This is a genomic window from Acidovorax sp. NB1, assembly GCF_005405905.1.
GTDB lineage: Bacteria > Pseudomonadota > Gammaproteobacteria > Burkholderiales > Burkholderiaceae_C > Acidovorax.
Map to the genome: position 1 here is coordinate 57,672 of NZ_BJHU01000005.1, position 112,321 is coordinate 169,992.

General features: G+C 65.4%; 103 protein-coding genes (2 of these 103 only partly in view). 48 read left to right on the forward strand and 55 right to left on the reverse strand.

Annotation, left to right across the window (positions count from 1 at the left end):
• The 8 genes from AvAM_RS01575 to AvAM_RS01610 all read left to right on the forward strand — a co-directional run.
• Window positions 1–510, forward strand: partial view of a hypothetical protein gene (locus tag AvAM_RS01575; protein WP_137745419.1) — the 3' portion only. Its footprint begins 186 nt before the window's first position; only the last 510 of its 696 coding nucleotides appear in the window; the start codon falls outside the window, past its left edge; the stop codon is at window positions 508–510.
• 104 nt (window positions 511–614) lie between these two features.
• On the forward strand, window positions 615–1,430 hold the full coding sequence (locus tag AvAM_RS01580; RefSeq protein WP_249367868.1) for a toprim domain-containing protein: 816 nt from the start codon (window positions 615–617) through the stop codon (window positions 1,428–1,430).
• Window positions 1,423–3,009 (forward strand): YfjI family protein, encoded by a 1,587-nt coding sequence (locus AvAM_RS01585; protein WP_137745421.1) that lies wholly within the window; start codon window positions 1,423–1,425, stop codon window positions 3,007–3,009. The genes AvAM_RS01580 and AvAM_RS01585 overlap by 8 nt, the downstream gene beginning before the upstream one ends.
• Window positions 3,010–3,431: 422 nt before the next feature.
• Window positions 3,432–3,914 carry a hypothetical protein gene (locus AvAM_RS01590; RefSeq protein WP_137745422.1) on the forward strand — a complete coding sequence of 161 codons (483 nt, stop codon included), beginning with the start codon at window positions 3,432–3,434 and terminating at the stop codon, window positions 3,912–3,914.
• A gap of 69 nt (window positions 3,915–3,983) precedes the next feature.
• Window positions 3,984–4,250: a hypothetical protein gene (locus AvAM_RS01595; RefSeq protein ID WP_137745423.1), complete on the forward strand. Its 267-nt coding sequence runs from the start codon at window positions 3,984–3,986 to the stop codon at window positions 4,248–4,250.
• A gap of 2 nt (window positions 4,251–4,252) precedes the next feature.
• Window positions 4,253–5,962 (forward strand): hypothetical protein, encoded by a 1,710-nt coding sequence (locus tag AvAM_RS01600; RefSeq protein WP_137745424.1) that lies wholly within the window; start codon window positions 4,253–4,255, stop codon window positions 5,960–5,962.
• A gap of 696 nt (window positions 5,963–6,658) precedes the next feature.
• Window positions 6,659–7,951, forward strand: a complete 1,293-nt coding sequence (locus AvAM_RS01605) for an HD-GYP domain-containing protein (protein ID WP_137745425.1) — start codon at window positions 6,659–6,661, stop codon at window positions 7,949–7,951.
• Between the two features lie 262 nt (window positions 7,952–8,213).
• On the forward strand, window positions 8,214–8,801 hold the full coding sequence (locus AvAM_RS01610) for a lysophospholipid acyltransferase family protein (RefSeq protein ID WP_137745426.1): 588 nt from the start codon (window positions 8,214–8,216) through the stop codon (window positions 8,799–8,801).
• Between the two features lie 70 nt (window positions 8,802–8,871).
• Here AvAM_RS01610 and AvAM_RS01615 read toward each other — a convergent pair whose 3' ends face one another.
• Window positions 8,872–9,351, reverse strand: coding sequence for an Lrp/AsnC family transcriptional regulator (locus tag AvAM_RS01615; protein WP_137745427.1), 480 nt, complete (start codon window positions 9,349–9,351; stop codon window positions 8,872–8,874).
• Between the two features lie 146 nt (window positions 9,352–9,497).
• On the opposite strand from AvAM_RS01615, the gene AvAM_RS01620 reads away from it, so the two are divergent.
• Complete coding sequence (locus tag AvAM_RS01620) at window positions 9,498–10,613, forward strand: saccharopine dehydrogenase family protein (RefSeq protein ID WP_137745428.1); 1,116 nt, start codon at window positions 9,498–9,500, stop codon at window positions 10,611–10,613.
• A 110-nt stretch (window positions 10,614–10,723) separates the two neighbouring features.
• Here AvAM_RS01620 and AvAM_RS01625 read toward each other — a convergent pair whose 3' ends face one another.
• Entirely contained in the window at window positions 10,724–12,586 is a 1,863-nt protein-coding gene (locus tag AvAM_RS01625; protein ID WP_137745429.1) for a long-chain fatty acid--CoA ligase, read from the reverse strand.
• 292 nt (window positions 12,587–12,878) lie between these two features.
• On the opposite strand from AvAM_RS01625, the gene AvAM_RS01630 reads away from it, so the two are divergent.
• Window positions 12,879–14,045: a GGDEF domain-containing protein gene (locus tag AvAM_RS01630; RefSeq protein WP_137745430.1), complete on the forward strand. Its 1,167-nt coding sequence runs from the start codon at window positions 12,879–12,881 to the stop codon at window positions 14,043–14,045.
• A 63-nt stretch (window positions 14,046–14,108) separates the two neighbouring features.
• On the opposite strand, the gene AvAM_RS01635 is transcribed toward AvAM_RS01630, so the two are convergent.
• Window positions 14,109–14,744, reverse strand: coding sequence for a GntR family transcriptional regulator (locus AvAM_RS01635; protein WP_137745431.1), 636 nt, complete (start codon window positions 14,742–14,744; stop codon window positions 14,109–14,111).
• A 137-nt stretch (window positions 14,745–14,881) separates the two neighbouring features.
• Here AvAM_RS01635 and scpA point away from each other — a divergent pair, with 137 nt between their 5' ends.
• The 7 genes from scpA to bioB all read left to right on the forward strand — a co-directional run bounded on the left by scpA (window position 14,882) and on the right by bioB (window position 24,275).
• Window positions 14,882–17,050 (forward strand): methylmalonyl-CoA mutase, encoded by a 2,169-nt coding sequence (gene scpA / locus AvAM_RS01640; protein WP_137745432.1) that lies wholly within the window; start codon window positions 14,882–14,884, stop codon window positions 17,048–17,050.
• A complete protein-coding gene (gene meaB, locus AvAM_RS01645) occupies window positions 17,047–18,075 on the forward strand; it encodes a methylmalonyl Co-A mutase-associated GTPase MeaB (protein WP_137745433.1) in 1,029 nt (342 codons plus the stop codon). Before scpA ends, meaB begins: the two co-directional genes overlap by 4 nt.
• Window positions 18,076–18,112: 37 nt before the next feature.
• Window positions 18,113–19,645 (forward strand): acyl-CoA carboxylase subunit beta, encoded by a 1,533-nt coding sequence (locus AvAM_RS01650; RefSeq protein WP_137745434.1) that lies wholly within the window; start codon window positions 18,113–18,115, stop codon window positions 19,643–19,645.
• An 18-nt stretch (window positions 19,646–19,663) separates the two neighbouring features.
• Window positions 19,664–20,116 carry a PH domain-containing protein gene (locus AvAM_RS01655; protein WP_137745435.1) on the forward strand — a complete coding sequence of 151 codons (453 nt, stop codon included), beginning with the start codon at window positions 19,664–19,666 and terminating at the stop codon, window positions 20,114–20,116.
• A gap of 22 nt (window positions 20,117–20,138) precedes the next feature.
• Window positions 20,139–22,187: an acetyl/propionyl/methylcrotonyl-CoA carboxylase subunit alpha gene (locus AvAM_RS01660; protein ID WP_137745436.1), complete on the forward strand. Its 2,049-nt coding sequence runs from the start codon at window positions 20,139–20,141 to the stop codon at window positions 22,185–22,187.
• Between the two features lie 119 nt (window positions 22,188–22,306).
• Window positions 22,307–22,777, forward strand: a complete 471-nt coding sequence (locus tag AvAM_RS01665) for a VOC family protein (protein ID WP_137745437.1) — start codon at window positions 22,307–22,309, stop codon at window positions 22,775–22,777.
• Window positions 22,778–23,210: 433 nt separating this feature from the next.
• Entirely contained in the window at window positions 23,211–24,275 is a 1,065-nt protein-coding gene (gene bioB, locus AvAM_RS01670) for a biotin synthase BioB (RefSeq protein WP_137745438.1), read from the forward strand.
• Window positions 24,276–24,355: 80 nt separating this feature from the next.
• On the opposite strand, the gene AvAM_RS01675 is transcribed toward bioB, so the two are convergent.
• From AvAM_RS01675 to AvAM_RS01705, 7 genes are all read right to left on the reverse strand, one after another.
• Window positions 24,356–25,273: a response regulator gene (locus AvAM_RS01675; RefSeq protein ID WP_137745439.1), complete on the reverse strand. Its 918-nt coding sequence runs from the start codon at window positions 25,271–25,273 to the stop codon at window positions 24,356–24,358.
• Between the two features lie 19 nt (window positions 25,274–25,292).
• Complete coding sequence (locus AvAM_RS01680; RefSeq protein ID WP_137745440.1) at window positions 25,293–26,462, reverse strand: two-component system response regulator; 1,170 nt, start codon at window positions 26,460–26,462, stop codon at window positions 25,293–25,295.
• Window positions 26,455–29,514, reverse strand: a complete 3,060-nt coding sequence (locus AvAM_RS01685) for a hybrid sensor histidine kinase/response regulator (protein WP_137745441.1) — start codon at window positions 29,512–29,514, stop codon at window positions 26,455–26,457. The genes AvAM_RS01680 and AvAM_RS01685 overlap by 8 nt, the downstream gene beginning before the upstream one ends.
• A gap of 38 nt (window positions 29,515–29,552) precedes the next feature.
• The gene (locus AvAM_RS01690) at window positions 29,553–30,083 is read right to left on the reverse strand and encodes a molybdopterin-dependent oxidoreductase (RefSeq protein WP_375708129.1); all 531 of its coding nucleotides are present in this window, start codon (window positions 30,081–30,083) and stop codon (window positions 29,553–29,555) included.
• A gap of 274 nt (window positions 30,084–30,357) precedes the next feature.
• Complete coding sequence (locus AvAM_RS01695; protein ID WP_137745442.1) at window positions 30,358–30,711, reverse strand: carboxymuconolactone decarboxylase family protein; 354 nt, start codon at window positions 30,709–30,711, stop codon at window positions 30,358–30,360.
• Between the two features lie 50 nt (window positions 30,712–30,761).
• A complete protein-coding gene (locus tag AvAM_RS01700) occupies window positions 30,762–30,953 on the reverse strand; it encodes a DUF2892 domain-containing protein (RefSeq protein WP_137745443.1) in 192 nt (63 codons plus the stop codon).
• Window positions 30,954–30,997: 44 nt separating this feature from the next.
• Complete coding sequence (locus AvAM_RS01705) at window positions 30,998–31,858, reverse strand: MBL fold metallo-hydrolase (protein ID WP_137745444.1); 861 nt, start codon at window positions 31,856–31,858, stop codon at window positions 30,998–31,000.
• A gap of 102 nt (window positions 31,859–31,960) precedes the next feature.
• On the opposite strand from AvAM_RS01705, the gene AvAM_RS01710 reads away from it, so the two are divergent.
• Genes AvAM_RS01710 through AvAM_RS01730 form a run of 5 tightly spaced genes read left to right on the forward strand, consistent with a single transcriptional unit; the run spans window position 31,961 to window position 35,364 of the window.
• On the forward strand, window positions 31,961–32,308 hold the full coding sequence (locus AvAM_RS01710) for a helix-turn-helix transcriptional regulator (protein ID WP_137745445.1): 348 nt from the start codon (window positions 31,961–31,963) through the stop codon (window positions 32,306–32,308).
• Window positions 32,302–32,733 carry a YeeE/YedE family protein gene (locus AvAM_RS01715; RefSeq protein ID WP_137745446.1) on the forward strand — a complete coding sequence of 144 codons (432 nt, stop codon included), beginning with the start codon at window positions 32,302–32,304 and terminating at the stop codon, window positions 32,731–32,733. The genes AvAM_RS01710 and AvAM_RS01715 overlap by 7 nt, the downstream gene beginning before the upstream one ends.
• Window positions 32,734–32,761: 28 nt before the next feature.
• The gene (locus AvAM_RS01720) at window positions 32,762–33,229 is read left to right on the forward strand and encodes a YeeE/YedE family protein (protein ID WP_137745447.1); all 468 of its coding nucleotides are present in this window, start codon (window positions 32,762–32,764) and stop codon (window positions 33,227–33,229) included.
• A 1-nt stretch (window position 33,230) separates the two neighbouring features.
• Window positions 33,231–33,575: a TIGR01244 family sulfur transferase gene (locus tag AvAM_RS01725; RefSeq protein ID WP_137745448.1), complete on the forward strand. Its 345-nt coding sequence runs from the start codon at window positions 33,231–33,233 to the stop codon at window positions 33,573–33,575.
• Between the two features lie 43 nt (window positions 33,576–33,618).
• Window positions 33,619–35,364 carry a SulP family inorganic anion transporter gene (locus tag AvAM_RS01730; RefSeq protein WP_137745449.1) on the forward strand — a complete coding sequence of 582 codons (1,746 nt, stop codon included), beginning with the start codon at window positions 33,619–33,621 and terminating at the stop codon, window positions 35,362–35,364.
• Between the two features lie 27 nt (window positions 35,365–35,391).
• Here the strand turns inward: AvAM_RS01730 and AvAM_RS01735 are convergent, their stop codons facing one another.
• Entirely contained in the window at window positions 35,392–35,793 is a 402-nt protein-coding gene (locus tag AvAM_RS01735) for a hypothetical protein (RefSeq protein ID WP_137745450.1), read from the reverse strand.
• A gap of 386 nt (window positions 35,794–36,179) precedes the next feature.
• Here AvAM_RS01735 and AvAM_RS01740 point away from each other — a divergent pair, with 386 nt between their 5' ends.
• Both AvAM_RS01740 and AvAM_RS01745 read left to right on the forward strand, forming a co-directional pair.
• Entirely contained in the window at window positions 36,180–38,564 is a 2,385-nt protein-coding gene (locus AvAM_RS01740; RefSeq protein WP_171012108.1) for an EAL domain-containing protein, read from the forward strand.
• Between the two features lie 113 nt (window positions 38,565–38,677).
• Window positions 38,678–39,478, forward strand: a complete 801-nt coding sequence (locus tag AvAM_RS01745; RefSeq protein WP_137745452.1) for an SDR family NAD(P)-dependent oxidoreductase — start codon at window positions 38,678–38,680, stop codon at window positions 39,476–39,478.
• Between the two features lie 70 nt (window positions 39,479–39,548).
• Here AvAM_RS01745 and AvAM_RS01750 read toward each other — a convergent pair whose 3' ends face one another.
• Genes AvAM_RS01750 through AvAM_RS01765 form a run of 4 tightly spaced genes read right to left on the reverse strand, consistent with a single transcriptional unit; the run spans window position 39,549 to window position 43,291 of the window.
• A complete protein-coding gene (locus AvAM_RS01750) occupies window positions 39,549–40,970 on the reverse strand; it encodes an MATE family efflux transporter (RefSeq protein ID WP_137745453.1) in 1,422 nt (473 codons plus the stop codon).
• Window positions 40,967–41,494, reverse strand: a complete 528-nt coding sequence (locus tag AvAM_RS01755) for a MaoC family dehydratase (RefSeq protein ID WP_137745454.1) — start codon at window positions 41,492–41,494, stop codon at window positions 40,967–40,969. The genes AvAM_RS01750 and AvAM_RS01755 overlap by 4 nt, the downstream gene beginning before the upstream one ends.
• A gap of 41 nt (window positions 41,495–41,535) precedes the next feature.
• Window positions 41,536–42,801, reverse strand: coding sequence for an MFS transporter (locus AvAM_RS01760; protein ID WP_137745455.1), 1,266 nt, complete (start codon window positions 42,799–42,801; stop codon window positions 41,536–41,538).
• Window positions 42,791–43,291, reverse strand: a complete 501-nt coding sequence (locus tag AvAM_RS01765) for a MarR family winged helix-turn-helix transcriptional regulator (RefSeq protein ID WP_137745456.1) — start codon at window positions 43,289–43,291, stop codon at window positions 42,791–42,793. Before AvAM_RS01765 ends, AvAM_RS01760 begins: the two co-directional genes overlap by 11 nt.
• Before the next feature lie 73 nt (window positions 43,292–43,364).
• Here AvAM_RS01765 and AvAM_RS01770 point away from each other — a divergent pair, with 73 nt between their 5' ends.
• Together AvAM_RS01770 and gloA are read left to right on the forward strand one after the other, a co-directional pair.
• Window positions 43,365–43,916, forward strand: coding sequence for a PaaI family thioesterase (locus AvAM_RS01770; protein WP_108618672.1), 552 nt, complete (start codon window positions 43,365–43,367; stop codon window positions 43,914–43,916).
• A complete protein-coding gene (gene gloA / locus AvAM_RS01775) occupies window positions 43,913–44,326 on the forward strand; it encodes a lactoylglutathione lyase (protein ID WP_137745457.1) in 414 nt (137 codons plus the stop codon). The genes AvAM_RS01770 and gloA overlap by 4 nt, the downstream gene beginning before the upstream one ends.
• Window positions 44,327–44,444: 118 nt before the next feature.
• On the opposite strand, the gene AvAM_RS01780 is transcribed toward gloA, so the two are convergent.
• On the reverse strand, window positions 44,445–44,972 hold the full coding sequence (locus AvAM_RS01780) for an OmpA family protein (RefSeq protein WP_137745458.1): 528 nt from the start codon (window positions 44,970–44,972) through the stop codon (window positions 44,445–44,447).
• Window positions 44,973–45,089: 117 nt separating this feature from the next.
• On the opposite strand from AvAM_RS01780, the gene AvAM_RS01785 reads away from it, so the two are divergent.
• The 3 genes from AvAM_RS01785 (at window position 45,090) to AvAM_RS01795 (ending at window position 47,095) form a co-directional block, all read left to right on the forward strand.
• Complete coding sequence (locus AvAM_RS01785) at window positions 45,090–45,683, forward strand: gamma-glutamylcyclotransferase (protein WP_137745459.1); 594 nt, start codon at window positions 45,090–45,092, stop codon at window positions 45,681–45,683.
• A gap of 100 nt (window positions 45,684–45,783) precedes the next feature.
• On the forward strand, window positions 45,784–46,311 hold the full coding sequence (locus AvAM_RS01790) for a superoxide dismutase family protein (protein ID WP_137745460.1): 528 nt from the start codon (window positions 45,784–45,786) through the stop codon (window positions 46,309–46,311).
• A 121-nt stretch (window positions 46,312–46,432) separates the two neighbouring features.
• Window positions 46,433–47,095, forward strand: a complete 663-nt coding sequence (locus AvAM_RS01795) for a DUF4124 domain-containing protein (RefSeq protein WP_249367870.1) — start codon at window positions 46,433–46,435, stop codon at window positions 47,093–47,095.
• Window positions 47,096–47,194: 99 nt separating this feature from the next.
• Here the strand turns inward: AvAM_RS01795 and AvAM_RS01800 are convergent, their stop codons facing one another.
• Window positions 47,195–47,782: an NTP transferase domain-containing protein gene (locus AvAM_RS01800; RefSeq protein WP_137745461.1), complete on the reverse strand. Its 588-nt coding sequence runs from the start codon at window positions 47,780–47,782 to the stop codon at window positions 47,195–47,197.
• A 15-nt stretch (window positions 47,783–47,797) separates the two neighbouring features.
• Here AvAM_RS01800 and AvAM_RS01805 point away from each other — a divergent pair, with 15 nt between their 5' ends.
• The 3 genes from AvAM_RS01805 to AvAM_RS01815 all read left to right on the forward strand — a co-directional run bounded on the left by AvAM_RS01805 (window position 47,798) and on the right by AvAM_RS01815 (window position 48,957).
• The gene (locus tag AvAM_RS01805) at window positions 47,798–47,977 is read left to right on the forward strand and encodes a hypothetical protein (RefSeq protein WP_137745462.1); all 180 of its coding nucleotides are present in this window, start codon (window positions 47,798–47,800) and stop codon (window positions 47,975–47,977) included.
• 324 nt (window positions 47,978–48,301) lie between these two features.
• Window positions 48,302–48,715: a hypothetical protein gene (locus AvAM_RS01810; protein ID WP_137745463.1), complete on the forward strand. Its 414-nt coding sequence runs from the start codon at window positions 48,302–48,304 to the stop codon at window positions 48,713–48,715.
• 32 nt (window positions 48,716–48,747) lie between these two features.
• Window positions 48,748–48,957, forward strand: a complete 210-nt coding sequence (locus AvAM_RS01815) for a hypothetical protein (protein WP_137745464.1) — start codon at window positions 48,748–48,750, stop codon at window positions 48,955–48,957.
• Window positions 48,958–49,199: 242 nt separating this feature from the next.
• Here AvAM_RS01815 and AvAM_RS01820 read toward each other — a convergent pair whose 3' ends face one another.
• Window positions 49,200–49,640, reverse strand: a complete 441-nt coding sequence (locus tag AvAM_RS01820; RefSeq protein ID WP_137745465.1) for a hypothetical protein — start codon at window positions 49,638–49,640, stop codon at window positions 49,200–49,202.
• Window positions 49,641–49,848: 208 nt separating this feature from the next.
• Here AvAM_RS01820 and AvAM_RS01825 point away from each other — a divergent pair, with 208 nt between their 5' ends.
• Entirely contained in the window at window positions 49,849–50,046 is a 198-nt protein-coding gene (locus AvAM_RS01825; RefSeq protein WP_137745466.1) for a hypothetical protein, read from the forward strand.
• On the opposite strand, the gene AvAM_RS01830 is transcribed toward AvAM_RS01825, so the two are convergent.
• The 3 genes from AvAM_RS01830 to AvAM_RS01840 form a co-directional block, all read right to left on the reverse strand.
• Window positions 50,033–52,312, reverse strand: coding sequence for a xanthine dehydrogenase family protein molybdopterin-binding subunit (locus AvAM_RS01830; RefSeq protein ID WP_137745467.1), 2,280 nt, complete (start codon window positions 52,310–52,312; stop codon window positions 50,033–50,035). The two genes, AvAM_RS01825 and AvAM_RS01830, sit on opposite strands and share 14 nt — an antisense overlap.
• Window positions 52,313–52,340: 28 nt before the next feature.
• Window positions 52,341–52,802, reverse strand: coding sequence for a (2Fe-2S)-binding protein (locus AvAM_RS01835; protein ID WP_137745468.1), 462 nt, complete (start codon window positions 52,800–52,802; stop codon window positions 52,341–52,343).
• A gap of 146 nt (window positions 52,803–52,948) precedes the next feature.
• Window positions 52,949–53,521 carry a TetR/AcrR family transcriptional regulator gene (locus AvAM_RS01840; protein WP_137745469.1) on the reverse strand — a complete coding sequence of 191 codons (573 nt, stop codon included), beginning with the start codon at window positions 53,519–53,521 and terminating at the stop codon, window positions 52,949–52,951.
• A 105-nt stretch (window positions 53,522–53,626) separates the two neighbouring features.
• Between AvAM_RS01840 and pdxH the strand changes: the two genes are divergently transcribed.
• Complete coding sequence (gene pdxH, locus AvAM_RS01845) at window positions 53,627–54,268, forward strand: pyridoxamine 5'-phosphate oxidase (RefSeq protein ID WP_137745470.1); 642 nt, start codon at window positions 53,627–53,629, stop codon at window positions 54,266–54,268.
• A gap of 27 nt (window positions 54,269–54,295) precedes the next feature.
• Here the strand turns inward: pdxH and AvAM_RS01850 are convergent, their stop codons facing one another.
• From AvAM_RS01850 to AvAM_RS01965, 24 genes are all read right to left on the reverse strand, one after another.
• The gene (locus AvAM_RS01850) at window positions 54,296–55,240 is read right to left on the reverse strand and encodes an AEC family transporter (RefSeq protein ID WP_137745471.1); all 945 of its coding nucleotides are present in this window, start codon (window positions 55,238–55,240) and stop codon (window positions 54,296–54,298) included.
• A 204-nt stretch (window positions 55,241–55,444) separates the two neighbouring features.
• Window positions 55,445–57,067, reverse strand: a complete 1,623-nt coding sequence (locus AvAM_RS01855) for a sensor domain-containing diguanylate cyclase (RefSeq protein ID WP_137745472.1) — start codon at window positions 57,065–57,067, stop codon at window positions 55,445–55,447.
• 302 nt (window positions 57,068–57,369) lie between these two features.
• A complete protein-coding gene (locus tag AvAM_RS01860) occupies window positions 57,370–59,412 on the reverse strand; it encodes a TonB-dependent receptor domain-containing protein (protein WP_171012114.1) in 2,043 nt (680 codons plus the stop codon).
• Window positions 59,413–59,744: 332 nt separating this feature from the next.
• A complete protein-coding gene (locus tag AvAM_RS01865; protein ID WP_249367873.1) occupies window positions 59,745–60,194 on the reverse strand; it encodes a hypothetical protein in 450 nt (149 codons plus the stop codon).
• Window positions 60,195–60,230: 36 nt separating this feature from the next.
• Complete coding sequence (locus tag AvAM_RS01870) at window positions 60,231–60,920, reverse strand: DUF3299 domain-containing protein (RefSeq protein ID WP_249367875.1); 690 nt, start codon at window positions 60,918–60,920, stop codon at window positions 60,231–60,233.
• A 52-nt stretch (window positions 60,921–60,972) separates the two neighbouring features.
• Window positions 60,973–61,224 (reverse strand): hypothetical protein, encoded by a 252-nt coding sequence (locus tag AvAM_RS01875; protein WP_137745473.1) that lies wholly within the window; start codon window positions 61,222–61,224, stop codon window positions 60,973–60,975.
• A 64-nt stretch (window positions 61,225–61,288) separates the two neighbouring features.
• Window positions 61,289–62,524, reverse strand: coding sequence for an FtsX-like permease family protein (locus AvAM_RS01880; protein ID WP_137745474.1), 1,236 nt, complete (start codon window positions 62,522–62,524; stop codon window positions 61,289–61,291).
• On the reverse strand, window positions 62,521–63,204 hold the full coding sequence (locus tag AvAM_RS01885; RefSeq protein ID WP_137745475.1) for an ABC transporter ATP-binding protein: 684 nt from the start codon (window positions 63,202–63,204) through the stop codon (window positions 62,521–62,523). The genes AvAM_RS01880 and AvAM_RS01885 overlap by 4 nt, the downstream gene beginning before the upstream one ends.
• Entirely contained in the window at window positions 63,201–63,626 is a 426-nt protein-coding gene (locus AvAM_RS01890; RefSeq protein WP_137745635.1) for a Fur family transcriptional regulator, read from the reverse strand. Before AvAM_RS01890 ends, AvAM_RS01885 begins: the two co-directional genes overlap by 4 nt.
• Window positions 63,627–63,825: 199 nt before the next feature.
• Entirely contained in the window at window positions 63,826–64,368 is a 543-nt protein-coding gene (msrA, locus tag AvAM_RS01895; RefSeq protein ID WP_137745476.1) for a peptide-methionine (S)-S-oxide reductase MsrA, read from the reverse strand.
• Window positions 64,369–64,686: 318 nt separating this feature from the next.
• Window positions 64,687–65,550 carry an oxaloacetate decarboxylase gene (locus tag AvAM_RS01900; RefSeq protein ID WP_137745477.1) on the reverse strand — a complete coding sequence of 288 codons (864 nt, stop codon included), beginning with the start codon at window positions 65,548–65,550 and terminating at the stop codon, window positions 64,687–64,689.
• Window positions 65,551–65,554: 4 nt separating this feature from the next.
• Window positions 65,555–66,970 carry an FAD-dependent oxidoreductase gene (locus AvAM_RS01905; protein ID WP_137745478.1) on the reverse strand — a complete coding sequence of 472 codons (1,416 nt, stop codon included), beginning with the start codon at window positions 66,968–66,970 and terminating at the stop codon, window positions 65,555–65,557.
• An 8-nt stretch (window positions 66,971–66,978) separates the two neighbouring features.
• Window positions 66,979–67,602, reverse strand: a complete 624-nt coding sequence (locus tag AvAM_RS01910) for a cysteine hydrolase family protein (protein ID WP_137745479.1) — start codon at window positions 67,600–67,602, stop codon at window positions 66,979–66,981.
• Window positions 67,599–69,683, reverse strand: coding sequence for a hydantoinase/oxoprolinase family protein (locus AvAM_RS01915; protein WP_137745480.1), 2,085 nt, complete (start codon window positions 69,681–69,683; stop codon window positions 67,599–67,601). Before AvAM_RS01915 ends, AvAM_RS01910 begins: the two co-directional genes overlap by 4 nt.
• Complete coding sequence (locus tag AvAM_RS01920; protein ID WP_249367878.1) at window positions 69,680–71,392, reverse strand: hydantoinase B/oxoprolinase family protein; 1,713 nt, start codon at window positions 71,390–71,392, stop codon at window positions 69,680–69,682. The genes AvAM_RS01915 and AvAM_RS01920 overlap by 4 nt, the downstream gene beginning before the upstream one ends.
• Complete coding sequence (locus AvAM_RS01925) at window positions 71,385–71,972, reverse strand: 3-isopropylmalate dehydratase (RefSeq protein WP_375708130.1); 588 nt, start codon at window positions 71,970–71,972, stop codon at window positions 71,385–71,387. Before AvAM_RS01925 ends, AvAM_RS01920 begins: the two co-directional genes overlap by 8 nt.
• Complete coding sequence (locus AvAM_RS01930; protein ID WP_137745481.1) at window positions 71,969–73,255, reverse strand: 3-isopropylmalate dehydratase large subunit; 1,287 nt, start codon at window positions 73,253–73,255, stop codon at window positions 71,969–71,971. Before AvAM_RS01930 ends, AvAM_RS01925 begins: the two co-directional genes overlap by 4 nt.
• A complete protein-coding gene (locus AvAM_RS01935) occupies window positions 73,252–74,217 on the reverse strand; it encodes a tripartite tricarboxylate transporter substrate binding protein (protein ID WP_137745482.1) in 966 nt (321 codons plus the stop codon). The genes AvAM_RS01930 and AvAM_RS01935 overlap by 4 nt, the downstream gene beginning before the upstream one ends.
• A 67-nt stretch (window positions 74,218–74,284) precedes the next feature.
• Window positions 74,285–75,001: an ABC transporter ATP-binding protein gene (locus tag AvAM_RS01940; RefSeq protein ID WP_137745483.1), complete on the reverse strand. Its 717-nt coding sequence runs from the start codon at window positions 74,999–75,001 to the stop codon at window positions 74,285–74,287.
• Window positions 74,998–75,759, reverse strand: coding sequence for an ABC transporter ATP-binding protein (locus AvAM_RS01945; RefSeq protein WP_137745484.1), 762 nt, complete (start codon window positions 75,757–75,759; stop codon window positions 74,998–75,000). Before AvAM_RS01945 ends, AvAM_RS01940 begins: the two co-directional genes overlap by 4 nt.
• The gene (locus tag AvAM_RS01950; RefSeq protein WP_137745485.1) at window positions 75,749–76,720 is read right to left on the reverse strand and encodes a branched-chain amino acid ABC transporter permease; all 972 of its coding nucleotides are present in this window, start codon (window positions 76,718–76,720) and stop codon (window positions 75,749–75,751) included. The genes AvAM_RS01945 and AvAM_RS01950 overlap by 11 nt, the downstream gene beginning before the upstream one ends.
• Window positions 76,717–77,589 (reverse strand): branched-chain amino acid ABC transporter permease, encoded by an 873-nt coding sequence (locus AvAM_RS01955; RefSeq protein ID WP_110959148.1) that lies wholly within the window; start codon window positions 77,587–77,589, stop codon window positions 76,717–76,719. The genes AvAM_RS01950 and AvAM_RS01955 overlap by 4 nt, the downstream gene beginning before the upstream one ends.
• Window positions 77,590–77,685: 96 nt before the next feature.
• Window positions 77,686–78,888, reverse strand: coding sequence for an ABC transporter substrate-binding protein (locus AvAM_RS01960; protein ID WP_137745486.1), 1,203 nt, complete (start codon window positions 78,886–78,888; stop codon window positions 77,686–77,688).
• Between the two features lie 47 nt (window positions 78,889–78,935).
• Window positions 78,936–79,748 carry a GntR family transcriptional regulator gene (locus AvAM_RS01965; RefSeq protein WP_171012109.1) on the reverse strand — a complete coding sequence of 271 codons (813 nt, stop codon included), beginning with the start codon at window positions 79,746–79,748 and terminating at the stop codon, window positions 78,936–78,938.
• A gap of 231 nt (window positions 79,749–79,979) precedes the next feature.
• Between AvAM_RS01965 and AvAM_RS01970 the strand changes: the two genes are divergently transcribed.
• The 6 genes from AvAM_RS01970 to AvAM_RS01995 all read left to right on the forward strand — a co-directional run bounded on the left by AvAM_RS01970 (window position 79,980) and on the right by AvAM_RS01995 (window position 87,609).
• The gene (locus AvAM_RS01970; protein ID WP_137745487.1) at window positions 79,980–80,684 is read left to right on the forward strand and encodes a TetR/AcrR family transcriptional regulator; all 705 of its coding nucleotides are present in this window, start codon (window positions 79,980–79,982) and stop codon (window positions 80,682–80,684) included.
• Between the two features lie 2 nt (window positions 80,685–80,686).
• On the forward strand, window positions 80,687–81,877 hold the full coding sequence (locus AvAM_RS01975) for an efflux RND transporter periplasmic adaptor subunit (protein ID WP_137745488.1): 1,191 nt from the start codon (window positions 80,687–80,689) through the stop codon (window positions 81,875–81,877).
• A gap of 10 nt (window positions 81,878–81,887) precedes the next feature.
• Window positions 81,888–85,070: an efflux RND transporter permease subunit gene (locus AvAM_RS01980; protein WP_137745489.1), complete on the forward strand. Its 3,183-nt coding sequence runs from the start codon at window positions 81,888–81,890 to the stop codon at window positions 85,068–85,070.
• 34 nt (window positions 85,071–85,104) lie between these two features.
• Window positions 85,105–85,818, forward strand: coding sequence for a protein-L-isoaspartate O-methyltransferase (locus AvAM_RS01985; protein WP_137745490.1), 714 nt, complete (start codon window positions 85,105–85,107; stop codon window positions 85,816–85,818).
• Between the two features lie 22 nt (window positions 85,819–85,840).
• Window positions 85,841–86,194, forward strand: a complete 354-nt coding sequence (locus AvAM_RS01990) for a rhodanese-like domain-containing protein (RefSeq protein ID WP_137745491.1) — start codon at window positions 85,841–85,843, stop codon at window positions 86,192–86,194.
• 74 nt (window positions 86,195–86,268) lie between these two features.
• Entirely contained in the window at window positions 86,269–87,609 is a 1,341-nt protein-coding gene (locus AvAM_RS01995; RefSeq protein WP_137745492.1) for a TolC family outer membrane protein, read from the forward strand.
• Window positions 87,610–87,616: 7 nt separating this feature from the next.
• On the opposite strand, the gene AvAM_RS02000 is transcribed toward AvAM_RS01995, so the two are convergent.
• From AvAM_RS02000 to AvAM_RS02015, 4 genes are all read right to left on the reverse strand, one after another.
• Window positions 87,617–89,917: a bifunctional diguanylate cyclase/phosphodiesterase gene (locus AvAM_RS02000; protein WP_137745493.1), complete on the reverse strand. Its 2,301-nt coding sequence runs from the start codon at window positions 89,915–89,917 to the stop codon at window positions 87,617–87,619.
• Between the two features lie 137 nt (window positions 89,918–90,054).
• On the reverse strand, window positions 90,055–91,440 hold the full coding sequence (locus tag AvAM_RS02005) for a 3-deoxy-D-manno-octulosonic acid transferase (protein WP_137745494.1): 1,386 nt from the start codon (window positions 91,438–91,440) through the stop codon (window positions 90,055–90,057).
• Window positions 91,437–92,234: a carbon-nitrogen hydrolase family protein gene (locus tag AvAM_RS02010; RefSeq protein ID WP_137745495.1), complete on the reverse strand. Its 798-nt coding sequence runs from the start codon at window positions 92,232–92,234 to the stop codon at window positions 91,437–91,439. The genes AvAM_RS02005 and AvAM_RS02010 overlap by 4 nt, the downstream gene beginning before the upstream one ends.
• 50 nt (window positions 92,235–92,284) lie before the next feature.
• Complete coding sequence (locus AvAM_RS02015; protein WP_137745496.1) at window positions 92,285–93,673, reverse strand: phosphomannomutase/phosphoglucomutase; 1,389 nt, start codon at window positions 93,671–93,673, stop codon at window positions 92,285–92,287.
• 160 nt (window positions 93,674–93,833) lie between these two features.
• Here AvAM_RS02015 and AvAM_RS02020 point away from each other — a divergent pair, with 160 nt between their 5' ends.
• The 4 genes from AvAM_RS02020 (at window position 93,834) to AvAM_RS02035 (ending at window position 100,973) form a co-directional block, all read left to right on the forward strand.
• Window positions 93,834–95,384, forward strand: a complete 1,551-nt coding sequence (locus AvAM_RS02020; protein ID WP_137745497.1) for a DNA-3-methyladenine glycosylase 2 family protein — start codon at window positions 93,834–93,836, stop codon at window positions 95,382–95,384.
• 81 nt (window positions 95,385–95,465) lie between these two features.
• The gene (locus AvAM_RS02025) at window positions 95,466–96,038 is read left to right on the forward strand and encodes a methylated-DNA--[protein]-cysteine S-methyltransferase (protein ID WP_137745498.1); all 573 of its coding nucleotides are present in this window, start codon (window positions 95,466–95,468) and stop codon (window positions 96,036–96,038) included.
• Window positions 96,035–96,961 carry a DMT family transporter gene (locus tag AvAM_RS02030; protein WP_137745499.1) on the forward strand — a complete coding sequence of 309 codons (927 nt, stop codon included), beginning with the start codon at window positions 96,035–96,037 and terminating at the stop codon, window positions 96,959–96,961. The genes AvAM_RS02025 and AvAM_RS02030 overlap by 4 nt, the downstream gene beginning before the upstream one ends.
• Window positions 96,962–97,136: 175 nt before the next feature.
• A complete protein-coding gene (locus tag AvAM_RS02035; protein ID WP_137745500.1) occupies window positions 97,137–100,973 on the forward strand; it encodes an EAL domain-containing protein in 3,837 nt (1,278 codons plus the stop codon).
• Window positions 100,974–101,227: 254 nt separating this feature from the next.
• Here the strand turns inward: AvAM_RS02035 and AvAM_RS02040 are convergent, their stop codons facing one another.
• Window positions 101,228–103,129 (reverse strand): propionate--CoA ligase, encoded by a 1,902-nt coding sequence (locus AvAM_RS02040; protein ID WP_137745501.1) that lies wholly within the window; start codon window positions 103,127–103,129, stop codon window positions 101,228–101,230.
• Between the two features lie 301 nt (window positions 103,130–103,430).
• Between AvAM_RS02040 and AvAM_RS02045 the strand changes: the two genes are divergently transcribed.
• The 3 genes from AvAM_RS02045 to AvAM_RS02055 are packed head-to-tail and all read left to right on the forward strand — an operon-like array spanning window position 103,431 to window position 106,744.
• Complete coding sequence (locus AvAM_RS02045; protein ID WP_137745502.1) at window positions 103,431–104,411, forward strand: chromate resistance protein ChrB domain-containing protein; 981 nt, start codon at window positions 103,431–103,433, stop codon at window positions 104,409–104,411.
• Window positions 104,408–105,784 carry a chromate efflux transporter gene (gene chrA, locus AvAM_RS02050; protein ID WP_137745503.1) on the forward strand — a complete coding sequence of 459 codons (1,377 nt, stop codon included), beginning with the start codon at window positions 104,408–104,410 and terminating at the stop codon, window positions 105,782–105,784. The genes AvAM_RS02045 and chrA overlap by 4 nt, the downstream gene beginning before the upstream one ends.
• Window positions 105,785–105,817: 33 nt before the next feature.
• The gene (locus AvAM_RS02055) at window positions 105,818–106,744 is read left to right on the forward strand and encodes a Fe-Mn family superoxide dismutase (protein WP_137745504.1); all 927 of its coding nucleotides are present in this window, start codon (window positions 105,818–105,820) and stop codon (window positions 106,742–106,744) included.
• Between the two features lie 141 nt (window positions 106,745–106,885).
• Here AvAM_RS02055 and AvAM_RS02060 read toward each other — a convergent pair whose 3' ends face one another.
• The 4 genes from AvAM_RS02060 to AvAM_RS02075 all read right to left on the reverse strand — a co-directional run bounded on the left by AvAM_RS02060 (window position 106,886) and on the right by AvAM_RS02075 (window position 111,317).
• Window positions 106,886–107,488 (reverse strand): isochorismatase family protein, encoded by a 603-nt coding sequence (locus AvAM_RS02060; protein WP_137745505.1) that lies wholly within the window; start codon window positions 107,486–107,488, stop codon window positions 106,886–106,888.
• An 89-nt stretch (window positions 107,489–107,577) separates the two neighbouring features.
• Complete coding sequence (locus AvAM_RS02065; protein WP_137745506.1) at window positions 107,578–108,489, reverse strand: ribose-phosphate diphosphokinase; 912 nt, start codon at window positions 108,487–108,489, stop codon at window positions 107,578–107,580.
• Between the two features lie 2 nt (window positions 108,490–108,491).
• Entirely contained in the window at window positions 108,492–110,099 is a 1,608-nt protein-coding gene (locus AvAM_RS02070; protein ID WP_375708131.1) for a thymidine phosphorylase family protein, read from the reverse strand.
• Between the two features lie 120 nt (window positions 110,100–110,219).
• Complete coding sequence (locus AvAM_RS02075; RefSeq protein WP_137745640.1) at window positions 110,220–111,317, reverse strand: PQQ-dependent sugar dehydrogenase; 1,098 nt, start codon at window positions 111,315–111,317, stop codon at window positions 110,220–110,222.
• A gap of 247 nt (window positions 111,318–111,564) precedes the next feature.
• Here AvAM_RS02075 and AvAM_RS02080 point away from each other — a divergent pair, with 247 nt between their 5' ends.
• Window positions 111,565–112,155, forward strand: a complete 591-nt coding sequence (locus AvAM_RS02080; RefSeq protein ID WP_137745507.1) for a C40 family peptidase — start codon at window positions 111,565–111,567, stop codon at window positions 112,153–112,155.
• A 40-nt stretch (window positions 112,156–112,195) separates the two neighbouring features.
• Here AvAM_RS02080 and AvAM_RS02085 read toward each other — a convergent pair whose 3' ends face one another.
• Window positions 112,196–112,321: the 3' portion of a hypothetical protein gene (locus AvAM_RS02085; RefSeq protein WP_137745508.1), read on the reverse strand. Its footprint extends 255 nt past the window's final position; only the last 126 of its 381 coding nucleotides appear in the window; its start codon lies beyond the right edge, outside the window — the gene reads right to left on this strand; the stop codon is at window positions 112,196–112,198.

Consider the following 112,321-nt stretch of genomic DNA (forward strand, 5'->3'; position numbering starts at 1 on the left):
GCCATGTTCATCCGCCCAGCGACAAAGGACCGGCTTGAGGCCGCCGTCGTGTTCAAAGATCGGCAAGCAAGTTACCTGAAGTACCAACTTGAGGGAGGCGTCCGCCAGCCCACCCGCAAGGCCTTGCGTTTGCCAAGCGCTATTGCCCTTGACCAATACGGCAATCTACCCAAGGGCATCATCAAACAGCTGGTGTCCATTGCGCGCAAAGAGAGCAAGCTGGGTAAGCGCAAAGCGCGCCGCATTAAGGTGAGCAACAAGCTCGAACTGTTCTATGGTGATCCGAAAGATGTGGGCGCGCGTAATTTCCCACCCGGCATTTACAAGATCGTGCCCAAGGGGGCTGGCAAGGGATCGCAGCTCATTCCTCTGATCGTGTTCCCTGAGCAGGCCGCAAAGTATGAGAAACGCGTGGATCTGGAGCCGATGGCGCGGGCGGTCGTTCTCAATACCTTTGGCCCAGCGTTCGAGCGCGAGCTGAAGCAGGCATTGGAGTCCGCAATCCAATGAACCAAAAAGAAAAAGCCGCTGGGGTGTTGCGAGCACCCAAGGCGGCTATCCAGAAAACAGACAGGGCGATTATCAAACGGCGGCCTGACCCGGTCAATCTGCCGATGCTGCATGCCATGCAGTTAGCGGGCCTGGCGCCAGCCAAAGCGCTGGAGCTGGTGCCCGATGGCAAGCTGCGCCGTTACCGCGTTGACGGTGACAAGGCAGGCAGCACCAACGGCTGGTATGTGCTGCACAGCCATCCTGTGCTGGCGGGCGCTTTCGGCAGTTGGAAAACGGGCGAGTCCCACAACTGGCATCAAGCGGATGTCACCCCGCCCACACCCGCAGAGCGGGCTGCGATGCAGCGGCACATGCAGGCCGCGCAGGCGGCGCGGGTGATAGAGCAGGACCGTGTGCATGGAGAGGCGCGAGCGAAGGCTGAACGCCTGTGGCGCATGGCCCGCCCGGCGACTAATGCCCACCCCTATCTGGAGCGCAAGCGCATCAACGCCATTGGCATTCGGCGGTTGCGCGACATGCTGCTGATCCCGGCCCGCGACGCGGCGGGCGTGCTGCACACGCTGCAGTTCATTGGTGCAGATGGTGCCAAGCGCTTTCTGACCGGCGGGCGCATTGCGGGCTGCTATTTCGCCATGGGCAGGCCAGCCGATAGCCTGCTGCTGTGCGAGGGCTACGCCACCGGGGCCACGCTGCACCAGGCCACGGGCTGCGCGGTGGCGGTTGCGTTCAACTGCGGCAACCTGTCCGCCGTGGCGCGGGCGCTGCGTGCGAAGTTTCCAGCGGTGCGCATCGTGGTGTGCGCGGACGATGACAGCCGCACCCCTGGCAATCCTGGCTTGACCCGTGCGCGTGAGGCTGCGCGAGCTGTGGGCGGCTTTCTGGCGGTACCTCGATTCGAGGGGGTGAGCCATGGTTGAAAAGACCTTTCCCCCGCTGCCCGAATCGCTGACCGACTTCAACGACCTGGCTGCCGTCGATGGCCTGGAGGCTGTGCGCGAGCTGGTTGAGCAGGCAGCGCCAGCGACCCCTGCACCACCGCCACCAGAGTGGCCAGACCCCATCTTGCCCGGCATGCGGCGCGTGCCTGACATTCCCGTGACCGTGTTGCCCGACTGGCTGGCGGCGATGGCACACGCCGTGGCTGAAAGCACGCAGACACCGCCCGCCCTGGCGGTCATGTCCTCTTTGGCTGTGCTGGCCACGGTGCTGCAGCGCCGGTTTGAGGTGGCGCCCTATGGCGACAGCTACACCGAGCCGTTGGCGTTGTGGACCCTGAGCGCCACGCCCAGCGGCACCCGCAAGAGCGCGGTGTTGAATGCGATGCTGGGGCCGCTGGTGCATTGGGAAAAGCTGCTGCGCGACCGCGTGCGCCGTGAGATCGTGCGCGTGAGTTCTGTCAGGGCCGTGGCGGAAAAGCGCATCGAGCGGCTGAAGCAAGACGCAGCCAAGGCCAAGGATTCGACCGAGCGGGAGTCGCTGACTGCAGAGATCGAGCGCGAGCAAAACGACATGCCCGACGAGCTGCGGGCGCCCCGGCTGTTCACTGGCGACACCACCGCCGAGCGGCTGCAGGCGCTACTGGTGGAGCATAGTGAGCGCATGGCGGTACACAGCGATGAGGCGGGAATCTTCCTGATCATGGCTGGCATCTACAACGGGGGGGCGTCGAACCTGGATGTGTTCCTGCAAGGGCACGCAGGCACCACCATGCGCGTGGACCGAGCGGGGCGCAGCGCTCATATCGACCAGCCCGCGTTGTCCTTTGGCCTGCTGCTGCAGCCTGGCGTGATGGCTGAGGTTGCCAGCTCGCGCCGGTTCCGCGACTCGGGCCTGCTGGCCCGGTTCCTGTACGCCATCCCCGTCAGCAACGTGGGCAGCCGCGACGTGCGCAAGCGGGCGCCGATACCCGATGGCGTGCGCGACGAATACGAGCACCGCCTGCACCAGCTGCTGGAGGGTGTACCCGCACCCATCGCTGCACCCAAGACCCTGACCCTGTGCGAGGCAGCGCGGGAAATCTGGCTGGATATGTCCGAGGCCATCGAGCGCCAGCAGGGCGAGGGCGGGCGGTACGAATCCATCAGCGACTGGACCAGCAAGCTACCCGGCGCGGTGGCGCGTATCGCCGCCCTGCTGCAGTTGGCCACCACCGGCCTGGACACCGAGGAGGTGGGGTTCGAGTGCATGGACAACGCCGTGACCCTGGCGCGTCTGCTGATCCCACATGCGCAGGCAGCGTTCGGGATGCTGGGCACCGATGCCACCGATGTGGATGCAGGGGCCATCGTGCGCTGGGTGCGGGTGCATGGGCTGATTGAGTTCACCAAGCGCGAGGCGCAGCGTGCGCAGGAGGGGCGATTTAGGAGCGTGGATAGGTTGCAGAAGGCCCTCGACAGACTGGAGCACCAGGACGTTGTGCGGTCATTCAAGCGCCATAACAAGGGAGCGCCCCCGAGCACTTGCTATCAGGTGAACCCCAAGGCTCTGTCGACATAGTTGAGTTTGTCGCCATAAGCAGTTTTAGAACCTCTTTTCTTTTCTATATCAATGACTTACGAAAAAAGAGACCTACCCCTGTCGACAGGTCGACAAAGTCGACAAACCCGATCCGCTCCGAGTGTGTTGAGCGCCCACGCTTTCCCAGTCTGTCGACTTTGTCGACCTGTCGACGGGGTAAGGCACCGAACTGTTGGGTCCCAGTTGCACAGCCTTAACACGGGTCATTCGCGCCCCATTGCTGCGCTAGTGCATCGCGTTTGGAAAAGGTGGACGGTGGACGGTGGACGGTGGACGGTGGACGGGATCGGGTGGACGAAACGATGGGTCCTTTGGGCTATCCCGGATGCGGGTCATTCGCGCCGCACTCTCGGACTGTTCCGCACACCACCTAAGGGGGTTAAGTGAAGAAGACCATGGACATGAGTGACAACAACCGAAAGCTCAGCATTGAGCAAGCATGGTTTCCGCGCAGGGTCAAGCCTTCGCCGATGGAGACGTTGCGCGAGGTGCTGTCTGCGCTGGATGAGGGCAGGCCCGTGCGACAGGACGCCGCCGCCCACCTTGCTGCAGCCCTGCGCCGGTTCCTGAGTGGTGACCATGACATCACGGCTAACTTGGGACTGAGATCGGGAAAGGGGAAGCGGGCGCAGCCGTCAATGGAGCGCAAGGCAGCGCGTGATGCACACATCCGGTCGATCTATCAGCAGATGCCAGGCACCCGCACTGAGCGCGCAAAAAAGACCGCTGCACTGCTCGGCTCGCCTGGTGTCGGCGGCGCGCGCACAGGCGAGATCACGGAAGGTGACGTGATGGCGCACTTGGCGGAACTTCACCGCGAGCATGGCAGCAACCTGCCGCGCAGTTGGCCTCATATTCTGCGAGTTGTAGACGCGGAGCGGTAACGCCAGCTCTGATTGTTTGTTGTGGCAGGGCTTGGCCGGATCATTTGATCCATCAACCGGAGCCCATGCATGCCACTTTCTTTTGTTCAGATTTCGGATGCGGGTGTAACGCTGGCCAATGCCCGGCCTACAGCGCACAAACGCCGCAACCATGACTACAGCCGCCGCCCGATTGGGGTGGCACTCCACCACGACCTCACGATTGAACTTCATGGTGAGGATTTCACAGCGTCGACCAGGCTCAGTGTGGATGACGCAATGGGCCTGATCTCGATGCTGTCGTATGCCGTGCGCGAGCAACTCGCGCGGGAGGCGGCAAGCGGTGGAAAGGGTTGACCATGTCCACGACGACTAACTTCACCAGACGACTTCGGTTTGAGCCGCCAGCTGGCGAAATCGCGCCCGATGCCGCGATCCCTTGCACGGTAGCCACGACCGGGCCTGTCAATCGTTACGGGGTGATCGAAGTCCTCGACTGCAGTGCTGCCGGCGTGGACTTGAGCCGTGCACCGCTTCCACTGCTTGTGGCGCATGACACCAGCACTCTGTCCATCGGCCTTGTCGACAACCTGCGCGCGCTGGGTGATCGAGTTGTGGGTGAGGTGCGATTTTCGGCCAGCCCTGAGGCCCAGCAAGTTCGCGCCGATGTAGTCGCAGGCATTCATCGAAGCCTGTCCGTTGGCTACGTGTTGCTTGACCAAGGTACTCCTGTCGAAGGCGGCTCCATCTACCGCTGGCAACCCCATGAGGTTTCCATTGTTCCGGTGCCTGCTGACCCCGCAGCTGGCTTCTTTCGTTCTGCCACTCACATCAACACCATGATCACCCCTACCACCACCATTGCACCCCATGAAGAGATCAACCGTCTTTGCGTACGCCATGGCGTTCCCGAACTGGCCACCCGCCTGATTGCGAGCGGCGCTGATATCGCACAAGCAAGCCGCGCCGTGCTGGACGAGCTGGCCGCGCGCGACGTTGCCGCTGGCGGCCACCTGAACGTGCGCCGCGAAGCGCGGGGCGATGCAGACGGCCGTGCTTTGATTGTCGAGACCCTTGTTGCACGCATGGGCGGCCGGCCCAGCGGTGACGTGATCCGCGCTGCTGATATGGCTGGGCTGGCGACACGCGCGCTTGAGATGGCTGGCCACCAAGTGGGGACGGGTGAGAGCCGTGACCGCATCATTCAACGCGCCATGATGGGCACAAGCGATTTCCCTGCTTTGCTGGGCACCGCAGTCGGGCGGGTTTTGCATGCGACCTATGACCAGTTGCCCGCACCCCTTAAGGCTGTGGCACGTCTGGCAAACCTGCCTGATTTCAGGGAAAAGAGCGTCGTTCGCTTGGGTGACGCGCCGTCGCTCGAAAAGGTGAACGAGCACGGGGAGTTCAAATACGGGGCGATTGCAGATACGGCAAACGCCTGGAGGTTGCTGACCTATGGGCGCATCATCGGATTGACTCGCCAGGCCATGGTGAATGATGACCTGGAGGGGTTTGCCACCATGGTGCAGAAGTTTGGCCAGGCTGCAGCCCGTCGAGAGGCTGAAGAGATGGTTGCAGTCCTGTTAAACCCTGCGCAGATCGACGGCAGTGACCTGTTTGATGCTGGGCGCAGTACTCTCATCACGAAGAAGCTGACGCTTGCCGGTCTGGGCGAGGCCGTGAAAGCCCTGCGCGCACAGAAAGACCTCGATGGGGGGCTGATCTTGCAGGAGCCCGGCGCTATCGTGGTACCTAGTGCGTTGGAAATGACCGCCCGCCAGCTCGTTGCGTCATTCGTGGCGGCCAAGGCGGGGGACGTGCAGCCATACACGCTAGGGGTAGTCGTTGAGCCTCGCCTGGACGCTGCAAGTGCCTCAGGCTGGTACTTGGTGGCGAGCAACCAGAACGCGCTCGAATACGGGTACCTGGACGGCGCCGAGGGCGTGCAAATCACCCAGCGTGAAGGGTTCGAAGTGGATGGCCTCGAAATCAAGGCGCGACTGGATTTCGGCAGTGGCTGGGTGGCGCCAGTTGGATGGGTGAAAAGCACTGGCGCAGCAGATTGATCGGATGAAAGCACTCCCCGGGCGAGAAGTTCGCCATAGCCTGGGGATGCGAGAGGCAAATGGCGATCACCCCGCGCCGTTTACGCGGCGAAGCCAGCCCGAGGGGGCGCGTTGAGTCCTTCTGACGCTGTGAAGCTGGTACCCGTTGCAAATCGCCCCGATTGGGCGTTTTTTTTTGGTTTGGGCTTGGCCACCTTGTCGATGTGTTGGCAGCGTAGAGTCGGAGTGCAAAGGCGCTAGATCAGAACGATCAAGTGCACACGCTGCGCACACGAAGCCACGAAAACCCGCACCAGCGTTGGAAAATCGCAACTATCCATCATGGGGGCAATGGACATGCGCCAGGGATTGAGGGGCAGGGAGGATGAAACTGTCTGCACGTTGTTGGTCGCTCGCACGAGAAGGTTCTTTGGGCACACCCGCAAAAGCATTCGTGCCGGAACGCGCGGCGAAGTTTGGCGGTTTGGGCTAGGGGAGGGGCCGCAATTGTCGCAGCGATTGGCACGCAAAGCCCTGTGCCTGAGTTTTGCTTCCGCCCTCTTGTGCATTGAGTTTCAGCAAGTTTCGTGTCAGCGAAGCAGTGAAAGTCTCGAAATATGCGGAAAGGACGTTATTTAGCAACGCTTGCTTGCTATCAATATCGCTATAGTCGCTTGAGAAGCTTACATACCGTTGCGTACGATAACGAACTCAATCATGTGGAGAAATCTAGGAACCCCCGTCGCCGTACACCCAAGCCAGTTGGTGCCTGGTCTCTACGTATGGCTTAACGTGCGCTGGGATGAGCATCCATTCATCTCCAATCGGTTTTTGATCAAGCACCTTAAAGATGTTGCGGTCATACAGTCACTTGGAATTGATGACAGGGTGTTCTACTTTCCCGAGAAAAGCTCGGTTACGCCTCCAGAGTACGTCCCCCCACCGCCCACCACGGCCGAACTGGAAGCGCAGCGGGTGGCTCAGCTGGCGGCGGAAAGAGCAGCGCTGCAAGCAGAAATCAAGCTGAAGGAAGAGCAAAAGAGACAAAAGCGTCAGCGCCAACGAGACGCCGCTACGCGTGCTGAACGTTCTTGGGAAGATGCAGCTCGGAAAACCCGTGAGGCTTTGCTGACCCTCCAGCGCTCTCCCAAAGCCGCAGGACAGATGATTGCAGACCTGTCCAATGACACAGCCTCGGCTATTGCGCGCAGCAAAGAAGTGTTGCTGCACCTGTTGGGTGACAAGAAAGAGCAGGGCCCGCAGTTTCATGCGCTCAATGTGTTGACACTGTGCATGCTGCTAGGCAAAAAAGCGGGACTGACTGAACGCGAACTATCTGACTTGGCGATGGCGGCTCTGGCACATGACGCGGGCAAGGTCAAAGTGCCAGCGCAACTGTTCAAGACAATCAAGCGCAAAAAGCACGAAGAAGCCTTTGTGCACCAGCATGTGATGTTTTCCTATCAGCTGGCAAACGAGTCGGGCGCGTTCAGCAAGGATGCACTCGCGGCAATAGCTGACCACCATGAAGCCCTGGATGGCACGGGCTTTCCCAGGGCGAGGAGGGAGATGAGCCGACAAGCCTCCATCTTGGCGCTGGTGAATCGGTATGACAATCTATGCACCCCCGAAGCGCTGGATCAAGAGCCTTTGATGCCTGCTGAGGCCCTTTCGCATATGTTTCGGTCCGAGGCAAGCCGCTATGATGCTTCGCTGCTCGGCGCCTTGGTCAAGATGTTGGGGGTGTATCCACCGGGCACTGTGGTTCAGTTGTCGGATGGCTCGCTGGCGTTGGTGGTGGCGCCTGGTCCAGAAAGCTTGCGCCCGCAAGTGCTGGTTTACTCCCCAGAATTGCCCAAGGATGAGGCCCCTGTGGTGGAGCTGCAGACCGAGCCGGAACTTAAAATTGCCGAAGCCCTGCGCCCATCCACTCTGCCGCTCGACGTGCTCAAGTGGCTCAATCCTCAGCAACGGCTGTCTTATTACTTTTCGGTCGAACCTGCCAACTGACTCGGCTTTCGATTCTGGCTGGCGATCGATTCCGTTTCATTGATCGGGCTTGGTGCTTCGCCCGCTCGGGACGCTCTCTAGGGATCCTTTGCACGAATCGAGCGGCAAGTGTGCGCCGCAGACCGCCCGAGACCGCAGATGCACACGGCGCGGTGATTCGTGCAGAGTGTCCCTGGGGGTTGATCCCCGGTCGGATACCTGCCTTGCAGCCAAGCGTCTCACGGGCCGAAGTGCTTCTGCGCGCTTCATGTTTTCTCTGTCTATGCAACATACTATTTTCGACACCCCGGGTGTTAACACCGCACTGCGGTTTTTGTCGCGCGGTTTTTTGCGCCTGACGGGCTGGAGTGTCGAGGGGCAATTGCCTGCAGGTGCGAGCAAGAGCGTGCTGATTGCCGCGCCTCACACCAGCAATTGGGATCTGCCCTACACGCTGATGCTGGCGTTTTCACTGCGGCTGCGCGTGTACTGGATGGGCAAGCACAGCCTGTTCAAGGCGCCGTTTGGCGGGGTGATGCGCTGGCTGGGCGGCATCCCGGTGGACCGCAGCCAGGCCAACAACCTGGTGGCCAGCTCGGCCCAGGCCATGCGGGAGGCGGACGGCCCCATGCAGCTCATCGTGCCGCCCGAAGGCACGCGCGGTAAGACTCGGCACTGGAAGACGGGCTTTTACTTCATCGCCCAGCAGGCGGGCGTGCCCATCGTGCTCGCGTTTGTGGACTATGGCCGCAAGGTGGGCGGCCTGGGCCCGGTGTTCGAGCCCACGGGCGATGTGGAGCGCGACATGGCGGCCATCAAGGCGTTTTATGCGCCCATCCGGGGCAAGAACCCGACACAGTTCGAGGCCTGAGTCAGTGAATTTGGATAAAAAACGGCCTTGCCGCGCGTCCAGTATGCGTTTTAAGCTATCAAAACCGTAGTTATGCGCCCACGCTGCGCCGGTCGATCTTGCGGCTGAGCACGATGCTGGTCTGCGTCTGGTGCACCCCGTCGAGCTGGCCCACGCGGTCGAGCAGGGCGTCGAGCTGCTCGTGGCTCGTGCAGCGTAAGAACACCAGATAGTCAAACGGCCCGCTCACGGCCGACACCTCTTCGACCTCGGCCATCGCCTCCAGCGCACGCAGCACGGCGGGCGCTGCCTTGGGCAGCACGCTGATGCTGCACCAGGCCCGCACGGTGGTGGCATCCAGCCGCGCGCCCAACCGCACGCCATAACCCGCCACCACGCCCGAACGCTCCAGCCGCGCAATGCGCGCCACCACCGTGGTGCGTGCCAGCCCCAGCTTGCGGGCGAGCTGGGCCGTGCCTTCGCGGGCATTGGCCTGCAGCAGGCTCAGCAATTGGCGGTCGGTGGCGTCCAGCGTGGGCGGGGAGGTGGGGTTTGAGGGCTCAACAGTCATAGCGGCCATGATATTCGCCGTTTTGACGATACAAGAACGTTTTTTCGACGCTCTAGTAGCTACACATTGACAGCGCACTTGCCTAGCATCAAGGCATCTTTAGCCACGCTGCGGCCCGGCCGCCAGCACACACCAGGAGCACTGCCATGACCGCCACTTCCACCCGCCACGCCATCACCATCCTGGGTACAGGCCACATCGGCTTTGCCATGGCGCTCTTGTTGCAGCAGGCCGGTGACTACGACATCCTGGTGGCCGACCGCGACCCGGCCCGCCTGGCTGAGGTGGCTGCTTTGGGCGTAGCAACCCGTCTGATCGGAGACGACACCAGCCTGCAAGCCGCCATCGACGGGCGTTTTGCCGTGCTCAACGCGCTGCCGTTTCACCGCGCCGTGCCTGTGGCCACCTTGTGTGCTGCGGCAGGCGTGCATTACTTCGACCTGACCGAAGACGTGGCCAGCACCCAGGCCATCCGCGCGCTGGCCGCCGCAGCCCACAGCGTGCTCATGCCCCAGTGCGGCCTGGCGCCGGGCTTTATCGGCATCGTGGGCAACGACCTGGCCCGGCGTTTTGACACCTTGCACACCCTGCGCATGCGCGTGGGGGCGCTGCCACGCTACCCGCAGGGCGCACTGCGCTACAACCTGACATGGAGCACCGAAGGCCTCATCAACGAATACTGCAACCCTTGCGAGGCTATTGTGGACGGCGTGCGCACCACGGTGCCCGCGCTGGAAGGGCTGGAGACCTTTGCGCTCGATGGCGTGGAGTACGAGGCTTTCAACACCTCCGGCGGCCTGGGCACGCTCACCGAGACGCTGGCAGGCAAGGCGCGGCAGGTGGACTACCAGTCCATCCGCTACCCAGGCCACAACGCGATCCTGAAACTGCTGCTAAACGACCTGCGCCTGCGCGACCGGCGCGATCTGCTCAAGGACATCCTCGAATCCGCCATCCCCACCACCGACCAGGACGTGATCGTGATTTTTGCCACCGCAGCGGGCTTGCGCGGCGGGCGGCTGGTGCAGGAGTCCTACTCGGCCCGCATCGTGGGCACCGAGCTGGCGGGGCACCGGCTCAGCGCCATCCAGCTCACCACGGCAGCGGGCATCTGCACGGCGCTGGACCTGGTGGCCCAGGGGCGGCTACCGCAGCAGGGTTTTGTGGGGCAAGAGGCAGTGCGGCTGGGGGATGTTCTGGCGAACCGGTTTGGGGTGGCGTATGCGGAGGAGGGGGCGCAGGCGCTGGAAAAAACCGCATGAAGCCGATTGGCCGTATGAATTCAAAAACTGCAATTCCTACGGCCATGGAGCTTTTCCGTCTCAAGACCGCTCAAGGGGGGTTGCTGGCATGACGCGGTGGTGCCAGACGCTCAGCGCCCGCCCGGCTTCTGGTACATCCCCTCAATCGCCTCCGCAAAGTGCGCCATCAGGTTGTTGCGCTTGAGCTTGAGCGTGGGCGTCATGAAGGTGTTCTCGATGGTCCACGGCTCCAGGGTGCAGTGCACGGCGCGGGGCACAGCATAGCGGGCGAAGCTGGCGGTGTTCTTCTCGATGCGCGCCAGTACGGCGCGGTGCACGCTGGGGTGGTTCAGGCTCGCCGCGTCTTGTGCGGGCAGGCCCAGGTCAGTGGCCAGGCGTTGCCATTCGTCGGCCTTGAGCACGGCCACGCAGGCGATGAAGGGGCGGTTCTCGCCCACCACAAAGGTCTGTTCCAGCAGCGGGTCGGCCAGCAGGGCCAGCTCCAGGTCGCCTGGTGGCACCTTTTCGCCGGTGGAGGTGACGATGATCTCCTTGATGCGGCCCTTGATGTAGATGCGGCCGTTCACGATCTCGGCCTGGTCGCCGGTGCCCAGCCAGCCGTCGGGGCTCAGGATCTTGGCTGTGTCTTCGGGGCGTTTCCAGTAGCCCTTCATCACGATGGGGCCGCGCACCTGCAGCTCGCGGTTGTCGCCAATGCGCACCTCCACGCCGGGCAGGGCCTTGCCCACGCAGGCGGGGTCGTTGTCGTCCAGGGAGTTCACCGACACTACAGGCGCGGTCTCCGTCATGCCGTAGCCCTGCACCAGCGGCAGGCCCAGGCCCAGAAAGCATTTGGCAATGGTGGGTGACAGCGGCGCGCCGCCGCTCACCGCCACGCGCACGCGGCCACCGAACTGGGCCAGCAGTGGCTTGGCGACCAGCGCCTGTAGCAGGGGCCAGGGCAGGGCGGCCATCCAGCCCGCCGCCTGGCTTTCGCTGGTTGCTGGGGCGGGCAGGCCTTGCGCGGCGCAAAAGCGGGCCCAGCCCTTGTTCTGCGCGGCTTCATACAGCTGCATCTTCCAGGGCGTGGGCGAGAGTTTTTCGAGCAGCTTTGCGTGGATGCGCTCATAGATGCGTGGCACCGACACCAGCACGGTGGGGCGCACGGTCTTCAGGTCCTCGGCCAGTTGCGCCACCGAGCGCGCATAAGCCACGCAGCTACCCGCAGCAATGGGCAGGTAATAACCCCCCGTGCGCTCGAAGGTGTGCGACAGCGGCAGGAACGACAGAAACACGTCGTCCACCGTGGGGGCGATGCGGTCGAGCACGGCCTTCACGTCGTTGACCACGTTGCGGTGGGTCAGCATCACGCCCTTGGGTTTGCCTGTGGTGCCCGAGGTGTAGACGATGGCGGCCAGATCGTCCGCGCCGGGGGGCGTGGTGGAAAGGGTCGGGGCTGCACCTGCTCCCGCCAGCCACTGCACCAGCGAACCCACTGCGGGGCTGTCGGCCGACGCGGCGGTGGCAGTGAAGGTTGATGTGTCGTCATCGGTGATCACCACAGCGCGCAGGGCCGGGAAGGGTGTGCCCACGGCGCGGATCTTTTCCCACTGCTCGGCCTGGCCCACGATGAGCATCGAGGCCTCGCAGTCGGCCAGGATGTAGGCAATGCTGCCGGGGTTGTCGATGGCATGCAGGGGCACCGGCACACAGCCCGTGGCCAGCGTGGCCTGGTCGGCGCACATGGCGTGCAGGCCATTGGGCAGCAGGATGGCCACGCGGGCGCCTGTGGGCAGCTGCAGCGCTGCCAGCGCCTGGGCCCAGGTGGCGATGCGCCCTGCGGCTTGTTCCCAATTCAGGCTTTGCCAGGACTGGCTGGCAGTGTCGTAGGCCCGGAAGGCCTCGCGCTGGGGCGTCTGGCCCACCCGGAAAGCCAGCAATTGAGGCAGTGTCTGAACGTCGGAAATTCGGGTGGGGGTCGTGGCGGAGGTCATCTGGCTCGCGAAAAGGGCCCGCAATGGGGCTTGCAGTCGGTCGCGCTCCAATGGAGCGCGTCGCTGGGAGGGTCTGGCACTGATCAGGGCAAACCCGATGATCATAGCCAGCGCCAGTGCCCGGAGCGTCTATCCGTGGGGCTGGTTTGTGAGGAATGGTGCATTCCTGAATATGGAATGCCGCTTGGCACGCTCGGCCGCTAGCTGCAGCCCGGCCATGTCAATGCCACAGGCGCCATGGGCACAATAGGTGCCATTCCACCAGCCAGGCTCACGCCCTACCTGCCAACCCATGGACCCCATCACCATCTTCTTCATTGCCACACTCATGATGCTGGCAAACGGTGGGGTTCTTGGGCTGATGCACAAGGACCTGCCTTTGCCCATGCGGCCTGCTGCGGCCAGCTGGCGCATTGCCACGCTGCTGTTTGCCGGGGGCTCCATCCTGTTTGCTGCGCAGGGCCTGAACCCGCCGACCTACACGCTGGCCCTGGCCAATGCGCTGGTGATGTTCGGGTTCACCGGTTATCTGCGCGCACTACGGCAGTTTTATGGTCTCAAGGACAAGCTGTGGGTGATGGTGCCCGCCATTCTGGGGACAGCGGCCGTGTTCTGGCTGACCCTGGGGACGGCTGACGTGGGTGGGCGCATCCTGACCGTGTCGGTGGTCTGGTCGGTGCTGATGGTGGCCTGCATTGTGGTGCTGGTCTCGCAGGAGCGCCGCGATGGCGCCCGCAGCCGGCGCGTGATGGCAGGCCTGTTCACGGCAGTGGCCGTGTTTGTGCTGTTCCGTGCGGGTTATTTCATCGCGATAGGGGTGAACCCCGCATTCAGTGTGCTGGGGGCCGGGGCCTGGATGAACATCGCCACGCCCATGGTGGCGGCCACCTTGCCGGTGATCGGAACCACCGCTTTTCTGCTGATGTGCTCCGAGCGGATCCGCCGCCAATGGGAGCGCGCCGCCTCCACCGACTACCTGACCGGCCTGCCCAACCGCCGCACGCTGGTGGAGATGGGGCTGCAGCGCTTTGAGCAAGTCCGTGCCAGTGCAGCATCTGGCGGGTTCGGGCTGGCGATTGTGGACATCGACCACTTCAAGCGCATCAATGACGAGCACGGCCACGAGATGGGCGACGTGGCCCTCAAGCACGTGGCGGGGCGCCTGCAATCGGCCTGCCGTGGGGCAGAGCTGCCTGCGCGCCAAGGCGGGGAAGAGTTTGTGGTGCTGTTTGACCATGTGCAGCCGCAGGACGCCCTGGCCGCTGGCGAGCGGTTGCGCAACGCGGTGGCCCAGGCGCCCTTCACGGCGGGCGACCTGGCGCTGCCCTTGACGGTGTCGATTGGCCTGGCGGTGCTCCGCCCTGAAGACACCCACTTTGACAGCCTGCTGCGCCGCGCTGACGAAGCGCTTTATGCAGCGAAGGCGGCCGGGCGCAACCGGGTGGAAATCGCTTCCTGAAAAGAGCGCGAAAGCCGGGCATTGAGGGTGCCCGGCCTGATCCGGATCCCGCGCAGGCGGCAATCAGGTCGCCGCTTCCAGCCCCTGCGCAAAGTGCGCCTGCATGGCTTTGGCCGTGGCCTTGGCGTCGCGCGCCAGCATGGCGGCCAGGATGGCGCGGTGTTCGCCCAGCGAATCCTCGATGCGTCCTTGCTTGAACAGCGAGTTGTGGCGGTTGAGCTTCATCACCTTGCGCAGGTCGGCCACCATCTGGCTGCGCCAGCGGTTGTCGGCCATCTCCAGCAGGTGCATGTGAAAGCGTTCGTTGATGGCAAAGAACTTCTCGCGGTCGGCCACGGCGGCTTCCAGCTCGGCGTGCAGGTCCTGCAGCGTTTTCAACTGGGCCTCGGTAGCGCGCTCGGCCACCACGCCTGCGGCGTCGCTCTCCAGCAGGCTGAGCAGGTGGTACACGTCGCGCAGGTCTTTTTCGCTCATCTCCGTCACATAGGCGCCACGGCGCACCTTCATCGTGACCAGGCCTTCGGCGGCCAGCACCTTGAGCGCCTCACGTAGTGGCGTGCGGCTGATGCCGAATTCTTCGGCAATCTTGAGTTCGTCAATCCAGCTGCCGGGCTCCAGCTCGCGGCGGAAGATGCGCTGGCGCAGTTGCTCGGCGACTTCTTCGTACAGGGCGCGGGGCGTTAGGGTAAGGGCAGACATGGGCGGATTGTAAGCTGCGAGGAATATTTTGAATCAATAATTATGAATGATGTAAACTCGCCGCCACATCGGGATCTGCCCGCGCGCCGTTTGCGCCTGTTCACGCACCCACCGCCATCTTCGGAGAAGCCTTCGCCATGAGTGACACTGCCCCCCACAACGCCCCTGAGTTTGCTGCTTCTTCACTGGAGGCCTGGGCCAAGGCCGCTGCCAAGTCCGCACCAGGCGGCGATGTGAATGCCCTCAACTGGGTGACACCCGACGGCATCACCGTCAAGCCGCTCTACACCGCCGAAGATACTGCCAGCCTGCCGTATGCCAACACGCTGCCGGGCTTCGAGCCCTATCTGCGCGGCCCGCAGGCCACGATGTATGCCGTGCGCCCCTGGACCATTCGCCAGTACGCAGGCTTTTCCACTGCTGAAGAATCCAACGCCTTCTATCGCAAGGCGCTGGCCGCAGGCGGGCAGGGCGTGTCGGTGGCATTCGATCTGGCCACCCACCGGGGTTACGACAGCGACCACCCCCGCGTGACCGGTGACGTGGGCAAGGCCGGTGTGGCGATCGACTCGGTCGAGGACATGAAGATCCTGTTCGACCAGATCCCGCTCGATAAGGTGTCCGTGTCGATGACCATGAACGGCGCCGTGCTGCCCGTGCTGGCGGGCTATGTGGTGGCGGCAGAAGAGCAGGGCGTGAGCCAGGACAAGCTCAGCGGAACCATTCAGAACGACATTCTGAAAGAGTTCATGGTGCGCAACACCTACATCTATCCGCCCAAGCCGAGCATGCGGATCATTGGCGACATCATTGGCTACACGGCCAAGAACATGCCCAAGTTCAACTCGATCTCGATCTCGGGCTACCACATGCAGGAAGCCGGGGCCAACCAGGCGCTGGAGCTGGCCTTCACCCTGGCTGACGGCAAGGAATACGTGAAGACCGCCATGGCCTCGGGCCTGGACGTGGACGACTTCGCCGGGCGCCTCTCCTTCTTCTGGGCCATCGGCATGAACTTCTACCTCGAAGTCGCCAAGATGCGCGCGGCCCGCCTGCTGTGGTGCCGCATCATGAAAGAGACCGGCGCCAAGAACCCCAAGAGCCTGATGCTGCGCACGCACTGCCAGACCTCGGGCTGGTCGCTCACCGAGCAGGACCCGTACAACAACGTGGTGCGCACCACCATTGAGGCCATGGCGGCCGTGTTTGGCGGCACGCAATCGCTGCATACCAACGCGCTCGACGAAGCCATCGCCCTGCCCACCGAATTCAGCGCCCGCATCGCACGCAACACGCAGCTCATCATCCAGGAAGAGACCCACATCACCAACGTGATCGACCCCTGGGCTGGCAGCTACATGATGGAAAAGCTGACCCAGGACATGATGGACGCCGCCTGGAAGATCATTGAAGAAGTCGAGGCCATGGGTGGCATGACCCAGGCCGTGGACAGCGGCTGGGCCAAGCTCAAGATCGAAGCCGCCGCCGCCGAGAAGCAGGCGCGCATCGACAGCGGCAAGGACGTGATCGTGGGCGTGAACAAATACAAGCTCGCCAAGGAAGACCCCGTCGATATCCTGCAGATCGACAACATGAAAGTGCGCGAGGGGCAGATCGAGCGGCTGAAAAATATCAGGGCAAAACGCGACTCTGCGCGCGTCCAGCAAGCCTTGGATGCTCTTACTTCTGCAGCAGAAAGCGGCGAGGGCAATCTGCTGGACCTCTCCATCCAGGCCGTGCGCCTGCGCGCCACCGTGGGCGAGGTGTCGGACGCGCTGGAGAAAGTTTTTGGGCGCCACCGCGCCGATACACAAAAGGTGACCGGTGTGTACGCAGCTGCCTACGACTCGGCCGAGGGCTGGGACAAACTCAAGACCGAAATCAACGCCTTTGCCGAAGAGCAGGGCCGCCGCCCGCGCGTGATGATTGCCAAGCTGGGCCAGGACGGCCATGACCGTGGCGCCAAGGTGGTAGCCACCGCGTTTGCAGACCTGGGCTTTGATGTGGATATGGGCCCGCTGTTCCAGACCCCTGAGGAATGCGCGCGCCAGGCGATTGAAAACGACGTGCACGCCGTGGGCGTGAGCACCCTGGCCGCCGGTCACAAGACGCTGGTGCCCGCCATCATCCAGTCGCTCAAGGACCAGGGCGCGGACGACATCATCGTGTTTGTGGGCGGGGTGATCCCGGCGCAGGACTATGACTTTTTGTACGAGTCGGGCGTGAAGGGCGTGTACGGCCCTGGGACGCCGATTCCGGCCAGCGCGAAGGATGTGCTGGAGCAGATTCGCAAGGCGGTGGCGTGACCCCTGCGGCGCTTTTGGAGGGGGTGGTGCACGGCACGGCGGCAGTGCAACGCCGCGCTATGTCCAAAGCCATCACCCTGCTCGAATCGACGCGGGTGGACCACCGGGCCCTGGCCGACGAGCTGCTGACCCAGTTGCTCCCGCACACGGGCAAGGCTTTCCGCCTCGGCATCAGCGGCGTGCCTGGTGTCGGTAAGTCCACCTTCATCGAGGCGCTGGGCCTGTACCTCATCGGCCAAGGCCACCGCGTGGCCGTGCTCACCATTGACCCCTCCAGCACCGTCTCGGGCGGCTCCATCCTGGGCGACAAGACGCGCATGGAGCACCTCTCAGTGCACGAAAAGGCCTACATCCGCCCCAGCCCCAGCAGCGGCACGCTGGGCGGAGTCGCAGAGAAGACGCGCGAGGCCATGCTGGTTTGCGAGGCCGCAGGCTACGACGTGGTCATCGTCGAGACCGTGGGCGTGGGCCAGAGCGAGATTGCGGTGGCAGGCATGACGGACATGTTTGTGCTCATGCAGTTGCCCAACGCGGGCGACGACCTGCAGGCCATCAAAAAGGGCGTGATGGAGATTGCCGATCTGGTGGTCATCAACAAAGCCGACATTGATAAGAACGCTGCCACGCGCGCCGAGGCGCAAATTACGTCGAGCCTGCGCCTCTTGAGCCAGCACGGCAACCCCGAGAACGCGCACCACAACGAAGCCCTGTGGCACCCCAAAGTCGTGCAAATCAGCGCGCTGCTGGGGCAGGGCGTGGACAGCTTCTGGGCCGCCGTCACGCAGTTCCGCCAACTGCAAACCGCCAACGGCCGCCTGGCCACGCGGCGTGAGAAGCAGGAGCTGGCCTGGATGTGGGAGCGCATCGACGCGGGCCTCAAGCTCGCGTTTCGCCAGCACCCGCAGGTCAAAGAGCTGCTGCCCCAGATGCAGGCCGATGTGGCCGCCGGGCGCATTGCGGCATCGACTGCAGCACGAAATCTGCTGCTAGCGCACACCCATCCAGCGCAAGCAGCTATCAAATAAATAGTAGACAAGCAACTGATTTCACCAAAGGACGACCATGCAAGACATCCTGGAACAACTGGAGAAAAAGCGTGCGCTGGCACGCCTGGGCGGCGGGCAAAAGCGCATTGATGCGCAGCACGCCAAGGGCAAGCTCACGGCGCGTGAACGCATCGAGCTGCTGCTGGACGACGGCACGTTCGAAGAATGGGACATGTTCGTCGAGCACCGCTGCACCGACTTTGGCATGGAGGACAACAAGATCCCCGGCGATGGCGTGGTGACGGGCTACGGCATGATCAACGGCCGCCTGGTGTTTGTGTTCAGCCAGGACTTCACGGTGTTTGGCGGTGCGCTGTCTGAAACGCATGCCGAGAAGATCTGCAAGGTGATGGACCAGGCGATGAAGGTGGGCGCGCCTGTCATCGGCCTCAATGACTCGGGCGGTGCGCGCATCCAGGAAGGTGTGGCGTCTTTGGGCGGCTATGCCGACGTGTTCCAGAAGAACGTGCTGGCCAGCGGCGTGATTCCGCAGATCAGCATGATCATGGGCCCCAGCGCCGGTGGCGCCGTGTACTCGCCCGCCATGACCGACTTCATCTTCATGGTGAAGGACAGCTCGTACATGTTCGTGACCGGCCCCGAAGTGGTGAAGACCGTGACGCACGAAGAAGTGACGGCCGAAGAACTGGGTGGCGCCGTGACACACACCACCAAGAGCGGTGTGGCCGACATGGCGTTTGAGAACGATGTGGAGGCGCTGATGATGCTGCGCCGCCTGTACAACTACCTGCCGCTCAACAACCGCGAAAAGGCCCCGGTTCGCCCCAGCAACGATCCGGCCGACCGCATGGATCGGAGCCTGGACACCCTGGTGCCCGAGAACCCCAACAAGCCCTACGACATGAAGGAGCTGATCCTCAAGACGGTGGACGACGGGGACTTCTTCGAGCTGCAGCCCGAGTACGCCAAGAACATCATCATTGGCTTTGCCCGCATGGAAGGCCAGACCGTGGGCATCGTGGCCAACCAGCCGCTGGTACTGGCCGGTTGCCTGGACATCAAGTCGAGCATCAAGGCCGCGCGCTTCGTGCGCTTTTGCGATGCATTCAACATCCCCGTCGTCACCTTTGTGGACGTGCCCGGCTTCATGCCCGGCACTTCTCAAGAGTACGGCGGCATCATCAAGCACGGCGCCAAGCTGCTGTACGCATATGCCGAATGCACGGTGCCCAAGATCACCGTCATCACCCGCAAGGCCTACGGCGGCGCGTACGACGTGATGAGCAGCAAGCACCTGCGCGGCGACGTGAACCTGGCCTGGCCCAACGCAGAAATTGCGGTGATGGGCGCCAAGGGCGCGGTGGAAATCATCTTCCGCGAAGACAAGAACGACCCCGTGAAGCTGGCCGCGCGCGAGGCCGAATACAAGCAGCGCTTTGCCAACCCGTTTGTGGCCGGTGCGCGTGGCTTTATCGACGACGTGATCCTGCCGCATGAGACGCGCAAGCGCATCTGCCGGTCGCTGGTGATGCTGCGCGATAAGAAGCTGGAAAACCCGTGGCGCAAGCACGGGAACATCCCTCTCTGACCACTGAGCGAAAGCGCTATGACCTTCGTGTTGCCAGTGCCGCGCGCATTCTTTGTGTCCAAGGTGGATGCCTGGATCTCTGGCATTGCCGTGGCTGCGGGTTTCACGTGCTTGAGCATTGCGGCCCCGATGGTGCTGTTCTCCACGTCCAGCGCTGAGAGGGCCGTGCTGGCCGGCGTCGTCCTGGTGACGCTGGTGCTACCGATCTGGTTGCTGCTGGACACGAACTACACCGTGACGGGGGAGGAGCTGCGCATCCGCAGCGGCCCGTTTCGCTGGAGTATCGCCTTGAGTGAGGTGCGGGCGGTGTCGCCGTCTCGCAGCTGGCTGTCGTCGCCTGCGCTGTCGCTGGACCGTATTCTGGTGCAGTACGGCGTTGCCCGCAGTGTGCTCGTGTCCCCGCGTGAGAAACAACGGTTTGTGGACTGCCTGCGCGAACGCTGCCCAGCAGCCCACATCACTGGTTTTTGAATTCCGTTTCGAGGAACTTGTTATGTTCACCAAAATCCTGATCGCCAACCGTGGCGAAATCGCCTGCCGAGTGATTGCAACGGCCAAGAAAATGGGCATCGCCACCGTCGCCGTCTACTCCGACGCCGACAAGGAAGCCCGCCACGTCAAGCTGGCCGACGAGGCCGTGCACATTGGCGCTGCGCCCAGCCGCGAGTCGTACCTGCTGGCCGACAAGATCATTGCCGCCTGCAAGCAGACCGGCGCACAGGCCGTGCACCCCGGCTACGGCTTCTTGAGCGAAAACGAAGCCTTTGCCAAGCGTTGCGAAGACGAAGGCATTGCCTTCATCGGCCCCAAGGCGCACTCGATTGCGGCCATGGGCGACAAGATTGCGTCCAAGAAGCTGGCCAACGAGGCCAAGGTCAACACCATCCCGGGCTACAACGACGCGATCAGCGGCCCCGAGCAGGCGGTGGAGATTGCCAAGAGCATTGGCTACCCCGTGATGATCAAGGCCTCGGCCGGTGGCGGCGGCAAGGGCTTGCGTGTGGCGTTCAACGACAAGGAAGCGTTTGAAGGCTTCACCAGTTGCCAGAACGAAGCCCGCAACAGCTTTGGCGACGACCGCATCTTCATCGAGAAGTTTGTGCAGGAGCCGCGCCACATCGAGATCCAGGTGCTGGGCGACAGCCACGGCAACGTGATCTATCTGAACGAGCGCGAATGTTCCATCCAGCGCCGTCACCAGAAGGTGATCGAAGAGGCGCCGTCGCCTTTCATCAGCGACGCCACCCGCAAGGCCATGGGCGAGCAGGCGGTGCAACTGGCCAAGGCGGTGAAGTACCAGAGCGCGGGCACGGTGGAGTTCGTGGTCGGCAAGGACCAAGACTTCTACTTCCTCGAAATGAACACCCGCCTGCAGGTGGAGCACCCGGTGACGGAATGCATCACTGGCCTGGACCTGGTGGAGCTGATGATCCGCGTGGCCGCAGGCGAAAAGCTGCCTTTGACGCAAGCCGATGTGAAGCGCGACGGCTGGGCCATTGAGTGCCGCATCAACGCCGAAGACCCGTTCCGCAACTTCCTGCCTTCCACCGGCCGCCTGGTGCGCTTTCAGCCGCCGGAAGAGTCCATGTTCCAGTCCGACACCAGCAAGAAGCTGGGCGTGCGGGTGGACACGGGCGTGTACGAAGGCGGCGAGATCCCCATGTACTACGACTCGATGATCGCCAAGCTCATCGTGCACGGCACCGACCGCAACGACGCGATTGCCAAGATGCGCGCGGCGCTCAACGGCTTTGTGATTCGTGGCATCAGCAGCAACATCCCGTTCCAGGCCGCGCTGCTGGCGCACCCCAAGTTCGTGACGGGCGACTTCAACACCGGTTTCATCGCCGAGAACTACGGCAAGGGCTTCCACGCCGAGGATGTGCCCCACAGCGACCCGATGTTCCTGGTGGCGCTGGCTGCGTTCATGCACCGCCGCTACCGCGCGCGTGCCTCGGGCATCAGCGGCCAGCTGGCCGGGCATGAGGTGAAGGTGGGCGAGGAGTTTGTGGTGGTCACGCTGGGCGCCGAAGGGCAGAACCAGCACCACGCGGTGACGGTGTCTGACTTTGAAGACAAATCGGGCTCCAGCGCCATCCAGGTGGGCGGCAACAGCTATCAGATCAGTAGCAATGCCACGCTGGGCCAGATCCGTGTGCAGGGCGCGTGCAACGGCCAGGGCTTCACCGCGCAGGTGGAGCGGGGCGTGGGCAAAAACCCGCTGGCGCTGCGCATTGCGCACAACGGCACGCAGATCGACACGCTGGTGCTGTCGCCGCTGGGCGCCAAGCTGCACAAGCTCATGCCCTTCAAGGCGCCGCCAGACTTGTCCAAGTTCCTGCTCTCGCCCATGCCCGGTTTGCTGGTCGATGTGGCGGTGCAGCCCGGCCAGAAGGTGCAGGCGGGCGAAAAGCTGGCGGTGATCGAAGCCATGAAGATGGAGAACATCCTCTTCGCCGCGCAGGACGGCGTGGTGGGCAAGATCACAGCGGGCAAGGGCGAGTCGCTGGCGGTGGACCAGATCATTCTGGAATTCCAGTGACCGGCCCTGCGGTCCCGTAACCCATCCATCCCCAGGGGCCTTGCGCCCCTTTTTTTGAATTTTTTTGGCCGTTTCCGCGCATCCATTAAGCGCTGGCAGCTATCAAATCAGGAGTAATCATGACCAACCCCCAACGTCCCTTCAAGGTCCTGGGCATCCAGCAGGTCGCTATCGGCGGCACCGACAAGCAGCGCATGAAGACCCTGTGGGTGGACATGCTGGGCCTGCAGCAGACCGGCACCTTCCAGAGCGAACGCGAGAACGTGGATGAAGACATCCTGGCCATGGGCCAGGGCGCGTTCAAGGTCGAGGTGGACATCATGCAGCCGCTGGACATCGACAAGAAACCTGCCGTGCACACCACACCGCTCAACCACATCGGCCTGTGGATCGATGACCTGCCCAAGGCGGTGGAATGGCTCACAGCCCAGGGCGTGCGGTTTGCGCCCGGCGGCATTCGCAAGGGTGCGGCGGGTTACGACATCACCTTTTTGCACCCCAAGAGCAGCGACGAGTTTCCGATTGCGGGCGAGGGCGTGCTGATTGAGCTGGTGCAGGCCCCGGCGGATGTGATTGCGGCGCTGGGCTGAGCGTTTTGCCTGGTTTTGGCCCTCCAACGAGCGCCAAGCCTGCGGCAACGTCGCTCATCTTCAGCCCGGGGCGAGCGCTGTTGCGCCACAGATAACTGCAGATGGCGGCCTGTTGCCTGCAGGTGGGGAAGGGGCATTGAGCGGTGCTGGTCAATGGCCGCCAAATGTGTGGAAAACGCTGTCTTCAGCGCTCAAAAACATCGGTATTTGCCAGCTGTTGTGCCCGGCTTTTTGTTGGCACTTTTTGTGACCCTGCAGCGTGCGTTTGTGCCGTTTTCTCCTCCAGAATCCGCCCCAGCCGCTGCGCACCCAGCCCCAACCCCATGAACCGGGCGGTGCGTGCCGAAGGATCGATGACCGAGTAAGCAACCCTGGCCCCAGGCTGGCAACCCGCCGCCACAGGGCCAACGCCTTGATTAAAGGAACCCACCCGATGTCCGCCACCCTGGCTCCTACCGCTGCCCCCGCAGTGCAGTCCGCACAACCGATTCAGTTGCACCGCCGCACCCCAGCCCCCATGGCCCCAGGCCTCTGGTCGGTCGAGGCCATCCAGGCTCTGCTGGATAAGCCCTTGATGGACCTGCTGTTTGAGGCGCAAACCGTGCACCGCCAGCACTGGCCCGCAGGTGACATCGAACTGGCGACGTTGCTGTCGGTCAAGACCGGTGGCTGCCCCGAGAACTGTGGCTACTGCCCGCAGGCGGCCGAGTTCGACACGGGCGTGAAAGCCGAAAAACTCATGGAAGTGGAGGAGGTGGTGCGCGCCGCCCAGGCTGCCAAGGACGCTGGTGCCACGCGCTTTTGCATGGGTGCGGCCTGGCGTGCGCCCAAGGACCGCGACATTGAGAAAGTGAGCGCCCTGATTGGCGCCGTGAAGGGCCTGGGCCTGCAGACCTGCGCCACGCTGGGCATGCTCGAATCGCACCAGGCGCAGGCGCTCAAGGATGCGGGTCTGGACTACTACAACCACAACCTGGACACCGCCCCCGAGTACTACACCGACGTGGTGAGCACCCGCGCTTACCAGGACCGGCTGGACACGCTGCAGAACGTGCGCAACGCGGGCATCAGCGTGTGCTGCGGCGGCATTGTGGGCATGGGCGAGGCGCCGGTGCACCGCGCAGGCCTGATTGAACAACTGGCCAACCTGCAGCCGTACCCCGAGTCCGTGCCCATCAACAGCCTGGTCCGCGTGCCCGGCACGCCGCTGGCCGACAGCGACCCTATTGACCCGTTCGACTTTGTACGCATGATCGCCGTGGCCCGCATCACCATGCCCAAGGCGCGCGTGCGCCTGTCGGCAGGCCGCCAGCAAATGGGGGAAGCAGTGCAGGCGCTGTGCTTCATGGCCGGGGCCAATTCCATCTTTTACGGCGACAAGCTGCTGGTGACGGGCAACCCCGATGTGGATGCCGACGTGCAGCTGCTGGCCAAGCTGGGCCTGAACGGCCACCGCACGACCACGACCGAGGCCGAGCACGCCCACCACCACGCCTGAGGCTCGGCGCGCCGCACCGGGATGGCGCTGAATGGCGCGCCCGGTGAGCGGTCGGAGGAGGGGGCTTGTGCGCCGCGCCGCTATGCGTCCGCTGGCGCCTGCAGGCGCTGCAGGTCACCGCGCAGGCGTTGCACTTCAGAGCGCAGCTGTGCGTTTTCGCGCAGCAGGTCAAAGTCCTTTTGCAGCTGCTTGCGGTGCTCCACATAGACCATCAGGTTGCCCACGCGCAGCTTGAGCAGTTCGGGGTCGATGGGTTTGAACACGTAGTCGATGGCGCCCAGGCTCAGGCCTTTGTGGCGGGCCATCTCGTCGGTGATGGCGGTCACGAAGATGATGGGCGTGTACTCGGAGGTGTGGTGCTCGCGCAGGCGGCGCGCCACCTCAAACCCGTCCATGCCGGGCATCATCACATCGAGCAGGATGACATCGGGCGGCGCGTCGGACTGGCAGATGCTGAGCGCCTTCTCGCCACTTTGCGCCACCTTGACCTTGAAGCGGTCGCGGAACAGGCCCGCCATCAGCTGCAGGTTGTCAGGGGTGTCGTCCACCACCAGCAGGGTGGCGCGGTCGGCGCTGCCGTCGCCGTCCGGGGCGGGCTCGGCGGCAGGCGCTGTGTCCCCGCGTGTGAGCACGCGCTGCATGCGCTCCAGCAAACGGCGGGTGGTGAAGGGCTTGATCAGCAGGTCGTCAATGCCCAACTGGATGGCCTTGGCGGCCGATGCGCGGTCCAGCCCACCGGACATGAGCAGAAAAGGCAGGCTGGCCAGGCGTGGCTCGGCCCGCATGGCTTCGAGCACCTCCAGGCCGCTGTGCACTGGCATGTCAATGTCGGCCAGCACCACCTGCACGGGTTCGGAGCGCAGGATCTGCAGCGCGCGCTGGCCGTCCTTGGCCTGCAGCACCCGGGCGAAACCGGCGGCTTCGAGCTGGCTGGCCAGGGCCTGGCGCATGGCACCGGCGCTTTCGGCCAGCAAGACGGTGGTTTGTGAGGCGTGCATGCGGCGTTTCTAGGCTTGCTCAGAGTTCGATGCGCTCGGCGGGCACGTCGGCGGCCAGGCGGTCGATCTGCGCCAGCATGGCCGGTTCGCCATCGGCAAAACGCTGGGCAATGCGCCGGAACTCTTCAGACAGCACGAGGAAGGCGTCCACCATGTCGGGGTCGAAATGGCTGGCCCGGCCGTCGCGGATGATCTCCACGGCGGCTTCGTGCGTGAACGCGGCCTTGTACACGCGCTCGGAGATCAGCGCGTCGTACACGTCGGCCACGGCCATGAGGCGTGCCGACAGCGGGATGTTGTTGCCCATCAGGCCTTCGGGGTAGCCCGAGCCGTCCCACTTTTCCTGGTGGCTATAGGTGATCTCCTTGGCGTAGCGGAAGAACGGGTTGTCTTGTGTGGTGTCGCTCTCGGCGGCCACGATGGCATCGCGACCCAGCGTGGTGTGGGTCTTCATGATTTCGAACTCTTCGGGCGTGAGCTTGCCGGGCTTGAGCAGGATGCGGTCCGGAATGCCCACCTTGCCGATGTCGTGCAGCGGGGCGGACTTGAAGATGGTCTCGATGTTGGTGTCGGTCAGCTCTTCCTTGAAGCGCGGGTGGTTCTGCAGGTGGCGGGCCAGCGTTTCCACATAGTGTTGCGTGCGCCGGATGTGGTTGCCGGTTTCGTTGTCGCGCGTTTCGGCCAGTGAGGCCATGGCACGGATGGTGGCATCCTGCAGTTCGGCCAGCGCGCGGGTGCGGCTGGCCACCTCTTCTTCGAGCACATGGTTGTGGTGGGCCAGATAGTCGCGGGCGCGCTTGAGCTGCAGGTGGTTGCGCACCCGGGCCATCACGATGGCGGGGTTGATGGGCTTGGTGATGTAGTCCACCGCGCCCAGCTCCAGGCCGATGCTTTCGTCGTCCGCCGCACTCATGGCGGTGAGAAAGATCACCGGGATGTCTTCGGTGTCGGGGTTGAACTGCAGGCGGCGCAGCACCTCGTAGCCGTCCATGTCCGGCATCATGATGTCCAGCAGGATCAGGTCGGGCTTGCTCTCGCCCGCCACGATCTGCAGCGCGCGTTCACCGTTGGGCGCGAGCTTGACCTTGTAATCCGTGCGCAGCAGGTCGCTCATCAGCGAAAGGTTGTCGGGGGTGTCATCCACCACCAGCACCGTGCATTTGCCGCTCAGCTCTATCGGGCTATTCATGAACCGGGTCCTCCTTGTTGTGTTGTGCGCCAGGGATGCTGGTAGCACGCAGGGTGTCCAGCGCATCCACAAAGTCGTAGTTGTCCAGCGCCCGCTTCATGCCGGCATAGGTCGGGCCCAGCAGGGCCTTGAGGGCGGGCGTGGACTCCTTGAACAGCTCGATGGCGTCAGAGTCGTCGTCTGCCAGCAAGGCATCGAGCCGGGCGAGCAACTGCTGAGCGGCGGCGGCATCCATGTGCGCATCGGGCGCATCCGCCAAGGCAGGCGCACCAGGGTCTTCGTCAGGGGGCAGGGCAGTGCGCAGTGCAGCCACCAGGGCCTGGCAGGCGGCGTCTACCGGGGGCAGCAACGCGTCGATGGTGGCAGCCGGTGCCTGCTGGCCAATCGCCTCTTCCACTGCCGCAGCCAGTGCGGCCAGCGGGGCGGCGCCGATGGTGCCAGCTGTGCCCTTGAGCGTGTGCATGGCGCGCAGTGCGTCGTCGTGTTGCCCGGCCGCCAGCGCGGCACGCGTGGCCTGCACGGCGCCTGCCTGCCCGGCCACGAACTTGCGCAGCAGGCTTTCGTAGGCCGGGCGTTTGTCGAGCACGCGGCGCAGCCCGGCGGCCATGTCCAGGCCCTCGATGCTGCGCAGCGAGTCCTGAGCGCCTGCCGGTCCGGAGGGCTGGGCGGGCTGTGGCGCAGGCGCACCAGGGGCTGCGGGCGCTGGTGCGCGCGGCGCAATCCATTGCAGCAGGCTGGCAAACAGCTCGTCAGGGTCGATGGGCTTGGCCAGGTGGCCGTTCATGCCAGCGGCGAGGCACAGGTCCCGGTCACGGCTCATGGCGTTGGCGGTCATGGCCAGCACGGGCAGTTGCGCCCAGGCGGGGTTCTGGCGCAGCTGGCGTGTGGCGGTGAGGCCGTCCATGACCGGCATCTGCATGTCCATGAGCACGATGTCGTAGGGTGCGCGCGCGAGCATGTCGAGCGCAATCTGGCCGTTGTCGGCCACCTCCACCACAAGCCCGGCGCCCGTGAGCAGCTCGGCGCCCACCTGCTGGTTCAGGTCGTTGTCATCCACCAGCAGCACCCGGGCTCCCTGAATGGTGGCCAGGTTAGGGGCGCTGCGTGGGCCGTGGCTGCGCTGCTGAACATTGGCCGTGTGGGCATGGCCGCCCAGGGCGCGAATGGCAGTGTCGAACAGTTGCGAGGGGCTGACGGGCTTTGTCAGCATGAGCACGATACCTGCGGCCTCCAGCTCCTTTTGCACATCGTCGCGGCCTGCAGCGGTGACGATGACCGAATGGGGCGGATGGGGCAGCAAAGCCAGCGCGCGGTGGGTGGCAAAACCATTCATGCCGGGCATCTTCCAGTCCAGAAACGCGATTTCGCAGGGGCGCCCGGCGGCATCGGCGGCGCCAGCCTTGGCCACGGCCTCTTCGCCCGAACTGGCTGTGGTGACAGCAAAACTCATGCTGCCCAGCAGCCCGCTGAGGATCTGCCGCGCCTGTTCGCTGTCGTCCACCACCAGCACATGCCGCCCACGCAGGTCGGGCTCGGGCAGCAGGGGGCGCTGGGGGGCTGTGCCCAGACCCAGCCGGGCCGTGAACCAGAAGGTGCTGCCCTGGCCCGGCGCGCTTTGCACGCCCACCTCGCCGCCCATCAGGTCTGCGAGTTTTTTGGAGATGGCCAGGCCCAGGCCGGTACCGCCGTATTTGCGGGTGGTGGAGGTGTCGGCCTGCTCGAACGAGCGGAACAGGCGCGACTGCTGTTCTTCGGTGAGGCCGATGCCCGTGTCCTGCACCTCAAACCGCATGAGGATGCCCTCAGCGTCGCGCGAGGTTTCGCTGACCCGCACGACGATCTCGCCTGCGTCGGTGAACTTGACGGCATTGTTGGCGTAGTTGACGAGGATCTGCCCCAGGCGCAGGGGGTCGCCGCGCAGGTTGTCGGGCAGAGCCGGGTCCACGTCGAACAGCAGCTCCAGGCCCTTGCTGGCCGATTTGCCGCTGATCAGGTTGGCCACGTTGTCAAGCACGCCGCGCAGCTCGAAGTCCACCAGTTCCACCTCCAGCTTGCCCGCCTCGATCTTGCTGAAGTCGAGGATGTCGTTGATCAGCCCCAGCAGGTGCTGGCCCGAACGCTGGATCTTTTCGACATAGTCCCGCTGGCGCGGCGAGAGGTCGGTGCCCAGCGCCAGGTGGCTCATGCCGATCACGGCGTTCATGGGGGTGCGGATCTCGTGGCTCATGTTGGCCAGGAAGTCCGACTTCATCTGCGAGGCATCTTCGGCCTTGGCGCGGGCGATCTCCAGCTCTTCTTCATGCTCACGCAAAGCCACATTGAGCTGCCGCAGCTCGGTTGTGCGCTGGGCCACGCGGGCCTCCAGCGCTTCTTCATTGCGCTTCAAGGCCTCGACCAGTTCGGCCTGGGCGGCCATGGCCAGGGATTTGGCCTTTTCGCGTTTGAGGAACTGGCGTGCCATGGCAAATGCCAGCAGAAAAGTCAGCACCGCCTGGAAGGCCGTGAGGCCGGTGGTCAGCAGCGTCTGGCGCTTGACCTCGGCATTGCGCGAGTCACCCAGCAGGGCTGAGACGCGCGAGGCGTTGAGCGACAGCTCCTGCACGGTTTCGCGCAGCGCGTCCAGCTCGGCGCGCAAAAGCCGCATGTGCTCCCGGCTGGAGGCAGGGTCCACGCTGGCGCCAAAGTGGTTGTCGCCCGCCGCCACAAACTTCTGCAGGGCAGCCAGGGCCTTGGCGTAGATGGGCTCGTCCTGCATCAGCGTGCGTGCGGTGCCGCTCTCCAGCGCGCTGAAGCGGCTCAGGAACAGGTCGTAGCGCAGCTCCAGCCGGTCCATGGGGATGCTGCGCGGGTCCAGGTCAAACTGGTGCAGCGCATGGTCGAACTTTTCGTACTCGACATTGAGTTGCAGGAAGGACCACAGCGCATTCACATCGCCGCGCCGCATGACGGCTTCGACGCTGCGGTACTGGTGGTACTGCACGGCCGCGATGGCCACATAGGCCAACACCAGGCCTGCAATGATGAGCCGCAGGATGTGTTTGCTGCGCAGCATGCGTGGTGGGTGCCTGCGGGGCCGGGACGTGCAGCGGGCTACCGGATGCGCAAGGCGTTGAGCTGCCAGGCCGCCCGGTTGTAGTACAGCTCGCTGCGCAGCTCGGCCTTGGCATCGAAGGGATAGACGATGAACAGCGGGCCTTTTTCACGCACGGGCATGGGCCGGTTGTTCATCAGGCGGGCCACGATCACATCGTGGCGGGTGGCGTCTTCGAGGGGGATCTCGGTCTTGTAGTCGTTCAGAGCCACAGCCGTGATCTTGCTGCCCTTGGCGCCCACGGCGGCGAGCACGTCGCGCAGCAGGGGGCCGGTGAAGGTGACTGCGCTGGGGTACCAGGGGGTCTGGGTGGAGAAGCTGTGCTGGGGCAGCTTTTCCAGCATCTTCATGTCGAACTGCGCCTGCTGTCCCTGGTTGGTGTGTGTGATGGCGCCTTCGATGGTCAGCACCACCGGGCCGGTGGCTTTGTCCAGGGCCTGTGCGGCTGTTCCACACAGCGCTGATGCGCCAAGGGCAATGCCCATGAACCAGGCAGCGCTGCGGTGTGTCTGCAAAAGACGTGCATACATGACGATCCCCCCATTTTTTGCAACAGTCTCATGGATAGACGCACAAAATGTAAACCGATTTATAACAGCCGGTCGCTGTTTCGGTGTGGGCGGTGTGTCGCACGCGTACTACGTCGCGGCGCGGTCTGATCCTGCGCAAAGATCGGCAATGAGCCTGTGGCTGCACGGTACTGGAAGACGGTGTGTTGTGCCAGATTTATTTGCCCGCTGGCGAGGGCGCAGCGCGCCTTGTGCTGCCCGGCAAGGCAAGTGCCCAGCCTGGGAGGGCAGGGGATCAGGCGTTGCCAGCGGCGAGGGTGTCCCAGGCCTTCAATGCCTCTGCGGTGTACATCAGCGCGGGGCCGCCCCCCATGTAGACGCACACAGCCAGCATCTCTTCCAGCTCGGTGCGGGTGGCGCCCAGTTTTTGCAGCGCCTTGACGTGAAAGCCGATGCAGCCCGAGCAGCGCTGGGTCACGCCGATGGCCAGCGCGATCAGCTCCTTGTGCTTGCTGCTCAGCGCGCCTTCAGCCATGGAAGCCTGCGCCAGTTGCGCAAAGCCGCGCATGGTGTCGGGCTGGGCCTTGCGGAAGGTGGCCAGGCTTTCGTTGATGCCCTGGATGAGGCCTGCGTGATCAAAAGTGCTCATTCCATATTCCTTGTGGTGCTTGCGTGCGGTTGTGCCGCGCGTAGGTTGGGTTACTTCTTCATGGGGCAGGTGTTGATGCCCAGCAGCGTGTAGGCGGGGCAAAAGCGGAACAGGCCGGTGGCCAGAGGCACAGCGCCCAGCCAGCCCCACCACCCCACGGTGCCGGTAGCGGCAAGGGCAATCAGCACGAGGCCAGCGACGATGCGCAAGAGGCGGTCAAGGGTTCCAACATTGGTGTTCATGGTGTTTCCTTTAGTGTGTGGTGGTTTCGGTGAGATGGCTTGGGTCACAGCGCGTTGACCGGAATCTTGAGATAGGCCACGCCGTTGTCTTCGGTCGGAGGCATGGCGCCCGCGCGGATGTTGACCTGGACCGAGGGCAGGATCAGCGTGGGCATTTCCAGCGTGGCATCGCGCCGGGTGCGCAGGGCCACAAAGGCGTCTTCGGTCACACCGTCATGCACGTGGATGTTGTGGGCACGCTGGTCTGCCACGGTGGTCTGCCATGCGGTTGTGCGCCCGGCCGGTGGGTAGTCGTGGCACATGTAGAGCCGTGTTTCGGGGGGCAGGCTCAGCAGCTTGCGCACCGATTGATAGAGCTGGTGTGCGTCCCCCCCTGGAAAGTCACAGCGTGCCGTGCCCACATCGGGCATGAACAGGGTGTCGCCCACGAACACGGCGTCACCCACCTCATAGGCCATGCAGGCAGGGGTGTGGCCGGGTACGGCCAGTGCTTTGGCCTCAAGCTGGCCAATGCGGAATACCTCGTTGTCATGCAGCAAGTGGTCAAACTGGCGGCCGTCCGGGCGGAACTCAGGCTCCAGATGGAACACGGTCTTGAACACGTCCTGCACCTGTGTGATGGCGGCGCCAATGGCGATGCGCGCCCCCAGCTTGTTGCGCAGGTAGTGCGCGGCCGACAGATGGTCGGCATGCGCGTGGGTTTCCAGGATCCACTCCACCGTCAGGCCATGGGTCTGCACGAACTCGATCAGGCGTTCTGCAGAGTGGGTGCGGGTGCGGCCGGACTTGGGGTCGTAGTCGAGCACGGAATCCACCAAGGCGCAGTGTCCGCCGGGCTGGTCGTAGACGACGTAGCTCACCGTCCAGGTGGCATCGTCAAAGAAGGCCTGTATCTGGGGTTTCATCGCTTCTTTCCTTGGTTTTAATATCAATGCAAATAGTTTATTGACTGATAGATTGTTAGTCAATAGAATATCGACAATGAAATTGAAAAGGAGTGCGCTTCCATGCTCACAGATGTGCCGATCGAACTGGAAACCCTGCGCCGCTCAGCGGACAGTGCCTGCCGCCTCATGAAGGTGCTTTCCAACCCCGACCGCTTGCTGCTGCTGTGCCAACTCACGCAGGGCGAGAAGAGGGTGGGGGAGCTGGAGGAGTTGGTTGGCATCTCCCAACCCACGCTGTCCCAGCAGCTCGGCGTATTGCGTGAAGAAGGGCTGGTGAGCACGCGCCGGGAAGGCAAGAACATCTATTACCAGATCGCCAGCCCCCAGGCGCTGGCGGTGATGAACGTGCTGTTTGAACAGTTTTGCGGGCCTGCACAAGGCGCAGCCCAGGAGGAACAAGGATGCTGATCGATTGGACCCATTTCACCCCTTGGAGCGCCCTGATCGGTGGCGTTTTGTTGGGCCTCGCCTCGGCGCTGTTTGTGCTGCTCAATGGCCGCATCCTGGGCATCAGCGGCATCGTCGGTGGCTTGCTGCGGCCACGTGCGGGCGATGTTGGCTGGCGCCTTGCCTTTGTGCTGGGCATGCTGGTGGCCCCTGGCGTGTATTGGCTGTTTGCCGGTGCTACGGCGCCGCGCATCGATGCCAGCTGGGGCACGGTGGTGGCGGCGGGCTTGCTGGTCGGCGTGGGCACGCGCTACGGATCGGGCTGCACCAGCGGCCATGGTGTGTGCGGGCTGTCGCGCCTGTCTCCCCGCTCCCTCGTTGCCACCCTGGCCTTCATGGGCGCAGGGTTCATCACGGTGTTTCTAGCCCGGCATGCCCTGGGCTGAGGTCACTACAACTGCATGGAGCACGGATATGACAACAAGCTTGGCGAAAAGCCGGATTTCTGAATTTGTGGTGGGCCTGGTGTTTGGCCTGGGCCTGATCGTGTCGGGCATGACCGATCCCGGCAAGGTGCTGGGTTTTCTGGACCTGGCGGGCCTGTGGGACCCTTCGCTGGCCTTTGTGATGGGCGGTGCGATTGCGGTGGGTCTGTTTGCGTTTGCCTTGGCCAAGAAGCGAACGACCAGCTTCCTGGGGGGAGCCATGCACCTGCCCACGTCCAGCGATATCGACCTCCGCCTGGTGATTGGCAGCCTAGTGTTTGGCGCTGGATGGGGTCTCGCAGGTTTTTGCCCTGGCCCGGCCATCGTTTCAGCCGGTGCCGGCCAGCCCAAGGCCATTGTGTTTGTGTTGGCCATGCTGGCAGGCATGTGGATATTTGAAATGGCCGAGGGCCGCGCGCGGCGCACTTCCAAAAACCACCAGGCAGGAGCACTTTGACATGGGAATGCAGATTATTGCCCTGACGCCCGACTTTGCGGTGTCACCCCAGTTGATGGCCGAGGACTTCGCATGGGTGTCTACCCAGGGGTTCAAGACGCTCGTCAACAACCGGCCGGACGGGGAGGGTGGTGACGCCCAGCCTACCAGCCAGATGCTGGAGGCCGCAGCACGTGCTGCAGGCCTGCACTATGTGTATCTGCCCGTGGTCAGCGGCGCCATCACTGCACAGCAGGTGCAGACCTTGCACGATGTGCTGGCGATAGCGCCTGGACCCACGCTGGCGTTTTGCCGATCAGGCGCTCGGTCTGCCCAGCTGTTTGGCCTGGCCCAGCAAATGGGCTGAGCGCCAGAGCGCCTGAGCCGATGTAGAAACCAGAGGCCATCACATGCAATTTGTGCCCAGCTGGTTACGCAGCTACCAGCGGTCCTGGCTCTCGGGGGATCTGGTGGCAGGTGTCATCGTCACGGTGATGCTCATCCCGCAAAGCCTGGCCTACGCACTGTTGGCGGGGCTGCCTCCTGAAGTCGGCCTGTATGCCAGCATCCTGCCCATCGTGGCCTATGCGCTGCTGGGGTCGAGCATGACACTGGCGGTGGGCCCTGTAGCCGTGGCCTCGCTCATGACGGCCAGTGCCCTTCAGCCGCTGGCAGCAGCAGGTTCTGCAGACTATGTGGGGCTGGCCATGCTGCTGTCCCTTTTGTCGGGTGGGATGTTGCTGCTGTTCGGCCTGTTGCGGTTGGGGTTTCTTGCGCACTTTTTGAGCCATCCGGTCATCAGCGGTTTTATCTCGGGTTCGGCCGTGCTGATTGCGGTGGGCCAGCTCAAGCACCTGATGGGGGTGAAAGCAGGGGGCGGCAACGTCCTGGACATGGTGTTGCAGCTGGTGCGTGCGCTGCCCCATACCAACGGCGTGACTCTGGGCATCGGCGCTGGAAGCGTTCTTTTCCTGCTGCTTGCGCGCAAGTATCTGGCTGCCGGGCTGGTCCGCGCCGGCGTGGGTTCCAAGCTGGCAGACCTGGCATCCAAGCTTGCGCCCATGCTGGCAGTTGTGGTCACCACGGCGCTGGTGGCTGCGCTGCGCTGGGACGAATCCGCCGGTGTCAGCATCGTGGGGGCCGTGCCGCAAGGGCTGCCGGTGCTGGCGATTCCGTCGGTGACAGCCTCGGCGGTCGGCCAGTTGTGGTTGCCTGCGCTGCTTATCTCCCTGGTGGGGTTTGTCGAGAGTGTGTCGGTGGCGCAGTCGCTGGCACTCAAGCGCCAGCAGCGCATACAGCCCAACCGGGAGCTGCTGGGCCTGGGGGCCGCCAACGTGGCCAGCGCCTTGTCGGGTGGTTTCCCGGTCACCGGCGGTTTTGCGCGCTCGGTGGTCAATTTTTCGGCGGGAGCCCATACGCCGCTGGCGGGTATGGTGTCTGCCTTGCTCATGGCGGTGGTCATTGCTGCGCTCACAGGCCTGTTCCACTATCTACCCCATACGGTGTTGGCCGCCACCATCATCGTGGCCGTGGTGTCGCTGATCGATGTGCAGACCTTGCGCGAAGCCTGGCACTACGACAAGGCTGACGCCTTGTCGCTGCTGGCCACGGCTGGCGGCGTGATGGCCTGGGGTGTAGAGGTGGGCATCCTCATGGGAGTGGGCTTGTCACTGGGCACGCTGGTCTGGCGCAGCAGCCATCCACATATTGCAGTGGTGGGGCGTGTGCCCGGCACAGAGCATTTCCGTAACATCGCACGCCACCATGTCACTACAGAGTCCGGCCTGATTGCGGTGCGTGTGGACGAGAGCCTGTACTTTGCCAATGCTGAGGTTCTGCAGGACACCATCGAGGGCCTGGTCGCCTCCCAGGCTGGCACCCGTCACGTGCTCCTGGTGTGCTCAGCAGTCAACCAGATCGACGCCACGGCGCTCGGGGTGCTGAGCGACCTGGACAACAGCCTGGCACAGCGGGGCATGGCGCTGCTGCTCTCCGAAGTCAAAGGCCCCGTGCTGGACCGTCTGCAAAACACCGCTTTGGGCCAGCGGCTGCAGGGGCGGGTGTTCTTGAGTACACACCAAGCCTTTGAGTTTGCGCGCCAAAAGACTGCCGCCCCAAGTCCCGGCAAAGCCATGGCCGTTACGCTTTCGGCTTGACGGGCCAAGGCTGCTCGACCGGGCGTGTCAGCGCTTGCTCGTGCTGTAACGCAGCGTGCCGAGCGCGATGGCAAAACCGGGCTCGGCGGCCTTGGCATCCTCGTCGCCGACCTGGGTCATGATGATCACCGTGGTCCCGTCCAGTGCGGCCTTGAAGAAGCGCGCTTCATGCGGCAAGTTCTGTCCCAGCAAGCTGACCACAAAACGCTGCGAGATCCCCTGGTTGTCTTTGCCCGCCACCTGGCGGGTAATGGGGGTGGCAGTCACTGGCCCCATGCGGGCTTGTTGTGCGGTGTTGGCCTTTGCGGCGTCGGCGCGATTGCGGGCTGCGGTAGCCGCAAACTTCTCAATGTCCTGGCCCGAAAAAAAGGGACTGAACATCAAGGTCACGACCGCCTCGTTCGGCCCCTCCAGATCAATGCTGCGCATGCGGGTTGTGTCCTGCGCGACCACGTCTTCCGTTACTTTCCAGCCTGCAGGGTGGTCAAAGCTCACACCGTCCTTGCTGTAGGTGGCGGGCGGTGCAGCATGTGCGGGGCGCAAAGCAGCCGGGACAAGTGACGCCAGGATGGCCAGACACAATGCCAGACGAAAAGCCTTGGCGCGGAGAAGAAGAGGGATGGGATGCATGGCAGGGAGGATGGGGACGGGATGGAAAAATTTTCTCATGGGTGCGAGGCGCGTTCTTGCACTTCAGCAGCATCGTTTGTGTATTTGTAATTTTACATAATATACATCGTATAAATTCACGGAAGTATCCAAACAGCCCCAAGCTTCCCTATGAAGGCCCACCGCCGCACCACACAGAAAGCGCCATGAACATGGGCACCACGTCTTTGATTCGGGACATGGGAATGAATGCAGGCCTGCTGTGTTTTCTGGCGGCGCTGTACAGCATTGTCCTGACGGGTGCTCGCCATTCTGATCTGCGGGTTCGGACAGTGCGGCAGAGCTGGCTGCCGTGGATCACGGGGCTCATGTTTGGCGTTACCGGCATCCTGACCATGCTGGTGCCGCTGCGTTTTGGCGAAGGCGTGATGGTGGACGCCCGGTTGGTGATGACGGGCCTGGCTGGTGCCTACCTGTCGCCTTTGGGCGCGGTGCTGTGCGCTGCTGTGCTGGGCGCGTACCGGCTCTATCTCGGTGGCATTGGCAGCGGCCCGGCCATGGTGGGCATTGTTTTGACTGCGGGCATCGGGTGGCTGTGGCAGCACTACCGGCCTTACTTTTCCTCGCAGCGCTTTGGTGCCTTGACCGACGGTTTCTGGTTGATCGGGCTGGGAGCCAGTCTGGCAGCGGGCGGCATGCTGGCCATACAGACCCTGCCGCCGGAGATCGCACGGGCAGTCACAGCGCAGTCCTGGATGGCGGTGGTGGTTATCTACCCCATTGGGACGGTTTTGCTGGGATTTCTTCTGGACAACACCCAAAAGCTCAACCAGCGTGAAGAGGCCCTGGAGCAGACCGCTGAAACCCTGAAGACCATGCTGGCCGAAGCACGCCAGGCCGCGAGCGTGTTCGTCAACAGCAAGGACGCAATTGCCATCGTGCGGCCGGACGGCACCGTGCTGGATGTCAACCCAACCTACAGCAACGTGCTGGGCTATGCGCGCGAAGAGCTGATTGGTCAATCATCCGCCGTGCTGCGCGTTGATGAAGGGGGCGAAGCCACATTCCTGCGCCGCGTAGCGCAGGCCATCGAGCGGGACGGTCGATGGCATGGCGAGCTGGTCCGGCGCCGCAAGAATGGCGAAGCTTTTGTCTCGGAAGTCACCGTCGAAGGCATCAAGGACCCGGACGGGGTTGTGCGCAAATGGGTGTCTGTGGGCAAGGACGTGACCGAACAGCGCCGCCTGGAGCAGGCCCTGCAGCAGTTTGGCAACTACGACGCCCTCACCGGCCTTTCCAGCCGCCGCCTGTTCGCCAAGGAACTCAACGCGGCCCTCCATAAGCGCACCGAAGCCGCCAGCTTCCTCGTGCTGTGTCTGCTCGACATCGACCAGTTCAAGGACCTCAACGAGCAATGGGGTCAGCCGCTGGCCGACCAGTTCCTCCGGGTGTTTGCGCAGCGCCTCAGGGCCGAGGCGGGCCCGGGCAACCTCATTGGTCGCATCGGTGGCGACGAATTTGCCGTGGCACTGAAAGACTGCGCGCACTCCGAAGCCGCATTGCAGCGCCTGGAGGGGTTGCGCCAGGCGCTTGCGCGGACGGCCGTGCTGGACAACGTGCAGCTGCGCCTGACCTGCAGCGCCGGGGTCACGTTTTACCCCGACGACATGGCCGACGCAGACGGCTTGCTGCGCCACGCGGGCCTGGCACTGTATGTGGCCAAGGAACAGGGCAAGGACCGGATCGCGGTGTTCGACATCCAGCAGGGCCAGAGGGTGCAAGCGCGCAGGCACACGGCCAAGCTGGTCGAAGACGCCCTGCTGCAAGGAGAGATGGAGCTGTTCTTTCAGCCCAAGGTCCGGATTTCCGATGGACAGATCCTGGGGGCGGAGTGCTTGATCCGGTGGCGCCACCCCGAACGCGGGATGCTGGCGCCCGGCGCCTTCATGGATGACATTGTGGGCACGCCCGCTGCGGGCAGGCTGGACTACTGGGTGCTGAACGCGGCTTTCGAGGCTGGCCACGCCCTTGCCACCCAGGGCTGCCCGCTGTCGCTGAGCATCAACGTGGCGGTCTCCACGTTGATCGACCGCCGCTTCCAGCAGGAAGTCGCCCTGCTGCTCAAGCAGTACCCTTCCCTGCCCCAGCCATTTCTGGAGGTCGAGTTGCTGGAAACCGAAACCTTCAACGACCTCTCGGCCGTGGCCTATGTCATCCAGGGGCTGGATGAGCTGGGCGTGCAATGCTCCATCGATGACTTCGGCACCGGCTACTCGTCGCTCACCTACCTGCAACGCCTGCCTGCGCAGATTGTGAAGATCGACCAGTCCTTCGTGCGCGACATGCTCGACGACGAGCGCGACCGCACCCTGGTGCGCGGCATTGTGGGCCTGGCCCATGCGTTCAATCGCCATGTGGTGGCCGAAGGTGTGGAAACCCCCGCCCATGCCGAAGCCTTGCGCGACCTGGGGTGCGACGGCCTTCAGGGCTACGGCATTGCCCGGCCCATGCCGCTGCCGGATCTGATCCACTGGATACAGGAGTGGCGCCCGCCGCCCGCCTGGGTGGGGGCCCGGCAACCGGTGCGCTGACGGCCTCGGGGCTTCGCAAAACTGGCCTGCCCCGGCGCAGGCAGCGCTGTGGGGGCACCAGTGACTTCTGTCGCCACCCTCTTCTCCTCTCCAAGCCGCTACCATCCACGCCCATGAATCCTTCCCACCCCGCTCCCTCGACCCCGTCTTCCGTTCACTTTGGCCACCAGGGCCGCGTTTGTATCGTCACCGGCGGTGCGCAAGGCATTGGCGAAGCCTGCGTGCGCCGCTTTGCCGCCGAAGGCGCCAGGCCGGTCATCGTGGATGTGGACGATGCGCGCGGCCAGGCCCTGGCTGAGGAGCTGGGCGCGCTGTATGTGCGCTGTGACGTGGGCGACAAGGCGCAGGTGGATGCGCTGGTGGCCCAGGTGCTGGCAGCCCATGGGCGCATCGATGTGCTGGTGAACAACGCGGGTATCTTCCGCGCGGCAGACTTTCTGGAGGTGACCGAGGCGGACTTTGACGCCGTGCTGCGGGTCAACCTCAAGGGCTCGTTCATGGTGGGCCAGGCCGTGGCGCGCGCCATGGTGGCAACGGGTGGCGGCGCCATCGTCAACATGAGTTCGGTGAATGGTGTGCTGGCCATTCCCAACATCGCCAGCTACAACGTGAGCAAAGGCGGCGTAAACCAGCTCACGCGCGTGATGGCGTTGGCGCTGGCCGACAAGAACATCCGCGTGAACGCCGTGGCCCCCGGCACTATCGCCACCGAGCTGGCCGCCAAGGCGGTGCTGACCAGTGACGAAGCCAAACACAAGATCATGAGCCGCACGCCCATGAAGCGGCTGGGCGAGCCCTCGGAGATTGCCGATGTGGTGGCCTGGCTGGCGAGCGATGCGGCCAGCTATGTGACTGGCGAGATCGTGACCGTGGATGGCGGGCGCATGACGCTGAACTACACCGTGCCTGTGTAATGCGGCGCTATTTTATTGATAGCTTAAAAGGCAATACCATCAGGCGGTAGGGCCGGTTTTTATTCATATTTCAAGCCTGGACCACGCGCCGCAGCAGCCCCGACATGCTGCGCGGCCACCCCACCCGGCCGAACCAGGCGCCGCCCGCAATGGCCCAGGCGTTGATCAGCCCGTAGAGCACCAGCGCCCCGGCCTGCGCGGCAAACACCGCCTGCAGCCCGCCGCCCCAGCGCAGGGCCAGCCAGCCCCCGGCCACCGCTACGGCCAGCCGCGCGATGTTGCCGATCACCGGCCACATCAGGCGCCCTGCCCCTTGCGAGGCAAAGTACAGCACCAGGCCCAGGCCAAAAAAGCCATACACCGGGCCGACGGTGCGCAGATAGAGAGCGCCGGATTCGAGCATGGCAGGGTCGCTGTTGAACAGCCGCAGCCAGGTGGCCGGATAGGCGGCGGCCCACAGCCCGATGGCTTCGGCCATGGCAAAGGCCATGGTGGCGCCGATCCAGGTGGCGCGCAAGGCGCGTTCGCGCTGGCCTGCGCCAATGCAGGTGCCGACCATGGCGACCAGGGGAGCACCCAGCCCAAACACCAGCGGTACCAGCAGGTATTCAAGCCGCGACGCTGTGCCATAGCCCGCAATGGCCGCCGTGCCAAAGCCGCCCACCAGCGCCGTTGTCACGCCAATTGCCAGGTTGGTGGCCACGGTGGAGACGGTGCCCACCAGGCCCACACGCAAAATGTCCTTGAACAGCGTCCAACGAAAACGGATGTGCGCCAGCGACGGCCGCAGCAGGCTGCGTGGTGACCAGAGGTACGCCGCCAGCACGGCGCTGCCCACCGCGTAGTACGCCATCAGCGCAATCGCTCCGCCTGCAATGCCCAAGCCCGGCAGCGGCCCCCAGCCAAAGATGAGCAGGGGCGACAGCGGCACCAGCACGACCGCCCCCAGCACCGTCACATACGCAGGCACGGCCATGTTGCCCGTGCCGCGAATCACGGCCGAGAGGGTGTTGAACAGCCAAACCAGCACCGCGCCTGCAAACACCCAGTTGGAGTAGACCAGCGCGGCCTCCAGCGCCCCGCCCGTGCCGCCCATGTGGGTGTATAGCCAGCGCCCTCCTCCCACCACGCCCACGGTGAAGACCAGCGCAAACACCGCCGCAATCGCCAGCGCGTGCAGCACCAGTGCATCGGCATCCTCCCGCCGCCGTGCGCCCAGGGCGCGGGCGATGGCTGAGGCAATGCCGCCGCCCATGGCCCCGGCTGAGGTCATCTGCATCAGCATGACCACCGGAAACACCAGCGCCATGCCCGCCAGCGCGTCGGTGCCCAGCTGGCCCACAAAATAGGTTTCGATCAGGCCCACGCCCGCCTGGGCCAGCATGACCAGCACATTGGGCATGGCCAGGCGCAGCAAGGTGGGGGCGATGGGCGCCTCCAGCAGCATGCGCGTGCGCGGGTCCAGCGCCGGGGTTGCCGCTGCGGTGCTCATGAAGCCGCCCCAGCCACTGCGGTGGCTGCGGTTGCCGTGCCGGGCCGCCGTGGCACCACGATGCGCACGGTGGACAGCTGCAGCACATCGCCATGCTGGTTGCGAGTTTCGCTGAGCACCGTGACCATGCCCCGATCGGGTTTGGATTTGGAGGGCTGGATGTCCATGACCTCACTCACCACGTGCAGCACATCGGTGGCGCGGGTGGGACGGGGCCAGCTGATCTCGGCCCCGGCGCCGATGATGCCGCCCGCAATCGGCAGGCCCGTGGTCACCTGCAGCCGCATGGTGATGGCCGCCGTGTGCCAGCCGCTGGCAGCCAGCCCGCCGAACAGCGTGGCACGGCCTGCGGCATCGTCCAGGTGGAAGGGCTGAGGGTCGAACTGGGCGGCAAATGCCTTGATCTGGGCCTCGTCCATCGCGTGTTCACCGCTGGTGTAGCGGTCGCCCACGGCCATGTTGTCGAGGTACAGCGGGGAGTGCTTTTCGGGCAATGCGGCGGCTGCCGCCAGGGTGGAAGTCATGGCAGGTTGCTTTCGATGTCGAAGAAAAATGCGGGGTGGGATCAGGCCGCAGCGGGGGCCGCCCGGCGCGGTGGCAGCGGCGATTCACGGATGGGGAGGTTGACCAGCGCAGCCCCGGCGGCCAACGCGATGTCGATGTACCAGACCCAGTCGTAGCTGCCCGTGGCCTGGAAGACGCTGCCGCCCAGGTAGGCACCCAGAAAACCACCGATCTGGTGCGACAACATCACGATGCCAAACAGCATCGCCATGTTGGCCGTGCCAAACATCTTGGCGACCAGTCCGGCCGTGGGTGGCACCGTGGACAGGAACGTGATGCCCATGACGGCAGCAAAGATCAGCACCACGGCGGGTGTCTTGGGGGCGAACAGGAAGATCAGCACTGCCAGCCCACGCACCGCATACAGCAGCGACAACAAGGACTTCATGCGCCACCGCCCCACCGCCCAGCCCATGGCCAGGCTGCCCACAATGTTGAACAGCCCAATCACGGCCAGCGCCCAGCCGCCCACCTCGGGGGCCAGCCCGCAGGCCGCAATCACGCCCGGCAGATGGGTGGCCAGAAACGCCACGTGGAAGCCGCACACCAGAAAGCCCAGGGCCAGGTAGCGGTAGCTCGGGGTGGCCAGCGCCTGGGCGATGGCCTCGCGTGCAGTCAGCGCCTTCTGGCCCGATGCGGCGGCGGCCTGTGCTGCCAACGCGTTGGAGTTGCCCTTGAGCACCCACACCGCAGGCAGTGCCAGCAGCACCAGCACGCCCAGCCACTGCATGGCGTTGGCCCAGCCCACGGCGGCCGTCAGGCTGATGGCAATGGGCGCCATCACGAACTGCCCGAATGAGCCGCCCGCATTGACGATGCCGCTGGCCAGGCCCCGCTTGTGCGCAGGTACCAGGCGCGCCGTGGCCGCCATCAGCACCGAAGGGCCCGCCATGCCTGCCCCACCTGCTGCCAGCACGCCAATCGCAAAAATCAGCCCGGCAGTGGTGGTCATGTAGGGGGTGATGAACGTACCCAGCGCCACCAGCAACACGCCCAGCAGGATGACGCGGCCGGTGCCGATGCGGTCGGCCACCGCGCCCGCAAATGGCTGGGTCAGGCCCCACCACAGCTGGCCAAAGGCAAACGCCAGGCTGATGCTGCCAATGCCCAGCGCGGTGGAGGTGTTCAATGCCGAGAGGAACAGGCCCATGGTCTGGCGCGTGCCCATGGTCATCGCAAAAGTGCCTGCGGCCGCCAGCAGCACCAGCCACAAAGCGATGGAGGGTGCCGCCGACTGGGGCTTGTTGGGCAGGGTGTCAGTCGCCATGGCCAGCCTCCTGGTTGGGTAGCGCGGCCAGCAGGGCTAGCGAATCGTCCACTAGCGCATGCAGCGCCACCACGCGGTCCGCGCCCAGGGCGTCGTTCAGGGCCAGCTGTGCGGCTTTCCAGTGGCGCTGGGCTTCGGCACGTTTGTCGCGGCCTGCGTCGGTGATGTGGACCAGGCGACTGCGCGCGTCGGTGCCCGCCTCCAGCGTCACCCAGCCCGCATCCACCAGCGGGCGCAGGTTGCGGGTGAGCGTGGAGGCGTCCATCTTCATCTCGGCCGCCAGATCGCCAGGGCGGATCGGGCCGAGCTTGAGCACATGGGACAACAGCGAATACTGCGTGGTCTTGAGCCCACACCGGGCCATTTCCACGTCGTAATGGTTGGCTACGCGGCGCATGAGCTGGCGCAGCTTGAAGTTGGTGCAGCCCTGCGGCAACCCCGTGGCAACGGGGGGCGCAACGGGCGCAAGGGCAGTGGTGTCGGCTTGCATGGATTTGATTGTATCTGCAATAATTGCATATGCAAGTCATCAGTTTCAACCACGGCAACGACCAGGACACCCCATGACCCAACACAACCACCTCGAACACTGGCTGGCGCAGGAGCGCGACATCCTCGCCACGCTGGATGCAGGCCCCGGCCCGGGCGTGGCCACGCGGGAGCAGATCGCCCACCTGAACGGGCTGCAGCAGATGCAGGCCATGCTGCGCGGCGAGTTGCCCTATGCAGCCATTGCCAAGACGCTGGACTTTCTGATCGTGGAAGTGGGCGACGGCACAGCCATCTTCCAGGGCACGCCCCGCGCAGAGCACCTGAACCCCATGGGCACGGTGCACGGCGGCTGGTTTGCCACCCTGCTCGACTCGGCCCTGGGCTGCGCGGTGCACACCCGCATGGAGCCCGGGCGCGGCTACACAACGGCCGAGCTGGGCATCAACCTGGTCAAGGCCATCACGCCCAAGGTGCAGCGCGTGCGCGCCGAAGGCCGCGTGATCCACAGCGGACGCCAGCTGGCCACGGCCGAGGCGCGCCTGGTGGGGCCGGACGGCACGCTGTACGCCCACGCCACCACCACCTGCCTGGTTTTCGACTTGCCTGCACAATCGAAGGGATGAAATTCCTCCACACGATGCTGCGCGTTGGCAACCTTCAACGCTCGATTGATTTCTACACCAACGTTCTGGGCATGCAGCTGCTGCGCCAGTCCGAGAACCCCGAGTACAAATACTCCCTGGCCTTTCTGGGCTTCGAAGGCGGCAACCCCGGCCAGGCCGAGATCGAGCTGACCTACAACTGGGGCGTGGAAAGCTACGAGATGGGCACGGCCTACGGCCACATCGCCCTGGGTGTGCCCGATGCGTATGCAGCGTGCGAAAAGATCAAGGCCTCGGGCGGCAACGTGACGCGCGAAGCCGGCCCTGTCAAAGGCGGCACCACGGTGATCGCGTTTGTGACCGACCCTGACGGCTACAAGATCGAACTGATCCAGCGCGCCGAGGGCGTGGGCGGCCAGGGCCTGCGTTGAGGATGGTTACTATCAAAAATGTAGCTGCTTTGGCATGATGGACGCGCGCAAAAGGCATTTTTGACCATAAAAAAACCCGGCCAGGCCGGGTTTTTTTATGGAGTGCAGAGTGCCGCAATCACTGCGCGCCCAGGGCCACTTCCACACGGCGGGCTTCGGCGTTGCTGCCGCTGGCCGTGGTTTCTTCGGGCTTCTTCAGCTCGATCTTGTCTTCGGCCACGCCCAGGGCCTTGAGGGCATCGCGCACGGCAAAGGCGCGCTGCTTGGCCAGCTCGGCGTTCAGGGCGGCATCGCCCGTGGCGTCGTGAAAGCCCGAGACCACGGCCTTCTTGCCTTCGGCCACGCCCTTGACCACATCGGCCAGGGCGTCGTTGGCGCCTGCAGCCAGGTCGGCCTTGGCAGTGGCAAAGTAGAACTTCACCACACCGTTTTCGACGCGCACGCTGGCTTCGTCAGCCACTGCAACCACGGCTGCAGCAGCTGGCGCGCTGTTTGCAACTGCGGTAGCGGCAGGCTTGGCCGTGCCCGAAGCGCCGACGCGTTTCACCACCACGGTGCCCACCACCGCCGAGATCACCAGCGCAATCAGCGCAAACAGGAAACCAAGGGCAAAACGTTGTTGGCTATCGTCGTCAGAGCTAGACATTGAAAATCCCCAGAGTGATGGTGAAAAGAAGAGAAAACGCGCAGTGCCAACGCCCAACGCCATGATGTTGGTGCCGCCCGGCATGCTGAACAAAGCTTTCGATTGTAGAGTGCTCCCATGACGAATTTCCCTGCGCCCCTTCGCGATCCGGCCCCCATGCTGGAGCGCGCCCTGTATGAATGGGGCGGCCACCAGGACCTGTGGATCTTTGGCTACGGCTCGCTCATCTGGCGCCCGGATTTTGACTACGCCGAGCGCCGCCCTGCCAAGGTGCATGGCTGGCACCGGGCCCTGAAGATGTGGAGCCGCATCAACCGCGGCACGCCAGAATGCCCGGGCCTGGTGTTTGGCATGCTCTCGGGCGGCAGCTGCCGGGGCATGGTGTTCCGGGTGGACAAGGCGCACGCCCGGCAGGTCATGATCAACCTGTGGCAGCGCGAAATGCCCACCGGCGTGTATGACCCTCGCTGGCTGGCCTGCCAGACGCCCCATGGCTCGGTGAGTGCACTGGCCTTCACCCTCTCCCGCAAAAGCCCCAACCACACGGGCGAGCTGCCCGACCACGAGTACCGCCGCATTTTTGACGAAGCCTGCGGCCGCTATGGCACCACGCGGGACTACGCCCAGGCCACCTACGACGAGCTGCGGCGGCACGGCATCCACGACCGGGCACTGGCCCGATTGATTGCGCTGGTCCATAAAGAGGCATAGTGCACACTTTTGCTGGACGCGCGTGCTGCGGTTGGCGAGACTGTGCCTTGGGGCCGGGTTCAATACCGCGTTCTTTTACTTTTCCGCAGGAGTTGGAACCATGAAGAAGATTCGTTTTGCATATGCCCTTTCGACCATTGCTGTGCTTGCCATGGCAGGTTGCGCAGCCTATTCCTCGGGCCCCAGTGCCACCGCCAAGCTGGAACCCACGCGCGGCAACACGGCGACAGGCACGGTTTCCTTTGTGCAGTCGGGCGACGTGGTGAAGGTGTCGGGCTCCATCAGCGGCCTCAAGCCGAATGCCGAGCACGGCTTTCATGTGCATGAAAAGGGCGACTGCAGCAGCGGCGATGGCATGAGCACGGGCGGCCACTTCAACCCCGGCGGCAAGGCCCACGGCCACCACGGCATGGGCGACCACCACACGGGCGACCTGCCCAGCCTGAAGGCCGATGCCAACGGCGTGGCCACGTTCAATTTCGAATCGCGCACGGTCCGCGTGGGCAGCACGGCCAATGACATCGTAGGCAAGGGCCTGATCGTCCACCGCGACCCCGACGACTACAAGACCCAGCCCACCGGCAATGCCGGGCCCCGCCTGGCCTGTGCGGTCATCGCTGCCAAATAAACCGCTGGCCTTGTGCCCGGCGGCAGCCTCTGGCCCCGGCACCGCAACACTGGCTCCAAGCCGCTGCCCACCGCAGCGGCTTTTTTTCGCGCCATAGCTTCACAAACGGTCAGCGCACACGGTGGCTCAAACGTTGCTCTCGGTACAGGAGGAAACCATGAGAACAAGCCGACTGATGGGAATTGCCATTTGCGCTGTTGTGATGTCGGCAGCCCAAGCCCAAGTGCATCGCTGCACCAACGCAGCAGGCCAAAGCATCTACACCGATGCGCCGTGCGCTGAAGGGCACACCAGCAAACTGATCGAGCGCCAAAAAAGCGCGGCAGAGATTGCCCAGGACCGCGCCAACGCAGACGCCGCGACCGACAGAAAGTACCGGGCACAAGCTGCCGAGCGCGTCCAGCAAGACGCACCGCTCCCCTCCCCCCGCCAAACCAGCGCCCAGACACCCCTTGCCGCCACTCCGGCCTGCAAAAATGCGCAGAAAGAAGTGGAGTTCGTCTCCAGCATTCGAACCCTGCCGCCCGATGAAAAGCGCGTGCGCACCAATGCCGCCATTACCAATGTGAACGCCGCCTGTGGCACCAACACACCGCTCATGCAAGAGCCGCCCAAGGTGATCGTGAAAGCCAACCCGGTCATTACCCACTGCGACAGCGGGTTCTGCTATGACGATGCTGGTGCCGTTTACAAAAAGACCAATGCAGACGCTATCACCGCGGCCGACGGTCGCATGTGTACCAAGTCTGCGGGCAAATCCACCGCAAGCTGGCACTGCTCCTGAGTCCGCGACGCAGACCGACAGGGCCCGCTGAATCGCACCCCGCCGGGGCCGCATTGAACACATCAGCCGAGGACTTCTTCGGCTGATATGCGCTCCAGATCAGCGACCGCCAGCGTCTCGGTGCACCTGAGTTTTCGCCAACAACGCCTCGGCCCGTTGCAGCGCCTGCACGGTGTCAATGTCCGACACCACACCCTCGTCCTGCACCGGCACAGCCAGCCCACGCCCCAACTGCTCCCAGTGCCGGACCACCGGCGCGGCACCCTTCTCGCCAGACAAGGCCAGCAAACCCTCCAGGCAATCCCGCCCAAACGCCACTGGGTGCCCCCGCTCTCCCGCAAACTCCGGCCATGCCACCATGGCCCTCTGGTCCAGCAGCACCTGCGCCATGGCCCGCAACGTGGCGGGCTGCACCAGCGGCAAATCGCCCGGTAACACCAGCCAGCCCGCAGCGCTCACTGTTTGCCGCACAGCGGCTGCAATCGAATCGCCCATACCGGGGTGTCCGGCATCCTCCAGATGCCAGGGCAAGCCACTGGCGCGCACGGCATCCAGCGTGTGCAGCAGCACAGGTTTGCCCGCCAACAAGGCCTGCAGTTTGTGAACGCTGCCGCCTGATGCTTTGAAACGCTCGCCGCGACCCGAGGCGAGGATGAGGACGGTGGGTGGGGTGAGAGGGAGAGGCATGGAGTGGATGAGGGAATGCTTGATTTGGAGGCAAGTCAGATCATGGCATCGCTGCGCAGCAACGGCTGGACCGTGACCGGCAAGCTCGGTCGCGACCAGTCCGACATCTTTGCTCCTGGAGGGCAGCTGCACCACTTGCAGGATGCGATTGTCAAAACCATGAAAGAGGCGATGACGCGGGTACCTGCGAAATAAGGTGTTATCGAAATTAGAGGCGATTGCTAGAGAAAAATAGGTATCGCTTACGAATCTGCGGGCTGTGGCTCGGACTTTTACTCGACCACCATTGGCAGGCAGTTTTTGACCCGAAGCGGTCTGTTTGACAAGCAATAGGGTTCGGCGATTGGCTGCCCTTCGGTTAAAGTCCTCGCCCGCCGGGTGATTTTTGCCCGTATCGCGCACTTCGCAACCCAAGGGGCATTGGCTCCCCGGTGCGGGGCTTGAAAAAAATCTGCTACTTGGGGTGGTACGTCGGCTTATGTGGCCGTGCAAACCACAACTCGCTGAGCCAGGAAAAATATGCTGTTAACCGATATAACCGTCGAGCACTCTTTGGTGTCCAAAAAAGATGGCGTTCGTCAGACTTTCTTGTTGCATCCTTTTACCGATACGCAGCGAGATTCACTGGGAAAATTCGAGCTCGTTCGCGACGTCAGCCAGCCCGGACTCAAAGACGTGAAACGCTCCACTTTTGTATCGTTTCACCAACTGACGGAGCTGTATGCAAAGGGCCTGCTCGAGGAATTCGGGTTTTCCGTTCGCATGTGTCCGGGTAAAGGCACCTACCCTGCCAAGCTTCCAGCTAAAAAGATACTGCCCACCAGCATCAAGCCAGGCTCTTCGTTCGATCTGGCGGTGCAAAAGGTGGATATTTCCAAACCGGCCACGCGCGAATTAAAAACGGCCTTGCTTCGCACCAACGTCAAAATTTAAAAGTACCGACGCTGACTGATATGGGAGCCACTGTGAGTCCACCCACTGCGCATGCTGAACTGATTGCCACATTCAAGCGGGCCGAGGCAGATGCCGATCATAAGTTCGGGCTGATCAAAGCTGCAGCAAATAAAGGCCCCAAGGCAATCCAAGCCGCCACCGAAACAGCTGCAAAGGCTGCAAAACGCAGGGACTCGTATGCTCAAAAGCTGGGCATTCTTGGGGTGGATCTCAAAGATTGAGCGCTGCCAAGCATACGGCGTGACACCAGCCATTGGCGATGGCCTATAACCGTCCCTCATCGTCAAAATATTCGCTGCAATCTAAAAAAATAATCGGTTGTGCATCAATTAGCTCGATGTCCACACGCAGCACCGAAAGCGTTTTCTGTTTTCAGATCGCTAAGGTGTGGAGATAGATGAGATACCGCTTTCGGCCAGGAGTTGCCGGTGGCGAGGTTACCAAGCGGTCACTCATGGGAACCTTACAGCACCTCACCCTGCAACTCTGGCGGTATCAGCGAAGCGTGGCTGCGATATATGGGATATAGCAAGTGCGCCCCGAGACTGGCAGCCACTTCGGCATATGCACGGTGAATTTTTGCGACTTCATTTGAGGGCTCGAGAGATACTGATTCGGCAAGGAGTTCTTCAAGTTGTGTCTCAAACGCTGAGCAAACAGCCAGGATGCGGCTGGCGAGCCCGGTGTTAGTCAATAGATTCGAAGGGGCCTCAGAACTGCGCTTCATTTGAACCGGCTCCGTTGATCGACCATCTGGCAGGAGCTTGAGTGTTACGACATCGCCCTCCTTAACGTTCACAACGGGCCAATCGATGTGCACAGACTCTGTTTTATGGGTCTCAATGCCAACGAGGCGCAGAACATTCTGTGCATCAGGCTCGGAATAACGCACTTCGATGTTCAAGTGCGCGCTGAGGAATCCCCTAGTATCCAGACCAGCAGTGCAAACGGGCTGGTCATTGAGCAACGCCTGAATACGCATGATTCGATAGCTGTAGTGGAAGCTGGCCTACTGTACTGGATCGACTGGTTGATGCGAATTGGTAGACCGCTTGGGCTGGCCGTGATCGGCTGGTGTTGGCCGATAGTACGCGTTCGATGGCTAAGTCTGGATGACGGCAATCGCTGCATTGCAGCAACCTCACCACCACATTCACTACCGCTTGAACAAGGCCCAAAGCTGGTCGCCAAACACCGCCACAGCAACTCCCCGCAGGCCGAACTGGCGCGACCGAATGAGCCATAAAAAAACGCCGGGCTTTTTCAAACCCGGCGCTTTTATTCCAACAAGCCATATCAAGCCAGCTTGAACGGCAACTCCCTAGGCGTCTTCCCCGTCAAGCGCGCCACCGCATTCGCAAACGCAGGCGCCAGCGGCGGCAACCCGGGTTCACCCATCCCCGTGGGTGGCTCCGCACTGGGCACGATGTGCACAGCCACCTGAGGCATGTCGGTGATGCGGGGCACGGCGAAGTCGCCGAAGTTGCTTTGCTCCACCACGCCGTCCTTCAAGGTGATGGCAGCACCGGGCAGGCACATCGACAGGCCCATCAGCGCCCCACCCTGCACCTGTGCTTCCACGCTTTTCGGGTTGACCACCAGGTTGCAATGCACGCCTGCGGTGATGCTGTGCAGCTTAGGCGTGCCGTCTTTGACCGACGCCTCGACCACGTAGGCCACGACCGACTGGAACGACTCGTGCACCGCCACGCCCCAGGCGCGGCCGGGGGCGAGCTTCTTTTTGCCGTAGCCCGATTGCGCCACGGCCAGCTGCAGCGCCGCCTTGTGGCGCGGGTGCTTGTCGCCCATCAGGGCCAGGCGGTAGGCCACGGGGTCTTGCTTCGTGGTGCGGGCCACTTCGTCGATCAGGGTCTCCATGGCATAGGCCGTGTGGGTGGAGCCCACGCTGCGCCACCACAGCACGGGCACATTCACATCGGGGTGGTGCACCGACAGCTTCATGGGCACGTCATAGGGCTCCTTCATGCCCTCGATGGCCGTGGCGTCGATGCCGTTCTTGACCATGAAGGCCTCGAACGGCGAGCCCTTGACGATGGACTGGCCGACGATGGTGTGGTCCCACGCCAGGATTTTGCCCTGCGCGTCAAACCCGATCTCGGCGCGGTGCACGTGCATAGGGCGGTAGTAGCCGCCCTTGATGTCGTCCTCGCGGCTCCACAGGGTGCGCACCGGGGCGGTGATGCCCGCAGTGCGCGCGGCCTTGGCCACGCCGCAGGCCTCCACCACGTAGTCGCTGGTGGGGATGGCGCGGCGGCCAAAGCCGCCACCGGCCATCTGGGTGTTGACCTTGACGTTCTGCGGCTGCAGGCCCAGGGTTTTGGCGGCGGCCATGGCGTCCAGGCCGGGCATCTGCGTGCCCATCCAGAGTTCGGCCTTGTCTCCGTCCAGCTTCACGGTGCAGTTGAGCGGCTCCATGGGTGCATGCGCCAGGTACGGGAAGACGAACTCGGCGCTGATCTTGTGTGCCGCGCCGGCCAGCGGCGCCATGTCGGCCTGCATGGCCACATTGCCCGGCTTGGCAGCCAGTTCGCGGTACTGTGTCAGCAGTTGGGCGGTGTCGGGTTTGGCGACTGCGCTGGTGTCCCATTCCACCTTCAGCGCGTCGCGGCCCTGTTTGGCGGGCCAGTAGCCGTCGGCGATGATGGCCACGCCCTCGCCGCCCCGGTCGGTGGGTACGCGCAGCACAGCCTTCACGCCCTTGATGGCTTTGGCAGCGCTGTCGTCCAGCGACTTCACCTTGCCGCCAAACACGGGCGGGCGGGCCACCACGGCCGTGAGCATGCCGGGCAGGCGCACGTCGATGCCGTAGTCCTGCTGGCCGCTCGACTTGGCCTTGGCATCGAGCCGCCCGGTGGGCTTGCCGATGATGCGGAACTGCTTGGGGTCCTTGAGCGCGACCTTTTCAGGCACGGGCTGCTTCATGGCGGCTTCGGCCAGTTGGCCGTAGCCCAGCTTCTTGCCGCCGGGGCCGACCACAAAGCCGTTGCTGGTGCGCAGGGCCGACGCGTCCACACTCCACTGCGCAGCGGCAGCCCCGACCAGCATGGCCCGGGTGCGCGCGCCCAGTTCGCGGTATTGGGTGTACGAGTTCTTGATGGAGTTGGAGCCCCCCGTGAGGTGCATGCCAAACGCCGGGTCGGCATAGGCCGGGTTAGCGTCGCCGTGCACGCTGCGCACTTTGCTCCAGTCGGCATCCAGCTCCTCGGCCAGGATCATGGGCAGGCCGGTCTGCACGCCCTGGCCAAAGTCCAGGCGGTTGATGGTGACGGTGACGGTGCCATCGGCATCGATGCGCACAAAGGCCGAGGGCTGCTCATGCGGCTTGAGGCCCGCAGGAGCCGCGGCGCCTGCGCCTTGTGCGGTGGCCACCAAGGGGAACGCCCCTAGCGCAAAGCCCGAGGCCGCAGTCACCTTCAGAAAGGTGCGGCGCGCCACACCGTCGGTTGCGTCCGATGCTATTGAATCAGTAGCTGCTTGCGCCTTATCCATCAGCGAAAGCAGGTTTTTTGGCATGTGGCTGCGTGCGGCTGCCACGGCAGAAGGGTCGAAATGCATGGTGTTCTCCTTCGGTCGGTGGTGTCGGTCAGGCCAGCGCCTTGGCGGCGTCGTGGATGGCCGCGCGAATGCGCACATAGGTGCCACAGCGGCATACGTTGCCCGCCATGGCGGCGTCGATGTCGGCGTCGGTGGGCTTCTTCTTGCCCTTGAGCAGCGCGGTGGCGCTCATGATCTGGCCGCTTTGGCAATAGCCGCACTGCGCCACGTCGTGCTTGACCCAGGCCGCGTGCACGGCCTTGCCCACCTTGTCGCTGGCCGTGACGGCCTCAATGGTGGTGATCTTCTGCCCTGCGGCCGCCGAGATCGGCGTGATGCACGAGCGGATGGGCGCTCCGTTCAGGTGCACCGTGCAGGCGCCGCACAAGGCCTGGCCGCAGCCAAACTTGGTACCGGTCATGCCCAGCGTGTCACGCAGGGCCCAGAGGATGGGCGTGGATTCGTCGGCATCGACGGGGGTGTCTTTGCCGTTGACGTTCAAAGTAGGCATCGTGGGACTCCTTGGGGTGAAGGACAGCGCTCAAAAGCACAGCGCAAGCAGGTACGGCGTTGGGGTGGTTGTTCGCCGGGTTGTTGTTTTAGAGAATATTTATTCGATTAAAACCGAAATCGAGAATTCGTGCTGGCCCGGGCTTCTCAGGCCTTGATGGCGTCCCAGCACAGCCCAAAGGCCATCTGGTGCACGGCCTCTTCATCGGGCAGCACCTGGGTGCGGATCAGGTTGCCCGTCTCGCGCACCGAGCCCACCAGGCTGGCCGTGAGCAGGGGTATGGGCACCGCCTTCAAGATTTCCTGCTGCTGGCCCTCTTCCATCAACGCAAAAAAGCCCGCCATCAGCCGGGTCGAAAACTCGCGGTTGCCCTCGGTGAACCAGGGCGAGTTGTAGTACTGTTCCTGGAACACCACCTCGGCATACTGGTCCAATCGGTGGCGCAGCAGGTTGCCCCAGATGCGCCGCACCCGTCCCCGGTAAGGCGTGCCGGGCACCACACCTTCCATGATGCGGGCGGCGGTCACGGTCTTGGCGTCCTGGTAGAGCTGGCTGATGAGTTCGTCCTTGGACGGGTAGTACACATACAGCGTGCTCGTGGCCAGCCCTGCGTTGCGGGCGATTTCGGCCATGGTCAGGCCACTCAGCCCTGTCTGGGCCACCAGCTCGAAGGTGGCCTGGGCTATGGCGCGCTGTTTTTCGTCGTCTTTGGGTTTCATCGCTGCGCCAATATAAGCGAATAAGCATTCGACAACAACCACGCCTTTCATGGAGCAGCTTGCCGCGCGACCGGGCTGCAAATCCCGGGGTGCACAATCGTGGCCATGACCACGAACTCCATCGCCGACCTCCGCAAAAGCTACGAGCGCGCCGAACTCAACGAAGACGCCTCGCACGCAGACCCCCTGCAGCAGTTTGACCAGTGGCTCAAAGAAGCCATTAGCGCCGAAGTGCCCGAGCCCAACGCCATGACGCTGGCCACCGTGGGCAGCGACCTGCGCCCCAGCACCCGCATCGTGCTCATCAAAGGCTATGACGAGCGCGGCATTGTCTGGTTTACCAATTACGACAGCCGCAAGGGCCGCCAACTGGCGGGCAACCCTTTTGCCGCCCTTCAGTTCCACTGGGTGGAGCTGGAACGGGTGGTGCGCATCGAAGGCACGGTGGAGAAGGTGAGCGACGAAGAAAGCGACGAATACTTCCAAAGCCGCCCGCTCGACTCCCGCATTGGCGCCTGGGCCAGCCCGCAAAGCCAGGTGATTTCAGGCCGGGGTGTGCTGGTGGCCAACGCGGCCAAGTACGGCGCGCAGTTTATGCTCAAGCCACCCCGCCCGCCGCACTGGGGCGGCTACCGCCTCAAGCCCGATCTGTGGGAGTTCTGGCAGGGGCGCAAGAGCCGGTTGCATGACCGGCTGCGCTACCGGCTGGACGGGGGCGAGTGGGTGCGAGAGCGGCTGGCGCCCTGAGTCCAGGCTCGGTGCTCAACCCACCACCTACCGCGTCACCGCCAATATCACCACCGGCATCGTCACCAGCCCCAGCGCGGTAGACACGGCCACGCTGGCCGTCACCTCTTCCTCTGCCACGCGGTAGCGCTGCGAGAACAGGAACACGTTGGCCCCCACGGGCAGCGATGCCGCGACGATCTTCACCGCCAGCGGCAGGCCCGACAGGCCCAGCGCCCAGCCCAGGGCGGCCAGCACCAGTGGGTGCGCCACACATTTGACGAGCGCAATGCGCAGCGCGGCCTTGAACTGGTGGCCGACCTTGGTGAACGCCAGCGTCACCCCCACCAGCAGCAGCGCAATCGGCCCCAGGGCCTGGCCCAGCAGCTGCAGGGGTTTGCCCACCACCTCGGGTACCACTAGGCCGGTCTGCGCAAACAGCAGGCCCGCAATGATGGGCAGTGGCACCGGGTGCACGATGCCGTTGCGCATCGCCTGCAGCACGGTGCGCCATAGGGGTTGCTGGGTGCCGCCCGCCTGCCCCGCGTGTTCGCGCGCGGCGGCCAGCTCGAACACCACCGTGGCGGCGGTGAGCAGGATGAGCGAGTGCACCGAGATCAACGTGAACAGCGTGACCAGCCCTGCATCGCCAAACACCAGGCCCACCAGGGGCACACCGATCATCAGCGTGTTGCTGAAGGTGTTGGCCAGCGCCCGCGCAGCGCCCAGGGTGTTGAAGCCCTGCAGTGCCAGCGTGGCTGCATACACCACACCAAAAGCCACAAAGTAGATGCCCACGGGGCCAAAGTTCAGGTCCTGAATGTGCACCGTGCTCATGGTGCGAAACAGCAGCGCGGGCGTGAGCACCATGAACACCAGGTTGGCCAGGTCCTTGACCGACGCTGCACGGATCCAGCCGCGCCGTCCCACATAAAAACCGATGGCGATGAACAGGATGACGGGGATCAGCGAGGTGAAAACGGGCGAGTTCAAGGCGGTAGCCGACGTGCGAACGCGGCAAGAAGGGGCAAGTTGGAGGGGGCAAAGAGCCAGTAGCAGGGCCCTATTGTGGCTTGGGCGGCGGCCTCACGCGCGTCTCTGCACTATGAATTCAATAGCTACTAGCGCTTGCGCAGAAGGCGAAAGAGGCCATTTTGATGCAAAAAATCCGGCGCCAACGACGCCCTGGAACGCGCTTTATTGAAAAACGCACACGCCCAGTGACTGGCTTTTGGCCCGGTACATGGCGGTGTCTGCAGCGCGCAGGTAGTCGTCCACCGTCGCCAGCCTGGATGCGCTGTTGGCCAAGCCGATACTCGCGCCACTGATCACAGTGTGCGTGCCGATCACATACGGCGCAGCGAGGGCCGCGGCAATCTGGTGGGCGCGTTGGCTGGCTTCGGCGGGATCAATGGACTCCAGCAGCACATTGAACTCGTCACCACTCATGCGGGCGACCAGATCCACCGCCCGCACGCAGGATTCGAGCCGCCGCGCCACCTGTTGCAAGAGCTGGTCGCCCACATGGTGCCCGTAGCTGTCATTGACAGCCTTGAACCCGTTGAGGTCCAGCAGCAGCACGGCGAACATCGTGGCTCCACCGCGTGTCGGCGTGCCATCACCGTTCACCACCTCGTTCTGGTGCAGCGCGATCAGTTGCGCAAGGCGGTCGCGGAACAACGGCCGGCCGGGCAGGTTGGTCAGCGCATCGTAGGAGCTGCCACGCTCGGCCAGATCGCTGAGCGATCCCGCCATGCGCACGGGCACACCATTTTCGAACTCGGCGAGCCCGCGCCAATTGACCCACACCAGCCGCCCAGCCCCGTGGAACGCACGGAAGTCCACCGAAAAGTTCGGGCTGTTTCCCGACAGGTGCCTGCGGTAGGCCTCCTGCACGCGAGCGCGATCCTCGGGATCGATGAGTTGCTCCAGAAAGCGCCAGCCTCCGTCGTGCACATGATCGCGGCTACCCAGCCCGACGATCTGGAGAAAACGCCCGGACACATGCAGAGCGTCCGTTCGCAAGTCCCAGTACCAGATACCGTCATTGGATCCGCGCGTTGCCAGCGAATAGCGGTTTTCAGAGTGCACCAATTCGAGTTCGGTGTCCTTCTGCTGGGTGACATCGATCATCAGGCCGATCATGCGGTTTGGTCGCCCCGGCTCGACCACGGCACGGCACAGATCACGCACCCACACGACCTTGCCAGACTTGGCAATCAGCCTGTAACTCATCTCGTAGGCATGGCTGTGTGTGGCGTTGTAGGCGGCATCGTCAATCACCAGGGCCTGCGCCAGATCATCGGGATGCACATGCGCCCGCCAGAAGCCCGGGTCCGCCCGCCATTCCTCGACGGAGTAACCGAACAAGCGTTCGACCTGCGGGCTCAGAAAGGTATTGCCCACACCGATTTCAGCCTCCCACACCACGCCATCAATGGTTTCCAGCAAGCGCAAAAAGCGCTGGCGAACTTCCACCAGCACCTGTTCGGTGACCTCGGTGATCTCGATCAGCACACCCTGGCGGCTGATCACCCGCTCCGCCGCATCCGTCTCCGGGTGGAACTGCAGGCGCACCCAGCGGTAGTCCGCGTCGGCAAAGCGCAAGCGGAACACCGGCATGCCCGAGCGCATGGTGCCGACGTCGTCGGGATGCACGAACTCCAGCAAAGACCTGCCGAGCGCCGCAGCCACCGGATGGCCCGTGAGCTTGTGCCACGCGGGATTCAGATACGTGATCTCCCACAGCGCATCGGTCTGCACCACCGCCTCGGGCAGCAGTTGCAGCAGGTTCGCGGACGGCGCGGGAGTGTTAGGCATGCAGGGATATCGCAAAACAGGTCAGGTACATGCAGGGCGGCGCTGAACAAGTCCTTCGCGCGTCGCACAACCCGGTTGTGGGCGGCCTGCTGCGGTGCAAACTCCATTCCAGAATCGGGTGCGCGCCATCACGGGGACTGAGGCTGCATCGCCTTGACGGATCGAAAAATCAACCATCTAAAAGCTAGTATGGCATGCATCTCAGCCATCCTTGGTCTCGGTGGTTTTGTGCAGTGAATGCGTGCAAGCCAGCAACGCCCTCCCCCGCTGCTGGCTCGCTCACAGCACGACGGCATCGCCCGTCAGAACGCCACCTTCACCCCCACCGTCAGGTTGCGACCCATCAGCGGCGCCGCGTTCTTGATGAACGAGGTGTGGGCGTAGGCCAGACGGTCTGTCAGGTTGGTGCCCTTCAAGTACACCTGCCAGGGCGTGCCGCCGCTGAACTGGCCGTTGTAGGCCAGACCCACATTCAGCATGCCGTAGCCGGGGGTTGCGGTTTCGAAGGCGGCGATGCGGTTCTGGCGAGCCACCTGCACCCATTCCACCTGGCCTTCCCAGGCGTTCCAGTTGCCGTCCAGGCGCAGGCCGGCACGGGTGGCGGGGATGCGTGGCAGGTTGCCAGCGCCGTCGATCCTGGCGCGCACGGTGTCGCCGAACAGGGTGATGCCCAGGTTGCGGTTCAGACGCTGGCGCACCTGGCCTTCGATGCCGGTGAAGGTGGCGTCGGCCTGGCTGTACTGCAGCAGTTGCAGCCCATCCAGCGCATCGAGCGTGCGTCCATAGATGTAGTTGTTGATGCGGTTGCGGAACACGCTCACGCCAAAGGTGGTGTCGCCCGCCGTCTTTTTCAGGCTGAGGTCGAAGTTCTGCGAGGTTTCAGAACGCAGGCTGGCATCGCCGCGCTCGTACGTGCTGGTGGCCATGTGCAGGCCGCGTGCGTACAGCTCTTCGGCCGAGGGGGCACGGCTGGCGCGGGTGAAGGAGGCGCCCAGCTGGTAGCCGGGGGTGAACTTCCAGACCGCGCCCAGCGACGCGGACGTGCCGTTGTGGCTGCGTTCGATGTCGCTGGTTTCGGCGCGGGCGGTCTGGCGGTCGTGGCGCAGGGCGGCTTCAAAGCGCCAGTCGCCCAGGCGGTATTCCTCCAGCGCAAACAGGCCGGTGCGGCGGGTGACGGTGGGTTGCACGTAGGCCTCTTCGCCTTCGGCGCTGAATTTGCGCTGCGAGGTCTGCAGGCCGATCACGCCCTTGAACCCGGCGATGGGCTCGTGCTGCAGCTCGATGCGTGTGTCGTAAGCCTTGTTCTTGAAGGTGGTGCTGACGGCGCCGTCTTCCACCTCGTCGTGCACGTAGTCCGTCACCCCCGCGCGCAGCCGCAGGGCCGAGAAGCCCGCAAACGGGTTGCGCAGCTCGCCCCGGATGTCAAAGCGTTCGCTGCGCAGATCGACCACCGGGACGTCGCCATGTCCTGCGCCATGGTCATGGTCGTGGCCGTCTTCTTCCCCTTCGTGGGCGCCGCAGTGCAGCTGGTTGCCGTGGGTGTGGCAGCCCTCAAAGCTGTGGTTGTGGCCCGGCAGGCCGTATTTGGCGGCCTGGCGGGTGTAGGCCGCACCCAGGTAGCCCCGGTCGCCCACCCACGACAGGCCCACGCTGCCGGTGTTGGTGCGGTTGAAGCTGCCAAGCACCTTGCGCGTGGCTTCGTCCTCGGGCGCCCAGCCTTTGCCCACGCGGTAGTCGCCCGCATCGCGCGCCACGCCTTCCACATGCACGGCCAGGTTGCCGGTGCCGCCGGTGAGCGAGAAGGCCCCGGCGCCTTCGCGTGCGCCGCTGTTGGCGCGCAGCTCTGCGCTGCCCTCCAGCCCCTTGGCCGGGACGGCGGTGGGCACCTTGCCATCCAGCACGTTGACCACGCCGCCCACGGCGCCGTTGCCATAGATCAGGGCTGAAGGGCCGCGCAGCACCTCGATCTGGGTGGCCAGCAGCGGCTCGGACACCACGGCGTGGTCGGGGCTGATGGTGGAGGCGTCGTGCAGCTCGGCGCCGTCGCTCAGCACCTTGACGCGCGGGCCGTCCATGCCGCGAATGATGGGGCGGCTGGCGCCCGCGCCAAAGTGGCTGCTGGTGATGCCTGGCTCGCTGTTGAGCGTTTCGCCCAGCGTGGCCTCGCGGCGGCGCACGAGTTCGTCGCCTTCGAGCACGGTGGCGGGCGTGGTCATGTCGCTGGTGCCCAGTTGCAGGCCGCTGGCAGAGACGGTGACGGGCGGCAGACTGGGCGTGGCTTCGGCCGCAGCCAGGGCCGTGGTCTGCGCCTGGGCGATGGGGCCCGCGCCCGACAGCGCCAGCATGGCGGCCAGGGCCACGGGGTGCAGGGTGGTGGGGCGGCGGCGTTGGGGCATTACGGGGTGGGCAAAAGAGATGGAGGTCATGGTGGTCAAGGCTTGCAAGACAGGCATGCGCTGCACCCCACCAGGCGGGCCGGGTGTGCGCAGGCGGACGGACGAACAGCTTCCCGCCTTGCGGGCGTGAAAATAGGAATAAAAATAGCCTTCTGCGCGCGTTGGTATTGCGCTTCTAGCTATGAAATCAGGAGTTTTGGAGTGCCAAGAGGCCTGCGCGGCGTGACCCGACCCGCAACGGGTGGGGCGGCGCCACAAACGGCAAGCGCTGGCGGTCGGGCTCAGGCCGCTGGCGGGCCGCGCGCCAGGAACAGCGCGGTGTGCGGGAGCGTGGTGCGCCCGGCCGGGGGATGCGGCTGCGCCTGCGTGGGCGTGGCCTCGGGCAGCGCCAGGGGGGCGCTGTGCAATGCGTCGCCCAGCGCGAGCTGGTCGAGCAACAAACAATCGGCAGGGGCGTGGCCTGCCACCAGCTGTGCGATCAGCCCGTGGCTGTGCTCTGCGCCCGCCGTGGCTTTGGTGTGGCTGTGGGCGTGGGCAGAGGCCTGCACCCGGTCCAGCGCATCGCCATGCACCACCTGGTGCAGGCGCCCCAGGCTGGGCGCCGCGACCAGGGCCAGCACCAGCCATGCCAGGGCGAGCTGCGCCCACCAGCGCGCAGACGCGCCCTGCCCTGCGCCGCGCGGCGAGGCGGGCAGCCGGTGCTTGAGCAGACCGAAGCGGTGGCGCGTCATGGGCTGGTTACAGGCGGAGCCAGGTCGGGGCCCGGGTCACTTCACCTGCACGGCATCGACCACGCGGTAGTACAGGCCGTACTGGTCGTTGGTGAGCACGGTAAAGCGGCCCTCCACCACCACGGGCTCCATCGAATACCGCACGGGGGTCTTGGCCTTGACCTCGACCATGCTTTCGGGCCCGCCGGGCAGGCAGAACGAGCACGTCATGGGCACGGAGGTAAGCAAGAAGTGTGTCTGTGTGGCCTTGGCGTCCAGCGGCATCATGAAACCCTGGATGCGCTGCACGCTCTTGTCCATGCCTTTTTGCGCCTCGTTGAACACGGGCACGATGCCGTCCTTGGTGGTCTTGCGGGTCAGGTCGGTCAGCACCGACCACGGCACCACGTCGTTGCGCTGGGGCAGCGGTGCGATGGGGCTGTTGGGGTTGTGGTACCCCGCCCCGGTCCCCGACGGGATGCCCGCAGCCGCCCCGGCGGGCATGGGCGACGAGAGCACGGGGGCTGGGCTGGTGGCACCGGGCGCTGCGGCGGTCCGGCCCGTGGCGCGCTCGAACGCGCCGGGCTCGGGCTTGGTGGCCGGGGGCTGGCTGGGCGCCTGGGCCCACACGGCCCCGGCGCAGCCCATCAGCGCGGCTGCTGCCACCATGTGGCGCGCGGCGCGAGCCCGGCGGGCGGCGTGTGCCCGAGAGGCAACGTTCAGGCGGTGGGGCGGGAAGATGGCCATGGCGGGAGAACCTGTTGGTGGGGTCTGACGTGGAGAGTGGCTAAGCCGCAAATCAGTGCGCGTGCTTCATGCCGCAGTATTTTCCGATAGCCAGGTTCTTGCAGGCGGCCTGCAGGTCTTTCTGGCACTGGTCATGGCCCTTGCCCGACTCCAGGCATTTGGCTGCGGCCTCGTGTGCAGCGGCCATGGCGCGGTGGCGCTCGACATCGGCCTTGGTTTCCTTGTCGCTGTGCGCTTGGGCGTGGGCCAGGGCACCGGCGAGGAGCATGGGGACCAGGGCGAGAGCGGTAAGGAGCTTTTTCATGGAAAGACTTTCAGGTTGGGGTGATGGATGGAGGTTGGATGAAGGGGTGGGCGCGGGGACGGCATCAGGGCTGACTTAACAAATCCGCCACGTCGGTGCGGTAGGCCTGCATCGCGGGCAGCAGTGCCGCCAGTGCTGCCACGCCCGCCGCCAGAAGTGGCACGCCCGCCTCGGCAGGCAGCCAGATCCAGCCGGTGACGGGTAGCAACCCCTGTGCCTGCAACGCCCAGCCCAGGCCATGGGTGAGCGCATGGCCCAGCAGCAGGCCCAGCAGGGACGCCAGCGCAGCCAGCCACAGCGCCTCCCACAGCACCAGCCCGGCCACGCGGCCCGGTGGCGCGCCCAGCATGCGCAGCATGGCCAGGTCAGCGCGGCGCTCGCGCACAGCATTCCACAGCGCGATGAAAACGCTGAGCGCTGCCACCGCCAGCAGCACGCCACCAAAAGCGCGCAGCACATCGGCGCCCACGCCCAGCAGGCGCAGCAGGCGCGTGACCTCAATCGCGGGTGCCGCTGCCTGCATAGACGTGCCGCTGTTCACCTGGCGCGGCAGCGAGATGGCAGCCATCGGCGTGCGGTAGCGCACCAGGGCCACGGTCACCTCGCGCTCCTGCTTCATGATTTCTAGGTCCTCGGCATCGTTGGCCGTGGCGGTCTCGTGCACCATCCAGACCGATTCGGTGCTGGTCAGAATCAGCCGGTCCAGCACGCAGCCGCAGGGCGCGAGCACGCCGCTCACGCGGTAGGGGTGGTCGCCATGGGCGTGCCCTCCCCCACCCAGGCCGTGGCTGCCGACAAAGGTGGCGCCCACCAGGGGCGCATCGGCATGGCTGGCTTTGACAATGCCCCGCGCCACGTTGGCGCCCAGCACCGCGTCCATGGGTTGTTGCCACGGTGCGCCTTCGGCCAGCGTGGCCTCGTAGTGCGTGAGGTAGTCCGGCGTGGTGCCCACAATGCGAAAGCCCTGGTAGCTGTCGCCCAGGCTCAGCGGGATGACCTGCGCCACCAGCGGGTTCGTCTGCAGCGCCAACACCTCTTGCAGCGGGATGTTGCCCGTCGGCACGTCGATGTGGAACACACCCGACAGGATGAGCTGCAGCGGGCTGCCCTTGGCGCCCACCACCAGGTCGATGCCGCTCAGGTCGCGCTCAAACGCCTTGTCGAGCTGCGTGGCCACCAGCAGCACCAGGGTGATGGCGGCCAGGCCCAGCGTGAGCACCAGCAGGTTGAGCACGGCCGCCAGCGGGCGGGACCACAGGTAGCGCCACGACAGGCGGGCCAGTTTTACTATGTTTTTCATAGCTGCTCGCGCCGGTCTGTTGCGCGGAGGGCCGCTATTTCATTCAAATCCAGCGTCTGCGCACCGGCCAGCGCCTGCACCACACGCTGGTCGTGGGTGGCGATGACCAGGCTGGCATCGCAGGCGGCGGCGCTCTGCTGCAGCAGGGCCAGCGCATCAGCGGCAGCCTCGTCATCCAGGCTGGCCGTGGGTTCGTCCGCCAGCAGCACCTGCGGCGCCAGCAGCACCGCCCGCGCCAGCGCCACGCGCTGTGCCTGACCACCGGAGAGCTGGTGCGGCCTGCGGGCGGCCAGTTCGGCCACGCCCACCTGGGTGAGCGCGCGGGCAATGGCCGCATCGTCCCGCGACTGCCCGGCCGCAAAGTAGGCCAGCGCCAGGTTGTCGGCCACGGTGAGTGCGCTGCTGAGGTACAGCTTCTGCGGCAAAAACCCGATGGTGCGCGCGCGCCAGGCATCAATCTCGGCCCCGCGCTGCGTGCCCAATTGGGTGCCAGCCACAAACAGATCGCCCCCGCTGGCACCGCGCAGCCCCGCCATCAGCGCCAGCCAGGTCGATTTGCCGGTGCCCGAGCGCCCGCGCAGCAGCAGCGTGCCGCCCTGGCGCAGGTCCACATCCGGAAAGCGCAGCGGCGCCGCGCCGCCCGTGGCATAGGTGTAGGAGAGCCCCCGGGTGCGGATCATGCGGCTGCGCCCTCGGCCGGGTGGGCACAGTCGGCACAGCGCCCGTGCACGGCAATGTCCACCGCCAGGCTTTCATGCCCCGCCGTGGCCAAAGCCTGCAGCACTTGTTTGAGCGCCGTCTGCACCTTGGCCGAACCTTGCGACAGGCGGAACTGGCGGTGGCAGTCGTCGCATTCAAAGCGCGGTGCGGCGCCCTCTTCCCCCTGCGGCGCCAGCGCATACCGCGTCACGCGGGCGGCATCGACCTGCTTGTTCAGCAGCCCTGCAGCGGCAAAACGGTCGAGCATGCGGTAAACGGTGACCTTGTTGACCGCCACACCGGCGGCCACTAGCGCGGCCTCGACTTCGGGTTCGGACAAAGCCGCGTCAGGCTGCGCCGCATACACCGCCGCCAACGCCCGTGTAGCGCGGGTGGCGCGCATGCCGGGCGGGAGGGACCAGGGCTGGGGACGTTGGGAGGAAGGTAGTGGCATGGGGAATGCAGATGCACTGCACCTAACGCAATCGGGTTGCATTATGCCCGCCAACAGCCTCATTCCGAGCCCACCGGCTATTCGGGGCAGTGAAACCAGAGCGCAGGAGATGGATTGGGCCTCTATCGTGATCGCCAGCGCCTCAGCGTCAGCCCTTCAAATACCGCGCAAACGTCTTCCTGAATTTCTCCACCTTCGGCCCCACCACAAACGCGCAGTACCCCGCGTTGGGGTGGTTCGCAAAGTAGTCCTGGTGGTAGGCCTCGGCCGTGCTGTAGTTCTGCAGCGGCTTCACTTCGGTGGTGATGGGCGCGCCAAACAGATTGTCTTGCGACATCTGGCGGATCATGGCGTTGGCGATCTCGCCGTGCTCGGGGTTGTCATAGTAGATGCCGCTGCGGTACTGCGTGCCCACGTCGTTGCCCTGGCGGTTGAGGGTGGTCGGGTCGTGGGTGTGGAAGAAGATTTCCAGGATGTCTTCCAGGCTGATCTCGTCGGCATCGAACGTCAGGCGCACCACCTCGGCGTGGCCGGTGTCGCCCTCACAGATCTGCTCGTAAGTGGGGTTGACGGTGTGGCCGTTGGTGTAACCGCTTTCCACGTCGGTGATGCCGCGCACGCGGTCGAACACAGCTTCGGTGCACCAGAAGCAGCCGCCGCCGAGGGTGATGGTTTGTGGGTTGTGGGCCATGTGGATCTCCATGCAGTTCGGGGGAAGAACGCTGGCGGCATGGTACGCGCCCTCACCCGCCGCAGTGTGGACGGGGGCATTGGGTCTGTGCGGCTGGGCGGCTATTCCGTTTCCAAATCATCCGTGTCTAGGCGCGAAGCCGCAGACAGTGCTGTAGCACGGCAAGGCGAAGCAACAACGACACGGATGATTTAGAGCGGCTAACAAAACTCTTCTGGCGTCGTTGCTGTGTCTTGTCGTACTGCTCGTACTGCCTGCGACACAGCGCCTAGCCAGAACCGCTTCGCTGAGTTTTGTTAGCCGCTCTTAGAAGCGGAATTACTCGTACTGGCGGCCCTGGGCCATCAGTTCGGGCGTGCCAATCAGCGCATTCAGGCCGTCAAAGTCCATCATCCGGTCCTTGAACGGCGCCGTGGTCTGGTGCGTGCGCAGGCTGGCGTAGTAGCCCTGCAGCGTGTGCGCCACGGCGCGGGCAGTGCCGCCCGGGAAGATCACGATGCGAAAACCGCGCTGCTGCAGCTCTTGCGCGCTATGGATCGGCGTCTTGCCGCCTTCGACCATATTGGCCAGCAGCGGGATGCGGTAGGCAAAGCGCTGGCAGGCTACGTCCATCTGCTCGGGGGTGCGCAGGGCTTCGATGAACAGCGCGTCTACACCACATTCCAGATACCCCTCGGCGCGGTCGAAGGCGGCGTTAATGCCCTCCACAGCCAGCGCGTCGGTACGGGCCAGGATCAGCGTGTGGGCGCTGCGGCGCGCGTCCAGCGCGGCCTTGAGCTTGCCGCACATCTCGGCCACAGGCACCACGGTTTTGCCATCCAGATGCCCGCAGCGCTTGGGAAATCCTTGGTCCTCAATCTGCACCATGGCCGCGCCCGCACGCTCAAAGCCGCGCACCGTGCGCTGGGTGTTGAGTGCATTGCCAAAGCCGGTGTCGGCATCGACGATGACGGGCGTTCGCACACGCTCGGTGATGCGGGCCAGGGTGTCTTCCACTTCGGTGTAGGTGGTCAGGCCCACGTCGGAGCGGCCCAGGCGCGTGTAGGCAATCGATGCGCCCGAGAGGTACAGCGCCTCGAAGCCCGCCTGTTCGGCCACCAGGGCGCTCAGGGCGTCGTACACGCCGGGGGCCAGGATGGCGCGGGGTTGGTTAAGGCGTTCTTTCAACGATGAAGGGGTCATGTCTTCAAACTTTCTGGCGGGTCAGCTCTGCCGCCGTGTGCGCGGCGATGTAGCCACCAGCCACGGCGCTGAGCAGGCCGTTGCCGGAGAGATAGCCCCAGACCGCGTCACCCGACACGCCACGGGCCGCACCGCCTGCGGCCAGCAGATTGGGAAATGGCTGGCCGTGCTGGCTGAGCACGCGGCACTGAGCGTCGATGTCCAGCCCGCCCTGGGTGTGGAACAGCGCGCCGGTCACCTTGACGGCGCAGAACGGTGCCTGCAATGGACGGCTAAAAGTTCGGTGATTTGCATCATTTTGGCTGCTACCGCCCGTCAGGCTTGCGAGAGTAGCTATCAATTTTGATTCTTCGCAGCCGATGGTGGCCGCCAGCGCCTGCACGCTGTCGCAGTGCTTGACAGCACCGGCTGCCTCGGCATCCACAAAGTCCGGGAAGCCACGGGCCAGTGCGAGGATGGGGGCATCGAACACGTTCCACGCCACGCCACCCGGCTGCGCCAGCACATGCACCGAGGCCTCGGAGTAGCCCTGCGTTTCGTCGTGAAAGCGCTCGCCCAGTGCATTGACCTGGATGCCGCCTTCCATCATCAGCGCCCAAGAGATCAACGCGCCCTGCGGAATGGCCCAGGAGCCGTGGCCCTGGTAGCCGCCCAGGTCGGCCAGCCGGGCGCCCAGCGCCTGGCCCCAGGCAATGGCGCTGCCGTCGTTGCCGGTGTGGCCGGCGAACAGCGCATCGCGCATCTCGGGCAACAGCTCGCGCACCATGGCCGAGTTACCGCCAAAGCCGTTGCAGGCCAGGATGAGTGCGTCGCAGGCCAGGTGCTCCAGCGTGCCGTCGGGCCGCTCGTAGCCCACACCGATCACGCGCTGTTGGGCGTTGACCCACAGCTCGCGCACCGTGGCTTCGGTGATCAGCGGAATGTCCGCCGCTGTCACGGCGTTGGCCAGGCGGCCCATCAGGCCCACGCCAGTTTTCTCGGGGGTGGCGTGCATGCGGCGCACGCTGTGGCCGGGGTACAAGAATCCATCGAGCACCTGCCACTGCAGGCCGTGGCGCGTTTGCAGTGCGTCCAGCGCCGGGCCTATGGCCTGGGCATAGGCCTGCACCAGATGCGGCGCCGCCCTGCCCTTGGCCTTGGCGCTGATGTCGGTGGCGAACCGCTCCGGGCTGTCGTCGTCAATGCCCGCCGCGCGCTGCGCCTGCGTGCCGGGCGCGGGGATAAAGCCGGATGACAGGGCCGAGGAGCCCAGCGGCGTGGCATCGCGCTCCAGCACGGCGCAGTCCACACCGCCGTCGTGCAGCATCAGCGCCGCCGTAAGGCCACAGGCGCCGCCACCCACGATGAGCACCGGCACATGGGCGTCTTGCGCCACGTTGCCGGGCATGTGCTCGGCATGGCAGATGCGGGGCGTACTCATTGGCGCATTCATGCGGAAGGAACCGCCACAGCGGCCGCAAAGTCGGCGCATGTCAGCACCTGGGCCACGTTGGCCATGTCGGCCAGCGAGGTGTCGTGCACTTCCTGCCTGAAGGCCGCGCAGCCGTCGGACAGCACCAGCGTCTGGTAGTCGCGCATGTGCGCATCGCGCACTGTACTGGCCACGCCCCCGTTGGTGACGATGCCGCACACCACCACGGTGGTGATGCCCGCGCGGCGCAGCACCCAGTCAAGCTGGGTGTTGAAAAAGGCCGAATACGCCACCTTGCACACCGACACGTCCACCCAAGGTGCGATCTCGGACACATGGGACTGGCCCGTGCTGCCGGGGGCAAAGTCGCCACGGCGCAGAAACGGGCGCAAGGCCTTGAGGTGGGGCGAGACCATGGGCTCGCCCTGCGCGTCGGGCCACAGGGTGAACTGGCTGCCCACCACCATGCCGCCCGCCGCCTTGAGCGCCTGGGCCACCGCAGCCACCCGTGGCGGCAAGGCCTGGGCGGCAGCGCTCACCGCGCCGCCGCGTGCATAGGCGCCATCCGGCGCCAGAAAGTCGTTTTGCAGGTCGATGATGACCAGCGCGGTGTGGCGCGGGTCGATGGCGTCGTGGCTCATGCTCCGTCCCCCGCGTCAGCCCGCACCAGCAGATTGCCCAGCGGGTCCACCGTGGCGCTGAAGCCAGGCTCCAGCCACACCGTGGTGTCGGGCTGCTCCAGGATGGCCGGACCGTCGATGCGGGTGCCCACAGGCAGGTCCAGGCGTGCATGGCGCGCGGCGTCCCACCAGCGACCGGCGTGGAACACACGCTGCACACCCAGCGAGGGGTTCACGGTGGTGGTCTGCGGGGCCAGCACCGTCAGGTCGAACTTGGGGCGCACGCCGACACGGGCGTAGCGCAGGTTCATCACCCGCACGGCAATGCCGTCAAGCACGCGGCCAAAGGCGGCGCGGTAGGCGGCCTCGAACGCTGCGCGGATACCGTCATGGCTTAGCGCGTCGGCCGCCACAGGCACCTGCACAGTGTGCGTCTGCCCGGCGTAGAGCATGTCGAGCGCAATGATCTCCTGCACTTCCACAAACTTCACGCCCGCGGAATCGAGCCGCTGCTGGCAGGTGGCGGCCAGTGTGGCCACGCGCTGGCGCAGGTCGGCCACGTCCAGGTCGGCCAGGGGCTTGTTCAGCGTCTGTACCGCGTCGTGGCGCATGTCGGCCATCACGCAGCCCAGGGCCGAGGTCACGCCGGGGTAGCGCGGCACGATGCCCGTGCCCACGCCCACCTCGCGCATCATGGCGCACACATGCAGCGCGCCGCCGCCGCCAAACGGCATATAGGCAAACTGGCGCGGGTCGTGCCCACGCTCGATGGACACCACGCGCACGGCGCCTGCCATCTTGGCGTTGGCGACCGTAAGGATGGCTTCGGCCGCCGCCATCACGTCCAGGCCCAGGGGCTTGGCGACATGGGTCTCGATGGCGTCGCGCGACTTTTGTGCGTCCATGGCGGCCAGCAGACCACCGCCCAGGGGGCGGTTGGCGGCAATGCGGCCCAGCAGCACATTGGCATCTGTCACCGTAGGGCGCGTGTTGCCCCGGCCATAGCAGGCCGGGCCGGGGATGCTGCCCGCCGACTCGGGGCCCACCTGCAGCATGCCGCTGGCGTCTACCGAGGCGATGGAGCCGCCACCCGCGCCGATGGTCTCGATCTGGATCATGGGCGAGCGCACCACCATGCCGAACTCAATGGCCGTTTGTGCAGCCAGCGCCGCTTCGCCCTTGGCCACCAGCGACACGTCAAAGGAGGTGCCGCCCATATCGCCCGTGATCACATCGGGGAAGCCTGCCGCACGCGCAATGGCCGCGCAGGCAATCACGCCCGCAGCGGGACCCGAGAGCGCGGTGCGCACCGGCACATCGCAGGCTGTCTGGCGCGACATCACGCCGCCGTTGCTCTGCACGATGAGCAGCTCGCCGCCAAAGCCCTGCGTGCGCAGGTCGCCCTCCAGCCGCTCCAGGTAGCTGCCCACGACGGGCTGCAGGGACGCGTTGAGCGTGGCGGTGGAGCAGCGCTCGAACTCACGGATTTCGGGCAGCACCTCGCTGGCGGCCGTCACATGCGGGTTGGGCCACACGCTGCGCACGGCGGCTACGGCGGCCTGTTCGTTGGCGGGGTTGGCGTAGGTGTTGATGAAGAACACGCAGACGGCCTCGCAGCCCGCCTCCAGCAGCGCGCGGGCCTGCGCCTTGACTTGCTCCACATCTACTGGTGTGTGCACCGCGCCGTCGGCCAGCACGCGCTCGTCCACCTCCAGCCGCAAGTCGCGCGGCACGATGGGCTCGAAGCTGCCGCGCAGGCCCCAGGTCTGCGGCCGGTCGCGGCGGCGCATCTCCAGCACATCGCGAAAGCCGCGCGTGGTGATGATGCCGGTGCGCGCCACCTTGCGCTCCAGCAGCGCATTGGTGCCCACGGTGGTGCCGTGCACGATGGTGGCGATCTGCCCGGCCGAGTCAGCCACACGCGCCACGCCATTCATGAAGCCGCGCGCCTCCTCGCCCCGGGTGCTGGGCACCTTGACGATGCGGGCGCTGCCGTCGCGCTCGTCCAGCACGAACAGGTCGGTGAAGGTGCCACCCACGTCCACGCCCACCACATAGGACGCCTCGCTCAAAGCCTTGTCCGAAACCTTGCCGCTACTCATGCCTTGCCTTTCATTACGGAGGGGGCGCTCACATAGCCCATCGCCAGATCCTTCTCACGCGCTGCCGCATCCCGCGCGGCCGGGGCCCCGTAGCCACCACCGCCGGGGGTTTCCAGGCGCACGCGCTCGCCGTGCTTGAGGCGAATACCGATCATCTTGGAGCGCATGGGTGGTTGCTTCCATTCACTATCGTTTTCATAGCTGAAGACGTTCATGGAACCAGCGCTACCGCCCGAAATTCCTTGAGGCGATGCCTTGCCGCGCTCGCCAAATATGAAAACCTCGGCGTCTTGTTCCAGCAGCTCAATCTCATAGATGGCGCCCAGGCCACCCCGGTGCTGGCCGTCGCCGCCCGAGTCGGGCCGCAACGCCCACTGCGTGAAGCGCACGGGGTACGCCGCCTCCAGAATTTCGAGCGGCGGGATGGTGGCGGTGGAGATGGGCGCGTTGCCGTGGCTAAGGCCATCGCCATCGCTGTGCCCGCCGTGGCCGCCGCCGAAGAAGCTGAACATCACCCAGCGTTGGCCCTTGCGCGCGGCATCGGTGCGCAGCCCGGCGATGGACAGCGCGTTGATCGTTCCGTAAGCCTGGGCCATGGCGCGCTTCGGGTCGGCCTGTGCGGTGGCGCTGAAGATCACATCGATCATGCGCAGGATGGTCTCGGTGTAGCCACCCACGGGGCGCGGGCGGGCGGCGCTGATGACCAGGCCCTCGGGCAGCACAAAGTCCACCGCGTCCAGCACACCCGCATTGGCAGGTACATCCGGGAACAAGTGCTTGAGCGCCACATAGCAGGCCGCAATGGCCGTGGCGCGCGAGATGTTGACCGGCCCTGCGCACTGCGGCGAGGTGCGCGAAAAGTCGAGCGTCAGGCGGTCGCCCTGCACCGTCATGTCGAGCGCAATGGTCAGCGGCTCGTCCTTCACGCCGTCGTTGTCCAGGATGTCGCTGAAGCTGTAGCGCCCGTCCGGCAGCGCCGCGATGTGCGACTGCATGAGCTTGACAGCGCGCGTGCGCAGCTCACCCATGGCCTGCTGCACCTGGGCATCGCCGTACTGGTCCAGCAGGTCGTGCAGGCGGCGCTCGCCCAGATCCAGCGCGGCCAGCTGGCCATTCAGGTCGCCCCACAGGCTGTCGGGCAGGCGGGTGTTGGCCTTGAGGATGGCGAGCACGTCGTCGTCGAACACGCCACCGCGCACGATGCGCACGGGCGGAATCTGCACCGCCTCTTGCCAGCACTCGGTGGCGGCCGGGTTGTAGTTGCCGGGCACGTTGCCGCCCACGTCGTGCCAGTGCGCGGCCGACGCCAGGAAGCAGAACAGCTGCCCGTTGCGGAAGAACGGGCGCACCAGCTTGAAATCATTGGCGTGGGTGCCGCCCTCGTAGGGGTCGTTGAACAGCCAGGTATCCCCCGCCGTGATACCGCCGCGCTCGCCCGCCGCCCGCATGGCCGCGCGCACTGCAAACGCCATGGCACCCACGAAGACCGGCAGGCCAGACTTGCCTTGCACCAGCGTGTCGCCGGTGGCGGCGTCGTACAGACCGTGGCAGGCGTCATGCGCCTCGGCAATGATGGGATTGAACGCGCTGCGGTACAGCGTGGCGTCCATCTCGTCAGCGATCTGTTCCAGCCGTCCGCGCAGCACGGCCAGCGTGACCGGGTCCATGACCGGGTCCATGGGCTGCGGGGTGGGGGTGTGTTCAGCCATGCAGGGGCTCCTTGCCAAAGCGGGCGCGCAGCTGGTTCATCAGCCCACCGGCGCGCACCATGTCCAAAAGAAAAGGGGGAATCGGGTCGCAGGCCAGCACACACCCCTGGGCGGTGGTGACCGACGGTGTTTGTTCGTTCAGGGTGATGCCCTCCCCCTCCGCGACGGCGTCGGCCTCGGGGCAGGTCAGCAGCAGCAGGCCCAGGTTGAACGCGTTGCGGAAGTAGAGGCCACTGAACGACGGCGCAATCACCGCCGCCACGCCCAGGCGCACCAGCACGGCAGCCGCCTGCTCGCGCGAGGAGCCAATACCAAAGTTGGGCCCGGCCACGATCACATCGCCCTTGCGCACGCCCGCCACAAAGTCGGGGCGTACGGATTCGAGGCAGTGGCGCGCCAGCACGTCGATGCCGTGCTTCATGGCGTGGCCGGGGGCTAGCACGTCGGTGTCGATGTCGGCACCCAACTTCCAAACTCGTGCCCCCACGCTCCCCACTGCGTGTGGTTCGCTGCCCCCCGAGGGGGCCGGGCCTTGCTTGGGGCGGCCCGGCGCTGCGGCCATCCGGTGTTTGCTCGTCATGCCAGCACCTCCCGGGGGTCGGTAATACAGCCGCGCAGCGCCGAGGCCGCCACCGTGTACGGCGATGCCAGGTACACCTGCGCCGTGGGCGAGCCCATGCGGCCTTTGAAATTGCGTGCCGTGCTGGAGATAACGTTGGTGGCGTCGCCCACCGTGTCGCCATAGCCCGCGCAGGCCCCACAGGTGGTGGGGAACAGTTCAGCCCCTGCGTCTTGCAGCACCTGCAGCACGCCTTCGGCCTGGGCGGCGGCCTGGTCGCGCTGGCTGGCAGGCGCCACCATCAGGCGCACGCCGGGGGCCACTCGCTGGCCACGCAGCACGCTGGCGGCGGCGCGCAGGTCGTCCAGCTTTGCGCCAGTACAGGCGCCGATGTAGGCCACGTCAATGCCCTGCCCAGCATGCTGCGCCACGGGCGCGGCGTTGGCGGGGCTGTGCGGGGCTGCGACCTGGGGCGTGAGCGTGGTGGCGTCGAAAGTGTGGCGCGTCAGGTCAGCACCTTCGTCCGTGCGCCAGGCATCCAGCCCCTGCAGGTCTGCATCGGGCACACCCGCCGCCCGCAGCCAATCGCGGGTGGTGTTGTCGGGGGCAATCAGCCCGGCCTGTGCGCCCAGCTCGGCGCTCATGTTGGACAGAGTCATGCGCTCTTGCATGCCCAGCGCCTGAATGGCGGGCCCGGCGAATTCCACGGCCTGGTACTGGCCGCCGTTCATGCCAAAGCGGCCGATCATGTGCAGCATCATGTCCTTGGCGGTCACGCCTGCAGCCAGCCGGCCGCTCCAGTGCATCTGCAGGGTGTGCGGCACACGCAGCCAGATTTCACCGGTCACGACCACGCCCAGCATCTCGGTGCTGCCAATGCCGAACATATAGGCGCCAAACGCGCCACCCGTGGGTGAATGCGAGTCGCCGCCCACGCAGAACATGCCGGGGCGGATGTGGCCGTGCTGGGGCACCACCACATGGCAGATGCCCTGGCCGTCGTACACGTGGGGCAAATCCTGCTCGCGCGCCCAGTCGCGGGCGATGCGCACGATGCGGCGCGATTCGTCGTCGCGCTCGGGCAGGTAGTGGTCCATCACCAGGACCACGCGGCGCTTGTCCCAGATCTGGGCGCCCAGCTCTTCCAGCATGGGCTTGAGCCGGCGTGGGCCGGACGAGTCGTGGAACATGGCCAGATCGACACGGCAATTGACGATCTCGCCAGGCGTGACGCGGTCGCGGCCACTGGCGCGGGCCACGAGCTTCTGCGCCAGCGTGCTCGGGGGGCTGGAACGGACGCTCATTCGGGCTTGGCTCCAGAAAACTGCACCACCTTGGCCCAGCGCGGAATCTCGGCCTGCACAAAGCGCGCAAACTCTTCGGGGCTGTTGCCCACGGGCACGGCACCTTCGTGCTCCAGGCGCCGCTTTACATCGGGCGAGGCAATGGCCTGGCGTGCTGCGTCGCTGATGCGTTTGGCCAGCTCCGGGTTCATCTGCCCCGGGCCGAACAGCCCGAACCAGGCACTGGACTCATAACCGGGCAGCACCTCGGCAATCGCGGGCACATCGGGGAACGCGGGCAGGCGCTGCACGCTGGTCACCCCCAGCGCCTTGAGCTTGCCCGCGCGGATCTGCGCCTGGGCATTGCCCACGGCGGCAAACATCAGCTCCACTTGCCCGGCCAGCACATCCTGCAGCGCGGGCGCAGTGCCCCGGTACGGAATGTTCACGATGTAGGCACCCGACTGCATCTTGAACGCGTCCCCCGCAAGGTGCAGGGACGAGCCCACGGCGCCGATCGCAAAGTTGAGCTTGCCGGGCTTGGCCTTGGCCAGGGCAATCAGCTCGCGCACATCCTTGGCGGGCACCGCGGGGTTGGCCACCAGCACCGAGGGCGAGGTCGCCACGCAGGTCAGCGGCGTGAAGTCCTTGATGGGGTCGAACGGCAGCGTCTTGTACAGGCTGGCGTTGATGGCATGGCTGGTGAAGCTCATCAGCAGGGTATTGCCATCGGGCGCGGCCTTGGCTACCGCGTCGGCCGCGATGTTGCCGCCCGCGCCAGGTCGGTTCTCGACAATGACGGTGCGGCCTAGCAGGCGGCCCATTTCGATGGCCAGGGTGCGCGCCAGCGTGTCGGTGGAGCCGCCGGCCGGGGCACCCACCAGGATGCGGATGGGGGTGTTGCCTTGGGCCAGCGCCAGCGGGCCCTGCCACAGGGCGGGCGCGGCGCCCAGGGCAACCAAGATGTGACGGCGTGAAGTCATGGGGTGTGTCTCCAATCCTGTGGTTTTGTGACTTGCGGGGTGGTGGCTTGCGGGGCAAGTGCAGGCATCACAGCCCCAGATAGGCGCGGCGCAGGTCGTCGCTGCGCAGCAAGTCGGCGGGGGCACCCGAGAAGCGGATGCTTCCGTTCTCCATCACGTAGGCTCGGTCGGCGATTTCGAGGGACTGGCCCACGTTCTGCTCCACCAGCATTACCGCCAGGCCTGTGGAGCGCAGCTGCCGGATCAGGCCAAACATCTCTTCGACCAGCAGGGGCGACAGCCCCAGCGAAGGCTCGTCAAGGATGAGCAGGCGCGGCTCAGCCATCATTCCACGGCCGATGGCCAGCATCTGCTGCTCGCCACCGCTCATGGTGCCGGCGAGCTGCAGGGTGCGCTCCTTCAGGCGTGGGAAGGTGGCAAATACCTTTTCAATGTTCTCGGCCCGGCGCTCGCGCGCCCGGGTGAAGCTGCCGAGCGCCAGGTTCTCCATCACGCTCAGGTTGGGGAAGATCTTGCGGCCTTCGGGCACCTGGATCAGGCCGGCCTTGACGACGTCGGTGTAGTGGGCACCGCTGAGGTCGGCCCCATCAAATGCCACCTTGCCCGCCCAGGCCTTGTAGATGCCGCAGACCACGTTATTCAGCGTGGACTTGCCCGCGCCGTTGCTGCCCAGCAGCGCCACGGTCTCGCCCGGCAGCACCTGCAGATCCACACCCCGTAGCACTTCCACCCGGCCGTAGCCGCCGCGCAGGCCGGTGATTTCCAGCAAGGGAGAGGTGCTCATGCAGCCTCCTGCGGTGCGGCGGCGCGCAAACGGGCGGCGGTGCCGTGGCCCAGATAGGCCTCGATCACCCGCTCGTCCGAGGTGACCTGCGCGGGGTTGCCCTGCGCAATGAGCTGGCCCTGGGCCAGCACCCAGACATGCTCGGCCAGGTTCATCACCGCCTGCATGACGTGTTCGATCATCAACACGGTCACGCCACCATCGGCAATGCCGCGCACCACGGGAATCATCTCGGCAATCTCCTGGGGGTTGAGGCCAGCCAGCACTTCGTCGAGCAGCAGCAAGCGCGGCCGGGTGGCCAGGGCGCGCGCCAGCTCCAGGCGCTTGCGGCCAGCCACCGTGAGGTCGGCCGCGGGTTTGTCCAGCTGCGGGGCCAGACCCACGCGGGCTGCGACGTCGCTGGCCAGCGCCAGCGCGGCACGGCGGTTGGGCTCATTGAGGTGGGCGCCCACGGCAATGTTTTCGCGCACGGTCTGCGCTGCGAAAGGCTGCACGATCTGGAAGGTACGCGTCATGCCCAGTCGGGCGTTGAGGTGCGGGGCCTGGCCCGTGATGTCCTGGCCCGCAAAGCGCACGGTGCCTGTATCAGGCCGCACAAAGCCCGACATCAGCGCGAACAGCGTGGTCTTGCCCGCGCCGTTGGGGCCGATCAGCGCGGTCAGCGAACCCTCCGGCACCGCCAGACTCACGTTTTGCACGGCCTTCAGACCGCCGAAGGATTTGCTCAGCCCGCTGAGCTGCAACAGGTCATTCGCCATGGCGGCCTCCCGAACGTTTCCATACCGCCACCACCGACTGCCCGATGCCCGCAATGCCACGGGGCAAGAACATTACGATGAGCACCAGCACCACGCCGTAAATCACCATGTTGATGCCCGGCAGCTGGCCGAACAGGTTGCGCGTGACGTCGGCCAGGATGTGCAGCACCAGCGCACCCAGCACAGGGCCCCAGACGGTGCCGATACCACCGACAATGGCTGCGACCAGCGCCTCGACCGAGGTGGCCGAACCATAGGCGATGCCCGGGTCGATGTACTGGAACACCTGCACATAGAACGCCCCGGCTGCGCCCATAAAGCCGCCTGACAGAGCAATGGCGCCCATCTTCACGCCGAAAGGGTTGACGCCGATGGCGCGCGCCGCGTCTTCGTTGTCGCGCACGGCCTGCAGCCAGGCTCCAAAACGCGAGTTCTTGAGCCACCAGCTGACCAGCAGCGCCAGCGTGACCAGCGCCAGGATCAGGAAGACAAAGCCCTTGCGCGAGCCAAACTGCATGTTGGAGAGCGACTCTTTGAGCGGCAGCATCAGCCCCACACCTGCGCCAGTGAACGGCACCGACAGCGCCAAGATGCGAAACACTTCGGCAAAGGCCAGCGTGACCAGCGCAAAGTACGAGCCCTTGAGCCCATAGCGGAACGACAGCCCGCCCACTAACAGCCCCACCAGCGCGCTACCGGCCACCGCCATGGGCAAGGCAATCCAGGGATTGATGCCCCCTTGCATCTGGGCAATGGCCTGGATGTAGGCCCCCGTGCCGAAGAACAGTGCGTGCCCGAACGAGAACTGACCGCCAAAGCCCCCGAGGATGTTCCACGCCTGCGCCAGCAGCGCCGCGTAGAGCGACATCATCACGAAATTGAGCAACACGCCGGAGTCGGAAAACGCGGCGATTGCCGCCACGACGACGGCAAACAATCCAATGCTTGCAATCTGCTTCATGCCTTGGCTCCAAACAAGCCCTGCGGGCGGAACAGCAACACTGCGATGAAGATGGCAAAGATGCCGATCTGGCCCAGTGATTCACCCAGGTACAGGCCGCCCAGCGACTCCACCACGCCGATCAGCAGACCACCCACCAGCGCGCCGGTAAAGCTGCCCATGCCGCCCAGCACTACGATGGTGAACGCGACCAGCACGAAGCCGCTGCCCACCTGGGGGTTCACGTAATACGCTGGCAGCAGAAAGCAGGCGGCAGCACCCAGGCAGGCCAGACCAATGCCAAAGCTCATGGCATACACATGATCCACATTGATACCCATGAGCTTGGCGCCGTGCTTCTCCTTGGCCACGGCGCGGATGGCGCGGCCCAGGTCGGTGCGGCCCACGATCCACAGCAGCACGGCCGACACCACCAGCGCGCCAGCAAAGGCGACCAGCTTGGGCAAGGCGATCATGGCGGGCCCCACCGCCACGGTGGTGAGGGTGTAGGCCGTGTCGATGGTGCGCGTGTCGGATTTGAAGAACAGCAGCGCTAGGTTTTCCATCACGATGGAAATGCCCAGCGTGACGAGCAGGATGTTTTCGTCTTTGCCATGGCTGGCGCGGTTGATGACCAGGCGCTGCAGCGCATAACCCAGGGCGAACATGCCAGGCACCAGGATGGGCAGCGCCAGATAGGGGTCCAGCCCGAAGTGCTGCTTGAGCAGGTACACCGCGTACAGCGCCAGCATCAGCGACGCACCGTGCGCGAAGTTGATGATGTGCAGCACGCCGTAGATCAACGTGAGCCCGAGCGCGATGAGGGCATACACCGCGCCCGTGGTCAGGCCGTTGAGGACCGACGGAAAGAGGATGCTGAGGTCGAACATGGAGGGAATGGGCGCCATTCAGGCAAAGGCGCGGCCTGGCGCCTCGGTATGAGGCGCCCTGCAGCCCCTGCGATCAGGGCTGAAAAGTGGTGGGTGTCAGGCCTTCAGCGGGAAGAGCGGGTCCGCTTCGCGGTAGTCGCGCGGGATGATGACCTTGATGTCCTTGTTCAGCACCTGGGTCATCAGTGGCTGCGCGCCCTGGTTCTGCCCGGCCACAAACTTGGTGGGGCCGTACGGCATGATGTGATCGGCAAAGGTGCTCCTCTCCAGTGCATCGATGAGGGCCGCGCGGTCTGCCGACTTGGCACGCTCCAGCGCGTCGGCCAGCAGCCACATCGAGGTGTAGGTCATGAACAGCTCGTAGCTGAAGAACAGGCCTTTGGCTTCGACGCGCTTCTTCAGGTCCTGCGCGCGCTTGTCCTTGGGGTTGAACCAGTGGTTGCAGTCGATGATGCCGTTGGCTGCGTCCGGGAACTCCTTGACGAACTTGTAGCTCGACGCGGCGCCGCCCAGCACAGAGTAGATGGCCTTGGGCGTGACCTTTTGCTGCTGCATGGTGCGCACCAGCAGCGCGTATTCGTTGTAATAGTTGGCGGGGATGACGATGTCAGGGTTCACCGCCTTCATGCGCAACACGATGTTGTTGAAGTCGCGCGTGGGATTGGCGTGCTTGATGACTTCCTTGACTTCGTAGCCGTAGCCCGGCAGTTCGCGCGACAGCAGCTGGGCAGTGCCCGAGCCAAACAGCGATTCCTCGTGGATGATCATCACCGTCTTGGCGGGTTTCCCGGCTGCGGTGTTCAGCACATGCAGGTTGGCCATGGCGGTTTCAGTGCACTTCTTGTAGCCCGGGCCAAAACGGAAGGTGTTCTTGAGGCCGCGCTCCACGATCTGGTCGGCCACACCCACGTCCACGATGTGCGGCAGGTTGTATTTGGCGGCGGCCTGCGTGGTGGCCAGGCAGATGGCCGAGGCAAACGCCCCCACCACGGCTGAAACGCCCGCTTCATTCATCTTCTCGACCTCGGCGGCACCAGCCTGGGGCTGCGACTGCGCGTCGCCCAGCAGCGCTTCGAGCTTGGCGCCGCCCAGGGCCTTTATGCCGCCCGCCTTGTTGATGTCCTCAATGGCCATCATCGCGCCTTCACGGCATTGCTGGCCCGAATAGGCCAGTGCGCCAGTCACGGGGTGCAGCACCCCTACCTTGACGGACTTGGCCTGGGCACCGCCCACCAGCGGGAAGGCCAGTGCCGACGCGGCGGCGGCCGACTGGGTCATGAAATGGCGGCGAGTACTCATGGGCATTCTCCTGGCAGGTAGGTAGGGTTGAGGTGGGGGGATGGGATTCAGTGGAACTGGGCCGACAGCTCTTTGCTGACCCAGACCTTGGCATCAATGCTGCCCACGCGGGACAGCTGCATTTCGTATTCGTAGCGGTCTGGCCGGTACAACCCGTGCAGCCATTGCACCGGGCGCTCCTGGTCGTCATAAATGAGGCGGCGCACGGCCAGCAACGCCGAGCCCACGGACACATCAAGGTGCCGCGCCACCACGGCATCGGCCAGCTTGGCCGAAATGGTCTGGTGCGCACGGCCTACCTTCACGCCGGATTCTTCAAGCAGCACCAGGATGGGTTTGCGTGCTAGCTCGCGACGCCCGAACTGGCGGGCGATGTCGGCGGGCACATAAGTGGTGATATGGGACAACGGGCCCTCTTTGGTGCTGCGCACGCGCACCGCCTTTTGCACGGCGTCGCCCACCGCGATGTTCAGTGCCCCGGCCACAGCGCGGGACGCGGTGACGGTATCCACATCCAGCACCTTGACGGAGGTGCGCAGGCCCATGCTGACCAGGTTCTCCAGCAGGCCGGTGAGGTGCGCGCGGCTGCTTTCGCCCTCGCCACCTGCATCGTTGGCGTGGGCCGCAGCAGGGGGGACTGGCCGGGTGCCCCGGCCGGGCTCGCGGGAGATCATGCCCTCGCCTTCCAGCAGTTCCAGTGCACGGCGCACCGTCACACGCGCCACGGCGAACTGCCGCATCAGCGCCAGCTCGCCTGGCAGGCCATCGGCAAACCGGCCCTCCTGCAACTGCTCGCGCAGCACCAGATAGATCTGGTGGTATTTGGGGAGCGGCAGGTTGTTGGACGGCATGGAGGCCATATTAGGAATGGTTCTAATGTCCTGTCAATAAGACATTTGGGTTTGAAATCTACCAACCTGCGGACATTTGTGCGGTCGGTGCATTGCACCGAGTGCTTGCAACCAACGTGCCAGCGAGGACTGCTGCAAGACAAAACGGGCGCTTTTTTGACAGCGTATGGCGTGGTCGCATTGACGCTCCCACGGGCATTGGCTACATTACTAACCAGTCAGTCATTAAAAATACCCGGTTTGAACCCCACCCCTGTGCCCTCCACTGCCACGACCAGCACCAAGCGCGAGCGCCGCAAGGAAGCCCGTCCCGGTGAGCTGCTGGAGGCCGCGCTTGACCTGTTTGTGGAAAAAGGCTTTGCCGCCACACGGGTGGATGAAGTGGCTGCCCGGGCCGGGGTGTCCAAGGGCACGCTGTTTTTGTATTTCCCCAGCAAGGAAGAGCTGTTCAAAGCCGTGGTGCGCGAAAACATCGCGGGCCGGTTTGCCGAATGGAGCGACGAGCTGGAGAACTTTGCGGGCACCACCAGCGAGGTGCTGCGCTACTGCTACCAGGTCTGGTGGGAGCGCATCGGCGCCACCAAGGCGTCGGGCATCACCAAGCTGATGCTCAGCGAAGCACAAAACTTTCCCGAGATCGTCCAGTTCTACCAGCAGGAAGTGATCCTTCCTGGCCAGGCGCTGATCCGGCGCATTCTGGAGCGGGGTGTGGCGCGGGGTGAGTTTCGCCCCATGAACCCGGACTACGCCGTGTACCTGGTGCTGGCGCCCATGATTTTCCTGATGCTGTGGAAGCATTCTGTGGGTGCCTGCGTGCCCGATGCTTTGGGCATGACGCCCGAGCAGTACATCGACATGCAGGCCGACAACATCCTGCAGGGGCTGTGTGTGCGGCCCGATGCCACGTTCCCCTCCCCTTCTTTCTCCCCCTCAACCCCTGTCTGATCATGAAACGCTGGATTCCCTGGATGGCAGCAGCCATCGCCGTTGTGTTGGTGGGCAGTGGGGTCTGGCGTGCCATGGCCGCGCGGCAGGCGCAGCAAAAGGCCCTGGGCGAGGCCGCTGCGCAGCGTGTGACAGCACCGCTACAACTGGGCGCTGACGAGGTGTTGCGGGTGTCGCCAGCCAATCTGGCCTTGGGTGTGCCGGTGTCGGGCGCCTTGCGCGCGGTGGACTCGGCCATGGTCAAGGCCCGGGTGGGCGGCGAGTTGCAGGGCCTCACGGTGCGCGAAGGTGACAGCGTGAAGGTGGGGCAGGAGGTCGCGCGCATCGACCCCACCGAGGCCCGTGCCCGCCTGCGGCAGGCTCAGCAGCAGGCCGATGCCGCCAAATCCCAGGTGGACATCAACCAGCGCCAGTACACCAACAACCGGGCACTGGTGGACCAGGGCTTTATTTCATCCACCGCGCTGGTCACCTCCCAGGCCAGCCTGGAGGCTGCGCAATCGAGCTACCAGGCGGCCGTGGCTGCGGCCGATGTGGCGCGCAAGGCGCTGGAAGACACCGTGCTCAAAAGCCCCATCAGCGGCCAGGTGGCCCAGCGCCTGGCCCAGCCCGGTGAGCGCGTGGCGGTGGACGCCCGCATCATCGAGGTGGTGGACCTGTCGCGCCTGGAGCTGGAGGCGTTACTGACCCCCGCCGATTCCGTGGCCGTGCGCGTGGGCCAGAAGGCGCAGCTTTCCGTCGAAGGGGTACCTGCCCCGGTGGCGGCCACCGTGGTGCGCATCAACCCCAGCGCCCAGGCAGGCAGCCGCACTGTGCCGGTGTACCTGCGCGTGGAACAGACCCAGAACGCAACACCCCTGCGCCAGGGGCTGTTTGTGCAAGGCACGCTCGACATCGGCCGCGCCGACGTGCTGGCCGTGCCGCTGGATGCCGTGCGCACCGACAAGCCCGCGCCCTACCTCCAGACGCTGAAGGATGGCCGCGTGGCCTATGCCGAGGTCAAGACAGGTACACGCGCGGTGGTCAATGGCCAGACCCTGGTGGCGGTGGAAGGGGTGCCTGCGGGCACGCCCGTGATTGCTGGCCGCATGGGCCAGCTGCGCGAAGGCACAGCCGTATCGATTGCCGCCACACCTGCCGCCGCTGCGGCTGCGGCTCCTGCATTGTCTGCAGCATCCCGCACGGCCCCCTGAGCGCCCCGCCATGTGGTTCACCAAAGTCAGCCTCAAGAACCCCGTGTTCGCCACGATGGTGATGCTCGCCATCGTCGTGCTGGGCCTGTTCTCCTACCAGCGCCTCAAGGTCGATCAGTTCCCCAACATCGACTTCCCGGTGGTGGTGGTCACCGTGGACTATCCCGGCGCGTCACCAGAAATTGTCGAGAGCGAAGTCACCAAGAAGATTGAGGAAGGCGTCAACTCGATCGCGGGCATTAACGCCCTCACCTCGCGCAGCTACGAGGGCACGGCCGTTGTCATCATCGAGTTCCAGCTGCACATCGACGGCCGCAAGGCCGCCGAGGATGTGCGCGAAAAGGTGGCCACCGTGCGCCCCAACCTGCGCACCGAGGTCAAGGAACCGCGTGTGCTGCGCTTTGACCCCGCCAGCCGCGCCGTGTGGTCGCTGGCCGTGTTGCCCGATGAAAAATCCGGCCGCAGTGCTGTCGAGCTGACCACCTGGTCTGAACAGGTGCTGAAAAAGCGCCTGGAGAACGTGCGTGGCGTGGGCGCCGTGAACCTGGTGGGCGCCACCAAGCGCGAGATCAATATCTACCTGAACCCGCAGGCGCTGGAAGCCTTTGGCGTGACCCCCGAGCAGGTGGCCACTGCCGTGCGCAACGAAAACCAGGACCTGCCCGTGGGCGCGATCCGCTCGCTGGCGCAAGAGCGCGTGGTGCAGATCGACGCCCGCATGGAGCGGCCTGAGGACTTCGGCCGGATCATCGTGGCCCGCAAGAACGGCGCGCCCGTCCGGCTGGACCAGGTGGCCCGGGTGAACGACGGCGCCCAGGAAGTCGAGAGCCTGGCCCTGTACAACGGCCAGCGCACCCTGCTGCTGTCGGTGCAGAAGTCGCAGGGCGAAAACACCATCGAAGTGGTCGATGGCCTGAACGCGGCCGTGGCAGAGCTGAAGAACCAGCTGCCGCCGGGCGTGCGGCTGGAGTCGATTGGCGACAGCTCCCGTCCCATCCGCGTGGCGGTGAACAACGTGCGCCAGACGCTGATCGAGGGCGCCATCCTCACGGTGCTCATCGTGTTCCTGTTCCTGAACTCCTGGCGCTCCACCGTCATCACGGGACTGACCCTGCCGATCGCGCTGATTGGCACGTTCCTGTTCATGAACATGTTCGGCTTCACCATCAACATGATCACGCTGATGGCGCTGAGCCTCTGCGTGGGCCTGCTGATCGACGATGCCATCGTGGTGCGCGAGAACATCGTGCGCCATGTGCAGATGGGCAAAGGTGCCTATGACGCCGCCATGGACGGCACGCAGGAGATTGGCCTGGCTGTGCTGGCCACCACGCTGTCCATCGTGGCGGTTTTCATGCCCATCGGCTTTATGGGCGGCATCATCGGCAAGTTCTTCCACGAGTTCGGCATCACCATCGTCGCGGCGGTGATGATCTCGATGTTCGTGAGCTTCACGCTCGACCCCATGATGTCGAGCATCTGGCACGACCCGAGCATCCACGCGCACGGCCAGAAAACAGAACCCGTCACCCTGTACGACAAGACGATTGGCCGCGTCACCGGCTGGTTTGACCGCGCCACCGACGCCATGGCTGAGGGCTATCAGCACATCTTGCGCTGGTCGCTGGTGCACAAGTTGGCCACCATGGCCATTGCCGTGGCGATCTTTGTGCTGAGCGTGGTCATGGTGCCGCTCTTGGGCACCGAGTTCGTGCCCAAAGCCGATTTTTCCGAAACCAGCCTCAATTTCTACACCCCCGTGGGCTCTTCGCTGGAGGCCACCGAGGCCAAGGCCAAGCAGGTCGAAGGCATCCTGCGCGAGATGCCCGAGGTGCGCTACACGCTGTCCACCATCAACACGGGCAGCGCTCAGGGCAAGATCTACGCCAATATCTATGTGCGCCTGGTGGACCGCAAGGACCGCAGCCGCAGCGTGGACCAGATGTCTGAAGTGCTGCGCGAACGCCTGAAAACTGTGCCCGGCATCACCATCACCCATGTGGGCCTGCTGGATGCCGTGGGTGGCAACAAGCAGGTGGAGTTCTCGCTGCAAGGCCCTGACCTGCAGGAGCTGGAGCGCCTGACCAAGGTGGTCACCGAAAAAATCCGAGACATTCCCGGCCTGGTGGACCTGGATACCAGCGCCAAACCCAACAAGCCTGTGATTGCGCTTGAAGTCAAGCGCGACGTGGCATCGGACCTGGGCCTGTCGGTGGCGCCCATGGCCGCTTCGCTGCGCACGCTGGTGGCGGGCACCACGGTGGGTAACTGGCGCGCACCAGACGACCAGACCTATGACGTGAACGTGCGACTGGCCCCCGAGGCCCGCACCCAGCCCGCCGACCTGGAGCGTCTGCCCTTTGCACTGGCCGCTGCCGACGGAACCACGCGCATCGTGCGCCTGAACCAGGTGGCCCATGTGACCGAATCCACCGGCGCCAACCAGATCAACCGGCGCGACCTGACCCGCGAAGTGGCCGTAAACGCCAACGTGTCCCGGCGCTCGGCCGGCGAGGTGTCGGGGGACATCAAGAAGGCGCTCGATACCGTGACCTTCCCGCCCGGCTACCGCTACCAGTTCGGCGGCTCCACCAAGAACATGGCCGAATCGTTCGGCTACGCCATCTCGGCCCTGGCCATGGCGATCATCTTCATCTACATGATCCTGGCCAGCCAGTTCAAGAGCTTCCTGCAGCCGCTGGCGCTCATGACCTCGCTGCCACTCACGCTGATTGGCGTGGTGCTGGCGCTGTTGATGTTCCGCTCCACGCTGTCGATGTTCTCGATCATCGGCGTGGTGATGCTGATGGGCCTGGTGACCAAGAACGCCATCCTGTTGGTGGACTTTGCGATCCGCGCGCGTGAAGAGCATGTGAACGACGCAGGCCAGACCGTGCCCGGCCTGCCGCGTGCAGAGGCCCTGCTGTTGGCCGCCCGCGTGCGGCTGCGCCCCATTCTCATGACCACGCTGGCCATGATCTTTGGCATGGTGCCGCTCGCGTTCGCGCTGTCGGAAGGCTCCGAGCAGCGTGCGCCCATGGGCCAGGCGGTGATTGGCGGGGTGATTACCTCGTCGCTGCTCACGCTGGTGGTGGTGCCTGTGGTGTATTGCTACATGGACGATCTGGCGCAATGGGCACTGCGAAAGATGGGGCGTGGCCAGCCAGCGCCTAAAATCAAGGGTTTGTCCTGAACATCCCGGCGCCAGCCCTCCACGGAGAAATTCCATGAACATGCCCCTGAACACGTCCGCCAACATCAGCGACCCCGTCGCCCAGGCCCGCTACAACATGATCGAGCAGCAGATCCGCCCCTGGAACGTGCTCGACGCCGACGTGCTCGACCTGCTGGCCGTGGTGCGCCGCGAAGACTTCGTGCCCCCGGCCTACCGCAGCATGGCGTTCATGGACATCGAAGTGCCCCTGCTGGGCAGCGATGCCGAAGAGGCTGTGCGTCTGGGCCACAGCATGCTGCAGCCCCGCGTGGAAGCCCGCGTCCTGCAAGACCTGCAAATCAAGTCCACCGACCGCGTGCTCGAAATCGGTGCAGGCTCTGGCTACATGGCCGCCCTGCTGGCCCACCGCGCCGAACGCGTGGTGTCGCTCGAAATCAATGCCGAGCTGGCCGAAATGGCCCGCGAAAACCTGCGTGATGCCGGTATCCAGAACGCCGACGTGCGCCAGAACGACGGTGCCCGCGACGCGATTCCGGACGGCCCATTTGACGTGATCGTTCTCAGCGGCTCGGTGGCCGAAGTGCCCAGCGCCCTGCTCTCGCTGCTGAAAGATGGCGGCCGCCTGGGTGCCATCGTGGGTGGTGAGCCCGTGATGCGCTTCACCCTGACCCGCCGCACCGGCGACCGTTTCGAGACCACCTCGCCCTGGGACACCATTGCGCCCCGCCTGGTGAACTTCCCTGAGCCCTCTGGCTTCACGTTCTGATTCCCATCCTTCGGAGTTCTGCATGATTGATCACGTCCGCCCTGCCCAGCTGTCTGCCTGGTTTGCCACGGCACCCGAAGGCAGCCAGCCCCTGGTGCTGGACGTGCGCGAACCCTGGGAGCTGCAAACCGCCAGCGTGCGCGCTGACGGCTTTGAGCTGGTCGCCATCCCCATGGGCGAGCTGCCCGCCCGCCTGGCCGAGCTGGACCCGGCCCGCGAGGCACAGCGCCCCATTGCCTGCCTGTGCCACCACGGCGCACGCAGCCTGCGGGTGGCGGCCTTTTTGCAGCAAAACGGTTTTGAGCAGTTGGCCAACATCACCGGCGGCATCGACGCCTGGTCGCACGAAAACGACCCGGGCGTGCCCCGCTACTGAGGTTTTGCCAAGGCGCCCACCGCCCCGCTCGCTCGCATCTTCCATCGAACCGCAGACCCTTCCGAAGGACCTCCATGACTGCATTCCGGCCTTATTCTCTGTCCCTTCTGACCCTGACCCTGGCGCTGGGCGCGGCGCTCACCGCCCCGGCGCAGGCCCAGAGCCTGCTGGAGCTGGTGGAGTCGGCCCGCACCTATGACACGGCCTGGCAATCGGCCCGCGCCCAGCTCGACGCCGCAGGCCGCAAGGCTGACCAGGCCCGTGCAGGGCTGCTGCCCTCGGCCGCGCTGACCAGCGGCCTCACCCGCAGCAATGTGGAGCTGAGCAAGCCCAAGATCGAGAACACCGGCACGGTCCAGACCGTGGGCATCAATGCCTCGCAACCGCTGTACCGGCCCGCCAACCGCATCAACCTGGAACAAGGCCAGCGCGGTGTGGACGTGGCCCAGGCCCAGCTCGATGCCGCCACGCAAGACCTGCTGGTGCGCGTGAGCCAGGCCTACTTTGACGTGCTGGCCGCGCAGGACACCCTGACCTTTGTGCAGGCCCAGAAAGCCGCCGTGTCCGAGCAACTGGCCTCGGCCAAGCGCAATTTCGAGGTCGGCACCACCACCGTCACCGACTCGCGCGAAGCCCAGGCCCGTTACGACCTGGTGATTGCCCAGGAGATCGCGGCCGAGAACGATCTGCGCGTGAAACGCCTGGCACTGGACCAGCTGGTAGGTATCACCGGCACCCAGCCCCGCCCCTTGGCACTGCCCTTGCAATTGCCCGGCGTGCAACCCGCCAACGTGACCATCTGGGTGGACACCGCGCGCGACCAGCAGCCTGCCGTGCGCCAGGCCGCCATTGCGCTCGACATCGCCCGCCTCGAAACCAAAAAGGCCGAAACCGGCCACCTGCCCACCGTGGATCTGCAGGCAGGCTACAACGTCACGCGCAACCTCAACGGCACCATCAGCGCCCCCGGCGTGACCAGCCGCAGCAACGCCGCCAGTGTGGGCGTGGCGCTGAACCTGCCGCTGTTTGCCGGGTTTGCGGTGCAAAACCGCGTCAAGGAAACCCTGGCCCTCGAAGAAAAAGCCACGGCCGACCTCGAAACCGCCCGCCGCAACGTGGCCCAGGCCACCCGCGCTGCCTTCTTTGGCGTGCAGTCCGGCCAGGGCCAGGTGCAGGCGCTCGAAGCTGCCGAGGCCTCCAGCCAGAGCGCGCTTGATGCCAACAAGCTGGGCTACCAGGTGGGCGTGCGCATCAACATCGACGTGCTCAACGCCCAGAGCCAGTTGTTCCAGACCAAACGCGACCTGGCCCAGGCCCGCTACAACGTGCTGCTGGGCACGCTCAAGCTGCGCCAGGCGGCAGGCACGCTGACGCAGCAGGACGTTGAAGCTATCAATGCTTTGTTGATCAAGTGAGTGCGGCCTAGATGACCGCGTCGGGGATGTTGCTCTCCTCCCCGGCCACCACCTGCGGGTGTGCGCGCAGTTGCTCGGCCGCCATGGGCCGCCCCAGCAGATAGCCCTGCTGGTAGTCGCAGCCCTCGGCCTTGAGGATTTCGTACTGGCGCCAGGTTTCCACCCCCTCGGCCACCACATTGAGGTGCAGGCTGTGGGCCATCGAGATGATGGCGCGCACCAGCGAATGGTTGCGGCTGCTCTCCTGCAGGCCCATCACAAAACTTCGGTCGATCTTCACGGTGTTGAGGCTGAAGCGCGAGAGATAGCTCAGCGACGAATAGCCCGTGCCGAAGTCATCCAGCGACAACCCCACCCCCGCGTCGTGCAAACGGTGCAGCAGCGCGGGCAGGTTTTCCTGGTCGCTGGCCAGCAGGGTTTCGGTCAGTTCCAGCTCAATGCCCGAGGGCGGCAGGCCATAGCGGTCCAGCAGCGCAAACACCTGGCTCTCAAAACCCGGCTGCGCAAACTGGCGCACCGACACATTGATGCTGACCACCGGCGCGAAGCTCGACTGCGCACGCCACTGCGCCGCCTGGCGGATGGCCTCCTCCAGGATCCACTGGCCCAGCTCCAGGATGAGTGAAGACTCCTCGGCCGCCGGGATGAACCGCCCGGGCGGCACCCAGCCCAGTTGCGGGCTCTCCCAGCGCACCAGCGCCTCGGCCTTGGCCATGCGGCCGGTGCTGCAGCTGTAGATGGGCTGGTAGTGCAGCCGCAGCTCCGCGCGTGGCACGGCCTGGCGCAGGGCCGATTCCAGCCGCAGGGATTCGGCCAGGCGTTCGTCCATGTCGGATTCAAAAAAGCACCAGCCCCCGCGCCCCCGCGCCTTGGACTCGTACATCGCCACCTCGGCGTGCTGCAGTAGCACCGGGGCCGAAAGCCCCTCCCGGCCCGAGAACGCGACCCCGATGGTGGCCTCGATCTGGTAGTCCATGTCGTCGGACTTGAACTGGCGCCGGATCAGCTGCAGCAGCGCCAACGCGCGGGCTTCCACCTCCAAAATGCTCATGAGGGACGGCAACCCCGCCATCACCAGCGCAAACTCGTCGCCGCTCAGGCGCGCCAGCAGGTCACCGGGTTTGAGCTGGTCCCGCAGGGCCTGGGCAATGTCGCGCAGGATCTCGTCGCCAAAGGCATGGCCCAGGGTGTCGTTCACCTTCTTGAAATGGTCCAGATCAATCAGCAGCACGGCGCACTGGGTGTGCTGGCGCTGTGCGATCCAGAGCACCGCGTCGAGCTGCTGTTCCAGAAATCGGCGGTTGGGCAGGCCAGTCAGCTGGTCGGTGTTGGCCTGGTGCAGGCGCTCTTCCTCGCCCCGCTTGCGTTCGCTCAGGTCGCGGATCAGGCCCAGGATCACAGGGTAGCCCAGGTCCATGTAGCTGGAGAAGATGATCTCGGCCGGAAACGCCTCGCCCCGTGCGGGGGTGATCGAGCGCTCCAGGCGCATGGGCTCGTCCAAGGGCCCCGACCGCACCATGGCATTGACCTTGCGGAACATGGCTTCTGCCTCTTCCTGCTCGCGGGTCAGCAGCGGCACTTGCTGGCCTTCCAGTTCTGCGGGGGATGTGCTGCCCGCCAGTTGGGCAAAGCGGTCATTGCAAAACAGGATCTTGCCGTCAAGCCTGCGGGCCACCAACGCATCGGGCAAGTGCTTGATCACGTTGGTCAGCCGTTGCCGCGTTTGCGCAATCGCTGCATCCACCAGCACCAGTCCCAGCAGCACACTGGAGACCCACCCCACCGCCAGAACGTCCGGATTCTGAAAGGGCGTGCCAATGGTGGACGGTTCCAGAAAGTACAGAAGGAAGGCCGCAGTCTTAAGGGAAAACGCTGCAGCCAGCAGCCGGTAGTGCATGCGCAGACAGAGGTAGGCTGACACCCCATACACCAGCATCATCAGTCCCAGCACCAGGATGCTGCCCGCGTTTTTGTCCCCCCCGAATCCCACCACCGCGATCAGAAACGCTACACCGAGGCTGCGCCCTATCAAAGCGCCGGGGCCGATGATGCGGCCCCTGAGGAAGTTGGTGCCCCCGTGCAGGCTGGCCAGGAAGAAGCCGGTGAGCAAGGTGGCCGCCGTGCCCAGCCATTGCGATTCAGGCTGCAGGTGGTAGCGGTAGCCGGTGAAGGTGGCCCCGGCCAGCGACAGATGGGCAATGCCCCAGAGCAGCGTGGCCTGGTTCAGGCGTGCGCTGCTCCAGCCGATCAGGAACGCCACGCCCAGGATCGCCAGTGCCGCAACACCCAGGTCGTGAACAGGAACCACAGGACACCGCCAGATACAGTTGTTTCACACCATCGTAGCGGTTGCGGCTTACTTTGTGCTTAGGGTCGGCCGCAATCCAGCGATTGCAAGCCGATGACGAGGATGGTGAGCGGCCCGTGTTTCTGGGGGCCAAACCTTCACCGGCGCTGCACCAGGCCCAGCACCGCCTGCGCCGTGGCCTGCGCTGCGCCCCGGTGGGCGGTGGAAAAGCGGCTGGCCCGCTCGCTGGCCGCCGCGTGGGCGGCCGGGTCCAGTGCCAGGCCCGTGGCCTGGGCAATGCCCGCGGCCATGTCGGGCACACGCTGCGCCGCGCCTGCGGCGCAGGCCAGTTCGGCCGCTTCGGCAAAGTTGAAGGTGTGGGGCCCCAGGACCACAGGGCAACCGCAGGCGGCGGCCTCGATGAGGTTCTGGCCGCCCAGCGGGGCAAAACTGCCGCCCAACATCGCTACATGGGCCAGGCCGTAGTACAGGGCCATTTCGCCCAGCGAGTCGCCCAGCCACACGTCGGCGGCCTCGGGCGCGCCCGTCCAGGTGCTGCGGCGCGACACGCTCAGGCCCGCCTGCAGCAACAGCTGGTGCACTTCGTCAAACCGCTGGGGGTGGCGCGGCACGATGAGCCACTGCACGGCCTGCGTGCCGAGGGTGGCGCCGCCAGGACGGGGCGGCTGCTGCGCACCGTTTGCTCCACTATTGATAGCTGCTTGGGCATGCTGGTCGCGCGCAGAGGCCGTTTTTTTCTTCAAATTTTCGAGCCACAGGGCCTCTTCCCCCTCGCGGCTGCTGGCCAGCATGACCACGGGGCGCGGGGCCAATGCGCGCCAGTCGCGGCCCTGCGCTAGCTGGGGGGCATCGGGCACCACGTCGAACTTGAGGTTGCCAAACACGCCTTTCACCTTGGCGCCGATGGCACGCAGCCGCTGAGCGTCGTCCTCGGTCTGGGCCCACACGGCGGCCAGGTTGCTGTAGGCGGGGCGCGCCAGCATGGCCAGGCGCAGTGCGTTGCGCAAGGACCGGGCGTTGAGCCGGGCATTGGCCAGCACCAGGGGCACGCCCTGTTTACGGCAGCCCGCCACCAGGTTGGGCCAGACCTCGGTCTCCATCAGGATGCCGATGGCCGGGCGGAACTTGCGCAGGAAACGGGCCACAGCGCCGGGTGTGTCCCAGGGTTGCCACACCTGCAGGTCGCCGGGCAGCAGCAGTTTTTCGCCCTCGGCCCGGCCTGTGGCCGTGCCATGTGTGAGCAGCAGGCGCATGCCGGGCAACTGCTCGCGCAGCGCGGCCAGCAGGATGGCAGCCGCCCGCGTCTCGCCCAGCGATACCGCGTGGATCCACACAAAGCGGCCCAGCGGGTCGGAGCTGCTGTGCATCATCAGGCTGTCGATGGGCGCGGGATAGCGGCCAAAACGCTCGCCAATGGCCACGCCATAGCCCGGCTCGGCCTTGGCGCGGCGGCGCAGCTTGCGGCGCAGCAGGGGCTGGGCGCCCCAGGTCACCACCGAATACAGGGCGCGGGCGGGGTTCATGCCAAGGCAAGGTGCTGGAGGTCCACGGCCACCACGCCGCCGCTCCAGCCGCTGTCACCCCGGGCGGCCCAGACGATGCACGGTGCATCACCCTCGGCCGTGACCACGCAGCGGCCGCCGGGCTCCCAGACCGCACTGCGGCCCGCACTGACATAGCCACCCGAAGGCCCGCTGTAGTTGGCCAGCAGCACCGCCATGGCGTGGTCGCGTGCGTAGGCTTCCAGCAGCGCGGATTCGGGGCCATAGCCCTGGTGGCTGATCAAGGCCCCGGCCGCATACAGCGCTGCGCCCGCGCCGTGTGCGGCGCTGGCGTGTTCAGGGTGGGTGATGTCTGCACACACCGCCATGCCCGTAGGCTCGCCCGCGAGCAGGTGCACCTGCGCGTCGTCGGTGCCCGCGCTGGCAAAACGCTCTTCGCTGGCATGCAGATGGCGCTTGCGGTACAGCGCCACGCTGCCATCGGGCGCCAGCACCCAGGCGCCAATCGCGGGCAAGGCGCCGGGCTGTACCGGCGCGGCGGGCCCGCCCACCACGATGGCCATGCCCTGGTCGCGCGCGGCCTGGCGCAGAGGTGCCAGTGCCGCGTGGTCGGCGTCCAACACGTTGGCGGCCAGCACTGCGGGCTCGTAGCCGGTGAGCGACAGCTCCGGGAACAGCAGCACCTGCACGCCCTCGGCGGCCGCCACCCGCACAAAGGCCAGGTGGGTCAACACATTGCGCGCCACGTCCCCGGGGACTGAGGGCGACTGTGCAGCGGCGATGCGCAAGGGGGTGGACACGGAGGGGTTGTTCACGCGGGCAGCTCGGTCAGGAAGGTGGTGAATACGGGGTTATCGAGCAGCGCTCAGTGGCTGGCCGCACCCACATGGGCATCGGGCTTGACCTTGTGCAGCAGCGCCAGCATGGCGGCCTCGATGCGGGCCAGCGCCTCGGGGGTGTGGCCTTCAAAGCGCAGCACCAGCACGGGGGTGGTGTTGCTGGCGCGGATCAGGCCAAAGCCGTCGGGCCAGTCCACGCGCAGGCCGTCGATGGTGCTCACCGTGGCGGGCGCGGCAAACTGGCCTGCGGCCAGCGCCTGCAACTCGGCGGTGAGGCGGTGGGGTTCGCCTTCGGCGCAGGCCACGTTGAGTTCAGGCGTCGAGAAGCTGGTGGGCAGCGCATTGAGCACCGCGCTCGGGTCTTGAGACTTGCTCAAGATCTCTAGCAGGCGGCAGCCCGCATAGGTGCCGTCGTCAAAGCCATACCAGCGCTCCTTGAAGAAGATATGGCCGCTCATCTCGCCGCCCAATGGGGAGTTTGTCTCCTTCATGCGGGCCTTGATGAGCGAGTGGCCGGTTTTGAACATCACCGGCACGCCGCCTGCAGCCGCCACGGCGGGCGCCAGGCGCTGGGTGCACTTCACGTCGAAGATGATCTCGCCGCCGGGCACGCGCGAGAGCACGTCCTGGGCGAATAGCATCATCTGGCGGTCGGGGAAGATGTTGGCGCCGTCCTTGGTGACGATGCCCAGACGGTCGCCATCACCGTCAAACGCCAAGCCCAGCTCGGCATCGCTGGCCTTCAGGGCCTCGATCAGGTCGCGCAGGTTTTCGGGCTTGCTGGGGTCGGGATGGTGGTTGGGGAAGTTGCCGTCCACCTCCGAGAAGAGTTCAATCACCTCGCAACCCAGCGCCTGGAAGATGGCCGGGGCCGAGGCACCGGCAATGCCGTTGCCGCAGTCCACCACGATCTTCATCGGGCGGGCCAGCTTCACATCGCCCACGATGCGTTCGCGGTAGGTGGGCAGCACATCCACATGGCGCACGGACCCACCCGGTGCCAGCTGCCAGCTTTCCTGCTCCATGGTGCGGCGCAGGCCCTGGATCTCTTCGCCATAGATGGCACGGCCGTTCAGCACCATCTTGAAGCCGTTGTAGTCCCGGGGGTTGTGGCTGCCCGTGACCTGGATGCCGCTGTTGCATAGCGTGCTGGCCGCAAAGTACAGAAGCGGCGTGGTGACCAGGCCCACGTCGATGACCTCGATGCCCGCCTCGACCAGGCCCTGGATCAGCGCCGCCGACATGGCGGGGCCCGACAGGCGCCCGTCGCGCCCCACGGCCACGGTGGTCTGCCCCTCGGCGCGTGCGGCGGTGCCAAAGGCCCGGCCCAGGCCCAGGGCGACTTCTTCATTCAATGTGGAGGGCACGATGCCACGGATGTCGTAGGCTTTGAAAATGGCGGGCGTCGGTTGCACGTCGAGAGACCTTTAGCGAGGGGTTGCGAGGGGCGGCATGGGCTTGAAGAGCCGGCTGCATTGTAGGCGGCCCCCCTGCCCGGCCCGATGCCCGCAGCGCTTGCAGGCACATGTCCGAAAACGGCCAGTGCAGGCGCCACCGCTCCCTATGATCGGGCCCATGACTTCCACCCCCCTGCCCTCTGCCGCCGATGCCTACGCCCCCTCGGACGAGGGCCGCTACCTGGCCGTGCTGGCCCGGGACGCGCGTTTTGACGGGCATTTCTTCACCGGCGTGACCTCCACCGGCATCTACTGCCGCCCCGTCTGCGCCGTGCGAGCGCCCCGGCGCGAGAACTGCCGCTTCTTCGCCCTGGCTGCGCAGGCGGAGCACGCAGGCTTTCGCCCCTGCCTGCGCTGTCGGCCCGAGCTGGCGCCCCAGGCCCTGGTGTGGTCGGTGCAGGATGCGAGCAGCATCCTGGTGCAGCAGGCCGTGCGCCTGCTCGATGCGCCCGATCTCTGGTCGGCCCCCTCGGCGCCGGGTGAAGGCGGCGCCACCGTGGCCCGGTTGGCCGAGCGCCTGGGCGTGAGCGACCGGCACCTGCGGCGCATCTTCGAGGCGGCCCTGGGCGTCTCGCCCCTGCAATACCTGCAGACCCGCCGCCTGCTCACGGCCAAGCAGCTGCTCACCGACACCCGAATGCCCGTCACCCAGGTGGCGCTGGCCAGCGGTTTTGCCAGTGTGCGGCGCTTCAATGCGGCGTTTGCGGGGCACTACGGGCTCAACCCCACCCAGTTGCGGCGCAGCGGCGCGGCACCCGCGCCAGCCGGTGCGCCCGAAGGCAGCGGCACCGCGCTGCGCCTGGCCTGGCGGCCACCGTTTGACGTGCCCGCACTGCTGGCGTTTTTCGAGCGGCGGCAGTTCCATGGCGTGGAATGGGTGCTGCCGCACGAAGCCACGCTGCGGCGCACCGTGCGCCTGCCCGCTGCCTGCACCGGCCTGGGCCAGGAGACCACCGGCTGGTTCAGCGCGCGCTTTGATGTGGCGCGCCACCAGGTGCTGCTGCAGACCAGCGACAGCCTCTACCCCGTGCTGCCGCTCGTGATCCGCCGCGTGCGCGCCATGCTGGACCTGGACGCCGATCCGGCCGCCATCAACGCCGTGCTGCACAGCGCCTTCCCGGATGGCGACGGCCTGCGGGTGCCCGGCGCCTTCGATGGCTTTGAGCTGGCTGTGCGCGCCGTGCTGGGCCAGCAGATCACCGTGGCCGCCGCGCGCACCCTGGGCCAGCGGCTGGTGGAGCGGCTGGGCGAGCCCATCGCCACGCCCTGGCCGGAGCTGGGCCGCCTGTTCCCCACCGCTGCCACGCTGGCCGCCGCCGATGGCGACACGCTGGGCCAGCTGGGCATCGTGCGCCAGCGCCAGGCTGCCATCGTGGCGCTGGCCCGGGCGGTGGACAGCGGCGCGCTGGCCCTGCACGCAGGCGCCGATGTGGCGCGCACCACGGCCGCGCTGTGTGCGCTGCCGGGCATTGGCGACTGGACGGCGCAGTACATCGCCATGCGCGTGCTGCGCTGGCCGGATGCCTTCCCGGCCGGGGACGTTGCGCTGCACAAGGCGCTGGGTGTTCAGGGCCAGAAGAACCCGGCCCGCGCCGCTGCCGCAGCGTCCGAAGCGTGGCGCCCCTGGCGCAGCTACGCCGTGCTGCGTGCCTGGGCGGCGTTGGCGTAGTTGCTATCAAAATAATAGCCATCAGCGCTTGCCTATTGCGCGGAAAGCCCTGTTTTTATTCATAACACCCGAGCATTCACCATGCACTACCACCCCCACACCGTGCAAGCCCGCGCAGACACGGCCCTCGGCCCGGTGCGCCTGGCCGCGTCGCCCACCGGCCTGTGCGGCATCTGGTTTGAAGGCCAGCGCCACGAGCCCAGCCAGCGCCTGCACGGCAGCGCCGCCTGGGCCGAGGCGGACGGCCACCCGCTGCTGCAGGCCGCCACCCACCAGCTGCAGCAGTACCTGCGCGGCGAACGCGAGGGCTTCGATCTGCCGCTGGACCTGTCGGGTGGCACGCCGTTCCAGCAAGAGGTCTGGCAGGCCCTGCTGGCGATTGGCCGGGGCGCCACGCGCACCTATAGCGACATCAGCCAGCAGCTAGGCCGCCCCCGTGCCGTGCGGGCCGTGGGCGCCGCCGTGGGGCGCAACCCGCTCTCCGTGGTCGTGCCCTGCCACCGCGTGCTGGGCGCCGACGGCAGCCTGACCGGTTACGCTGGCGGGCTCGACCGCAAAGCCGTCTTGCTGACGCTGGAAAATGCGCTGGCAGCGGAACAGCCATCCCTTCTCCCCCACACCCCAGGCCAGGCAACAATGAAAGGCACTCCATGACCCCATCCGGCCAACAGCCCGTCTCCAGCTGGATCGCGGAGTTCATCCTGCTGGCTGCGCTGTGGGGGGCGTCGTTCTTGTTCATGCGCATGGGCGCCTCGGAATTCGGGCCCCTGCCCATGGTGGGCTTGCGCGTGGGGCTGGCTGCCGTCTTTCTGTGGCCGATCATGCTGCGCCAGGGCCACTACCCGGCGTTTCGCCAGCACTGGCGCCCCATCATGCTGGCGGGCATCATCAACTCCGCCATCCCCTTCGCCCTGTTCGGTTGGGCCGTCTTGCACATCCAGACCGGGCTGGCCTCCATCCTGAACGCCACGGTGCCACTGTTTGGCGCACTGGTGGCCTGGCTGTGGTTGGGCGACCGCATCAACCGGCTGCGCTGGGTGGGCCTGGCCCTGGGTTTTGGGGGCGTGGCCCTGCTGGCCTGGCGCGCGCCTGCGGGCACCGGCTTCAAGACCGATGCGGCCCATTGGGCGATTGTTGCCTGCCTGGTGGCGTCGGGCTTTTATGGCATATCGGCCAGCTTCGCACGGCGCTACCTGACGGGCATCCCGCCGCTGGCCACGGCCACCGGCAGCCAGGTGGGTGCGGCGCTGGGCCTGGCGCTGCCCACGCTGTGGCTGTGGCCCGCGCAGATGCCCGGGTTGCGCGCCTGGGGCGCCATCGTGGCCATCGCCGTCATGTGCACGGGCATTGCGTACATCCTGTACTTCCGCCTCATCGCCAGCGCAGGCCCCAGCCGCGCCCTGGCCGTGACCTTCATCACGCCGGTGTTTGCGGTGCTGTATGGCGCGCTGTTCCTGGGCGAAAGCATCACGTCCTGGATGCTGGGCTGCGCCCTCGTGATCGTGTGCGGCACGATGTTGTCAACCGGGCTTATCAGGGGGCGCGCCGTCTCTGCCAGCACTGCCGAACGCGCCTAAACTCGGTGCATGGTTTTTGCGCCGGGTTCATGCTCATACCCCACGGCTGTGCCGTGGCGAGACACCGGGTCAGGGGCGTGCCTGTGCGCCCTGCCCGGAGGGTTGAGCACATGCCCGGGGGCCGGCGCTAGCCGCTGCCACTCTTTCTCTTCCTATTCCACACGGGCCTTCCACCATGGCCCATAACGCGCTGCTGGCTGGCGGACTGCTGCTCCTGCTGGTGCTGGTGCTCGCGCACCTGCGGCCGACCGAGATCCTGCACCCTTCGCGCCGCACCCAGGTGCTGACAGGCCTGACCGGCGGCGTGGTGTCGGCCCTGGTCCTGGTCGTGCTGAACCTGAACGCGCCCGAGCTGGGAGTCGTGGCCTACCCCACGGCCACCGCCTTCATGGCCTTGTACTTCGGCCCGGTGGCAGCGGCCATCACGGCCGCCCTGGCGTTGCTGGCCATGGTCCTGAGCGAAGACGCAGCCTGGTTGGCTGGCCTGGCAACGCTGGTCGCAGCGGCTGCGCTGGGCGCACTGTGGCGCAGGCTGGACAGGCGCCCCGGCACCAACCCCTGGCTGGCCATCACGGGCATGGCCGTCACCCTGCCGCCTGTGGTCACGCTGTGCCTGGTGGCCACCGGCGCTGCGCCCGTGCCCGGTGCGCCCATCGACTGGCTGCGGCAGCTGCCCTGGTACCACGGCGCGGGCATGCTCATCCTGGGCACGGGGCGGCAGCTGCTGGTGGGCAAGGCGCAGTCGGTGGTGGCGCTGGAGCAGGCCCACCGCACGCTGGCAGAGCGCGAGCAGCAACTGCGCCTGGCGCTCGATTCGCTGGGCGGCGGACATTGGGAGTGGGATGTGCTGGAGCGCCGCTTCCGCTGCGACGGCCACTTTTACGAGGCCTATGGCATCACCCAGGCCGACGCCGACGCACCAGACCTGTGGAAGCGCTGGTATGCCCGGCGCCACCCGGCCGATGCCGAGCGCAATGCCGTGCGTTTGACGCGGGCCATGGACGGGCTGGAGGAAAGCTATGAGGCCGAGTTCCGCGTGCGGGACACCGCAGGCCGCTGGCGCTGGCTGATGTCACGGGGCACGGTGTCGCGCCGCGATGCGCAGGGCCGGCCCACGGCGATGATCGGCATGGACGTGGACATTACCGCCCACCGCGAGGTGGAAGACGCGCTGCGCTCCTCCGAAGCCAAGTACACAACCTTCTACCAGACGCTGCCCGACCCGGCGGGCATCTCGCGCATCTCGGACGGCCGCTATGTGGACATCAACCCGGCCTTCTGCGAAGTGCTGGGCCGCCCGCGCGAGGAGGTGATCGGGCGCACCTCGACCGAGCTGCAGATCTGGGCCAGCGACCAGGAGCGCAAGCGACTCATCGACGCCTTCAAGCGCGACGGCAAGGTGGACCGCCTGCCGCTGGTAGCGCAGAGCAATGGGGTGCGCATCCCCGGCCTGATGTCGGCACGCTCCGTGCTTGTAGATGGCGAAAACTGCTTTGTTTTCGTTTTCCACGACATGACCGAAGCACAACGCACCAGCGACGAACTTCGGGCGCTGAACAACCAGCTGCAGCAGGCTGGCCGCCTGGCCCGCCTGGGTGCCTGGGAGGACGAGCGCGGCAAGGGCCTGGTGTACTGGTCGGAGGTGTGTTTTGACATCCATGGCCTGGACCCCAGCCAGCCACCACCCAGCGACTACATCGACCGCCATGTAGCCCCGCAGTACCGCGAGGCACTGCGCGAGAGATTCCGCCAGAGCATCCGTTTGCGCACCGAGTGGAGCATGGAGATGGAGGTCTATCACGCCGATGGCCACCTGCTGTGGATGCGCGCCCGGGGCGAGCCCGTGATCGAAAACGGCCGGGTGGTGCGCGTGCGCGGTGTGATGCAGGACATCGACGAGGCCAAGCGCGCCGAACAGCGCCTGCGCCAGTCCGAAGAGCGCTTCTCGCGCATCTTCCACCTCATGCCCTACCCCATGGGCCTGTCCCGGCGCAGCAACGGCCAGTATGTGGACATCAACCCCGCCTGGGTCGAGATGCTGGGCATCCCGCGCAGCGAAGCCATTGGCCGCACCGGGATCGAGCTGGGCATCTTCACGGCCGAAGAGCGCCAGCGCCTCATCGGCCAGGCAGACGCCAGCGGCCAGATCAGCGACCACGAAATGACGCTGGCCGTGCGCGGCGGCCCGCCCCGCACCGTGCTGCAGTCTATGCGGGCCACCGAATTTGATGGCGAGCCCTGCTGGCTGTTCTCGGTGCACGACATCACCGACCGCAAGCGTGAGGAAGAACAGGTGCGTGAGCGGGAAGAACTGCTTTCGCTCACCTTCTCGGCCGCATCGCTGGGGCGGTGGGACTGGAACCTGCAGACCGGCCAGGTCACGGGCGACAGCCGCTGGCGCGCCATGCGGGGCCTGGAGTCTTCTGGCCACGTCCCGCTGTCGGTGCAGTGGGCCAACGCCGTCGCCGCCGACGACATCGAGCGCATCAACACCGAACTGGCGCGCCACACCACCCACCCCGGTACCCCGTTTGACGCCACCTGGCGCGTCAACCCGCCGGGTGAAGCCACCCGCTGGGTACGCAATCTGGGCAAGATCGTCGGGTTTGACAGCCACGGCAACCCGGCGCGCATGCTGGGCGTGGCCATCGATGTCACCCCCCAGCGCGAGCAGGAGGTCATGCTGCAGCGGCTGGCCCTGTTCGACGCCCTCACCGGCCTGCCCAACCGCGTGTTGCTGGCGCGCAAGCTGCAGGAAAACATGGAGCTGGCCCGTGAGAACGGATCCCAGCTCGGCGTCGCCTACCTAGACCTGGACGGGTTCAAGCCCGTGAATGACCGCCTGGGCCATGGCGCGGGCGACCGGCTGCTGGTGGTGGTGGCGGGCCGCCTCACGCGGGCGCTGCGCGGGCTGGACTGCGTGGCCCGCCTGGGGGGCGACGAGTTTGTGATCCTCATGCCCGGGCTGGACTCGGTCCGCGACTGCGAACGCCTGCTCGAACGCGTGATGGAAAGCGTCTCGTCCCCCTACACCCTGGACGCCGAGCGTGTGGTCGTCACCGCCAGCATCGGCTACACCGTGTTCCCGCAAGACGACGCCGATGCCGACACCCTGCTGCGCCACGCCGACCAGGCCATGTACGCCGCCAAACAGGCCGGGCGCAACCGGTTTCACCAGTTCGACGCCGCCCAGGAGCGCGCCATGCAGTTGCGCCGTGCCCAGGGCCGCCACCTGCGCGACGCGCTGGCCGACGCCCAGTTCACGCTGTACCTGCAGCCCAAAGTGGACATGCGCAGCGGCACCGTGGTGGGCGCCGAAGTGCTATCACGCTGGCAGCACCCCGAGCGCGGCCTGGTGCCGCCGGGCGAGTTCCTGCCGCTGCTGCAGGGCACCGAGCTGGAGATCGGTTTTGGCGAATGGGTAGCCGAGGCCGCGCTCACGGTGCTGGAACAGCTGCAGGAGCGGGGCCTGCCCATGCCGCTGAGCATCAACATCGCCGCCCAGCACCTGCAGCAGCCCGGCTTTGCCCCCTGGATGGCCCAATGCCTGGCGCGCCACCCCAGGGTGCCCACGCACCTGGTCGAGATCGAGATCACCGAAAGCGCCGCGCTGTATGACCTGTCGGCCGTGGCCGCCACTCTGACCGAGCTGCGCGCCATGGGCGTGACCGTGTCGCTGGACGACTTTGGCACGGGCTACTCGTCCCTCACCTACCTGCGCCGCCTGCCCATGGACACGCTCAAGATCGACCAGAGTTTTGTGCACGGCATGATGGGCGATCCCGGCGACCTTGCCATCGTGCAGGGCGTGATCGGCCTGGCCCGTTCCTTCGGCTACCGCGTGATCGCCGAAGGTGTGGAAACCGTCGAACAAGGCCAGATGCTGCTGCAACTGGGCTGCACCCAGGCCCAGGGCTACTGCATCGCCCGGCCCATGCCGCTGGAGGACTTCATCGGCTGGACACCGGGGTGGCAGCCGCCTGCGGGGTGGCAGCGGAGCCGGCCGGTGTGAGGCTTTCCAAAAGCAATAGCCTGACTAGCTACCCACATCAGATTTCTCATCTTCCATCCGTTCAGGCTGAGCCTGTCGAAGCCAGGGCGCTTCCTAAGGCGGCCCTTCGACAGGCTCAGGACGAACGGGGTTTGTCTGAGACATGTCGTTAATAAGGAAAAATAGCTGCTTGCGCGCACCGATAGCGCGCAAGCAGCTATGTTTTTGATAGCTATTGACGACTGCCAAGCCTGGCAACCGGCTCGCCGGCTATCTCACCCCACCAGCTCCTTCACCTGCTGCAGCGCCGCCGGGTCTTCCATCGTCGTCAGGTCGCCCGGGTCGCGCCGCTCGGCCACGGCCTGCAGGGCGCGGCGCAGCAGCTTGCCGCTGCGGGTCTTGGGCAGCACAGTCACAAAGTACACCCGAGACGGGCGGGCCACGGCGCCCAACTGGCTGTCTACCTGCTTCATCACCTCGCCTTCGAGCTTGAGGCGCGCGGCATCGTCGGTCAGGCCCGAGGCATCGCGCGCCACGGCAAACGCCATGGCCACCTGCCCCTTCAGGCTGTCGGCCACGCCCACCACCGCCACTTCGGCGATGTTGGGGTGCGAGGCAATGCTTTCTTCGATCTCGCGCGTGCCCAGGCGGTGGCCGGCCACGTTGATCACGTCGTCGGTGCGGCCCAGGATGAAGTGGTAGCCATCTGCGTCGCGGATACCCCAGTCGAAGGTGCTGTAGATGAGGCGGCCGGGGATGCTCTTCCAGTAGGTGTTCACAAACCGCGCATCGTCGCGCCACACGGTCTGCATGCAACCGGGGGGCAGCGGGCCTTCGATGGCGACCACACCTTTCTGGTTGGCGCCGGTCAGCTCTTCGCCCGTGGCCTCGTCAATCAGCTTCACGCCGTAGCCGTACATGGCTTTGCCCGGGCTACCAAAGCGGGTGGTCTGCTGCTGCACCCCGTTGGCCAGTGTAAGAATGGGCCAGCCGGTTTCCGTCTGCCAGTAGTTGTCGATGATGGGCACTTGCAGGGCGTCGCTGATCCACTGGGCGGTGGGCTCGTCCAGCGGCTCGCCCGCCAGCCACAGGGCCTTGAGGCTTTTGACGTTGTACTTGGCGAGGTAGGCCGGGTCCTGCTTCTTGAGCACCCGCACCGCCGTGGGGGCCGAGAACATGTGGGTGACCTGGTACTTCTCGACAATGCTCCACCACACGCCCGCATCGGGCCGCGTGGGCAGGCCTTCGTACATGATGGTGGCCATGCCTGCGATCAGCGGGCCATAGACGATGTAGCTGTGGCCCACCACCCAGCCGATGTCGCTGGTGGCAAAGTACACATCGCCCGCCTTGGCGTCGAAGATGTGCTTCATGCTAGCGGCCAGCGCCACGGTGTAGCCGCCCGTGTCGCGCTGCACGCCCTTGGGCTTGCCGGTGGTGCCGCTGGTGTACAGCGTGTAGCTGGGGTGGGTGGACTCGACCCATTCGCAGGGCACCACAGTGTTCAGGTGCTGCTCGCGCAGGGGTGCCCATTCGTGGTCGCGCCCAGCCTGCAGGTGCATGGGGGCCAGGCCCCGGTTCACCATCAGCACGGCGGCGGGCTTGTGTTTGGACAGGGCAATGGCTTCGTCCAGCAGCGGCTTGTAAGGCACCACCTTGCCGCCGCGCGACCCGGCATCAGCACTGACCACGGCCACAGGCTCGGCGTCTTCAATGCGCGAGGCCAGCGAGCCCGAGGCAAAGCCGCCAAACACCACCGAATGCAGCGCGCCAATGCGCACGCAGGCCAGCATGGCAAAGGCGGCCTCGGCAATCATGGGCATGTAGATGAGCACACGGTCGCCCTTCTTCACACCCAGGCTCTGCAACACGGCCGCCATGCGCTGCACCTCGGCATGCAGCTCGGCAAAGCTGTAGCTGCGTTCGGTGTCGGTTTCGGTAGAGATCGCCACCAGCGCCGCCTGGCTGGCGCGCGTGGCCAGGTGCCGGTCTACCGCGTTGTGGCACAGGTTGGTGGTGCCGCCCACAAACCATTTGGCAAACGGTGGATTGCTGTAGTCGCACACCTGCTGGGGCGGCGTCTTCCAGTCGATCAGCTTCGCCTGCTCGCTCCAGAAAGCGTCGCGGTGGTCGATGGACTGGCGGTAGAAGTCGGCGTAGGTACTGTGTGCGGTCATTGTGGGGGTCTCCTCGGCATCTCTCTCGCCCTGCCAGGACAGCAGGTTTTGAATTCATAATTATTCATGACGGGCTTGCGGCAAACTGACGTGGTGGCGCTGACTGCACCGTGCGTGATCAGGTCTTGCCTCTGCTGCAGACAATGCCACCCTTGTGCCTCTGCTGCGTTTGCAGACGCCCCACGCCCTTCCCTCTTTCGCCTTGTAGACCTTGGAGCATCTCGCGTGCAAGGATTCTTTGGCTAGAACAATATCAAAATTAGACATAAATGCTTCATAAAGCAAAGCATATACTTCAGTTATGTGGTCCACCCTCATCATGACGCTGCCCACGCAGCCCAACGCCGTGCGGCTGCGCGTGTGGCGCAATCTCAAGGCACTGGGCTGCGCCGCCCTGCGTGACGGCGCCTATCTGCTGCCTGACGAACATGCGGGCCTGCTGGCCCCCATTGCGGCGGAGGTGCGGGAGCATGGCGGTACGGCCATGCTGCTGACCCTGAGCGCCAACGACAACACACAACGCCAGGAGATCGAAGCGCTGTTCGACCGCACCGAGGCCTTCACCCAGTGGCGCGACACAGCCACCGCCCTGCAGGCCGAGCTGCCGCAGCTCACCGACACCGACGCCCGCCGCCGCCTGCGCAGCATTGCCGATGCGCTGCAGGCGCTGCATCGCATCGACTACTACCCTGGCGCCGCCGCCGCACAGGCCGACGCAGACCTGGCCAGCCTGCGCCAGGCGCTGGATGCCCGCTTCTCACGCGGCGAGCCCACCGCCCTGCCCGCCCATGGCATCCCGCGCCTGGACGCGGCCCGGTTCCGGAACCAGCGCTGGGCCACACGTGCCCGGCCCTGGGTGGACCGCCTGGCCTGCGCATGGCTGATTCGCCGTTTCATCGACCCGGGGGCTGCTTTTGTGTGGCTGGCCGATCCGGCCTCAGCGCCCGCCGACGTGCTGGGCTTTGACTTTGACGGCGCCCGTTTCACCCACGTGGGGGCGCTGGTGACATTTGAGGTGCTGATCGCCAGCTTCGGGTTCGAAGCCGATCCCCGCCTCCAGCGCCTGGCCCGCGCCGTGCACTACCTGGACGCGGGCGGCATGCCCGTGCCCGAGGCCGCCGGGCTGGAAGCCGTGCTGGCCGGCCTGCGCGAAGTGCATGCGGGCGACGACGCCCTGGCCGAGGCCGCCGCACAGGTGTTTGACGCCTTGTATGCCGTGCCGCCCTCTTCCTCCAGCTCGTCCCCCAGCGCCTCATCGACTGTGCCAATTGCCGCCCCATGACCAACCAGATCTCTCCAACCGCCCCTCCCACTGCGCTGGAGCGCCCCGCTCCAGCGAGCTTTGGCGACGCCTTCCTGTTCTGGCTCAAGCTCGGGTTCATCAGCTTTGGCGGGCCAGCCGGCCAGATCGCGATCATGCATGCCGAGCTGGTGGAGCGCCGCCGCTGGATCAGTGAAAAGCGCTTTCTGCACGCCCTCAACTACTGCATGCTGCTGCCCGGCCCCGAAGCGCAGCAGCTGGCCACCTACATCGGCTGGCTCATGCACCGCACCTGGGGCGGCATCGTGGCCGGGGCGTTGTTTGTGCTGCCCTCGCTCTTCATCCTGATAGCGCTGTCATGGGTCTACCTGCGGTTTGGCGATGTGCCCGTGGTGGCGGGCATCTTCTATGGCATCAAGCCTGCGGTGATGGCGCTGGTGCTGCATGCCGCCCACCGCATTGGCACCCGCGCCCTCAAAAACGGCTGGATGTGGGGCATCGCCGCCGCATCGTTTGTGGCCATTTTCGCGTTCGATACCCCCTTCCCGGCCATCGTGCTGGCCGCCGGGCTGATGGGCTACTTTGGCGCCCGCCGGTGGCCCGCCGTGTTTGCGCTGGGGGGCGGCCATGCCGATGGGAACAAAGGCTACGGCCCGGCGCTGATCGATGACGACACCCCCACGCCTGCCCATGCCCGCTTCTCGCGCAGCCACCTGGCCAAGGTGCTGGCGGCGGGGCTGGCGCTATGGCTGGCGGCCATGGGCCTGCTGGTGGCCACGCAGGGCTGGCAAGGCACGCTCACGCAGATGGGCTGGTTCTTTACCAAGGCGGCCATGCTGACCTTTGGCGGTGCCTATGCCGTGCTGCCCTATGTGTACCAGGGCGCGGTGGAGCACTACCAGTGGCTCAGCGGCCCGCAGATGATCGACGGCCTGGCCCTGGGCGAGACCACCCCTGGCCCGCTGATCATGGTGGTGGCGTTTGTGGGTTTTGTGGGTGGCTGGCTGCAGCAGGTGTGGGGGCCCGATGCCCTCTTTGCAGGCGCCGCAGCCGCTGCCACGGTCGTGACCTTTGTGACCTTTTTGCCCTCGTTCATCTTCATCCTGGCAGGCGGCCCGCTGGTGGAGGCCACACACGGCAAGATTGGTTTCACCGCCCCGCTGTCGGCCATCACCGCCGCCGTGGTGGGTGTGATCCTGAACCTGGCGCTGTTTTTTGCCTACCACCTGCTCTGGCCCAAGGGCTTTGGCGGCGCTTTTGATGCCGTCTCGGCCGTGATCGCTTTGGGTGCTTTGGTGGCGCTGTTCCGCTTCAAGCTGGGGGTCATGCCGCTGCTGGCCCTGTGTGGGGCCGTGGGGCTGGCGGTGACTTTCCTTCGACCCTGGCTGGCCTGAAGCATTTGCCATTCACCTCTCGGGAGCCTCATCATGCAAGCACGCGCGCAAGCCCTGCCTTTTGACCCGGCCACGCTGCCCGGCCTGTCTGAAAAGCTGCTGCGCAGCCACCACCAGAATAACTACGGCGGGGCGGTGGCGCGGCTCAACGCCATCCGGGGGCAGCTTGCCGAACTGGCCTTTGCCTCGGCACCGGGCTTTGCGCTCAATGGCCTCAAGCGCGAGGAACTGATCGCAGGCAATTCGATGCTGCTGCACGAGCTGTACTTTGGCAGTCTGGGTGGCGGTGGCGCCGCTCCAGCACCCGCCATGCAGTTGGCGCTGGCGGCCAACTTTGGCAGCGTGGAGCGGTGGCGCGAGGAGTTTGTCGCCATGGGCAAGGCGCTGGGCGGTGGTTCCGGCTGGGTGCTGCTGGTGTTCCAGCCGCGCGAGGGCACGCTCGTTAACCAATGGGCCAGCGATCACACCCAGGTTGCGGCAGGAGGTGTGCCCATCCTCGCGCTGGACATGTACGAGCACGCCTACCACCTCGACCACGGCGCAGCAGCGGGGACCTATGTGGATGCGTTCATGGCAAACATCCACTGGGCCGCCGTCTACGAGCGTTACCAGCATGCAGTACACGCCGCAAGCGAAGGGCTGCAAGCGTCGATCCAGGACGCGCAAGCGGCAGCACAACTGATTGATGTGCGCCGCGCCGGTGTGTACGAGGCGGCCACCACCACCATCCCGAACGCCCGCTGGCGCGACCCCGCCACCATCGAAACATGGGCTTCGGAGCTATCTGCCAGCGAAGACGTGGTCGTGTATTGCGTCTATGGTCACGAAGTCGGCCGCTCGACCGCGTTGCGCTTGCGCGCAGCGGGTTTCAACGCGCGCTTCCTGCAAGGCGGCATGGACGGCTGGACCGCCTCCGGCAACGCCGTGTGTGCAAAGACAGAGGCGCTGCGGGTGGGGTAAATCGAAGGCGGCGACGAACCGTGCCGCCGGTGGGGTTTCAGCGACGCGGCTCCCTCACCGCCTCCAGTTTGATTTGCTATTACTTCAATAGCTATAAGCGCTTGATGGGCAGGCGGAAGAGGCCAAAAAGACCCAAATCTTTTACTTGATCAGCCCAAGCACATCCTTGAACGCCGGGTGCTCGCAGCTGCCCAGCCATTCAAACGCCACCATCTCGGTGGTCACCAGCTCAGCGCCTGCGCCAGCCAGGCGGTCGAAGGCGGCGTCGCGGTTGCGCTCGGTGCGCGAGCCGCAGGCGTCGGTCACCACCCACACTTCAAACTCGTCGTCGATCAGGTCCAGCGCGGTCTGCAGCAGGCAGACATGGGCTTCGCACCCGGCAATCACGATGGTGCCGCGCTCGGGGGCCTGCTGGGCGGGCTTTTGCAGGTGCTTGGGCAGGCTGCGTGCGTTGCCGCCCTGGGGCTTGGCTGGCGGGCGCAGCCATTCGCCCAGGCCTTCTTCGGCAGCGCTGAAGTGCATTTTGGCCAGGGTCTTCTGGCACAGGGCGCGCAGCGCGGCGTCGTTGGCGCCCAGGCGCGAGGGGTTTTGCTCGGTGCCCCACACGGGCACGTCCAGCATGCGGGCGATCTCGGCCAGGCGACGGGCGTTGGCCAGCACGGCGGGGCCTTCGTGGATGGCGGGCATCAGGCGCTCCTGGTAATCGACCAGGACGAGTTGGGATTCGGTGGCGTCAAGCAGCATGGTGTGTTCGATCGTGTGCGTGTTCTGGAATGCGCTGGCCGGAACGGGGCGCGGGGGAATGGCGCATTGTCGCAGCCCGGCGGCGCAGGTTATGCAGCCAGGACCGACCGCAGCGCCACCGCCAGCGGCCCAGCCATGGCCACCGCGTTGCTCGGGTGCGGAATGCAGTCCGTGCTCCAGACCTCCCCCACCCCGGCATCGTGCAGCGCCTGCAGCGCATCGCCCGCAAACAGCGCATGCGTCACGGCCACATCCACCGAGGCGGAGCCCGCCTGCAGCAGCAGCCGGGCGGCCAGCGCCAGCGTGCGGCCGGTGCTGGCCATGTCGTCCAGCAGCACCACGGCCCGGCCCTGGGCGTTGAGGGGGGGCAGCTCAATGGCCACCTGCCGGTCACCATGGCGCACCTTGGTGCACACGGCATGGTCAAAGCCGTGGCGGGCGGCGGCCTGGGCAATCCACTGGGCAGATTCGCCGTCGGGACCCACCAGCAAGGCCTGGGGGCGGTGCTGGGCGATCAGGTCGGCCAGTGGCTCCGCGCCGCTGAGAACCACAGCCTGCGGCACGGGGATGGCCTGCTCCAGCCGGTCGATGCGGTGCAGGTGGGGGTCCACGGTGATGACGGCGTCGAACAGCCCGGCCAGAAACCCACCCACCACCTGCTGGCTTACGGCCTCGCCGGGGTGGAAGGCCATGTCCTGCCGCATATAGGCCAGATACGGCGCCACCAGCGTGAGGTGCTGCACGCCCAGGCTGCGGGCCGTGCGGGCAGCCAGCAGCAGCTCCACCAGTTTTGCATTGGGCTGGTGCAGGCTGCGCAGCAGCACGGCTTGGCGTGGCAACTGGCCTGCGGCATCCACTGGCAGGCGCAGCTTGAGTTCGCCATCGGGGAAGCGGTGGCGCTCGATGGCCTGGGCTGTCAAACCCGCAGCCTGTGACAGGCGCAAGGCAGGTTCTTCTTCATCGTCAAAGTACAGCAGGCAGGAGGCTTGTGGCGCAGACATGGTCAGAACTCCACAAACACGCGCGGCACTTCATCGGCCGTCCCCAGGCGGTAGCCGCTGTCCCGCTCGCAAGCGTGGCGCGCAAATTCCAGGTCGGCCGGGTAGCTGGCGTGCACGCGGTACAGCAGGTCGCCAGCGGCCACGGTGTCGCCCAGCTTGTGCATCAGGTCCACCCCGGCGCCCGGCACCTTGGGCGCACCGGCCAGGCGGGCCACGCGTGCGATCTGGTAGTTGTCGATGCCCGCCACCACGCCGCTGGCGGGTGCCACCACGTCGAGCGTCAGCGCACCCAGCGCCGGGTGGTTGTGGTCAAACCCCGTGCTGCCCTGGGCGGCGATGATGGCGTTCATGCGCGCCAGCGCCCGGCCCGAATCGAGGATGTCGCGCGCAATCGCGTAGCCGTCGCCGCCGCGCACATCGGGGTCGCATTCAATCAGGCGCCCGGCCAGGCGCAGCGCCTTTTGCCGCAGGTCGTCGGGCGCGCGCGGGTCGTTTTGCAGCACGCGCATCACATCACGCGCCTCCAGCACCGGGCCCACGCCCTGGCCCACGGGCTGGCGGCCATCGGTGATGACCACGTCCAGCGACAGGCCCATGCGCCGCGCCACATATTCAAACAGGCGGCGTAGGCGTTGCGCGTCGGGCATGGAGCGCACCTTGGCCGTGGGGCCGATGGGAATGTCGAGCACCAGGTGCGTGGCGCCGGCGGCCACCTTTTTGGACAGGATGGACGCCACCATCTGCCCGGCCGAGTCGATGGAGAGTGGCCGCTCCACCGAGATCAGCACATCATCCGCTGGCGACAGGTGGGCCGTGCCACCCCAGGCCAGGCAGCCCCGGTAATCACGCACGATGTCGGCCAATTGCTCCAGCGGCAGCTCCACCTTGGCCAGCACCTCCATGGTGTCGGCTGTGCCCGCAGGCGAGGTGATGGCGCGCGACGAGGTCTTGGGGCACAGCATGCCGTGTGCCGCCACGATGGGCACGACCAGCATGGTGGTGCGGTTGCCGGGAATGCCGCCGATGCAGTGCTTGTCCACCACCAGCGGCTCGTGCCAGTCCAGGCGCCGGCCGCTGGCCACCATGGCGTCGGTCAAAAAGAAAACCTCCTCCCGGTCCAGCTCGCTGCGATGGCAGGCCACCACAAAGGCGGTGAGTTCGATCTTGGAATACCGGTGGTCGGCAATGTCGCGCACGATGGCGCCAAAGTCTTCGCGCGTCAGGCGCTCGCTGGCGATCTTGCGGAACAGCGCGCCCATGGATTCGGGCGGTTCGGCCTGCGCCACCGACACGGTGTGGCCGTTGTCCACGCCCAGCTGGGCAAACGCGTCTTCCGACAGGCCCAGCTCCTGGCACCCCACGATGGCCGGGTCGTCCACCACGTTGACCGTGGCCAGGATGCGGCGGCCGTTGGCGCGCACCTCGATCTTGGACAGGGCCTGGAAACCCTCGGCCCGGTACACGGCACAGTCGCGGTGGAGGTACGCCACGTTCTCGCGCCAGGTGTCTATGGCCACGCGGCGCAGGGCCAGCTGGGAACGGGTTGGCGTGTCGGCCAAGGCAGACACGGGCGCAGACCCAGGGGCGGGAGAAGAAGGCTCGGCATGCATGATGGCGCCAGCCTAATCCCAAAGCGCTTGCCAGCACCTAGTGAACACCCCGCGCCAGAAGCTTTGCCGGGCAGAAACTGGGGGTGGCATGACCTGGGTCAAGCCGCTCCGCACTCACCTTCAGTCGGGCTGAAGTCGCAGCAGGCGCCCTTGGGGGCTGTCAGTCACCATATAGAGAAGGCCATCCGGCCCCTGGCGCACATCGCGGATGCGCTCGCCATTGCCTTGGAGCAGTTTTTCCTCGCGCAACACCTTGCCGCCCGCCACCTCCAGCCGGTGCAGGGTGCCAAATTTGAGCGAACCCACAAACAGGCTGCCCTGCCAGGCAGCGCCGTAGCGGGTGCTGGTCAAAAACGCCATGCCCGACGGCGCGATGGACGGCGTCCAGTGGTGCAGCGGCTGTTCCATGCCCGCGCGGGCCGTGCCCTCCCCCATCTTGCCGCCGCCGTAGTTCTCGCCGTAGGTGATGACGGGCCAGCCGTAGTTGCGTCCGGGCTGGGGCAGGTTGATCTCATCCCCGCCCTGGGGGCCGTGTTCGTGCATCCACAGCTTGCCATCGGGGCCGATCGTGGCGCCCTGCGGGTTGCGGTGGCCGTAGCTCCAGATCTCGGGCAAGGCGCCGGTCTGACCGGTAAAAGGGTTCCCGGGTGGCACGGCGCCATCGGGCGTGATGCGAATGATCTTGCCGTGGTGGTTGTCCAGCTTTTGTGCATCGTCCTTGCGGTGGTAGCGCTCGCCCAAGGCCACAAACAGGTTGCCGTCCGGGGACTGGGCGATGCGGCAGCCAAAATGCAGCGCACTTTCGACCTTGGGCCGCTGGCTGAAAAGCACACGCACGTCCTGCAGGCTGCGCGCATCGGCCGCCAGCGTGGCCCGCGCCACGGCGGTGCTGTTGCCTGCACCGCTGGCTGCGGGCTCTGAAAAGCAGAAATAGATGCGGCGGTTGCGCGCAAAGTCGGCATCCGTCACCACGTCCAGCAGCCCGCCCTGCCCGCCAGCGGCCACGGGGGGCACCCCCGCCAGGGCGGGCCCCACCTGGCCGGTGGCGCTCACCACCCGCATGCGGCCCGGGCGTTCGGTGACCAGAAACTGCCCGTCCGGCAAAAAGGCCAGCGCCCAGGGGCTTGCCAGCCCCGTGGCCACGGGCACCAGCGAGACGGCTGGCCCGGTGTTTTGGGCACTGCTGCTGGCCACGCAGCCAAAAGCTATCAAAAACATAGCTGCTTTGGCTTTGCTGATACGCGCAAAGGCCCATTTTTTCATGAAATTCATCGCAAAAAGTACCTCCACCCCAGGGGGCGCGCCAAGGGTGCACCAACACCGGGTCCGCGCTTCGAAACAGCTCTGCCGGAGCACCGCGCTACGGCCCAAACGCCCGGCCATCTCCATTTAGTTGAATCAAATCAATGGCTTGCAAAACAGCTTATTTTTAATAAGCAACCATACCGTGTTACCCTTCGCCCCCATGTCCAGATGGTTTTGCCTCCTCCTCCTGGTCTGCGCCACCACCGCGCAGGCAGCCCCCCAGACGGCCAATTCTGACGATATGGACCGTTTGCTTGCCGACAAAGGCCTGCTTACCCGGCTGGAAAACGTGAGCCACCAGGTGGCCGACAAGGCCCAAACGGTGGCCGGCCGGGCATCCGACCTGGTGGTCAACGCCATGGGCTTCCTCGGCGTACCCTACAAGCGCGGTGGCAACAGTGCCGAAACCGGGTTTGATTGCAGCGGTTTTGTGCGCGCCATGTACGAACAGACCGTGGGCTTGCTCCTGCCCCGCCGTGCCGACCAGCAGGCGGCCGCCACCCAGGTTATTGATAAAAAAGAACTACAGCCGGGCGACCTGGTGTTTTTCAACACCATGCGCCGAAATTTCAGCCATGTGGGCATCTACGTGGGGGACAACAAGTTCATCCACTCTCCCCGCAGCGGCTCGGAGATCCGGGTGGAAGACATGGGCCTGGCCTACTGGTCCCGCCGCTTCAACGGCGCACGCCGCGTGACCTCTGCCGAGGGTGCGGCCACCAGCACCGCCCAGGCAGCGCAGCAGCAGTAGGCACGACCCGTACGCCCTCGCCCTCTGGCGGCAGGGAGGATCAGCGCTTGATTTCGTACACCGTCTCGGTGCTGCGGATCGGCCCGCCCACCACATTCACCGGCCCGGCGGACGGGTCCTTCAACAGCGCCTTGGCGGCCGCCATGTCGGCCTGGTAGCGCGCGCG

Excerpts from the sequence above, each read along its gene's own strand:
- AvAM_RS01580 (WP_249367868.1), top strand. The coding sequence starts at position 615 with ATGCTGCATGCCATGCAGTTAGCGGGCCTGGCGCCAGCCAAAGCGCTG.
- AvAM_RS01585 (WP_137745421.1), top strand. The coding sequence starts at position 1,423 with ATGGTTGAAAAGACCTTTCCCCCGCTGCCCGAATCGCTGACCGACTTC.
- AvAM_RS01590 (WP_137745422.1), top strand. The coding sequence starts at position 3,432 with ATGAGTGACAACAACCGAAAGCTCAGCATTGAGCAAGCATGGTTTCCG.
- AvAM_RS01595 (WP_137745423.1), top strand. The coding sequence starts at position 3,984 with ATGCCACTTTCTTTTGTTCAGATTTCGGATGCGGGTGTAACGCTGGCC.
- AvAM_RS01600 (WP_137745424.1), top strand. The coding sequence starts at position 4,253 with ATGTCCACGACGACTAACTTCACCAGACGACTTCGGTTTGAGCCGCCA.
- AvAM_RS01605 (WP_137745425.1), top strand. The coding sequence starts at position 6,659 with ATGTGGAGAAATCTAGGAACCCCCGTCGCCGTACACCCAAGCCAGTTG.
- AvAM_RS01610 (WP_137745426.1), top strand. The coding sequence starts at position 8,214 with ATGCAACATACTATTTTCGACACCCCGGGTGTTAACACCGCACTGCGG.
- AvAM_RS01615 (WP_137745427.1), bottom strand. The coding sequence starts at position 9,351 with ATGACTGTTGAGCCCTCAAACCCCACCTCCCCGCCCACGCTGGACGCC.
- AvAM_RS01620 (WP_137745428.1), top strand. The coding sequence starts at position 9,498 with ATGACCGCCACTTCCACCCGCCACGCCATCACCATCCTGGGTACAGGC.
- AvAM_RS01625 (WP_137745429.1), bottom strand. The coding sequence starts at position 12,586 with ATGACCTCCGCCACGACCCCCACCCGAATTTCCGACGTTCAGACACTG.
- AvAM_RS01630 (WP_137745430.1), top strand. The coding sequence starts at position 12,879 with ATGGACCCCATCACCATCTTCTTCATTGCCACACTCATGATGCTGGCA.
- AvAM_RS01635 (WP_137745431.1), bottom strand. The coding sequence starts at position 14,744 with ATGTCTGCCCTTACCCTAACGCCCCGCGCCCTGTACGAAGAAGTCGCC.
- scpA (WP_137745432.1), top strand. The coding sequence starts at position 14,882 with ATGAGTGACACTGCCCCCCACAACGCCCCTGAGTTTGCTGCTTCTTCA.
- AvAM_RS01650 (WP_137745434.1), top strand. The coding sequence starts at position 18,113 with ATGCAAGACATCCTGGAACAACTGGAGAAAAAGCGTGCGCTGGCACGC.
- AvAM_RS01655 (WP_137745435.1), top strand. The coding sequence starts at position 19,664 with ATGACCTTCGTGTTGCCAGTGCCGCGCGCATTCTTTGTGTCCAAGGTG.
- AvAM_RS01660 (WP_137745436.1), top strand. The coding sequence starts at position 20,139 with ATGTTCACCAAAATCCTGATCGCCAACCGTGGCGAAATCGCCTGCCGA.
- AvAM_RS01665 (WP_137745437.1), top strand. The coding sequence starts at position 22,307 with ATGACCAACCCCCAACGTCCCTTCAAGGTCCTGGGCATCCAGCAGGTC.
- bioB (WP_137745438.1), top strand. The coding sequence starts at position 23,211 with ATGTCCGCCACCCTGGCTCCTACCGCTGCCCCCGCAGTGCAGTCCGCA.
- AvAM_RS01675 (WP_137745439.1), bottom strand. The coding sequence starts at position 25,273 with ATGCACGCCTCACAAACCACCGTCTTGCTGGCCGAAAGCGCCGGTGCC.
- AvAM_RS01680 (WP_137745440.1), bottom strand. The coding sequence starts at position 26,462 with ATGAATAGCCCGATAGAGCTGAGCGGCAAATGCACGGTGCTGGTGGTG.
- AvAM_RS01685 (WP_137745441.1), bottom strand. The coding sequence starts at position 29,514 with ATGCTGCGCAGCAAACACATCCTGCGGCTCATCATTGCAGGCCTGGTG.
- AvAM_RS01690 (WP_375708129.1), bottom strand. The coding sequence starts at position 30,083 with ATGTATGCACGTCTTTTGCAGACACACCGCAGCGCTGCCTGGTTCATG.
- AvAM_RS01695 (WP_137745442.1), bottom strand. The coding sequence starts at position 30,711 with ATGAGCACTTTTGATCACGCAGGCCTCATCCAGGGCATCAACGAAAGC.
- AvAM_RS01700 (WP_137745443.1), bottom strand. The coding sequence starts at position 30,953 with ATGAACACCAATGTTGGAACCCTTGACCGCCTCTTGCGCATCGTCGCT.
- AvAM_RS01705 (WP_137745444.1), bottom strand. The coding sequence starts at position 31,858 with ATGAAACCCCAGATACAGGCCTTCTTTGACGATGCCACCTGGACGGTG.
- AvAM_RS01710 (WP_137745445.1), top strand. The coding sequence starts at position 31,961 with ATGCTCACAGATGTGCCGATCGAACTGGAAACCCTGCGCCGCTCAGCG.
- AvAM_RS01715 (WP_137745446.1), top strand. The coding sequence starts at position 32,302 with ATGCTGATCGATTGGACCCATTTCACCCCTTGGAGCGCCCTGATCGGT.
- AvAM_RS01720 (WP_137745447.1), top strand. The coding sequence starts at position 32,762 with ATGACAACAAGCTTGGCGAAAAGCCGGATTTCTGAATTTGTGGTGGGC.
- AvAM_RS01725 (WP_137745448.1), top strand. The coding sequence starts at position 33,231 with ATGGGAATGCAGATTATTGCCCTGACGCCCGACTTTGCGGTGTCACCC.
- AvAM_RS01730 (WP_137745449.1), top strand. The coding sequence starts at position 33,619 with ATGCAATTTGTGCCCAGCTGGTTACGCAGCTACCAGCGGTCCTGGCTC.
- AvAM_RS01735 (WP_137745450.1), bottom strand. The coding sequence starts at position 35,793 with ATGCGCAGCATTGATCTGGAGGGGCCGAACGAGGCGGTCGTGACCTTG.
- AvAM_RS01740 (WP_171012108.1), top strand. The coding sequence starts at position 36,180 with ATGAACATGGGCACCACGTCTTTGATTCGGGACATGGGAATGAATGCA.
- AvAM_RS01745 (WP_137745452.1), top strand. The coding sequence starts at position 38,678 with ATGAATCCTTCCCACCCCGCTCCCTCGACCCCGTCTTCCGTTCACTTT.
- AvAM_RS01750 (WP_137745453.1), bottom strand. The coding sequence starts at position 40,970 with ATGAGCACCGCAGCGGCAACCCCGGCGCTGGACCCGCGCACGCGCATG.
- AvAM_RS01755 (WP_137745454.1), bottom strand. The coding sequence starts at position 41,494 with ATGACTTCCACCCTGGCGGCAGCCGCCGCATTGCCCGAAAAGCACTCC.
- AvAM_RS01760 (WP_137745455.1), bottom strand. The coding sequence starts at position 42,801 with ATGGCGACTGACACCCTGCCCAACAAGCCCCAGTCGGCGGCACCCTCC.
- AvAM_RS01765 (WP_137745456.1), bottom strand. The coding sequence starts at position 43,291 with ATGCAAGCCGACACCACTGCCCTTGCGCCCGTTGCGCCCCCCGTTGCC.
- AvAM_RS01770 (WP_108618672.1), top strand. The coding sequence starts at position 43,365 with ATGACCCAACACAACCACCTCGAACACTGGCTGGCGCAGGAGCGCGAC.
- gloA (WP_137745457.1), top strand. The coding sequence starts at position 43,913 with ATGAAATTCCTCCACACGATGCTGCGCGTTGGCAACCTTCAACGCTCG.
- AvAM_RS01780 (WP_137745458.1), bottom strand. The coding sequence starts at position 44,972 with ATGTCTAGCTCTGACGACGATAGCCAACAACGTTTTGCCCTTGGTTTC.
- AvAM_RS01785 (WP_137745459.1), top strand. The coding sequence starts at position 45,090 with ATGACGAATTTCCCTGCGCCCCTTCGCGATCCGGCCCCCATGCTGGAG.
- AvAM_RS01790 (WP_137745460.1), top strand. The coding sequence starts at position 45,784 with ATGAAGAAGATTCGTTTTGCATATGCCCTTTCGACCATTGCTGTGCTT.
- AvAM_RS01800 (WP_137745461.1), bottom strand. The coding sequence starts at position 47,782 with ATGCCTCTCCCTCTCACCCCACCCACCGTCCTCATCCTCGCCTCGGGT.
- AvAM_RS01805 (WP_137745462.1), top strand. The coding sequence starts at position 47,798 with ATGCTTGATTTGGAGGCAAGTCAGATCATGGCATCGCTGCGCAGCAAC.
- AvAM_RS01810 (WP_137745463.1), top strand. The coding sequence starts at position 48,302 with ATGCTGTTAACCGATATAACCGTCGAGCACTCTTTGGTGTCCAAAAAA.
- AvAM_RS01825 (WP_137745466.1), top strand. The coding sequence starts at position 49,849 with ATGACGGCAATCGCTGCATTGCAGCAACCTCACCACCACATTCACTAC.
- AvAM_RS01830 (WP_137745467.1), bottom strand. The coding sequence starts at position 52,312 with ATGCATTTCGACCCTTCTGCCGTGGCAGCCGCACGCAGCCACATGCCA.
- AvAM_RS01835 (WP_137745468.1), bottom strand. The coding sequence starts at position 52,802 with ATGCCTACTTTGAACGTCAACGGCAAAGACACCCCCGTCGATGCCGAC.
- AvAM_RS01840 (WP_137745469.1), bottom strand. The coding sequence starts at position 53,521 with ATGAAACCCAAAGACGACGAAAAACAGCGCGCCATAGCCCAGGCCACC.
- pdxH (WP_137745470.1), top strand. The coding sequence starts at position 53,627 with ATGACCACGAACTCCATCGCCGACCTCCGCAAAAGCTACGAGCGCGCC.
- AvAM_RS01855 (WP_137745472.1), bottom strand. The coding sequence starts at position 57,067 with ATGCCTAACACTCCCGCGCCGTCCGCGAACCTGCTGCAACTGCTGCCC.
- AvAM_RS01860 (WP_171012114.1), bottom strand. The coding sequence starts at position 59,412 with ATGCTGGCGCTGTCGGGCGCGGGCCCCATCGCCCAGGCGCAGACCACG.
- AvAM_RS01865 (WP_249367873.1), bottom strand. The coding sequence starts at position 60,194 with ATGACGCGCCACCGCTTCGGTCTGCTCAAGCACCGGCTGCCCGCCTCG.
- AvAM_RS01870 (WP_249367875.1), bottom strand. The coding sequence starts at position 60,920 with ATGGCCATCTTCCCGCCCCACCGCCTGAACGTTGCCTCTCGGGCACAC.
- AvAM_RS01875 (WP_137745473.1), bottom strand. The coding sequence starts at position 61,224 with ATGAAAAAGCTCCTTACCGCTCTCGCCCTGGTCCCCATGCTCCTCGCC.
- AvAM_RS01880 (WP_137745474.1), bottom strand. The coding sequence starts at position 62,524 with ATGAAAAACATAGTAAAACTGGCCCGCCTGTCGTGGCGCTACCTGTGG.
- AvAM_RS01885 (WP_137745475.1), bottom strand. The coding sequence starts at position 63,204 with ATGATCCGCACCCGGGGGCTCTCCTACACCTATGCCACGGGCGGCGCG.
- AvAM_RS01890 (WP_137745635.1), bottom strand. The coding sequence starts at position 63,626 with ATGCGCGCCACCCGCGCTACACGGGCGTTGGCGGCGGTGTATGCGGCG.
- msrA (WP_137745476.1), bottom strand. The coding sequence starts at position 64,368 with ATGGCCCACAACCCACAAACCATCACCCTCGGCGGCGGCTGCTTCTGG.
- AvAM_RS01900 (WP_137745477.1), bottom strand. The coding sequence starts at position 65,550 with ATGACCCCTTCATCGTTGAAAGAACGCCTTAACCAACCCCGCGCCATC.
- AvAM_RS01905 (WP_137745478.1), bottom strand. The coding sequence starts at position 66,970 with ATGAGTACGCCCCGCATCTGCCATGCCGAGCACATGCCCGGCAACGTG.
- AvAM_RS01910 (WP_137745479.1), bottom strand. The coding sequence starts at position 67,602 with ATGAGCCACGACGCCATCGACCCGCGCCACACCGCGCTGGTCATCATC.
- AvAM_RS01915 (WP_137745480.1), bottom strand. The coding sequence starts at position 69,683 with ATGAGTAGCGGCAAGGTTTCGGACAAGGCTTTGAGCGAGGCGTCCTAT.
- AvAM_RS01920 (WP_249367878.1), bottom strand. The coding sequence starts at position 71,392 with ATGGCTGAACACACCCCCACCCCGCAGCCCATGGACCCGGTCATGGAC.
- AvAM_RS01925 (WP_375708130.1), bottom strand. The coding sequence starts at position 71,972 with ATGACGAGCAAACACCGGATGGCCGCAGCGCCGGGCCGCCCCAAGCAA.
- AvAM_RS01930 (WP_137745481.1), bottom strand. The coding sequence starts at position 73,255 with ATGAGCGTCCGTTCCAGCCCCCCGAGCACGCTGGCGCAGAAGCTCGTG.
- AvAM_RS01935 (WP_137745482.1), bottom strand. The coding sequence starts at position 74,217 with ATGACTTCACGCCGTCACATCTTGGTTGCCCTGGGCGCCGCGCCCGCC.
- AvAM_RS01940 (WP_137745483.1), bottom strand. The coding sequence starts at position 75,001 with ATGAGCACCTCTCCCTTGCTGGAAATCACCGGCCTGCGCGGCGGCTAC.
- AvAM_RS01945 (WP_137745484.1), bottom strand. The coding sequence starts at position 75,759 with ATGGCGAATGACCTGTTGCAGCTCAGCGGGCTGAGCAAATCCTTCGGC.
- AvAM_RS01950 (WP_137745485.1), bottom strand. The coding sequence starts at position 76,720 with ATGAAGCAGATTGCAAGCATTGGATTGTTTGCCGTCGTCGTGGCGGCA.
- AvAM_RS01955 (WP_110959148.1), bottom strand. The coding sequence starts at position 77,589 with ATGTTCGACCTCAGCATCCTCTTTCCGTCGGTCCTCAACGGCCTGACC.
- AvAM_RS01960 (WP_137745486.1), bottom strand. The coding sequence starts at position 78,888 with ATGAGTACTCGCCGCCATTTCATGACCCAGTCGGCCGCCGCCGCGTCG.
- AvAM_RS01965 (WP_171012109.1), bottom strand. The coding sequence starts at position 79,748 with ATGGCCTCCATGCCGTCCAACAACCTGCCGCTCCCCAAATACCACCAG.
- AvAM_RS01975 (WP_137745488.1), top strand. The coding sequence starts at position 80,687 with ATGAAACGCTGGATTCCCTGGATGGCAGCAGCCATCGCCGTTGTGTTG.
- AvAM_RS01980 (WP_137745489.1), top strand. The coding sequence starts at position 81,888 with ATGTGGTTCACCAAAGTCAGCCTCAAGAACCCCGTGTTCGCCACGATG.
- AvAM_RS01985 (WP_137745490.1), top strand. The coding sequence starts at position 85,105 with ATGAACATGCCCCTGAACACGTCCGCCAACATCAGCGACCCCGTCGCC.
- AvAM_RS01990 (WP_137745491.1), top strand. The coding sequence starts at position 85,841 with ATGATTGATCACGTCCGCCCTGCCCAGCTGTCTGCCTGGTTTGCCACG.
- AvAM_RS01995 (WP_137745492.1), top strand. The coding sequence starts at position 86,269 with ATGACTGCATTCCGGCCTTATTCTCTGTCCCTTCTGACCCTGACCCTG.
- AvAM_RS02005 (WP_137745494.1), bottom strand. The coding sequence starts at position 91,440 with ATGAACCCCGCCCGCGCCCTGTATTCGGTGGTGACCTGGGGCGCCCAG.
- AvAM_RS02020 (WP_137745497.1), top strand. The coding sequence starts at position 93,834 with ATGACTTCCACCCCCCTGCCCTCTGCCGCCGATGCCTACGCCCCCTCG.
- AvAM_RS02025 (WP_137745498.1), top strand. The coding sequence starts at position 95,466 with ATGCACTACCACCCCCACACCGTGCAAGCCCGCGCAGACACGGCCCTC.
- AvAM_RS02030 (WP_137745499.1), top strand. The coding sequence starts at position 96,035 with ATGACCCCATCCGGCCAACAGCCCGTCTCCAGCTGGATCGCGGAGTTC.
- AvAM_RS02035 (WP_137745500.1), top strand. The coding sequence starts at position 97,137 with ATGGCCCATAACGCGCTGCTGGCTGGCGGACTGCTGCTCCTGCTGGTG.
- AvAM_RS02040 (WP_137745501.1), bottom strand. The coding sequence starts at position 103,129 with ATGACCGCACACAGTACCTACGCCGACTTCTACCGCCAGTCCATCGAC.
- AvAM_RS02045 (WP_137745502.1), top strand. The coding sequence starts at position 103,431 with ATGTGGTCCACCCTCATCATGACGCTGCCCACGCAGCCCAACGCCGTG.
- chrA (WP_137745503.1), top strand. The coding sequence starts at position 104,408 with ATGACCAACCAGATCTCTCCAACCGCCCCTCCCACTGCGCTGGAGCGC.
- AvAM_RS02055 (WP_137745504.1), top strand. The coding sequence starts at position 105,818 with ATGCAAGCACGCGCGCAAGCCCTGCCTTTTGACCCGGCCACGCTGCCC.
- AvAM_RS02060 (WP_137745505.1), bottom strand. The coding sequence starts at position 107,488 with ATGCTGCTTGACGCCACCGAATCCCAACTCGTCCTGGTCGATTACCAG.
- AvAM_RS02065 (WP_137745506.1), bottom strand. The coding sequence starts at position 108,489 with ATGTCTGCGCCACAAGCCTCCTGCCTGCTGTACTTTGACGATGAAGAA.
- AvAM_RS02070 (WP_375708131.1), bottom strand. The coding sequence starts at position 110,099 with ATGCATGCCGAGCCTTCTTCTCCCGCCCCTGGGTCTGCGCCCGTGTCT.
- AvAM_RS02075 (WP_137745640.1), bottom strand. The coding sequence starts at position 111,317 with ATGTTTTTGATAGCTTTTGGCTGCGTGGCCAGCAGCAGTGCCCAAAAC.
- AvAM_RS02080 (WP_137745507.1), top strand. The coding sequence starts at position 111,565 with ATGTCCAGATGGTTTTGCCTCCTCCTCCTGGTCTGCGCCACCACCGCG.